This window comes from Pseudomonas sp. X4, assembly GCF_040784925.1.
Lineage (GTDB): Bacteria > Pseudomonadota > Gammaproteobacteria > Pseudomonadales > Pseudomonadaceae > Aquipseudomonas > Aquipseudomonas putida_Z.
In genome coordinates, this window is the sequence record NZ_CP160798.1 from 3,327,258 (window position 1) to 3,441,291 (window position 114,034).

103 protein-coding genes, 1 tRNA gene and 1 pseudogene (2 of these 105 only partly in view) are annotated in these 114,034 nt (G+C 63.2%); 74 read left to right on the forward strand and 31 right to left on the reverse strand.

What is annotated here, in order from left to right; translation table 11 throughout:
• From ABX298_RS14795 to ABX298_RS14840, 10 genes are all read left to right on the forward strand, one after another.
• Window positions 1-1,185, forward strand: partial view of a fatty acid--CoA ligase gene (locus tag ABX298_RS14795; RefSeq protein WP_075043772.1) — the 3' portion only. 498 nt of this gene lie to the left of the window's left edge; 1,185 of the gene's 1,683 nt are visible here — the last part of the coding sequence; its start codon lies beyond the left edge, outside the window; the stop codon is at window positions 1,183-1,185.
• 332 nt (window positions 1,186-1,517) lie between these two features.
• Window positions 1,518-3,389: a DUF1302 domain-containing protein gene (locus tag ABX298_RS14800; protein WP_075043773.1), complete on the forward strand. Its 1,872-nt coding sequence runs from the start codon at window positions 1,518-1,520 to the stop codon at window positions 3,387-3,389.
• 25 nt (window positions 3,390-3,414) lie between these two features.
• A complete protein-coding gene (locus ABX298_RS14805) occupies window positions 3,415-4,779 on the forward strand; it encodes a DUF1329 domain-containing protein (protein ID WP_075043774.1) in 1,365 nt (454 codons plus the stop codon).
• Window positions 4,780-5,117: 338 nt separating this feature from the next.
• Complete coding sequence (locus ABX298_RS14810; RefSeq protein WP_367393293.1) at window positions 5,118-7,835, forward strand: LuxR C-terminal-related transcriptional regulator; 2,718 nt, start codon at window positions 5,118-5,120, stop codon at window positions 7,833-7,835.
• A 158-nt stretch (window positions 7,836-7,993) separates the two neighbouring features.
• Window positions 7,994-9,601, forward strand: coding sequence for a response regulator (locus ABX298_RS14815; protein ID WP_367393294.1), 1,608 nt, complete (start codon window positions 7,994-7,996; stop codon window positions 9,599-9,601).
• The gene (locus ABX298_RS14820) at window positions 9,598-10,290 is read left to right on the forward strand and encodes a sensor histidine kinase KdpD (RefSeq protein ID WP_025337711.1); all 693 of its coding nucleotides are present in this window, start codon (window positions 9,598-9,600) and stop codon (window positions 10,288-10,290) included. Before ABX298_RS14815 ends, ABX298_RS14820 begins: the two co-directional genes overlap by 4 nt.
• 192 nt (window positions 10,291-10,482) lie before the next feature.
• Window positions 10,483-10,737, forward strand: a complete 255-nt coding sequence (locus ABX298_RS14825) for an AbrB/MazE/SpoVT family DNA-binding domain-containing protein (protein ID WP_013970943.1) — start codon at window positions 10,483-10,485, stop codon at window positions 10,735-10,737.
• A complete protein-coding gene (locus ABX298_RS14830) occupies window positions 10,734-11,081 on the forward strand; it encodes a type II toxin-antitoxin system ChpB family toxin (RefSeq protein WP_075043777.1) in 348 nt (115 codons plus the stop codon). Before ABX298_RS14825 ends, ABX298_RS14830 begins: the two co-directional genes overlap by 4 nt.
• Window positions 11,082-11,099: 18 nt before the next feature.
• On the forward strand, window positions 11,100-11,744 hold the full coding sequence (locus tag ABX298_RS14835) for an MBL fold metallo-hydrolase (protein ID WP_367393295.1): 645 nt from the start codon (window positions 11,100-11,102) through the stop codon (window positions 11,742-11,744).
• A gap of 108 nt (window positions 11,745-11,852) precedes the next feature.
• The gene (locus tag ABX298_RS14840) at window positions 11,853-12,572 is read left to right on the forward strand and encodes an OmpA family protein (protein ID WP_013970946.1); all 720 of its coding nucleotides are present in this window, start codon (window positions 11,853-11,855) and stop codon (window positions 12,570-12,572) included.
• A 125-nt stretch (window positions 12,573-12,697) separates the two neighbouring features.
• Here the strand turns inward: ABX298_RS14840 and pta are convergent, their stop codons facing one another.
• Together pta and ABX298_RS14850 are read right to left on the reverse strand one after the other, a co-directional pair.
• A complete protein-coding gene (gene pta / locus ABX298_RS14845; protein WP_075043779.1) occupies window positions 12,698-14,785 on the reverse strand; it encodes a phosphate acetyltransferase in 2,088 nt (695 codons plus the stop codon).
• Window positions 14,786-14,816: 31 nt separating this feature from the next.
• Window positions 14,817-15,119: a DUF3565 domain-containing protein gene (locus ABX298_RS14850; protein ID WP_015268965.1), complete on the reverse strand. Its 303-nt coding sequence runs from the start codon at window positions 15,117-15,119 to the stop codon at window positions 14,817-14,819.
• Between ABX298_RS14850 and ABX298_RS14855 the strand changes: the two genes are divergently transcribed.
• Together ABX298_RS14855 and ABX298_RS14860 are read left to right on the forward strand one after the other, a co-directional pair.
• The gene (locus ABX298_RS14855) at window positions 15,118-15,603 is read left to right on the forward strand and encodes a peptidylprolyl isomerase (RefSeq protein WP_003259610.1); all 486 of its coding nucleotides are present in this window, start codon (window positions 15,118-15,120) and stop codon (window positions 15,601-15,603) included. The genes ABX298_RS14850 and ABX298_RS14855 overlap by 2 nt on opposite strands.
• Before the next feature lie 144 nt (window positions 15,604-15,747).
• Window positions 15,748-16,230, forward strand: coding sequence for a glutathione peroxidase (locus tag ABX298_RS14860; protein WP_075043781.1), 483 nt, complete (start codon window positions 15,748-15,750; stop codon window positions 16,228-16,230).
• A 131-nt stretch (window positions 16,231-16,361) separates the two neighbouring features.
• On the opposite strand, the gene ABX298_RS14865 is transcribed toward ABX298_RS14860, so the two are convergent.
• The gene (locus ABX298_RS14865) at window positions 16,362-17,579 is read right to left on the reverse strand and encodes a glycosyltransferase family 4 protein (RefSeq protein WP_367393296.1); all 1,218 of its coding nucleotides are present in this window, start codon (window positions 17,577-17,579) and stop codon (window positions 16,362-16,364) included.
• 173 nt (window positions 17,580-17,752) lie between these two features.
• On the opposite strand from ABX298_RS14865, the gene ABX298_RS14870 reads away from it, so the two are divergent.
• Entirely contained in the window at window positions 17,753-19,069 is a 1,317-nt protein-coding gene (locus ABX298_RS14870) for a PAS domain-containing methyl-accepting chemotaxis protein (RefSeq protein ID WP_025337718.1), read from the forward strand.
• Between the two features lie 148 nt (window positions 19,070-19,217).
• Here the strand turns inward: ABX298_RS14870 and cysZ are convergent, their stop codons facing one another.
• Window positions 19,218-19,946 carry a sulfate transporter CysZ gene (gene cysZ / locus ABX298_RS14875; protein WP_085587379.1) on the reverse strand — a complete coding sequence of 243 codons (729 nt, stop codon included), beginning with the start codon at window positions 19,944-19,946 and terminating at the stop codon, window positions 19,218-19,220.
• Between the two features lie 330 nt (window positions 19,947-20,276).
• On the opposite strand from cysZ, the gene trxB reads away from it, so the two are divergent.
• Entirely contained in the window at window positions 20,277-21,239 is a 963-nt protein-coding gene (gene trxB, locus ABX298_RS14880) for a thioredoxin-disulfide reductase (RefSeq protein ID WP_367393297.1), read from the forward strand.
• Between the two features lie 161 nt (window positions 21,240-21,400).
• On the opposite strand, the gene nadC is transcribed toward trxB, so the two are convergent.
• Window positions 21,401-22,249 (reverse strand): carboxylating nicotinate-nucleotide diphosphorylase, encoded by an 849-nt coding sequence (gene nadC, locus ABX298_RS14885; protein ID WP_046616049.1) that lies wholly within the window; start codon window positions 22,247-22,249, stop codon window positions 21,401-21,403.
• Between the two features lie 242 nt (window positions 22,250-22,491).
• Between nadC and ABX298_RS14890 the strand changes: the two genes are divergently transcribed.
• The 3 genes from ABX298_RS14890 to ampE all read left to right on the forward strand — a co-directional run bounded on the left by ABX298_RS14890 (window position 22,492) and on the right by ampE (window position 26,372).
• Window positions 22,492-24,639, forward strand: a complete 2,148-nt coding sequence (locus ABX298_RS14890; protein WP_367393298.1) for a DUF1631 domain-containing protein — start codon at window positions 22,492-22,494, stop codon at window positions 24,637-24,639.
• 333 nt (window positions 24,640-24,972) lie between these two features.
• Window positions 24,973-25,545, forward strand: a complete 573-nt coding sequence (ampD, locus tag ABX298_RS14895; protein WP_367393299.1) for a 1,6-anhydro-N-acetylmuramyl-L-alanine amidase AmpD — start codon at window positions 24,973-24,975, stop codon at window positions 25,543-25,545.
• Window positions 25,542-26,372 (forward strand): regulatory signaling modulator protein AmpE, encoded by an 831-nt coding sequence (gene ampE, locus ABX298_RS14900; protein ID WP_025337724.1) that lies wholly within the window; start codon window positions 25,542-25,544, stop codon window positions 26,370-26,372. Before ampD ends, ampE begins: the two co-directional genes overlap by 4 nt.
• A gap of 155 nt (window positions 26,373-26,527) precedes the next feature.
• Here ampE and ABX298_RS14905 read toward each other — a convergent pair whose 3' ends face one another.
• A complete protein-coding gene (locus ABX298_RS14905; protein ID WP_286101062.1) occupies window positions 26,528-27,304 on the reverse strand; it encodes a TatD family hydrolase in 777 nt (258 codons plus the stop codon).
• A 2-nt stretch (window positions 27,305-27,306) separates the two neighbouring features.
• Window positions 27,307-28,302 (reverse strand): catabolite repressor/activator, encoded by a 996-nt coding sequence (gene cra, locus ABX298_RS14910; RefSeq protein ID WP_075043797.1) that lies wholly within the window; start codon window positions 28,300-28,302, stop codon window positions 27,307-27,309.
• 284 nt (window positions 28,303-28,586) lie between these two features.
• Here cra and ptsP point away from each other — a divergent pair, with 284 nt between their 5' ends.
• Genes ptsP through ABX298_RS14925 form a run of 3 tightly spaced genes read left to right on the forward strand, consistent with a single transcriptional unit; the run spans window position 28,587 to window position 34,123 of the window.
• Window positions 28,587-31,439, forward strand: a complete 2,853-nt coding sequence (ptsP, locus tag ABX298_RS14915) for a phosphoenolpyruvate--protein phosphotransferase (RefSeq protein WP_286101064.1) — start codon at window positions 28,587-28,589, stop codon at window positions 31,437-31,439.
• Complete coding sequence (gene pfkB, locus ABX298_RS14920; protein WP_025337728.1) at window positions 31,440-32,387, forward strand: 1-phosphofructokinase; 948 nt, start codon at window positions 31,440-31,442, stop codon at window positions 32,385-32,387.
• A complete protein-coding gene (locus tag ABX298_RS14925; protein WP_367393300.1) occupies window positions 32,384-34,123 on the forward strand; it encodes a PTS fructose-like transporter subunit IIB in 1,740 nt (579 codons plus the stop codon). Before pfkB ends, ABX298_RS14925 begins: the two co-directional genes overlap by 4 nt.
• Window positions 34,124-34,244: 121 nt before the next feature.
• Here the strand turns inward: ABX298_RS14925 and ABX298_RS14930 are convergent, their stop codons facing one another.
• Window positions 34,245-34,466 (reverse strand): DUF3820 family protein, encoded by a 222-nt coding sequence (locus ABX298_RS14930; protein WP_075046881.1) that lies wholly within the window; start codon window positions 34,464-34,466, stop codon window positions 34,245-34,247.
• 203 nt (window positions 34,467-34,669) lie between these two features.
• On the opposite strand from ABX298_RS14930, the gene ABX298_RS14935 reads away from it, so the two are divergent.
• Entirely contained in the window at window positions 34,670-35,146 is a 477-nt protein-coding gene (locus ABX298_RS14935) for a PA2169 family four-helix-bundle protein (RefSeq protein WP_025337730.1), read from the forward strand.
• Here ABX298_RS14935 and ABX298_RS14940 read toward each other — a convergent pair.
• The 11 genes from ABX298_RS14940 to norR all read right to left on the reverse strand — a co-directional run bounded on the left by ABX298_RS14940 (window position 35,143) and on the right by norR (window position 49,360).
• Window positions 35,143-36,633, reverse strand: a complete 1,491-nt coding sequence (locus ABX298_RS14940; RefSeq protein ID WP_367393301.1) for a GGDEF domain-containing protein — start codon at window positions 36,631-36,633, stop codon at window positions 35,143-35,145. The genes ABX298_RS14935 and ABX298_RS14940 overlap by 4 nt on opposite strands.
• Window positions 36,634-36,870: 237 nt before the next feature.
• Window positions 36,871-38,205, reverse strand: coding sequence for an OprD family porin (locus ABX298_RS14945; protein WP_075043801.1), 1,335 nt, complete (start codon window positions 38,203-38,205; stop codon window positions 36,871-36,873).
• 205 nt (window positions 38,206-38,410) lie between these two features.
• A complete protein-coding gene (locus ABX298_RS14950; RefSeq protein ID WP_367393302.1) occupies window positions 38,411-38,635 on the reverse strand; it encodes a hypothetical protein in 225 nt (74 codons plus the stop codon).
• A gap of 315 nt (window positions 38,636-38,950) precedes the next feature.
• Window positions 38,951-40,339 carry a heavy metal sensor histidine kinase gene (locus ABX298_RS14955; RefSeq protein WP_367393303.1) on the reverse strand — a complete coding sequence of 463 codons (1,389 nt, stop codon included), beginning with the start codon at window positions 40,337-40,339 and terminating at the stop codon, window positions 38,951-38,953.
• On the reverse strand, window positions 40,314-40,988 hold the full coding sequence (locus ABX298_RS14960) for a heavy metal response regulator transcription factor (RefSeq protein ID WP_025337735.1): 675 nt from the start codon (window positions 40,986-40,988) through the stop codon (window positions 40,314-40,316). Before ABX298_RS14960 ends, ABX298_RS14955 begins: the two co-directional genes overlap by 26 nt.
• A 9-nt stretch (window positions 40,989-40,997) precedes the next feature.
• Entirely contained in the window at window positions 40,998-44,090 is a 3,093-nt protein-coding gene (locus ABX298_RS14965; protein WP_075043804.1) for a multidrug efflux RND transporter permease subunit, read from the reverse strand.
• Window positions 44,087-45,250, reverse strand: a complete 1,164-nt coding sequence (locus ABX298_RS14970; protein WP_367393304.1) for an efflux RND transporter periplasmic adaptor subunit — start codon at window positions 45,248-45,250, stop codon at window positions 44,087-44,089. Before ABX298_RS14970 ends, ABX298_RS14965 begins: the two co-directional genes overlap by 4 nt.
• A gap of 326 nt (window positions 45,251-45,576) precedes the next feature.
• Window positions 45,577-46,311, reverse strand: a complete 735-nt coding sequence (locus ABX298_RS14975) for a YkgJ family cysteine cluster protein (RefSeq protein WP_084785041.1) — start codon at window positions 46,309-46,311, stop codon at window positions 45,577-45,579.
• On the reverse strand, window positions 46,308-46,619 hold the full coding sequence (locus ABX298_RS14980) for a hypothetical protein (RefSeq protein ID WP_025337739.1): 312 nt from the start codon (window positions 46,617-46,619) through the stop codon (window positions 46,308-46,310). The genes ABX298_RS14975 and ABX298_RS14980 overlap by 4 nt, the downstream gene beginning before the upstream one ends.
• An 88-nt stretch (window positions 46,620-46,707) precedes the next feature.
• Window positions 46,708-47,607: a chemotaxis protein gene (locus ABX298_RS14985; protein ID WP_274078941.1), complete on the reverse strand. Its 900-nt coding sequence runs from the start codon at window positions 47,605-47,607 to the stop codon at window positions 46,708-46,710.
• A gap of 199 nt (window positions 47,608-47,806) precedes the next feature.
• Window positions 47,807-49,360, reverse strand: a complete 1,554-nt coding sequence (gene norR / locus ABX298_RS14990) for a nitric oxide reductase transcriptional regulator NorR (protein WP_075043808.1) — start codon at window positions 49,358-49,360, stop codon at window positions 47,807-47,809.
• 154 nt (window positions 49,361-49,514) lie between these two features.
• Between norR and hmpA the strand changes: the two genes are divergently transcribed.
• The 15 genes and pseudogenes from hmpA to ABX298_RS15065 form a co-directional block, all read left to right on the forward strand.
• Window positions 49,515-50,693 carry an NO-inducible flavohemoprotein gene (gene hmpA / locus ABX298_RS14995; protein WP_367393305.1) on the forward strand — a complete coding sequence of 393 codons (1,179 nt, stop codon included), beginning with the start codon at window positions 49,515-49,517 and terminating at the stop codon, window positions 50,691-50,693.
• A gap of 632 nt (window positions 50,694-51,325) precedes the next feature.
• Window positions 51,326-51,832: a disulfide bond formation protein B gene (locus tag ABX298_RS15000; protein ID WP_025337743.1), complete on the forward strand. Its 507-nt coding sequence runs from the start codon at window positions 51,326-51,328 to the stop codon at window positions 51,830-51,832.
• 559 nt (window positions 51,833-52,391) lie between these two features.
• Window positions 52,392-53,336, forward strand: coding sequence for a ubiquinol oxidase subunit II (gene cyoA / locus ABX298_RS15005; protein ID WP_015268993.1), 945 nt, complete (start codon window positions 52,392-52,394; stop codon window positions 53,334-53,336).
• Window positions 53,337-53,339: 3 nt separating this feature from the next.
• On the forward strand, window positions 53,340-55,358 hold the full coding sequence (gene cyoB / locus ABX298_RS15010) for a cytochrome o ubiquinol oxidase subunit I (protein WP_025337744.1): 2,019 nt from the start codon (window positions 53,340-53,342) through the stop codon (window positions 55,356-55,358).
• 3 nt (window positions 55,359-55,361) lie between these two features.
• On the forward strand, window positions 55,362-55,985 hold the full coding sequence (gene cyoC, locus ABX298_RS15015; protein WP_025337745.1) for a cytochrome o ubiquinol oxidase subunit III: 624 nt from the start codon (window positions 55,362-55,364) through the stop codon (window positions 55,983-55,985).
• Window positions 55,985-56,317 carry a cytochrome o ubiquinol oxidase subunit IV gene (gene cyoD / locus ABX298_RS15020; protein WP_003259128.1) on the forward strand — a complete coding sequence of 111 codons (333 nt, stop codon included), beginning with the start codon at window positions 55,985-55,987 and terminating at the stop codon, window positions 56,315-56,317. Before cyoC ends, cyoD begins: the two co-directional genes overlap by 1 nt.
• 11 nt (window positions 56,318-56,328) lie before the next feature.
• Entirely contained in the window at window positions 56,329-57,216 is an 888-nt protein-coding gene (gene cyoE / locus ABX298_RS15025) for a heme o synthase (RefSeq protein ID WP_025337747.1), read from the forward strand.
• Window positions 57,217-57,554: 338 nt separating this feature from the next.
• On the forward strand, window positions 57,555-58,763 hold the full coding sequence (alaC, locus tag ABX298_RS15030) for an alanine transaminase (RefSeq protein ID WP_025337748.1): 1,209 nt from the start codon (window positions 57,555-57,557) through the stop codon (window positions 58,761-58,763).
• Between the two features lie 114 nt (window positions 58,764-58,877).
• A complete protein-coding gene (locus ABX298_RS15035) occupies window positions 58,878-60,005 on the forward strand; it encodes a hypothetical protein (RefSeq protein ID WP_367393306.1) in 1,128 nt (375 codons plus the stop codon).
• A 159-nt stretch (window positions 60,006-60,164) separates the two neighbouring features.
• Window positions 60,165-60,548, forward strand: a complete 384-nt coding sequence (locus ABX298_RS15040) for a YkgJ family cysteine cluster protein (RefSeq protein ID WP_003259127.1) — start codon at window positions 60,165-60,167, stop codon at window positions 60,546-60,548.
• Between the two features lie 385 nt (window positions 60,549-60,933).
• Entirely contained in the window at window positions 60,934-61,188 is a 255-nt protein-coding gene (locus ABX298_RS15045) for a hypothetical protein (protein WP_367393307.1), read from the forward strand.
• Window positions 61,185-61,436 carry a DUF3077 domain-containing protein gene (locus ABX298_RS15050; protein ID WP_075043815.1) on the forward strand — a complete coding sequence of 84 codons (252 nt, stop codon included), beginning with the start codon at window positions 61,185-61,187 and terminating at the stop codon, window positions 61,434-61,436. Before ABX298_RS15045 ends, ABX298_RS15050 begins: the two co-directional genes overlap by 4 nt.
• 194 nt (window positions 61,437-61,630) lie before the next feature.
• On the forward strand, window positions 61,631-62,194 hold the full coding sequence (locus tag ABX298_RS15055) for a GNAT family N-acetyltransferase (RefSeq protein ID WP_008093840.1): 564 nt from the start codon (window positions 61,631-61,633) through the stop codon (window positions 62,192-62,194).
• A gap of 12 nt (window positions 62,195-62,206) precedes the next feature.
• Complete coding sequence (locus ABX298_RS15060; protein ID WP_075043816.1) at window positions 62,207-62,746, forward strand: hypothetical protein; 540 nt, start codon at window positions 62,207-62,209, stop codon at window positions 62,744-62,746.
• Between the two features lie 30 nt (window positions 62,747-62,776).
• Window positions 62,777-62,923: pseudogene (locus tag ABX298_RS15065) on the forward strand (lysozyme inhibitor LprI family protein); the annotation flags it as partial.
• 132 nt (window positions 62,924-63,055) lie between these two features.
• On the opposite strand, the gene mnmH reads toward ABX298_RS15065, so the two are convergent.
• Both mnmH and selD read right to left on the reverse strand, forming a co-directional pair.
• Complete coding sequence (gene mnmH, locus ABX298_RS15070; RefSeq protein ID WP_075043817.1) at window positions 63,056-64,168, reverse strand: tRNA 2-selenouridine(34) synthase MnmH; 1,113 nt, start codon at window positions 64,166-64,168, stop codon at window positions 63,056-63,058.
• Window positions 64,168-65,202 (reverse strand): selenide, water dikinase SelD, encoded by a 1,035-nt coding sequence (gene selD, locus ABX298_RS15075; protein WP_075043818.1) that lies wholly within the window; start codon window positions 65,200-65,202, stop codon window positions 64,168-64,170. Before selD ends, mnmH begins: the two co-directional genes overlap by 1 nt.
• Window positions 65,203-65,328: 126 nt before the next feature.
• Here selD and ABX298_RS15080 point away from each other — a divergent pair, with 126 nt between their 5' ends.
• From ABX298_RS15080 to phnE, 4 genes are read left to right on the forward strand one after another with little or no spacing between them, the layout of a single operon-like run.
• A complete protein-coding gene (locus tag ABX298_RS15080; RefSeq protein ID WP_025337756.1) occupies window positions 65,329-66,183 on the forward strand; it encodes a putative selenate ABC transporter substrate-binding protein in 855 nt (284 codons plus the stop codon).
• A 20-nt stretch (window positions 66,184-66,203) separates the two neighbouring features.
• On the forward strand, window positions 66,204-66,998 hold the full coding sequence (locus tag ABX298_RS15085) for a phosphonate ABC transporter ATP-binding protein (RefSeq protein ID WP_075046882.1): 795 nt from the start codon (window positions 66,204-66,206) through the stop codon (window positions 66,996-66,998).
• Window positions 66,992-67,819, forward strand: coding sequence for an ABC transporter permease (locus tag ABX298_RS15090; protein WP_075043819.1), 828 nt, complete (start codon window positions 66,992-66,994; stop codon window positions 67,817-67,819). The genes ABX298_RS15085 and ABX298_RS15090 overlap by 7 nt, the downstream gene beginning before the upstream one ends.
• Window positions 67,816-68,583, forward strand: a complete 768-nt coding sequence (gene phnE, locus ABX298_RS15095; RefSeq protein ID WP_075043820.1) for a phosphonate ABC transporter, permease protein PhnE — start codon at window positions 67,816-67,818, stop codon at window positions 68,581-68,583. The genes ABX298_RS15090 and phnE overlap by 4 nt, the downstream gene beginning before the upstream one ends.
• A gap of 130 nt (window positions 68,584-68,713) precedes the next feature.
• Here phnE and ABX298_RS15100 read toward each other — a convergent pair whose 3' ends face one another.
• The 3 genes from ABX298_RS15100 to ABX298_RS15110 form a co-directional block, all read right to left on the reverse strand.
• Window positions 68,714-69,601, reverse strand: coding sequence for a bestrophin family protein (locus tag ABX298_RS15100; RefSeq protein ID WP_075043821.1), 888 nt, complete (start codon window positions 69,599-69,601; stop codon window positions 68,714-68,716).
• 200 nt (window positions 69,602-69,801) lie between these two features.
• Window positions 69,802-70,704, reverse strand: a complete 903-nt coding sequence (locus tag ABX298_RS15105; RefSeq protein WP_367393308.1) for a transporter substrate-binding domain-containing protein — start codon at window positions 70,702-70,704, stop codon at window positions 69,802-69,804.
• A gap of 27 nt (window positions 70,705-70,731) precedes the next feature.
• Window positions 70,732-72,003 carry a D-amino acid dehydrogenase gene (locus tag ABX298_RS15110; RefSeq protein ID WP_367393309.1) on the reverse strand — a complete coding sequence of 424 codons (1,272 nt, stop codon included), beginning with the start codon at window positions 72,001-72,003 and terminating at the stop codon, window positions 70,732-70,734.
• Window positions 72,004-72,110: 107 nt separating this feature from the next.
• On the opposite strand from ABX298_RS15110, the gene ABX298_RS15115 reads away from it, so the two are divergent.
• A complete protein-coding gene (locus ABX298_RS15115) occupies window positions 72,111-73,016 on the forward strand; it encodes a LysR family transcriptional regulator (RefSeq protein ID WP_367393310.1) in 906 nt (301 codons plus the stop codon).
• Between the two features lie 311 nt (window positions 73,017-73,327).
• Here the strand turns inward: ABX298_RS15115 and ABX298_RS15120 are convergent, their stop codons facing one another.
• The 3 genes from ABX298_RS15120 to ABX298_RS15130 all read right to left on the reverse strand — a co-directional run bounded on the left by ABX298_RS15120 (window position 73,328) and on the right by ABX298_RS15130 (window position 75,283).
• Window positions 73,328-74,230, reverse strand: a complete 903-nt coding sequence (locus ABX298_RS15120; protein WP_075043825.1) for a nucleotidyl transferase AbiEii/AbiGii toxin family protein — start codon at window positions 74,228-74,230, stop codon at window positions 73,328-73,330.
• Window positions 74,217-74,774: a hypothetical protein gene (locus ABX298_RS15125; RefSeq protein ID WP_075046883.1), complete on the reverse strand. Its 558-nt coding sequence runs from the start codon at window positions 74,772-74,774 to the stop codon at window positions 74,217-74,219. The genes ABX298_RS15120 and ABX298_RS15125 overlap by 14 nt, the downstream gene beginning before the upstream one ends.
• Window positions 74,775-75,198: 424 nt before the next feature.
• Window positions 75,199-75,283 (reverse strand) — tRNA-Leu (locus ABX298_RS15130).
• Between the two features lie 107 nt (window positions 75,284-75,390).
• On the opposite strand from ABX298_RS15130, the gene queA reads away from it, so the two are divergent.
• The 6 genes from queA to ABX298_RS15160 all read left to right on the forward strand — a co-directional run bounded on the left by queA (window position 75,391) and on the right by ABX298_RS15160 (window position 81,455).
• Window positions 75,391-76,440, forward strand: a complete 1,050-nt coding sequence (gene queA / locus ABX298_RS15135; protein ID WP_075043826.1) for a tRNA preQ1(34) S-adenosylmethionine ribosyltransferase-isomerase QueA — start codon at window positions 75,391-75,393, stop codon at window positions 76,438-76,440.
• A gap of 14 nt (window positions 76,441-76,454) precedes the next feature.
• Entirely contained in the window at window positions 76,455-77,570 is a 1,116-nt protein-coding gene (tgt, locus tag ABX298_RS15140) for a tRNA guanosine(34) transglycosylase Tgt (protein WP_013971009.1), read from the forward strand.
• Window positions 77,571-77,612: 42 nt separating this feature from the next.
• On the forward strand, window positions 77,613-77,948 hold the full coding sequence (gene yajC, locus ABX298_RS15145; protein WP_003259111.1) for a preprotein translocase subunit YajC: 336 nt from the start codon (window positions 77,613-77,615) through the stop codon (window positions 77,946-77,948).
• Between the two features lie 63 nt (window positions 77,949-78,011).
• Window positions 78,012-79,874, forward strand: a complete 1,863-nt coding sequence (gene secD, locus ABX298_RS15150) for a protein translocase subunit SecD (protein ID WP_025337767.1) — start codon at window positions 78,012-78,014, stop codon at window positions 79,872-79,874.
• Window positions 79,875-79,884: 10 nt separating this feature from the next.
• Window positions 79,885-80,793, forward strand: coding sequence for a protein translocase subunit SecF (gene secF / locus ABX298_RS15155; protein WP_025337768.1), 909 nt, complete (start codon window positions 79,885-79,887; stop codon window positions 80,791-80,793).
• Window positions 80,794-80,912: 119 nt separating this feature from the next.
• Window positions 80,913-81,455 (forward strand): glycine zipper 2TM domain-containing protein, encoded by a 543-nt coding sequence (locus ABX298_RS15160; protein ID WP_075043827.1) that lies wholly within the window; start codon window positions 80,913-80,915, stop codon window positions 81,453-81,455.
• 218 nt (window positions 81,456-81,673) lie between these two features.
• Here the strand turns inward: ABX298_RS15160 and suhB are convergent, their stop codons facing one another.
• Window positions 81,674-82,492, reverse strand: coding sequence for an inositol-phosphate phosphatase (gene suhB / locus ABX298_RS15165; RefSeq protein ID WP_025337769.1), 819 nt, complete (start codon window positions 82,490-82,492; stop codon window positions 81,674-81,676).
• Window positions 82,493-82,643: 151 nt separating this feature from the next.
• Between suhB and trmJ the strand changes: the two genes are divergently transcribed.
• From trmJ to ABX298_RS15275, 22 genes are all read left to right on the forward strand, one after another.
• Window positions 82,644-83,399 (forward strand): tRNA (cytosine(32)/uridine(32)-2'-O)-methyltransferase TrmJ, encoded by a 756-nt coding sequence (gene trmJ / locus ABX298_RS15170; protein ID WP_031325634.1) that lies wholly within the window; start codon window positions 82,644-82,646, stop codon window positions 83,397-83,399.
• A gap of 3 nt (window positions 83,400-83,402) precedes the next feature.
• On the forward strand, window positions 83,403-84,188 hold the full coding sequence (cysE, locus tag ABX298_RS15175) for a serine O-acetyltransferase (RefSeq protein ID WP_367393311.1): 786 nt from the start codon (window positions 83,403-83,405) through the stop codon (window positions 84,186-84,188).
• A 179-nt stretch (window positions 84,189-84,367) separates the two neighbouring features.
• Entirely contained in the window at window positions 84,368-84,859 is a 492-nt protein-coding gene (gene iscR, locus ABX298_RS15180; RefSeq protein WP_008092572.1) for a Fe-S cluster assembly transcriptional regulator IscR, read from the forward strand.
• 46 nt (window positions 84,860-84,905) lie between these two features.
• Entirely contained in the window at window positions 84,906-86,120 is a 1,215-nt protein-coding gene (locus ABX298_RS15185) for an IscS subfamily cysteine desulfurase (protein WP_013971017.1), read from the forward strand.
• A 46-nt stretch (window positions 86,121-86,166) separates the two neighbouring features.
• Entirely contained in the window at window positions 86,167-86,553 is a 387-nt protein-coding gene (gene iscU / locus ABX298_RS15190) for a Fe-S cluster assembly scaffold IscU (protein ID WP_003248539.1), read from the forward strand.
• A gap of 28 nt (window positions 86,554-86,581) precedes the next feature.
• Window positions 86,582-86,905 carry an iron-sulfur cluster assembly protein IscA gene (gene iscA / locus ABX298_RS15195; protein WP_003257854.1) on the forward strand — a complete coding sequence of 108 codons (324 nt, stop codon included), beginning with the start codon at window positions 86,582-86,584 and terminating at the stop codon, window positions 86,903-86,905.
• Window positions 86,906-86,913: 8 nt separating this feature from the next.
• Window positions 86,914-87,435 (forward strand): co-chaperone HscB, encoded by a 522-nt coding sequence (gene hscB, locus ABX298_RS15200; protein WP_015269012.1) that lies wholly within the window; start codon window positions 86,914-86,916, stop codon window positions 87,433-87,435.
• 42 nt (window positions 87,436-87,477) lie between these two features.
• Entirely contained in the window at window positions 87,478-89,340 is a 1,863-nt protein-coding gene (gene hscA / locus ABX298_RS15205; protein ID WP_367393312.1) for a Fe-S protein assembly chaperone HscA, read from the forward strand.
• Between the two features lie 3 nt (window positions 89,341-89,343).
• Window positions 89,344-89,685 (forward strand): ISC system 2Fe-2S type ferredoxin, encoded by a 342-nt coding sequence (gene fdx / locus ABX298_RS15210; protein WP_025337773.1) that lies wholly within the window; start codon window positions 89,344-89,346, stop codon window positions 89,683-89,685.
• A 10-nt stretch (window positions 89,686-89,695) separates the two neighbouring features.
• A complete protein-coding gene (gene iscX / locus ABX298_RS15215; protein ID WP_025337774.1) occupies window positions 89,696-89,896 on the forward strand; it encodes a Fe-S cluster assembly protein IscX in 201 nt (66 codons plus the stop codon).
• Between the two features lie 88 nt (window positions 89,897-89,984).
• Window positions 89,985-90,410 carry a nucleoside-diphosphate kinase gene (gene ndk, locus ABX298_RS15220; protein ID WP_011532343.1) on the forward strand — a complete coding sequence of 142 codons (426 nt, stop codon included), beginning with the start codon at window positions 89,985-89,987 and terminating at the stop codon, window positions 90,408-90,410.
• Between the two features lie 28 nt (window positions 90,411-90,438).
• Window positions 90,439-91,584, forward strand: coding sequence for a 23S rRNA (adenine(2503)-C(2))-methyltransferase RlmN (gene rlmN / locus ABX298_RS15225; RefSeq protein ID WP_075043830.1), 1,146 nt, complete (start codon window positions 90,439-90,441; stop codon window positions 91,582-91,584).
• A 14-nt stretch (window positions 91,585-91,598) separates the two neighbouring features.
• Window positions 91,599-92,360 (forward strand): type IV pilus biogenesis/stability protein PilW, encoded by a 762-nt coding sequence (gene pilW / locus ABX298_RS15230; protein ID WP_367393313.1) that lies wholly within the window; start codon window positions 91,599-91,601, stop codon window positions 92,358-92,360.
• Entirely contained in the window at window positions 92,357-93,412 is a 1,056-nt protein-coding gene (locus ABX298_RS15235) for a RodZ domain-containing protein (protein WP_317408977.1), read from the forward strand. Before pilW ends, ABX298_RS15235 begins: the two co-directional genes overlap by 4 nt.
• A gap of 2 nt (window positions 93,413-93,414) precedes the next feature.
• Window positions 93,415-94,524 carry a flavodoxin-dependent (E)-4-hydroxy-3-methylbut-2-enyl-diphosphate synthase gene (gene ispG / locus ABX298_RS15240; RefSeq protein ID WP_003257869.1) on the forward strand — a complete coding sequence of 370 codons (1,110 nt, stop codon included), beginning with the start codon at window positions 93,415-93,417 and terminating at the stop codon, window positions 94,522-94,524.
• Window positions 94,525-94,549: 25 nt separating this feature from the next.
• Window positions 94,550-95,839, forward strand: coding sequence for a histidine--tRNA ligase (gene hisS, locus ABX298_RS15245; RefSeq protein ID WP_317408978.1), 1,290 nt, complete (start codon window positions 94,550-94,552; stop codon window positions 95,837-95,839).
• 39 nt (window positions 95,840-95,878) lie between these two features.
• Window positions 95,879-96,517, forward strand: coding sequence for a tetratricopeptide repeat protein (locus ABX298_RS15250; RefSeq protein WP_015269019.1), 639 nt, complete (start codon window positions 95,879-95,881; stop codon window positions 96,515-96,517).
• Window positions 96,518-97,660: an outer membrane protein assembly factor BamB gene (gene bamB, locus ABX298_RS15255; protein WP_025337779.1), complete on the forward strand. Its 1,143-nt coding sequence runs from the start codon at window positions 96,518-96,520 to the stop codon at window positions 97,658-97,660.
• A gap of 117 nt (window positions 97,661-97,777) precedes the next feature.
• Entirely contained in the window at window positions 97,778-99,241 is a 1,464-nt protein-coding gene (gene der, locus ABX298_RS15260; RefSeq protein ID WP_025337780.1) for a ribosome biogenesis GTPase Der, read from the forward strand.
• Between the two features lie 283 nt (window positions 99,242-99,524).
• Entirely contained in the window at window positions 99,525-100,556 is a 1,032-nt protein-coding gene (locus tag ABX298_RS15265) for an RHS repeat-associated core domain-containing protein (RefSeq protein ID WP_367393314.1), read from the forward strand.
• A 156-nt stretch (window positions 100,557-100,712) separates the two neighbouring features.
• Window positions 100,713-101,861 (forward strand): pyridoxal phosphate-dependent aminotransferase, encoded by a 1,149-nt coding sequence (locus tag ABX298_RS15270; protein WP_286919995.1) that lies wholly within the window; start codon window positions 100,713-100,715, stop codon window positions 101,859-101,861.
• The gene (locus tag ABX298_RS15275) at window positions 101,849-102,640 is read left to right on the forward strand and encodes an amidohydrolase (RefSeq protein ID WP_061551927.1); all 792 of its coding nucleotides are present in this window, start codon (window positions 101,849-101,851) and stop codon (window positions 102,638-102,640) included. Before ABX298_RS15270 ends, ABX298_RS15275 begins: the two co-directional genes overlap by 13 nt.
• A 129-nt stretch (window positions 102,641-102,769) precedes the next feature.
• Here the strand turns inward: ABX298_RS15275 and ABX298_RS15280 are convergent, their stop codons facing one another.
• Window positions 102,770-105,325 (reverse strand): PepSY domain-containing protein, encoded by a 2,556-nt coding sequence (locus ABX298_RS15280; RefSeq protein WP_367393315.1) that lies wholly within the window; start codon window positions 105,323-105,325, stop codon window positions 102,770-102,772.
• A gap of 262 nt (window positions 105,326-105,587) precedes the next feature.
• Complete coding sequence (locus tag ABX298_RS15285) at window positions 105,588-107,861, reverse strand: TonB-dependent siderophore receptor (RefSeq protein WP_286101083.1); 2,274 nt, start codon at window positions 107,859-107,861, stop codon at window positions 105,588-105,590.
• A gap of 222 nt (window positions 107,862-108,083) precedes the next feature.
• Between ABX298_RS15285 and ABX298_RS15290 the strand changes: the two genes are divergently transcribed.
• Window positions 108,084-108,764: a Fe2+-dependent dioxygenase gene (locus ABX298_RS15290; RefSeq protein ID WP_317408982.1), complete on the forward strand. Its 681-nt coding sequence runs from the start codon at window positions 108,084-108,086 to the stop codon at window positions 108,762-108,764.
• Window positions 108,765-108,767: 3 nt separating this feature from the next.
• Entirely contained in the window at window positions 108,768-109,517 is a 750-nt protein-coding gene (locus ABX298_RS15295) for a tetratricopeptide repeat protein (RefSeq protein ID WP_367393316.1), read from the forward strand.
• Window positions 109,518-109,673: 156 nt separating this feature from the next.
• Here ABX298_RS15295 and ABX298_RS15300 read toward each other — a convergent pair whose 3' ends face one another.
• Window positions 109,674-110,837, reverse strand: coding sequence for a type III PLP-dependent enzyme (locus ABX298_RS15300; protein ID WP_025337787.1), 1,164 nt, complete (start codon window positions 110,835-110,837; stop codon window positions 109,674-109,676).
• Window positions 110,838-111,331: 494 nt separating this feature from the next.
• Here ABX298_RS15300 and ABX298_RS15305 point away from each other — a divergent pair, with 494 nt between their 5' ends.
• The 3 genes from ABX298_RS15305 to ABX298_RS15315 all read left to right on the forward strand — a co-directional run.
• Window positions 111,332-111,829, forward strand: a complete 498-nt coding sequence (locus ABX298_RS15305) for a sigma-70 family RNA polymerase sigma factor (RefSeq protein ID WP_025337788.1) — start codon at window positions 111,332-111,334, stop codon at window positions 111,827-111,829.
• Between the two features lie 20 nt (window positions 111,830-111,849).
• The gene (locus tag ABX298_RS15310; RefSeq protein ID WP_084785044.1) at window positions 111,850-112,812 is read left to right on the forward strand and encodes a FecR family protein; all 963 of its coding nucleotides are present in this window, start codon (window positions 111,850-111,852) and stop codon (window positions 112,810-112,812) included.
• A 108-nt stretch (window positions 112,813-112,920) separates the two neighbouring features.
• Window positions 112,921-114,034 carry the 5' end (the start) of a TonB-dependent siderophore receptor gene (locus ABX298_RS15315; protein WP_286101089.1) on the forward strand. It continues 1,316 nt past the right edge of the window, so 1,114 of the gene's 2,430 nt are visible here — the first part of the coding sequence; it begins with the start codon at window positions 112,921-112,923; the stop codon falls past the right edge of the window.

Below are 114,034 nucleotides of genomic sequence, written 5' to 3' on the forward strand. Positions count from 1 at the left end.
GCCGCTGCCAGCCCGCGCTACGACTTCCCGGACTTCGACGAGAACTCGGTGGCCACTACCTTCTACACCACCGGCACCACCGGCAACCCCAAGGGGGTGTACTTCACTCACCGGCAGCTGGTGTTGCATACCCTGGCCGAAGCTTCGGTGACCGGCAGCATCGACAGCGTGCGCCTGCTGGGTAGCAACGACGTGTACATGCCCATCACGCCGATGTTCCATGTGCACGCCTGGGGCATTCCCTACGCCGCCACCATGCTCGGCATGAAGCAGGTGTATCCGGGGCGCTACGAGCCGGACATGCTGGTCAAGCTGTGGCGCGAAGAGAAGGTCACCTTCTCCCATTGTGTGCCGACCATCCTGCAGATGCTGCTCAACTGCCCGACCTCCCAAGGTCAGGACTTCGGCGGCTGGAAGATCATCATCGGCGGCAGCGCACTCAACCGCTCGTTGTACCAGGCCGCCCTGGCACGTGGCATCCAGCTGACCGCCGCGTATGGCATGTCCGAGACCTGCCCGCTGATTTCCGCCGCCCACCTGAACGACGAACTGCAGGCCGGCAGCGAGGATGAGCGCGTCACCTACCGCATCAAGGCCGGCGTGCCGGTGCCGCTGGTCGAGGCGGCCATCGTCGACGGCGACGGCAACTTCCTGCCTGCCGATGGTGAAACCCAGGGCGAGCTGGTGCTACGGGCGCCGTGGCTGACCATGGGCTACTTCAAGGAGGCGGAGAAGAGCGAAGAGCTGTGGCAGGGTGGCTGGTTGCACACCGGCGATGTCGCCACGCTCGACGGCATGGGCTACATCGACATCCGCGACCGCATCAAGGATGTGATCAAGACCGGTGGCGAATGGATTTCCTCGCTCGACCTCGAAGACCTGATCAGCCGTCACCCGGCCGTGCGCGAAGTGGCGGTGGTAGGGGTGGCCGACCCGCAGTGGGGCGAACGCCCGTTTGCCCTGCTGGTGGTGCGCGAAGGCCAGGGCATCGACGCCAAGGCGCTGAAGGAACACCTCAAGCCCTTTGTCGAGCAAGGGCACATCAACAAGTGGGCGATTCCAAGCCAGATCGCCGTTGTTACTGAAATTCCCAAGACCAGTGTCGGCAAGCTCGACAAGAAACGCATCCGCCAGGACATCGTCCAGTGGCAGGCCAGCAACAGCGCGTTCCTCTCCACGCTGTAACCGCCATGCGGGTCGCGTACCGCAGCACGCGACCCGCATGCTAGAGGGGTGGAGCCTTGCCAAACGGCAGAAATACGCCATCCTTTAGCACTGCCAGCGCGCAGCCGGGGCAACATGGCAGCGAGTTGGCCGCACGGAGCGCAAATCACACTTTAGAGGGATCAAGCGCCTGTGCCTTGCTGGCTATAGTCGGGGCCAGGGGATTTTCAGGAATGGGGGAAGGCGACATGCGCAAGCCGTGTCGCCGCGGGCGCAAGCCTGCAAACCGGTCGCTCGGGCCGTTCTTGAAAGGACTCACTGCCATAACAAAAAAAGTACATGGAGTAGCGTCGATGAAATCTGCAAACCTGTTCTGGCGCCGGGCCAAGCTGCCCCTGGCTGTCAGCCTTGCTTCCACGCTCGCAAGTCCTGCTTTCGCTGTCAGTTTCAACATTGGTGAAATCGAAGGCCAGTTCGACTCGTCGCTCTCCATCGGCGCCAGCTGGTCGACGGCCAACCCCAACAAGAACCTGATCGGGGTGAACAACGGCGGCAAGGGCCTGTCGCAGACATCCGACGATGGCCACCTGAACTTCAAGAAGGGCGAAACCTTCTCCAAGATCTTCAAGGGCATCCATGACCTGGAGCTCAAGTACGGCGACACCGGCGTGTTCGTCCGCGGCAAGTACTGGTACGACTTCGAACTGAAGGACGAAGGCCGCGAGTTCAAGGACATCAGCGACTCCAACCGCAAGGAAGGCGCCAAATCGTCCGGTGCCGAGCTGCTCGACGCATTCGTCTACCACAACTACTCCATCGGCGATCAGCCGGGCTCGGTGCGCCTGGGCAAGCAGGTGGTGAGCTGGGGTGAAAGTACCTTCATCGGTGGCGGCATCAACTCGATCAACCCGATCGACGTGTCGGCATTCCGCCGCCCGGGGGCCGAGATCAAGGAAGGCCTGATCCCGGTCAACATGTTCTACGTTTCGCAGAGCCTGACCGACAACCTGTCGGCCGAGGCCTTCTACCAGATCGAATGGGACCAGACGGTCGTCGACAACTGCGGCACCTTCTTCTCCCAGCCGGACATCATTGCCGACGGCTGTACCGACAACCTGCGCGTGTTGTCTAGCGGCCGAACCCTGGGGCAACTACCACCTCCCGTGCAAGGGCTGCTCGCCGCCACTGGCGTCAACTACAACGATGAGGGTGTGCTGGTGCGCCGTGGCGCCGACCGTGATGCGCGGGATAGCGGACAGTTCGGCGTTGCGTTCCGCTATATGTTCGAGCCGCTGGACACCGAATTCGGCGCGTATTTCATGAACTACCACAGCCGAGCACCGATCTTCAGTGCCACAGGCGCTTCGCAGGCGGTGTTCGACGGGGTCGCCGCGCTGCCGGCGCGTTTGCGTCCACTGATTGTCGCGGGTAACTCGCAGTACTTCGTCGAGTATCCAGAAGACATCCGCCTGTACGGCTTGAGCTTCTCCACCACGCTGCCTACCGGTACCGCCTGGAGCGGTGAACTCAGCTATCGCCCCAACGCGCCGGTGCAGCTGAACTCTACCGATATTCTGTTCGCTGGTGTCACACCACTGCCCGGGTTCAATGATGCGTCCGTGCTCAAGGGCACGGCGGGGCAGGACCTGCATGGCTACCGCCGCAAGGAAATCACACAGTTCCAGACGACCTTCACTCACTTCTTCGACCAGATCATGGGTGCCAGTCGCCTCACAGTGGTTGGTGAAGTCGGTGTTACCCACGTCGGTGGGTTGGAGAGTACCAGTAAGGCACGGTACGGCCGCGACCCAGTCTTCGGCCCTGGCGAGCTGCCTAATGGCATGTGTACCGCGCTCAACCAGACCACCATTGACGGCTCTGGCCTCGGTAGCTCCACCGCCAACTTGTCGCGCAACTGCGAAAACGATGGTTTCACCACCACTACCTCGTGGGGTTACCGCGCTCGCGCAATCTGGGACTACAACGACGTCTTCGCCGGGGTCAACCTGAAACCCAGCGTGGCTTGGTCGCATGACGTTTCCGGCTATTCGCCTGGCCCAGGCGCCAACTTCGAGGAGGGCCGCAAGGCCGTCAGCCTGGGCCTGGACGCCGAGTACCAGAACACCTACACGGCAAGCCTGTCGTACACCAATTTCTTCGACGGCAAGTACACCACCGTGGATGACCGCGACTTCGTCGCCCTCAGCTTCGGCGTGAACTTCTAAGCATACAGATCCAGGACGACACGACATGAACAAGACCAGAAGTCTGCTGCAAGCCGGTGTGCTGGGCCTGTCCCTGCTGGCGACCAGCGTCATGGCTGCAGTATCCGCCGACGAGGCGGCCAAGCTGGGCAGTACCCTGACCCCGATGGGTGCCGAAAAGGCCGGCAACGCCGATGGCTCGATCGGCCCGTGGGAGCCGCTGTCGAAGAGCGCGGGCAGTGCCGACGGCAAGGGCTTCCTGTCCGACCCGTACGGCAGCGACAAGCCGCTGTTCACCATCACCGCGCAGAACGCCGACCAGTACAAGGACAAGCTCTCGCCGGGCCAGCTGGCCATGCTCAAGCGCTACCCGGACACCTTCAAGATCCCGGTATTCAAGACCCATCGCGGTTCCACGGTGCCGGCCGATGTGTTCGCCGCCATCAAGGAGAACGCCACCAAGACCACCCTGGTCGAAGGCGGCAACGGCCTGAGCAATTTCCGCACGGCTGTTCCGTTCCCGATCCCCAAAAGCGGCCTGGAGGTGATCTGGAACCACATCACCCGCTACCGGGGTGGCAGCGTCAGCCGCCTGGTGACCCAGGCCACGCCGCAGCAGAACGGCTCCTTCAACCCTGTGTACTTCTCTGACCAGTTCGTCTTCCGCGACAAGATGAAAGATTACGACCCGAACAACCCGGGCAACATCCTGTTCTACTTCAAGCAGGAGGTGACCGCGCCCGCGCGCCTGGCCGGTACCGTGCTGCTGGTGCACGAAACCCTCGACCAGGTGAAGGAGCCGCGCAAGGCGTGGATCTACAACGCAGGCCAACGCCGCGTGCGCCAGGCACCGCAAGTGTCGTACGACGGCCCCGGTACCGCCGCCGACGGTTTGCGTACCTCGGACAACCTGGACATGTTCAACGGTGCGCCGGACCGCTATGACTGGAAGCTGGAAGGCAAGAAGGAGATGTACATCGCGTCCAACGCCTTCAAGCTCGACGACCCCAAGCTCAAGTACACCGACATCATCAAGGCCGGGCACATCAACCAGGACCTTTCCCGTTACGAGCTGCGCCGCGTATGGCACGTGGTTGCGACCCTCAAGCCAGGCCAGCGGCACATCTATGCCAAGCGTGACTTCTACATCGACGAGGACACCTGGCAGGCTGCGGTGATCGACCAGTACGACGGCCGTGGCCAGCTGTGGCGCGTGTCCGAGGCACATGCCCAGCCGTACTACAACGTGGAAGTGCCGTGGTACACCCTGGAGACTATCTACGACCTGCAGTCGGGCCGTTACCTGGCCCTGGGCATGAAGAACGAAGAGAAGCGCGCCTACGACTTCGGCTTCAGCGCCAGCAAGGCGGACTTCCAGCCAGCGGCACTGCGCCAGTCGGGTATTCGCTAAGTATCGCGCAACCTCGGAGCGCCCCGGCTTGACCGGGGCGTTTCATTTTCCTGTACCGGCCTCTTCGCGGGTGAACCCGCTCCCACAGGTACTGCACTGGACTTGAAACCTGTGCAATCCCTGTAGGAGCGGGTTCACCCGCGAAGAGGCCGGTACAGCAATAAAGCTGGTGAATACCTCCCCAAACCCCCGCCCCAGCCCCTGTCCATCAGCCATGTTGCTTTTTGTCGCAGTCTTTTCCAGGGGAATTGCGCCCATCATCTTCAAATGCGCAGCGTTACCCGCTAGTCTCGCAAGCATCCATACCGCCGTAGTCTTCCAATCAGAACGAGCCGGCCATGACAGATCTGTCCCGTACGCATGGATTCGCCAGCCAGGCCCTGGGCCTGCTGGACGGGCGTTTCTTCCGGCCGCCCTTGCCGGACGGCCATGTGCCGCGCCTGCGCCTGTGCCAGCGGCTGCAAGCCGGCCTCGGCGGGCGGCTGTTGCTGGTCAATGCCCCGGCGGGGTTCGGCAAAAGCTCCCTGGCCATCGAATTTTGCGAAGCGCTGCCCGAGCACTGGCGTAGCCTGTGGCTGGGCCTGAGCCAACGGGATGCCGACCCTGGCCGCTTCCTCGAACGCCTGCTCGAAGGCCTGCAGCAATACTGTCCGGCGCTGGGCGGCCAGGCCATGGGCCTGCTGAAAATGCGCCAACGCCACCAGCCGTTCGCCTTCGAGGAATGGCTCGACGGCCTGCTCGACGAGCTGGCGCTGTACCTGCAAGCCGATACGCCCTTGTTGCTGGTGCTGGACGACTATCACCTGGCCCAGGGGCCGGTGCTCGACCGCTGCCTGCAGTTCTTCCTCAATCACCTGCCCCCCGGCCTGGTGCTGCTGGTCACCAGCCGCCAGCGCCCGGACTGGCACCTGGCGCGCCTGCGCCTGTCGCGGCAACTGGTCGAGCTTAACGAACAGGACTTGCGCCTTACCGCCGAAGAGTCGCTGGCGGTGATCGGTCGCCAACCCACCGGGCTGCGTGGCCAGGCCCTGGACAACCTGATCCAGCGCAGCGACGGTTGGGTGGCCGGGTTGCGTTTCTGGCAACTGGCGGCCAGCGAGTCCGCTGACGAGCAGGCCTTGCCACAGGCCTTGCATGGTGGTGAGGGCTTGATCCGCGACTATCTGCTGGAAGAAGTCATCGACATGCTGCCCGCCGATGTGCAGGCCTTCCTGTACGAAACGGCATGCCAGGAGCGTTTCTGCGCCCCGTTGTGCGATGCCGTGCGCGGCCGCCACGACAGCGCCGCGATCCTGCGCTTCTTGCAGGCGCACCAGGTGTTCCTGGTGCCGCTGGACGAGCATGGCCACTGGTTCCGCTATCACCACCTGTTCTCCGACCTGCTGCGCAGCCGCCAGGCCAGCGAGCCGCTGGCCGGCCTGCAGTTGCGTGCCTGCCGCTGGTTCGAAAGCCAGGGCCTGCTGGACGAAGCGGTGGAGCAGGCGCTGCGGGCCGGTCACCTCGATGTCGCCGCCGACCTGGTGCAGAGCCTGTCCGAGGAGCAACTGCTGGCCGAACAGAACGTCGGCATGTTGCTGCGCTGGAAGATGGACCTGCCCGACAGCCTGCTGATCAGCACGCCGCGGCTGATCGTGCTGTACAGCTGGGCGTTGGGCCTGGCGTGCCAGCTGGACGCGGCCGAGGAGCTGGCGGGTTATCTCAGCCGCTTCCTGCCCGCGCCCTCGGCGACCGCGCAAAAGTCCATGCTGGCCCAGTGGCTGGCGCTGAGTGGTGTGATCGCCCGTGGCCGTGGCGACCGCGAGCGCACCCTGGCCTATTGCGGCGAAGCGCTGCAGAGCCTGCCGAGCAAGCGTTATGGCCAACGCCTGGTGTGCCTGTCGACGCTGTCCAACCTGGCGATTGCCGATGGCGATTTCTGGCGGGCCCGCGGCTGGAACCGTGAGGCCCTGGAGCTGGCCCAGCGCGTTGGCAACCCATTGTTCGAGGCCCTGGCCCATTACGACCGGGCGCGGGTGCTGCATGCCCGTGGCGAGGTGTTGCGCGCACTGGACGAAGTGCGCGAGGGGCTGCAACGCCTGCAAGGGCTGTCGGCACAGCGGCTGTATGCCGTGCGCGCCCGCCTGACGCTTTACGAAGGCTACCTGCTGGTATCGCGCCTGCAGCCGTCCCAGGGCCGTGCCCGCTTGCGTGCGGGGCTGGGTGAGGCGCGGGCCTGCCGCGATATCAGCGTGCTCATCGGCCACTGCGTGATCGCTACGCTCGATGGCCGGGAAGGGCACTTTGCCGAGGCTTTTGCCGAACTGGCCGAGGCCGAGCGGCTGATGCACATCTGGGATGTGCCGCCGGTCTACTACCTGGCCATGATCACCCTGGTCAAATGCGAGTTGTGGCTGGCGCAGGGGCGCATCGACCTGGCCGAGTCCTGGCTGCTGCGCCTGGGCCAGACCTATGGCGGCGAGCAACCGGCGGCGGCCCCGGAGTTCCACCCGTTGCTGCCGTTGCACATCGCCTTGCAGCAGGCATCGCTCGAACGTATCCAGTCGCGTAGCGATGACGCGGCGCAACGCCTGGCGAGCCTGGTCGAGCGCGGCCAGGCCAGTGGCGGCATGATGCTCAGCGTCAGTGCCCTGTGCCAGTGGCTTGGCTTGTTGCTGGGCGAAGGCCGGGAAGAGCAGGCCGCCCAGTTGTTGCCACGGTTGCTGGAGGCAGCCCAAGGCGGCGTGCTGCAACCGTTCCAGCCTTTGCTGGAGCAGCACCCGCAGTGGCTTCTCGAACAGCTGCAGGCAGTTGCCGCCTGCTCGGTGCAGGGCGAGCTGCTCAAGCGCCTGCCACCGCTGCCGAGCGTCAGCGCCGGCAGCGGCGAAGCCCTGAGTAGCCGCGAGCTGGCCGTGCTCGAGCTGATTGCCCAAGGCTGTTCCAACCAGCAGATCAGCGAGCGGCTGTTCATTTCCCTGCACACGGTGAAAACCCACGCCAGCCATATCAACAGCAAGCTGGGGGTGGAGCGGCGTACCCAGGCGGTGGCCAAGGCCAAGTCCCTGGGAATGCTGGCGTGAAATAGCCCAGCAGAGTCTTGTTCGCTAAAGTGATGGCGCCAGGCCATCGTTCGTGGCCGCCAACGCTCTACCCTCATCTTTCCCGACCAGCTGCCGATACAGCTATCGGTGGCATCGCCTCGCGCGATTTTTCAATCATTCCAAGGCAGGTCGTGTTGATGCTGCAGTACGGGCAAAAGAGCTTTCTGATCGTCGACGACTTTACCGACTTTCGCACGTCGACCCGTTCCATGCTGCGCGAGCTGGGCGTACGAGACGTGGACACCGCCGACAGCGGCGAGCAGGCGCTGCGCATGTGCGCGCAAAAGCGCTATGACGTCATCCTGCAGGACTTCCACCTGGGCGACGGCAAGAAGAACGGCCAGCAGGTGCTCGAAGACCTGATCCTCGACAAGCACATCAGCCATGAGTGCATATTCATCATGGTCACGGCCGAGAGCAGCCAGGCCATTGTCCTCAGCGCCATCGAGCACGAGCCTGATGCCTACCTGACCAAGCCGTTCAACCGGGTTGGCCTGGCCCAGCGCGTGGAGAAGCTGTACCAGCGCAAGACCCTGCTCAAGCCGATCCTGCAGGCCCTGGACCGCAATCGCCCGGCCGAAGTGCTGGCGGCCTGCGCCGAGCTGTGCAAGCGCGACCCACGCCTGGCCCCGCTGTGCCTGCGCTATCGGGCCGATGCCTTGCGCAACCTCAACCGTTTCGAGGAGCTGGAGAAGTTCCTCAAGGCCATTCTGGCCAGCCGCCCGCAGCCGTGGGTGTACTCGGCGTTGGGCAGCCTTATGCACAAGCGCGGCCAGAATGAGCAGGCCCAGGGCGTGTACGAGCAGGCGCTCAAGGCCTTCCCGATCATGCCAGGCCTGTACGATGGCATGGCCGAGGTGCTGGTGGCCCAAGGCGAAACCAGGCGTGCGCAGAACATGCTTGAAGAAGCCGTGCGCCTGTCGCCGCTGTCGGTGCGCCGGCAGTCGACGCTGGGCAAGCTGGCGTTGGAAAACGAAGACTTCGAGAGTGCCTCGAAAGCGTTCCGCCATGCGGTGAACCAGGGCCAGAGCTCACGCTACAAGGACCCCGAGAACAACCTGGGCCTGGTGCAGGCGCTGATGAGCAGGAATGCCGGCTTTGGCCTGGATGCGCGCACCCGGGTCGAGATCAACAGCACGCTCAGCGAAGTAGCCAAGGAAAACCCCGAGGACCAGGGCCTGCAGGTGCGTGCCCGCATGATGAAGGCCGCCAGCCTGCAGCAGGCCGGCGACCCTGAAACGGCTGCCAAGCTTACCGAACAGGCGATCCAGCGCCTGGACAAGATGAACCAGTTCTTCTCGGTCGATTCGGCCCTGACCGTTGCCGCGCAGTTGCAGGCCATGGGGCAGGAAGCCGCCGCCATCGGCGTGCTGAGGAGCTGTGTGGAAAGTTATGGCGACGACCCCAAGGTCATGGAGAGGGTCGGCAAGCTGACGGATGACCCCAGCGTGCTCAACGCCATTACCGAAGCGGTCACCCTCAATCGCCAGGGTGTGCGCAGCTACCAGGGGGGGCAGCTCGGCGAGGCGTTGCAGCTGTTCCGCAAGGCGCTGGGTTTGCAGCCGAAGAACATCAGCATCGCCCTCAACACTGCTCAGGCGCTGCTGCGCATCGGCGGAGACAGCCCTCAGCCCGCGATCATGCAGGAGTGCCGCGACGCCCTGACCAGCGTGGCCGGCATCCCCGCCAGCGACAACCGCTACGACCGCTATCGCAAACTGCACATCCGAGTGTTCGGCGCATGAATCAAGACAACCAGGGGCTGGATTTTTCCACGGTGATCGCCTCCACCGTGCACGACCTGAAGAATTCCCTGTCGGCGTTGATCCAGTCCCACAACCAGTGGATGCAGCGCTTGCCCGAGGAACTGCGCGGTGGTGCCGAGCAGGGGGTGATGGAGCATGAGTTTCGCCATCTCAACGGCATGCTGGTGCAGTTGCTGGGGTTGTACAAACTGGGCGTGAACCAGTTGCCGGTGTGCCCGGACTACCACGAACTGGACGATTTCATCGAAGCCCAGCTGGCTGCGCACGAGGAAGTGCTCAAGCACAAGGACATCCTTGCCACCTGGCGCATCGACACCGACAACCCGCTGGGCTTCTTCGACCGCGAGCTGGTGGCCTCGGTGATCGCCAACGTGATCACCAACGCCACCCGCTTTGCCGCGCATGCCTTGCTGATCACCATCGAAGAGGCAGACAACCAGTTGGCCATCTGCGTCAACGATGACGGCCCGGGTTATCCACAGCGCATGCTCGAACGCCAGGAAGAATTCATCCAGGGTATCGACTCGACCAGCGGCAGTACCGGCCTGGGCCTGTATTTTGCCGCGCGGATCGCGGCACTGCATGAAAGCGGCGGGGTGCGCGGGCGGATCGAGATCTCCAATGGCGGGGCGCTTGGGGGTGGGTTGTTCAGGTTGTTCTTGCCTTGAAACTGACAAGGATTGCGTTTCAAATTTTTGCAGGTGGAAAGTAGGTTCCCAAGTTGATGTAGGGCATTTCCTTCTTGAGGTTGCAGGGCTTTTGTCCATACCGGGCAAATGACAGTGTAGATACGACGTCTCTACATTTCGCTTGCAATCATTTGGAGGGTTTCTACTATGTATCTACCTTGGGAGATACTCATGCAGATCAAGATTCAACAGTGGGGTAACAGCGCCGCGATTCGCTTGCCGGCTGCAGTGCTCAAACAGATGCGTCTCGGTGTCGGCTCTACCTTGAGCCTGGACACCGCGGGTGAGACCATGGTGCTCAAACCCGTCAGGTCGAAACCCAAATACACCCTTGAAGAGCTGATGGCCCAGTGCGATCTGGATGCACCGGAGCCAGAGGACATGGCCGACTGGAACGCGATGCCACCAGTAGGGCGTGAAGTGTGAAACGGGTGAAGTTCGCCAGGGGCGATATCGTTCGCGTCAATCTCGATCCGACTGTTGGACGGGAGCAGCAGGGGGCCGGGCGACCTGCGCTGGTGCTCACTCCAGCTGCGTTCAATGCGTCAGGCCTGGCTGTGGTAGTGCCGATCACTCAAGGTGGCGATTTTGCCAGGCATGCGGGTTTCGCCGTCACGCTCAGCGGTGCGGGTACGCAGACTCAGGGCGTGATGCTCTGCAATCAGGTGCGCACAGTCGACCTTGAAGCCAGATTTGCCAAACGCATAGAGTCGGTACCCGAGGTCGTCATCCTTGATGCACTGGCTCGCGTACAGACCCTCTTCGATTAACCGGTTCCCGTATTCCCTATGCAGAATCCATCGTCAGCGCTCATCCGCGAAACCTTCCCCGTAGGCCCCCTGCAGTGCAACTGCACCCTGATCGGCGACCCGCTTACCAAAAAGGCCATCGTCGTCGACCCGGGCGGTGACCCGGACAAGATCCTTGCCCGCCTGCAGGCCCACGGGCTGACGCTGGTGAGCATCATCCACACTCACGCTCACTTCGATCACTTCCTTGCCTCGGGCAAGCTCAAGGAACTGACCGGCGCAACGCTGCACCTGCACAAGGACGACCGGGCGCTGTGGGACAACCTGGAAATGCAGTGCCAGATGTTCGGCGTGCCCTACACCCCGGTACCTGCGCCAGACCGCTGGCTGGGGGATGACGAGGAGCTGGCCTGCGGTTGTGGCGTGGCCCTGCATACGCCAGGCCACACGCCTGGCTCGATGAGCTTCTGGTTTGCCGACGCCAAGCTGCTGATCGCCGGCGATACCCTGTTCCGCCGTGGCATTGGCCGTACCGATTTGTGGGGTGGCGACCAGCGGGCCATCGTCCGTTCGATCAAGGAGCGGCTGTACCGGCTGGACGAGGAGGCCCTCGTGGTGACCGGCCACGGGCCTGATACCCGCCTGGGCGACGAAATGCGCGAAAACCCCTTCGTGCGTGCCTGATGGCACATGAAGGCACTTTCACGGAATTTTTCGTTGCCGTTGCAATCCAAGGCTGGCATAGATCCCTTTATGATCTGCCGCATTCATGAATTCAGTAGGAGCTTGTCCATGTTCACCATGCGTCGTCTGATTATCGTCGCAACCGCCGCTGCCCTGATGACCGGCTGTGCCGGGCAGAACCCTTATGACAGCCAGGGGCAGGCGCAGGGCTCCACGGGGATGAGCAAGACCGCCAAGTACGGCGGCCTGGGCGCGCTGGCCGGTGCTATCGCCGGTGCCGCCATCGACCACAACAACCGTGGCAAGGGTGCACTGATCGGTGCTGCCGCCGTAGGTGCCGCCGCAGCCGGTTATGGCTACTACGCCGACAAGCAGGAAGCCGAGCTGCGCGCGCAGATGGCCAACACCGGCGTGGAAGTGCAGCGCCAGGGTGACCAGATCAAGCTGATCATGCCGGGCAACATCACCTTCGCCACCGACTCGGCCAACATCGCGCCAAGCTTCTACTCGCCGCTGAACAACCTGGCCGGCTCGTTCAAGCAGTTCAACCAGAACACCATCGAAGTGGTCGGCTTCACCGACAGCACTGGCAGCCGCCAGCACAACATGGACCTGTCCCAGCGCCGTGCGCAGGCGGTCAGCACCTACCTGACCTCGCAGGGTGTGGATGCCTCGCGTATCACCGTACGTGGCATGGGCCCGGACCAGCCGATCGCCAGCAACGCCGACGCCAATGGCCGCGCGCAGAACCGCCGGGTGGAAGTGAACCTGAAACCGATTCCGGGTCAGCAGTATGACCAGCAAGGTCAGGTTCAGCAGTATCCCTGATCGATCAGAGTAACCCTGTGGGAGCGGGTTCACCCGCGAACACCGGCATAGCCGGTGCCAAACACCGCGTCGCATTCTTCGCGGGTGAACCCGCTCCCACAGGGGCTGCAAAGCAGCCCCAGCTTTTAGCCCACCACGCTGGCCTGAATCGCCGTCAGGGCAATGGTATGCACGATATCGTCAACCTGAGCCCCGCGCGGCAAGTCGTTTACCGGCTTGCGCAACCCTTGCAGCATCGGCCCCAGGCTGACCCCGTCAGTGCTGCGTTGCACCGCCTTGTGGGTCGTGTTGCCGGTATTCAGGTCAGGGAACACGAATACCGTCGCCCGCCCGGCTACCGGGCTGCCCGGCGCCAGCTCCCGTGCAATCGCCGGGTTGGCCGCCGCGTCATACTGCAACGGCCCATCAATCAGCAGCTCCTGCGCCGCGCCCTGTGCCAGGCGGGTCGCTTCGCGAACTTTCTCGACTTCCTCGTCGCTGGCCGAATCGCTTGAATAACTGATCATCGCCACCCGTGGCGCGATGCCGAAGGCCTGCGCCGATTCGGCACTCTGCCGGGCGATCTCGGCCAGTTCGACAGCGCTCGGGTGCGGGTTCATCACGCAGTCGCCGTACACCAGCACCTGCTCGGGGAACAGCATGAAGAACACCGACGACACCAGGCTCGAACCCGGTGCGGTCTTGATCAGCTGCAGGGCCGGCCGGATGGTGTTGGCGGTGGAGTGCACCAGGCCCGAGACCAGGCCATCCACTTCGTCCAGGGCCAGCATCATGGTTCCGATCACCACCGGGTCTTCCAGTTGCTGCTCGGCCATTGGTGCATTGAGGTTCTTGCTCTTGCGCAGCTCGACCATCGGCTCCACATAGCGCCCGCGAATCACCTCGGGGTCGAGGATTTCCAGGCCCGGCGGCAAGGTGATGCCCTGGGCGCGCGCCACGGCATCGACATCCTCGGGCTTGGCCAGCAGCACGCAGCGGGCAATGCCGCGGGCCTGGCAGATGGCGGCTGCCTGCACCAGCAGCGGCTCGGCGCCTTCCGGCAGGACGATGCGCTTGTTGGCCTGCTGCGCCCGCTGGATCAGCTGGTAGCGGAACACTGCCGGCGACAGGCGCAGTTCGCGCGGGGTACCGCAACGCTGGTGCAGCCAGGCGGCGTCGAGGTGGCTGGCGACGAAGTCGGTGATGAATTCGGCGCGCTCGCGGTCGTCCACCGGGATTTCGCGGTTCAGCGAGTTGAGCTGGTTGGCGGTGTCGTACGAGCCGGTACTGACCGACAGGATCGGCAGGCCAGCCTGCAGGGCGCCGCGGCACAAGCCCAGGATGCGTGGGTCTGGCTTGCCGTCGCTGGTCAGCAGCAGGCCGGCCAGCGGTACGCCGTTGATTGCCGCCAGGCTGACGGCGAGGATGATGTCGTCGCGGTCGCCCGGGGTCACCACCAGGGTACCCGAGGTAAGCAGCGGTACCGTGTTGGCCACGGTGCGCGCGCAGATGATGATCTTGCTCATGCGCCGCTGCTCGTAATCACCGGCATTGAGCACCTGGGCACCGAGCAGGTCGGCCACGTCGCGGGTGCGCGGGGCGTTCAGTTCGGGCTGGTAGGGGATGCAGCCCAGCAGGCGGAAGTCGTTGCCGCGCAGCAGCGGCGAGTGCTCGCGCAGGCGGGTGGAAAAGTCCGCCATGCTTTCGTCGGTGCGCACCTTGTTGAGGATTACCCCGAGCACTTTCGGGTCGCGCGGGCCGCCGAACAGCTGGGCCTGCAGTTCGACCCGGCCGGACAACTCGCTGAGCACTTCGTTTTCCGGTGCAGATACCAGTATCACCTCGGCATCCAGGCTCTTGGCCAGGTGCAGGTTGACCCGCGCCGCATAGCTGGCGTGGCGTGTGGGCACCATGCCCTCGACCACCACCACGTCGTTGCCGATGCAGGCTTGCTGGTACAGGCGGATGATTTCTTCGAGCAATTCGTCCAGCTGGCCATCGCCGAGCATGCGCTCGACGTGGGCCAGGCTCAGCGGCACCGGGGGCTTGATGCCGTGGGTGCGGGCGACCAGCTCGGTGGAGCGTTCGGGGCCGGTGTCACCCGGGTGCGGCTGGGCGATCGGCTTGAAGAAGCCGACCTTCAGCCCGGCGCGCTCCAGGGTGCGCACCAGGCCCAGGCTGATGGAGGTCAGGCCGACACCGAAATCGGTCGGCGCAATGAAAAATGTCTGCATGCGTGCTTCTCGAAATAAGCGGTGCAAGAAATTAACGGCCAAGGGTAGCGCTATCGGCGCCTTGTGCGCACCAGCCGCAAGCGAAAGGCTGGCCGATGCGTTGCGCGCGCTGGGCCGGGTCGAGCACCCAGGGGCGTGCCTGCCACGGCGGCTGGTGGCGCAGGTGCTGGGTGTGGCCGCAGGACAGTTCGGCCACCCAGTGGCCCTCTTCGTCCTGGTGGAAGCCGGTGATCCGACTGATGGGCCGTTGCTCGTCCGCAGTGCGTTCGCAATCGGGCGATGGCTTGGTTACACTTGTCCGCTCTACATACTTTTGCAAAAGGTCTTGCCCCATGCTGATCGCCGCCAACAAGGCTGTCTCCATCGACTATACCCTGACCAACGACGCCGGGGAGACCATCGACAGCTCCGCCGGCGGTGCACCGCTGGTTTACCTGCACGGTGCCGGCAACATCATCCCGGGCCTGGAAAAAGCCCTGGAAGGCAAGCAGGCCGGTGACGAGCTGAACGTTTCCATCGAGCCGGAAGATGCCTACGGCGAATACCTGGCCGAGCTGGTCAGCACCCTGAACCGCAGCCTGTTCGAAGGTGTCGACGAGTTGGAAGTGGGCATGCAGTTCCACGCTTCGGCGCCGGATGGCCAGATGCAGATCGTCACCATCCGCGACATCGACGGCGACGACGTGACCGTCGACGGCAACCACCCGCTGGCCGGCCAGCGCCTGACCTTCCAGGTCAAGGTAGTCAACGTGCGTGATGCCAGCGACGAAGAAATCGCTCACCGCCACATCCACGGTGAAGGTGGCCATCACCACTGATTTTCTGCGCTAAGCTCAGAAAGTCGCCAGGCGCTCGGGCAAGCCGATTTGCCTTCCTACGGGAGGTGGACGGTTTGGACGAGCGCCTTTTTAGTGGGCGGAATTCACCTGCGCGGCAACCGGGAACCTGAGAGGGGATTCATCATGAGTGCATTTCACGACCTGAAACTGGACGCGTTGAACGGCGGGGAGCTGCCCCTCGCACCGTTCAAGGGCCAAGTGGTGCTGGTGGTCAACGTTGCCTCCAAGTGTGGTCTCACGCCGCAATACAAGGCCCTGGAGAACCTCTACCAGGTTTACAAGGACAAGGGCTTCAACGTGCTTGGCCTGCCGTGCAACCAGTTTGCCGGCCAGGAGCCTGGCAGCGAAAAGGAAATCCAGGAGTTCTGCAGCCTCAACTACGGGGTGAGCTTCCCGCTGGGTGGCAAGCTGGAGGTCAACGGGCCGCAGCGCCACTCGCTGTACCGCCTGCTGGCGGGTGAGGGTGCGGAGTTCCCGGGGGACATTACCTGGAACTTCGAGAAGTTCCTGGTGGGCAAGGACGGGCGGGTACTGGCGCGTTTTTCGCCGCGCACGGCACCGGATGATCCAGTGGTGGTACAGGCTATCGAGAAGGCATTGACCTGATTATCACTGGCCGCTTTGCGGCCCATCGCCGGCAAGCCAGCTCCCACAGGTACAGCGTCAGGCTCAAGGTTCCTGCGATCCCTGTGGGAGCTGGCTTGCCGGCGATGGGCGCGAAGCGCCCCGGCGATCGCTCAGCCGCGAGGTGCTGTCGAGCCAGGCTTGATCACCAGCGTAGCGCTCTTGGTTTTTTCAACAGCTGAGCCGGTTTGCCGACAGGCACAGAACAGATACCCCTCGAACTGCTCGACAATCGCCGGCCAGCCCTGGCGGCTGGCATGCTTTCTCGCATTCAGGCGCACCCGCCGTAACGTCTCTTCTTCCTCCAGCAACCAGCACGCTGCATCGATGAAAGCCGCCTGATCCCCCGGCATGGCCAGCGCACCGCTATGGCCATGGCGAATATGCTGCGCGGCGGCCGCCTCGTCATAGGCGACCACCGCCAACCCCGAGGCCATGGCTTCGAGCACCACATTGCCAAAGGTTTCGGTCAGGCTCGGAAACAGGAACAGGTCACCGCTGGCGTAGTGTTCGGCCAGTAGCTCGCCTCGCTGGGCGCCGCAGAACACGGCATCCGGTACCTGCTGTTCGAGGGCGGCACGCTGCGGGCCGTCACCCACCATGATCAGGCGCAGGCGTTTGTGTGGATAAGTTTTCTGCAGGGCCTCCAGGCTTGGCCGCAACAAACCCAGGTTCTTTTCTGCCGCCAGCCGCCCGACATGCAGCACGGCGATGTCGTCAGGGCCGAGCCCCCAGCTTTCCCGTAATGCGGGGCTGCGCCGGGCCGGGTTGAACAGGCAGGCATCGACCCCCCGGGCCAGTAGCTCCAGGCGTTCGAAACCGCGACGTTCTAGCTCCAGGCGCTGACTGAGGCTGGGTACCAGAGTGGTCGCCGTGCGCCGATGGAACCAGCGCAGGTAGTTGGTGAGCAGGCGCGTCAGCAGGCCCAACCCGTACTGGCCGGAATACTGCGGGAAGTTGGTGTGGAAGCCGCTGACCACCGCTACCCCCAGACGCCGGGCCGCGCGCAGTGCGCTGAGCCCAAGCGGCCCCTCGGTGGCGATGTACAGCACATCCGGGCGCTGCCGTCGCCAGCGGCGCAACAGCTTGTGCATCGACACCTCGCCCCATTGCAAGCCCGGGTAACCAGGCAGGGGCCAGCCACGGCACAGCATCAGGTTCGGGTCGTTGTGCAGGGGGGCTTCACCGGCCTGGCGCGGGCGCACCACTTCGATCTCATGGCCGCGTTGGCGCAACCCTTCGCTGAGCCGGCCAAGGGTATTGGCCACGCCGTTGATCTCGGGTGGGAAGGTTTCGCTGACCAGGGTAATGCGTAGGGCGGGTGTATTCATGACAAAAAGTGTCCGCCTGCTGGATTGCGCCAATGTGACTGCCATGTGACGTACAGATGACGCCTGATCGCCGACGCTTTTCGCCTTGTGAATTTTTCCTTGCAAGGGTGCTCAAGAGGGGGCACCGGCAGCCGATGAAGATGCATTCGACGATGCGCTCCAGGAGAGCGGTGATGTTCAACAACAAGCTCAAGCAAGAAATCCGGCAGTTGCGCGAAGACCTGATGTCCATCGAACAGGTCAAGAGTAGCCTCGACAGCGAGATGCTGGTACTGCAGCTCGACCCCCAGGGGCGGATCGAGATGGTCAACGGCAACTTCGAGAGCGAGATGCTCTACCGTGCCGAACAATTGCTTGGGCGCAACATCGAGGACATCGTCCCCGCCCATGTGAAGACGCTGGATTTCTACCAGCGCATGAAAGGCGCGATCAGCCGCGGTGAACACCTGAACGGTGCATTCCGCCTGCTGCGCGGCAATGGCCAGGAGGCCTGGTTACGGTCGATCCTGCAGCCGGTCAAGAACAGCGAAGGGCGCATCAAGTATTTCACGCTGCACTCCAGCGACCTTACCCGCACCATCGAGACCTCCCGCGAGCACGAAAGCCTGATCAAGGCGCTGATGCGCTCCACCGCCGTGATCGAGTTCGATCTCGACGGCACCGTGCTCACCGCCAACGAACGCTTCCTGGCCACCGTCGGTTACCGCCTGGAGCAGATCCGTGGCAAGCATCACCGCATGTTCTGCGAGCCGGAGGAGGCCAACTCGGCCGGTTACCAGGCGTTCTGGGACAAGCTGCGCCGTGGCGAGTACGTTGCCGACCGCTTCAAACGTATCGATGCCCATGGCCGGGTGGTCTGGCTGGAAGCTTCGTACAACCCCATCTTCGATGCCCATGACGTGCTGTACAAGGTGGTCAAGTTCGCCACCGTCATCACCGAGCAGGTCAACCAGGAGCAGGCGGTGGCCGAGGCGGCGGATGTTGCCTACAACACCTCGCTGGGTACCGATGCCAGCGCCCGCAAGGCCACCGATGTCGTCACCCAGAGCGTCAGCGTGATGCGCGGGCTGGAAGCTTCGATGCAAGAGGCGGCAGAGGGCATCCAGGCGCTGGATACCCAATCGCGGGTGATTGGCTCGATCATCAAGACCATCAGCGACATTGCCGGGCAGACCAACCTGCTGGCGCTGAACGCGGCCATCGAAGCGGCCCGCGCCGGCGAGCAGGGGCGGGGGTTTGCCGTGGTTGCCGATGAAGTGCGCCAGCTGGCCTCGCGCACCAGCACCGCCACCGAGGAAATCGCCCGGGTGGTGCAGCAGAACGAGCAACTGGCCCAGGCGGCAGTGGCGATCATCGACACCAGCAAGCGCCAGGCCGAGCAGGGGCTGGCGCTGGCGGACGAGACAGGGAGCGTGATTGTCGAGATCCAGGACGGGGCCAAGCGGGTGGTGGATGTGGTGGGGCAGTTTTCCAGCCGGTTGGGGCAGTAAAAAGCTGGGGCTGCTGCGCAGCCCATCGCCGGCAAGCCAGCTCCCACCCGGACCGCATCGTATTCAAGCCATGCGCCTTATCTGTGGGAGCCTGGCTTGCCGGCGATGGGCCGCAGAGCGGCCCCGGCAATTGGAGCATCAACAGGGATCAGTTCCGTTCCCGCACCCAGAACAACGTGGCCCCGGCCACCGCCGCCGGCATCATCAGCACGTTCACCAGCGGGATCATCAACGCCAGGTAGGTAATGCCGCCAAAGCCCAGGCTCTGCCAGCGTTTCTGGCGCAGCCAGGCGAGCATGTCCTGCCAGCTCATCTTGTTGTTGTCCGCCGGGTAGTCGATGTACTGGATAGCCATCATCCACACCCCGAAGATCAGCCAAAGCGGCGCCGCCACCACGTTGACCACCGGGATCAGCGACAGGATGAACAGGCCAATTGCCCGTGGCAGGAAGTAGCCCAGCTTGCGCATTTCACGGCCGAAGGTACGTGGCACCATGGCCACCAGTTCGCCCCAGCTGAATGCCGGGAAGTTGTCCTGCCCACGCACCACCACCTCGACCTTTTCCGCCAGGAAACCATTGAAAGGCGCGGCAATGATGTTGGCTACCAAGGTGAAGGTGAAGAACACCATCAGCACCAACAAGGCAACGAACAGCGGCCAGAGAATGTAGCTGAGGAAGCTCAACCAATCCGGCAGCGTCGGCATCAGGGCATCAAGCCAAAGGTCGAATTGATGCCCTGCGAAGTAGATCAGGCCGCCGAACAGCAGCAGGTTTACCGCCAGCGGCAGCAGCACGAACAACCGCAGGTTGGGGCTCAGCACCAGTTTCAGGCCTTCGCGCAGGTACTGGGGGCCAGAGAGGACAGGGGCTTGCATCGAGAGACTCCGCAGAGAAGGAAAACGCGCTGACCTTACCGAGTTTGCCGCGCCGACGAAAGGCGGGCAGCGGGCGGGAAACGGGCTGTAACAAAAGCAGCAGGGCTTGGCTATCGATGAAATCGCTGAATAGACGATGCCTATGAGGTGGATTGTCGAAGGATATTTCCTTAATCTTTGCGACCTCGCTACAGTGCGCTCAACTTTCCGCTTTCTGGGCCTGCGCGTTGTAGCACTTCCCCAAGTGCTGCGTGGGTCCTTTTTAATTTTCCTGCTGGCGCAGCCGGTACACCGATGCCGGCCCTGCGGCCCGCTCGACAGGAGTTCGACATGTCTGAAGTACGTCATTCGCGCGTCATCATTCTCGGTTCCGGCCCTGCCGGTTACAGCGCCGCGGTGTATGCCGCCCGTGCCAACCTCAAGCCGCTGCTGATCACCGGCATGCAGGCCGGCGGCCAGCTGACCACTACCACCGAAGTCGACAACTGGCCGGGCGACCCCCATGGCCTGACCGGCCCGGCGCTGATGCAACGCATGCAGGAGCACGCCGAGCGTTTCGAAACCGAAATCGTCTTCGACCACATCAACGCCGTCGACCTGGCCAACAAGCCCTTCACCCTGCAGGGTGACAGCGGCAAATACACCTGCGACGCGCTGATCATCGCCACTGGCGCCAGCGCCCGCTACCTGGGCCTGCCGTCGGAAGAAACCTTCATGGGCAAGGGTGTTTCGGCCTGCGCCACCTGCGATGGCTTCTTCTACCGCAACAAGCCGGTTGCCGTGGTGGGCGGCGGCAACACTGCCGTGGAAGAGGCACTGTACCTGGCCAACATCGCCAGCAAGGTGACCCTGGTACACCGTCGCGATACCTTCCGCGCCGAGAAGATCCTGGTCGACAAGCTGCACGCCCGTGTGGCCGAAGGCAAGATCGAGCTCAAGCTCAACGCCACCCTGGACGAAGTGCTGGGTGACAACATAGGCGTGACCGGTGCGCGCCTGAAGAACAACGACGGCAGCAGTGACGAAATCAAGGTCGACGGCGTGTTCATCGCCATTGGCCACACCCCGAACACCTCGCTGTTCGAAGGCCAGCTGACCCTCAAGGACGGCTACCTGGTGGTCAACGGTGGCCGTGAAGGCAATGCCACCGCCACCAACGTCGAGGGCGTGTTCGCCGCCGGTGACGTGGCTGACCACGTTTACCGCCAGGCCATTACCTCGGCCGGTGCGGGCTGCATGGCGGCGCTGGATGTCGAGCGTTACCTGGACGGGCTGGCCAACGCTTCGTTCTGATTCTGAATCGCCGGGGCTGCTGCGCAGCCCATCGCGACACAAGGCCGCTCCTACAGGGGTATGCGATCTCTGTAGGAGCGGCCTTGTGTCGCGAAAGGGGCGCAAAGCGCCCCCCAAAAAAAACCGGCTCAATGGCCGGTTTTTTCATGCCTGCAATCAGCTCACAGGCTCAACCGCATCGACAGGTCCACCGCCTTCACATCCTTGGTCATGGCACCAATCGAGATGTAGTCCACCCCAGTCTCGGCAATCACCCGCAAGGTCGTCTCGTTGACCCCGCCACTGGCTTCCAGCTTGGCCTTGCCCGCGGTAATGCGCACTGCTTCGCGCATCTCTTCCAGGTTCAGCTCGTCGAGCATGATGATGTCGGCACCTGCGGCCAGTGCCTGGCGCAGTTCGTCGAGGCTTTCCACTTCGATTTCCACCGGCTTGCCTGGCGCAATGCGATGCGCCGCCGCCACGGCCGCGGCCACGCCGCCGCTGGCGGCGATGTGGTTTTCCTTGATCAGGAAGGCGTCGTACAGGCCGATGCGGTGGTTGTCGCAACCGCCGCAAGTCACTGCATACTTTTGCGCCAGGCGCAGGCCCGGCAGGGTCTTGCGGGTGTCCAGCAGGCGCACCTGGGTGCCTTCCACCAGGTCGGCCAGGAAGCGCGCACGGGTGGCGACCCCCGACAGCATCTGCAGGAAGTTCAGTGCACTGCGCTCACCACTGAGCAGCGAACGCGCGGGGCCCTCCAGATGGAACAGCGGCTGGTTGGCCGTGGCGCGCTCGCCATCGGCCACCTGCCAGTGCACGGCCACGCGCGGGTCGAGTTGGCGGAATACGGCATCGACCCATGCGGTGCCTGCGATCACGCAGTCTTCGCGGGTGATGATGGTCGCCTTGGCCAGGCGCTCCGCCGGGATCAGCTGCGCTGTGATATCGCCACTGCCGATGTCCTCCAACAGCGCACGGCGCACGTTGGCTTCGATTTCAGCGGTCAGGTCGGCAAGGCGTAGGTTCGGCATGGTCGGCTCCACAAGCTAGATGCCGGCGATTATAGGGCAGGGGGCCGGTGTGTACAGTCGCCTTGGCGATGACCTTTGGTCGGCCGGTGTGAGCAAGCGGGATAAATCAGGGTCATTAGCCAGCCAGTGAAACGGCGCTGGCAGCTGTGCGGGTTTTTACCGATAATGGTGACCAGTATTTGGCGTCATGACTTTGACGATCTTCAGCCCCTTCGGGCGAGACACCCTGCAAGGAGTACAGGATGCAAAAAGAAGGCAAGGTGGTGCCCTTGGCGGCAGCCATCGATCGAGGCGGGCGTGCGCCTCTGCCTTGCCTTCCGGTGTTGCTCCTGCAGGTGCGGGACAAGGCCGCCTTGCAGTTGCGTCAGGGCCTGCAGGACTTGTTCGACAACGCCGACGACACCCTCTTCGAGATGGCCGACAAGGCCTTCGACCGCAGTGACCAGAACCTGTACTTCGAGGCCATGCGCGACCTGCGCCTGAAGCGCAAGAGCATCGAGCGCGGTTTTCTCGACACGTTCTATGATGCCTTTGCCCGTATCGGCCAGGTCGACCTGCTGGCGCACCTGGTCGAGCCGGGCAACCTGCGCAGCAAGGCCCAGGTGGAGCGGGCCGCCGCGATCGAAGGCATGGTCGCGCGGGTGCTGTCACGCGACGGCATTGCCCTGCAGCAACTGGGCCTGCGCTTGCAGGTACTGCTCGACCGCCCCCTGCACGAGCAGCACAACCCGCTGGGGCCCGCAGCGCTGTGCGGCTACTTCCTCGACGCTGGCCGCAACCTGGGGGTTTGCCTGCGGGTCAAGCTGGTCCTGCTGAAACTGTTCGAGCGCTATGTGTTGCGCGATGCCGATGTGATCTATGGCGAAGCCAACCAGTTGCTGGCCGCTGCCGGTGTGTTGCCCGAGTTGCCAACGGCACCGCGCCGGCGCGCCGAAGACCGGCGCATGAACGCACGACGCGGGCCGGCGAACCTGGGGCACGAGGTGGGCGCGGACGCGGCAGGGGAGGCGTTCTTTGCCTCGTTGCAAACGCTGCTGGCCCCGGCGCGCGGGCAGTTCGCGCCTCGTTTGCAGGCGGTGGCCGCCGCCCAGCCAATCAGCACCGCCGACCTGCTGCGCCTGCTTTCGCATTTGCAGCACTACGTGCCCGCTACCCACGAGGCCGATGATTTCGAGCTTGGCCAACAGCTTGAACAACTGCTGCTGCGGGTCAGCGTGCGCAGCGGCACACGCCGGCGTATCGACGTGGCCGACGAGGACATGATCAACCTGGTTGGGCTGCTGTTCGCCTTCATTCAGGACGACGACAACCTGCCGGCCAGCCTGCGTGCGCTGATCGGGCGCCTGCATATTCCGCTGCTGAAGGTAGCCCTGCTGGACAAGGGGCTGTTCAGTCGGGCCAGCCACCCGGCCCGCCGCCTGCTCAACGAGATCGCTGGCGCGGCAATCGGTTGGGAATGCGGCAGCGACGGCATGCGCGACAGCCTGCACCTGCGGGTTGAGCGTATCGTCCAGCGCCTGCTCAATGATTTTGCCGAAGATGCCAGCCTGTTCGCCGAACTGCTCGAAGACTTCCTCGCTTTCAACCAGGACGAGCGGCGGCGCAACGAGCTGCTTGAACAACGTACCCGCGACGCCGAAGAAGGGCGTGCCCGAGCCCTGCAGGCCAGGCAGCAGGTGCAGCATGCACTCAACCAGCGGCTGCGCGGCCGGTTATTGCCGCAGGTGGTGGTACAGATGCTGGTGCAGGCCTGGAGCCAGGTACTGCTGCTGGCCTGGCTCAAGCAGGGCGAGGCATCCCAGGCCTGGCGAGACGCCTTGCAGACGATGGACACGCTGCTGGCCAGCATTACCCCGCCGCACGAGCCACATACCTTGCTGCAGCAGGTACCGGGCCTGCTCAAGGCACTTCGCGATGGCCTGTCCAGCGTGGCCCTGGATTCGGCAGCGACCCGCGAATTCTTCCTGCAACTGGAGCAGCTGCACCTGCGTGCTTGCGCAGGTACCGCGATGCAGTCCGGTGGTGAGGGCCAACCCCTGAGCGAGGTGCTGGTGGACGAGGACATCGTCCTGGCGATTGCTGAAGAACCCGCTTGTGCTCCGTTGCAGTTTGCCGACGGGCAGGCTGTGGCGCTGCGCCAGGTGCAGCGCCTACGTATCGGTACCTGGGTCGAGGTGCTGGACGAGGACGAAGCGTTGCGTTGCAAACTGGTGGCACGCATCGACAGCAGCGACCGGCTGGTGTTCGCCAACCGCACCGGCATGAAAGTGCGCGAATGGAATGGTGCCAGCCTGGCCCAGGCACTGCACCGAGGCGACGTGCGAGTGCTGGATGACGGGCTGTTGTTCGAGCGGGCGCTGGAGGCGGTGCTCGACAGGCTGCGGCGGTAGGCACAACTGTCTTGCGCAATATCTGCAAGCTGGCACGATCTCTGTGGGAGGTCACTCAGTCCTTCGTGCTGCGCTGTTGCATAGAGAGCCGAGTTGGCAGGCAGTTCGCTTACTCTGTGGGAGCGGGTTCACCCGCGAAGAATCCAACGCGGTGCTTGGCACCGGCTGCGCCGGTGTTCGCGGGTGAACCCGCTCCCACAGAGACCCTGTTGAATCAATAATTTATGTGCAGCTCTATGAGAGTGCCGCCGGGATTACATTCATTCACATGCAAACGCTGTTGGCCGCAGGGCATACTGTTGACCTGTTCACGGCGTTTTCAGGATCTGCCCCATGCAATTGGACCGTGCCACTGGCTGGTTCCACGGAATCGGAATCACCCACTGCCCCTCGCCGAACTTCAATACCCGCCCCGAAGGCGAATCGATTTCCCTGCTGGTGATCCACAACATCAGCCTGCCGCCTGCCTGCTTCGGCACCGGCAAGGTCCAGCAATTCTTCCAGAACCGCCTGGACCCCGACGAACACCCGTACTTCGCCAGCATCAACCACCTGACCGTGTCGGCGCACCTGTTCGTCGAGCGTGACGGTGCGGTGACCCAGTTCGTGTCGTTGCTCGACCGCGCCTGGCACGCCGGTGTGTCGTGCTTCGACGGGCGTGAAGGCTGTAACGATTTCTCCATCGGCATCGAACTGGAAGGCACCGACGATCTGCCTTACACCGATGCCCAGTACAGGGTGCTGGAGCAACTTACCCGGCACATCCGCGGTGCCTGGCCGGCCATCGACCTGGGCCGCATCCAGGGCCACAGCGACATTGCCCCGCAGCGCAAGACCGACCCCGGCCCGGCCTTCGACTGGCCGCGCTACCGACAGGCGCTGCAGCAAAACGAGGACAAGGCATGAGTTTTCTGGTGTTGTTGCTGGCGCTGTGGGTCGAGAAGTTCTCGGCCCTGCGCCATCAGGTGCAGCGCGATGGGTTCTTCCTTGGCGAACTGGTGCGCCTGGAGCGCAGCGGCAAGGTGCACCCGTGGTGGACGCTGGCCATCCTGGTACTGGCACCGGTAGCGCTGCTGGTGTTGCTGCTGCATGTGCTGGACCCGGTGGCGTATGGCTTGCTGGCATTGCCGGTGCACCTGCTGGTGCTGATCTACAGCCTGGGCCGCGGCGATGCCAAGGCATCGTTGGGGCCGTTCCGCGATGCCTGGCGGCGCGGTGATGACCAGGCCGCTTTGCATGTGGCCGAGCGCGACCTGGGGCTGGCGGCCGACGAACCGCACAGCCTTTTGGTGCGGGTGCAGGGCAACCTGCTGTGGCAGGTGTACCAGGGCTTTTTCGCGGTGATCTTCTGGTACTTCGTGCTGGGCCCGGGTGCCGCGCTGGCCTACCGCCTGCTGGCGCTGTGTGGCGAACACAGCAAGCAACCGACGTTGAAGGCTCGTGCCGAGCAGCTCAGGCATATCATGGACTGGCTGCCGGTACGGGTGCTGGCCTTGAGTTTTGCCCTGGTCGGCAACTTCCTCGCGGTCACCCGGGTGATGCTGCACGAGGTGCTCAACTGGCACATCAGCGCCGCACACCTGGTGGCCCGGGTCGGGCGCATTGCCGATGACATTCCCGAGGAAGAAGACAGCCAGCGCGGGCTGGGGCGGCTGGACAGCCTGTGGGAGCTGCTGCTGCGTTGTGCGGTGCTGTGGTATGCCGGTTTTGCGCTGTGGACGGTGCTTGTCTGAAGCCAGGCGCATTCTTTTGTGGGAGCGGCCTTGTGTCGCGAAAGGGCCGCAAAGCGGCCCCAGTGATTCGTGCGGTGGGGCTGAAAGTCCGGGGCTGCTACGCAGCCCTTTCGCGACACAAGGCCGCTCCCACAAAAATCGCGGTCACCTTGAACTTACCAGCCAAACAACTCGCAAGCATTGCGGGTGCTGGCTTCAGCCAGCTCCGCGACATCCACTCCCATCACCTGCGCCAGCGCCCCGGCAATTTCCGGCAGGTGCTCCGGGCTGTTCCTCACCCTGGGGAACATGACCGGCGCCATGTCCGGCGCATCGGTCTCCAGCACCACGCTGTCCAGCGGCAACCGCGCCAGGGTCTTGCGCAGCCGTAGGGCCTGCGGCCAGGTACCCGCACCGCCAAGCCCAAGCCGGAAGCCCAGCTTGATGTACTCACGGGCCTCTTCGTAACTGCCGGCAAACGCATGAATCACCCCCGCCCGCGCTGGCTTGTAGCGCTTGAGCGTGGCGATCACCTGCGCATGGCTGCGGCGCACATGCAGCAGGGCGGGCAGTTCGAAGTCGCAGGCCATCTGCAGTTGCGCTTCGAACAGCACCTGCTGGCGGGCCTTGTCCAGGTCTTCGAGGTAATAGTCCAGGCCAAACTCGCCCACGGCACATAGCCGTGGGTCGCCGTGCAGGCGCTCCAGCCACTCGCGCAGCTGCGCCAGGTGCTCCGGGCGATGCTGGTCAAGGTAGATCGGGTGCAGGCCGAGCGCGGCGAACAGGCGCTGGTCGGCACAGGCCAGGTCCCACACCCGCTGGAAATTCGCCTGGTACACCCCCAGCACCACCATCCGCTCAACCCCGCGCGACGCCGCGTTGGCCAGCAGGCGCGGGCGGTCGGCGTCGAAGTCGGGGAAGTCCAGGTGGGTGTGGGTGTCGATCAGGCGCATGTTCAGGCCGCTGTAATGCGTTGCTTGAACGTTCGACCGACAGCATGCACGCCAGGTTCGTAGCGTTTGTCCTCGATCGCGGCCAGTGCCAGTTCCAGGGCGGTGGCGGCAATCAGGCCATGCTGCTGGGCCATGGCATTGACTGGCAGCGGCAGGAAGTCGAGCAACTGGTTGTCGCCAAAGGTACCCAGCTGCAGCTGGCGCGAGTCGGCAGGGCGCGCCTGCAGGGTATCGAACACCCCTTGCAGCAGCACGTAGGAGGTAGTCACCAGGGCATCTGGCAGGGCGCCAAGGTCGTCGATCAACTGTTGCATCAGGCGCTGGCCGCACTCACGGCTGAACGCTTCGCCCTGATAGCGGCGAACTTCGCCGGCATAGCCTTGCAGGGCTTCGTCGAAGCCGCCGGCACGTGCCTGGCTGACTGACAGCTCGGGGCGTGCGCCGATCAGCGCGATGCTGCGCGGGGCGGCGCTCAGCAGGCTGGTGGCCAGTTGGCGGCTGGCGTCGCGGTCGTCGCTGATCACCGAGCAGAAGTGCGCAGGGTCCAGGCGGCGGTCGATGGCGATCACCGGCAGGCCTTTGTCCTGCAGTTCGCGGTAGCTGTCGTCCTCTGGCGGCAGGCAGCTGGCGACGAACAGTGCATCGCAACGGCGGGCGCGGAACAGCTGCTGCAACTGGCGCTCGCTGTCGGGCTGGTCGTCGCTGCTGGCGATCAGCAACTGGTAGCCACGGGCGCGGGCACCTTGTTCGAGCTGCTTGGCGATGCGGGCGTAGCTGGGGTTCTCCAGATCCGGGAGAATGAAGCCCAGGGTGCGGGTATGCCGGCTGCGCAGGCCAGCGGCCTGCGGGTTGGGGGTGAAGCCGTGGGCCTCGACCACCGCGCGTACCCGCTCGACAGTGCTGTTGCTGATGCGCTGCTGTTCGGCCTTGCCATTGATGACGTAGCTGGCAGTGGTCACGGACACACCGGCCAGACGGGCGATATCGCTGAGTTTCACCGAATTTTCCTTGTTATTACCGGGGCTGGCTGTGAGCCCTGACCGGGTAGTTTGACCCGGCGAGGGCGCCACGCGCAGACGACCATTGTCGCAATTGTCCGACAGGATGGGGCTTTTTCCTCGGCAGATTATCGAGTAACGTGGCCGTCTGGTCAGATTAATCGTTTCAGCTGCCGAATTTTCTGCCTCGGCTGCCATCCGTGCAAGGCTGTTGAACTGGCCGTTCAAGTGAATTTCACAACAATACTCCAGTACCCGACCGGGAACTGCAAAAGGAGAAGGTCATGCTCGAGCTCGCCAAGGAGCAGATAGCCATGGGCCAGAAGGCCGCCGACAAGGCCGAGGCATTGCGCCTGCTGGCCGACCGGCTGGTCGCTGATGGCCTGGTCGCCGAGGGATACCTGCAAGGGCTGCAGGCCCGAGAGGCACAAGGCTCCACCTTCCTTGGGCAGGGCATTGCCATCCCCCATGGCACGCCGCAGACCCGTGACCTGGTGTACGCCACCGGCGTGCGCCTGTTGCAGTTTCCCGAGGGCGTGGATTGGGGCGATGGCCAGATGGTCTACCTTGCCATCGGCATCGCCGCCCGTTCCGACGAGCACCTGCGCCTACTGCAACTGCTGACCCGCGCCCTGGGCGAGACCGACCTGGCTGAGGCATTGCGCCGCGCCGGTTCCGCCGAAGCGTTGCTGAAACTGTTGCAGGGCGCGCCGCAGGAACTAGCGCTGGATGCACAACTGGTCGGCCTGAACCTGGCGGCCGAGGACTTCGATGAACTGGCCTGGCGCGGCGCCCGCCTGTTGCAGCGCGCCGACTGCGTCGACAGCGGTTTTGCCGCCGTGCTGCAGCAGGCCGAGCCGCTGCCGTTGGGCGAGGGCCTGTGGTGGCTGCACAGCGAGCGCCAGGTGCGCCAGCCGGGCCTGGCCTTCATCACCCCCCAGCAGCCGCTGCGTTACCGCGACCAGCCGCTCAACGGCCTGTTCTGCCTGGCCAGCCTCGGTGCTGCCCACCAAGCCTTGCTCGAGCGCCTGTGCGAAGTGCTGATCGAAGGCCGCGGGCAGATGCTCTACCAGGCCACCAGCAGCCGCGCGGTACTGGAAGTGCTGGGCGGTGAAGCGCCGGCGGACTGGCCCAGCGCGCGGGTCGTGCTGGCCAACCCGCACGGTTTGCACGCCCGCCCGGCAAAGGTATTGGCGCAACTGGCCAAAGGTTTCGAGGGGGAAATCCGTGTACGCCTGGTCGACAGCGCACAGCCAGCGGTGTCGGTGAAGAGCCTGAGCAAGCTGCTCAGCCTCGGCGCCCGACGTGGCCAGGCGCTGGAGCTGGTGGCTGAGCCAGCCATCGCCGCCGATGCCTTGCCGGTGCTGCTGGCCGCCATCGAACAAGGCCTGGGCGAAGAGGTGGAGCCACTGCCACAGAGCGCGGCGACCATAGCCGGCGCAGCGGCCGAAGTGCTGCAAGCGCCCGCAGCCGGTAGCCGCATCCTTGGGGTGGGTGCGGCGCCCGGCATTGCCAGTGGCCCGGCGCATGTGTGTGTCGAGCGTGAGTTCGACTACCCCCTGCGCGGCGAGTCCTGCGCCCTGGAGCGGCAGAAGCTGCGTGAAGCCGTTGCGACTGTCAATGGCGAGCTGCAGGCCTTGGTCCGGCGCAGCGACAAGGCCATTGGCGAAATCTTCGTCACCCATCAGGAGATGCTCGCCGACCCGGCCCTGGCCGATGATGTGGAGCAGCGCCTGGGCCAGGGCGAAAGCGCCGCGGCAGCCTGGATGGCAGTGATCGAGGCGGCGGCGCGCCAGCAGGAGTCGCTGCACGATGCCTTGCTCGCCGAACGCGCTGCCGACCTGCGTGACATCGGCCGCCGCGTGCTGGCGCAGTTGTGTGGCGTGCAGGCTCAGGCTGAACCCGAGCAACCCTACGTGCTGGTGATGACCGAAGTCGGCCCGTCCGATGTCGCCCGGCTGGACCCGAGCCGCGTCGCCGGTATCGTCACCGCCCAGGGTGGCGCCACCGCCCACAGCGCCATCGTCGCCCGTGCCCTGGGCATTCCGGCGGTAGTGGGCGCGGGGGCGTCGATACTGCTGTTGGACAGTGGCACGCCGTTGCTGCTCGATGGCCAGCGTGGCGTGGTCAGCGTGGCGCCGCCGGCGGATGAACTGCAACGGGCCCTGGCCGAGCGCGACCTGCGCGAGCAACGCTTGCAGGCCGCCTGGGCCAACCGCTTCGAGCCGGCGGTCACCCGTGATGGTCACGCTGTCGAGGTGTTTGCCAACATCGGCGAGAGCAACGGCATCGCCAAGGTAGTGGAGCAGGGCGCCGAAGGCGTGGGCCTGCTGCGCACCGAGCTGATTTTCATGGCCCACACCCAGGCCCCGGACGTAGCGACCCAGGAAGCCGAGTACCGCCGCGTGCTCGATGGCCTCGACGGGCGCCCGCTGGTGGTGCGCACCCTGGATGTCGGCGGTGACAAACCGCTGCCGTACTGGCCGATCGCTGCCGAGGAAAACCCGTTCCTCGGTGTGCGCGGCGTACGCCTGACCCTGCAGCGCCCGCAGGTGATGGAGGACCAGCTGCGCGCCTTGCTGCGCGCGGCCGACCAGCGCCCGCTGCGCATCATGTTCCCGATGGTCGGGCAGGTGCATGAATGGCGCGAGGCGCGCGCCATGGTCGAGCGCCTGCGTGCCGAGATCCCGGTAGCCGACCTGCAACTGGGTATCATGGTCGAGGTGCCCTCGGCAGCGCTGCTGGCACCACAGCTGGCGCGCGAAGTGGACTTCTTCAGCATCGGCACCAACGACCTGACCCAGTACACCCTGGCCATCGACCGTGGTCACCCCAGCCTCTCGGCCCAGGCCGACGGCCTGCACCCTGCGGTGCTCAGCCTGATCGACATGACCGTGCGCGCCGCCCATGCCCATGGCAAGTGGGTGGGCGTGTGCGGCGAGCTGGCGGCCGACCCGCAGGCGGTGGCCGTGCTGCTGGGCCTGGACGTGGACGAACTCAGCGTCGCCGCGCGCAGCATTGCCGAAGTCAAGGCCCTGGTCCGCCAGGCCGATCACCAGACGGCCCGCGCCCTGGCGCGCGAGGCCCTGCAACAGGACAGCGCCGCAGCGGTTCGCGCGCTGGTGGAGCGTTACTGAATGGCCAAGATCCTCACCCTCACCCTGAACCCGGCGCTGGATATCACCATCGGCCTGGATACCCTGCGCCCGGGGCAGGTCAACCGCAGCCAGGAGCAGCACAGCCACGCCGCGGGCAAGGGGCTGAACGTTGCCCAGGTACTGGCCGACCTGGGGCACAGCGTCACTGTTGGCGGCTTCCTCGGGCGTGACAACCTGCAGCCCTTCGAAGCGCTGATCGACTGGCGCGGCTTCGTCGATTGCTTTGTCCGCGTACCGGGCGAAACCCGCAGCAACATCAAGCTGGTCGAGGCTGATGGCCGTGTCACCGACATCAACGGCCAAGGCCCGGAAGTCGACGAAGCGGCACGCAGTGCATTGCTGCGCCGCCTGGCGCAGATTGCCCCGGGCCACGACGCGGTGGTGGTGGCTGGTAGCCTGCCGCGCGGGATCAGTGCCGACTGGTTCCGTCAGTTGCTTGAACAGCTCAAGGCGCAAGGCCTCAAAGTGGCCCTGGACAGCAGCGGCGAAGCCCTGCGTGCCGGCCTGCAGAGCTCGCCCTGGCTGGTCAAGCCCAATACCGAAGAGCTGGGCGAAGTGCTCGGCCTGGCTGTGGATAACCCGGCGCAGCAGCGCGCTGCTGCCGAGCGTCTGCTGGCCAGTGGCGTCGAACACGTGGTGGTGTCGGCGGGCGAGCAGGGCGTCAGCTGGTTTACCCATGACCATGCTGTACATGCTTGCCCGCCCAAGGTGCAGGTCGCCAGCACGGTGGGCGCAGGTGATTCGCTGGTGGCCGGCATGGTCCACGGCCTGCTGCAGGGCGAAGCCCCGGCGCAGACTTTGACCCGTGCCACCGCGATCGCAGCACAGGCTGTTACCCAGGTTGGTTTCGGCATCCGTGACCGCGAGCAACTGGCGCGTCTGGAAGCCGCCGTGCAACTGACAGAACAACAAGAGGGTTGCCGATGAACATTGCCATTGTCACTGCCTGCCCCAACGGCCAGGTGTCGAGCGTGCTGAGCGCGCGCTTGCTGTCCGCCGCTGCCCAGCGGCGCGGCTGGAGCACCAGCGTCGAAGTGCAGGATGCCGGCCACCCCGAGCGGCAACTGAGCGCCGCGCAGATAGCCGAGGCCGACTGGGTGCTGGTGGTCAGCACCGGCCCGGTGGACCTGGCGCGTTTCGTCGGCAAGCGCGTGTACCAGAGCGCGCCGTCCCAGGCTTTGGCCGACCGCGAAGGCTTCCTCGATGAGGCGGCGGCCAACGCCCGGCTGCTGGCCGCGGTGCCAGGCCTTGCGGCCGAAGCTGGCAGCGCAGGCGCACGCATCGTCGCCGTCACGGCTTGCCCGACTGGCGTCGCGCATACATTCATGGCCGCAGAAGCCTTGCAGCAGGCCGCGCAGCAACTGGGCTACCAGCTCACCGTCGAGACCCAGGGTTCGGTCGGTGCGCGCAACCCCTTGTCCGCGGAAGCCATCGCCGCAGCCGATGTAGTGCTGCTGGCCGCCGACATCGAAGTGCCCACCGCGCGTTTCGCTGGCAAGCGCATCTACCGTTGTGGCACCGGTATCGCCCTCAAGCAGGCCCGTGCCACCCTAAACAAGGCCTTGGCCGAAGCCAAGGTGGAAAACAGCAGCGATGCTGCAGCGGCGAGCACGCCAGCGAAGGGCGAGAAGACCGGGGTATACAAGCACCTGCTCACCGGCGTGTCGTTCATGCTACCGATGGTGGTGGCTGGCGGCCTGCTGATTGCCCTGTCGTTCGTGTTCGGTATCGAGGCCTATAAAGAATCGGGCACCTTGCCGGCGGCGTTGATGCAGATCGGCGGCGAGGCTGCGTTCAAGCTGATGGTGCCGCTGCTGGCGGGATATATCGCCTGGTCCATCGCTGACCGCCCGGGGCTGGCGCCCGGCATGATCGGCGGCCTGCTGGCCAGCACCCTGGGCGCCGGTTTCATCGGTGGTATCGTCGCCGGCTTCCTCGCCGGCTACAGCGCCAAGGCCATTGCCCGCTGGGCGCGCCTGCCCAGCAGCCTGGAGGCACTCAAGCCGATCCTGATCATTCCGCTGCTGGCCAGCCTGTTCACCGGCCTGGTGATGATCTACGTGGTCGGCCAGCCGGTGGCGGCGATGCTGGAAGGGCTTACGCATTTTCTCGACAGCATGGGTACCACCAATGCCATCCTCTTGGGCCTGTTGTTGGGCGGCATGATGTGCGTCGACCTGGGCGGGCCGATCAACAAGGCCGCCTATGCCTTCTCGGTGGGGCTGTTGGCCTCGTCGAGCTATGCGCCGATGGCGGCGACCATGGCCGCCGGCATGGTGCCGCCGATTGGCCTGGGTATCGCCAGCTTCCTGGCCCGACGCAAGTTTGCCCAGAGCGAGCGTGAAGCGGGCAAGGCGGCCCTGGCGCTGGGGCTGTGCTTCATCTCCGAAGGGGCGATCCCATTTGCCGCCAAGGACCCGCTGCGGGTGATCCCGGCCAGCGTGGCCGGCGGGGCATTGACCGGGGCATTGTCGATGTACTTCGGCTGCAAGCTGATGGCGCCGCATGGCGGCCTGTTCGTGCTGCTGATCCCCAATGCGATCAACCATGCGCTGCTGTACTTGTTGGCGATCGTGGCGGGTAGCCTGCTGACGGCGGTGGTGTATGCGGTGATCAAGAAGAGCGAGCGGGTGGAGTTGGCGGTAGCTCCTGTAAAAGGCTAAAAATCTGGGGCGGCTCCACTGGCCCTATCGCCGGCAAGCCAGCTCCCACAGGTACAGCGCAGCTCCAGAGGCCAGCGCGATCCTGTGGGAGCTGGCTTGCCGGCGATAGTGCCAGCACAGGTCAACGCCCGTGCTTCTGCCGCAACGGCACAAGCAGCTCGCCCAGCCCGTTGTGATCGATCTCGTGCATCAGCGCCAGCAACCCACCCAATTCCCCCGCCGGGAAACCCTTGCGCGCAAACCAGGCCAGATAATCCCCCGGCAGGTCGGCAATGATTCGCCCCTGATACTTGCCAAACGGCATGGTGCGGGTGACCAGCAGTTCGAGGGTTTCCGGCTTCATCATCGGCGCACCTGGCTGTTGAAAAGCGCCGACCATACTGCAATCTGCACGAAGGCCCAAGCGGCAATCATGCAGAACGCCGTTTTCAGGTTCTGCTCTGATATTTGTATCTATTTGATTTATAAAGATTTTGTCGAGATTAAAGGCTTGGCACGAACGCTGCTCCATTACAGATGACTATCACCTGCCAAGGAGTTTGTGCCATGAGCAATCCCAACAAAGATGTGATCGACGTGCTGAACGACCTGATCGAGTACAGCAAGGATGGCGAGAAAGGCTTCAAGGCCTCGGCCGATGATGTGAAGAACCCCGAACTGAAAGCGTTCTTCGTTCAACGTGCCGGTGAGTGTGCCAATGCGGCCGGCGAACTGCAGAGCGAGGTGCGTCGCCTGGGTGGCGACCCGGAAACCTCCACCAGCATCAGCGGTGACCTGCATCGGGGTTGGGTCAACCTCAAGGCGATGGTCACCGGCAAGGATGAGGAAGCGGTGCTGAACGAGGTGGAGCGGGGTGAGGACCATGCCCTCAAGGCCTACAAGGAAGCCCGCGAGAAACTGGTGAAGCTGGGCCGCACCGCTAGCGACCAGACCTACACCCTGGTGGAAAAACAGCTGCAAGGTGTACAGCGCAACCATGACCAGGTCAGGGCCCTGCGCAACGCCGCCCGCGCCCGCGCCTAGCCGGCAGGCCCCTCTACCCGGTTGCGGCCTTTGGCCTTGGCCCGGTAGAGCGCTTCGTCCGCAGCACCCAGCACCCTCGCCAGATCGTGCTGGGTGCCTGACAGGCCGATGCCGATGCTCACCGTGACCGAGTGGGCATCATCGGCAAACGGCGCCAGCGCCTCGACACTGGCGCGTATGCGCTCGGCCAGCAGCTGCGCACCGGCCAGGTCGGTTTCCGGCAGCACCACCTGAAATTCCTCCCCACCGTAACGCGCTGCCAGATCGGCCGGGCGGCGGATGCATTCCTCGATGGTCCTGGCCACTTCGCGCAAGGCATGGTCGCCACCGGCATGGCCGTGGCGCTGGTTGAACGCCTTGAAATGGTCGACGTCCACCATCAGCACCGCCAACGGCTTGCGGTTGCGCTGGGCACGGGCCCACTCCTGGCGCAGTACCTGGTCCAGGCGGCGGCGGTTGGCCAGGCCGGTCAGGCTGTCGGTGGCGGCCAGGGTCGCCAGGCCCTGTTCGGCCTCTTGGCGGCGGCGCAGTTCGCGGCCCAGCAGCAGGGTCAGCGAGAGAATGCCCACACAGAGCACCCCGGTGGCCACGCTGACCAGGATCGCAGTGCGGCGCCAGGACTCGAACACATCTTCGGCCGAATGCACCACCAGTACGATCAGCGGCAGCTGCGCGACCCGGGCGAAGGTGTACATGCGTGGTTTGCCGTTGCGGCTGGAGCGGGCGGTGAAGCTGCCGCTCTGCTCGCTGAGTATGCGTTTGAAATTGGGCCGCTCGGCATAGTTGCTGCCGATCCCTGGGTCTTGCGTGCGGCTGGGCTGGCGAGCCAGCAGTTGGCCGTCGGTGTTGAGCAGGTTGATGCTGCTGTCATCGCCAATGTCCAGGCGCTGGAACAGCTCACTGAAGTACGACAGGCGCAGTGCACCCGCTGCCAGGCCGGTGAACTCGCCATTGGCGTCGGAGATACGCCGGCTGAAACTGATGCACCAGTCCAGGTCGCCCAGCTTGGCCTTGAATGGCGGGCCCACCAGCAGGCCGAGGTTGGGGTTGTGCAGGTGCGCCTGGAATACCCCGGTGTCGCCGAAGTTGGCCTTGCGTGGCACGCTGCTGGTGGAGTCGCCAACCACGTTGCCTTGCTTGTCCAGCCACAGTACGTCACCGCGCTTGCGGTCGACGAAGGCTTCATTGAATAGCAGGCGTTGGCGCACCGGGCCGGGGATTTCCGGCAGCTCCTTGCGCCCAACTGCCCAGATCAGGCCCTGCAGCGATTGGTCGTAGAGTTCGACGTTGCGCAGGATGTCGCTTTCGATCAGCTGGACGATATTGTTGGACGAGCGAATTGACGACAGCTCGACATTGTCGCGCTCGCGCGCCAGCAGGTAGCTGACGATGGCCACAATGGCGAGCACGGCAAGGCAACTGCCCAGATTGAGGATCAGCTCGGGGTGCGACCTGAAGTGTGCGAAACGCGGTAATCGGGTGGTCATGCTCGCTACTGCGTGGGCAGGGCCATTCGCGGCGGCGACATTCTAGGGAAGCGGGGATTGTCGGACAAGATTTGTCCGACGGAATCACGGTATACCTTATTCTGGATTTACCACAAGCCCCTGTGGGAGCGGGTTCACCCGCGAAGAAACCAACTCGGTGTCTGGCACCGGCTTCGCCGGTGTTCGCGGGTGAACCCGCTCCCACAGGGGTTATGTGTACTTCCTTTTAAACCAGGATCAGAACACGTTCAACGGGTAATCCACGATCACCCGCAGTTCATCGTTGTCGCTGTTGCTGTCGATCGACGCATAACCCTGGCTGCCACGGTGGGTGGCATAGCGCACCAGCACCGACAGGTCCTTCAGGTCACCCTCCTGGAACACATACTTCACGTCCAGGTCGCGCTCCCAGTGCATGGCGTTCTTGCCATCGGCACGGTAGTAGTCGTAGTGGGTGGGGTCCTGGACGGCCTTGGTCAGGTCGGCTTCACCGCGCGAGTACGACAGCACCGTGGTCAGGCCAGGGATGCCCACACCAGCGAAGTCATAGTTGTACTGCAGCTTCCACGAGCGCTCGTTCGGTGCGTTGAAGTCCGAGTACATGCGCGAGTTGTCCAGGTAGATGCTGTCGCCCAGGTTGATGTAGTCGAACGGCGTGTTGCCATTGACCCGCTGGTAGGCGGCGGTGACGCTGTGGAACCCGGCGTTGACGGTGAAATGCACGCTATAGGTGTTGTTGTCGATCTTGCCCAGCAGGGCCTGGCCGGTGTCCTGTGTGTGATAGAAGTGCACGCCCGGGTTCAGGCTGACCAGGTCGTTGACCACATAGGTGTAGTCGAAATCGGCGTAGTACTGGTTCCAGATGTCCTTCAGCTCGGCCGCATACAGGTTGGCGGTGATGTTCGGGGTACCGCTCCACGACGCGCCGGCCCAGTTCAGGTGCTTGCTCTTGTCATGCTCGCCCAGCGAACCGTAGTAGGTGTCGATGCGGCGGTGGCCGCTCTGGTTGTACGGCTTGGTGAAGCTCACCTGGCCGCCTTCGAGCAGCAGGCCGTCGATGCTGGTGTTGGTCAGGCTCACACCACGGAAGGTCTGCGGCAGCATGCGGGTTTCGCCGCCGGCGATCACCGGGTTGGTGAGGAACAGGTCACCGGCTTTCAGCTCGGTGTCGAACGCCTTGAGCTTGACTGCGGCACCGGCGGTGGAGAACGAGTGCGGGGCAGCACCCAGTTCGTCTTCGTTCTTTTGGTGGGTCGGCAGGATGCTGGTGCCAGCATGGCCGCCGCCACCGTCGAGTTTCAGGCCCAGCATGGCGTGGGCGTCCAGGCCAAAGCCGACCACACCTGGGGTGTAGCCCGACTCGAAGCGTGCAACCGCGCCTTGGCCCCACTCGCGGGTGTCGCGCACGCCGGCGTTGTGGTTGTCGCGGTTGAAGTAGGCATTACGGAAATGCAGGTTGAAGGACGAGCCTTCGATGAAGCCATCAGCCTTGTCTTCATCTGCCTGGGCGGCGAAAGGGATCGTTGCAGTCAACGCAATGAACAGCGGGGTAAAACGAAACGCGGAAGGCACCGGTACTAGCTCCTTGGGTCTGGCGGTGGGGCAGTTTTTATTTTCGAATGTGCGTCTTTTTTATAGGTGGACGTTACAGCTTGGCTGATAGTTGAAGCACATAAAAAAAGCCGCTGATCGGCAGCGGCTTTAAAAGGCTAACATATCGGCACCGGTGGTGCCCATGGCGTAGCCAAGGGAAAACGGGAGCAGCGACAGCGCTTGATCAGCTGTCGGCATTGGCATCGACAGAAACCTTGGAAGCTGTCTGTTTTGCGTCTTTTGCGGCGTCTTCCTGCTGTGCGGCTACTGCTTCGCGGACCTCTTGGTGGACCGCGGCGAACTCAGCATTACGGGTGACGAAAGCATTGGATTCTTCGGCCATGGCCAGGGGCGACAACAACAGGGAAGACAGGACGAAGACGCTGGCAATACCCATACTGTTGGACATTTGAAACTACCTTCTTGCGGTGCAAGTGCTAATGAGGACGGGGGTAAAGTTAGTCCTTTCAATGCACTTGAAACAGAGCGAAGCGCGATAAGCACTGTTGCGTAAAAGGTAACTATCGCAGGAAAAGCAATTGGACTTTCGCCGCAAACCTGCATGCTAGAGGGCCTACGCGGTCTTTACTTTTGTGGGAGCGGCCTTGTGTCGCGAAAGGGGCGCGAAGCGGCCCCAGGTTCTGAGCCATGGCAGCATTTGTCGGGGCTGCTGCGCAGCCCTTTCGCGACACAAGGCCGCTCCCACATCGACCGCGACCTCCTGTCAGGCATGGGCCGGCAGCCTGATCCCAAAGGTATTGGCCCCAGCGGCACTACGCACGAACACCTCCCCACCATGCATCAGCGCAATCGCCTTGACGATCGCCAACCCCAACCCATGGTTACCGCCACCACTGTTGCTACGTGCCGCATCCACCCGGTAGAAGCGTTCGAACAGCAACGGCAGGTGCTCATCGTCGATCGCCGGCCCCGGGTTGCTCACGGCGATGCTGACCTGCTGCGGCCCGGCATCGATCTGCACCTTGATCACCTGGTGCGGTGCGGTGTGCTGCACGGCGTTGTTCAGCAGGTTGATCAGCGCCCGGCGCAGCTGGGCCTTTTCGATGGGCGCCCGGGCATCGCCGCTCACGCTCACGCTGACCTGCGCGTCTTCGAGAATGTAGTCCAGGTAATCGAGGGTGGTCGCCACTTCCTCGGCCAGCGAGGCCTGGGTCAGGGCCGTGGCCTTGCTGCCCTGGTCGGCACTGGCCAGGAACAGCATGTCGTTGATGATGCTGCGCAGGCGCTCCAGTTCCTCAAGGTTCGATTGCAGCACTTCGAAGTAATGCTCGGCGCTGCGCCCGCGGGTCAGCGCCACCTGGGTCTGGCCGATCAGGTTGGTCAGCGGCGAGCGCAGTTCGTGGGCGACGTCGGCATTGAACGCCTCCAGCCGCGAGTAGGCCTGGCTTACCCGGTCGAGCGCAGCATTGAAGGCGCCGGCGAACTGCGCCAGTTCCGGGGCCAGGGCGTGGGTCTGCAGGCGCCCGTCCAGGCGCGGAGGGGCCAGGGCCTGGGCCTCAACGGACAATGCCAGCAGCGGGCGCAGGCCGATACGCGCCACCCAGTAGCCCAGCAGCGAGGCCAGCAGCACGCCGAGCACCGCCAGCCCGACAATCGCCACCAGCAGGCTGTGCTGCGCCTGCCAGAATGTTTCGGTGTCGATGCCGATCAGAAAGCGCAGCGGCGGCCGCTCGCCCAGGGCCGGCAGTTCGCTGACCAGCACCTTGTAAGGGTAGGGCCGGTCGGGCAGGCGCAGGTCGCGCATGCCCTGCGCGCCTTCGGCGAATGCGCGGACCAGCTCGCTGGGGTGGCCGTATTCGTAGGCCGGGTTGCTGCTGACCACCCAGAAGCGAATGCGCTTGTCCTCTTCACTGAGCAGGTTGAGCTTGTTGTTGATCTTGACCCAGTGCTCCGGTGTGCCGAAGCGGTTGAGGGTGGACTCGAGCACGCTGAAGCGCGCATCCAGCTCGGCCTGCGGCAGCAGGTCGAGGCTGCGGTCGACCTGGCGGTACAGCGCCGAGCCGATCAGCAAAAACACGCCCAGCGCCACCAGGATGAACAGCGCCGACAGGCGCAGTGCGATGGAATTACCCCGCACGGTTTTCCAGGACATATCCCATGCCTCGGATGGTGTGCAGCAACTTGTTGTCGAAAGGCCCGTCGAGCTTGGCGCGCAGGCGCTTGATCGCCACTTCGACGACGTTGGCATCGCTGTCGAAATTGATGTCCCAGACCAGCTCGGCAATCGCCGTCTTCGACAGGATTTCACCTTGTCGGCGGGCCAGCACGCTGAGCAGCGAGAACTCCTTGGCCGTCAGCTCCAGGCGTTGGCCGGCGCGCGTGGCCTTGCGCGCCATCAGGTCGATCCACAGGTCACCCACCTGCACCTGCAGCGGTTCATGGTTGCTGCTACGGCGGGTCAGGGCTTGCAGGCGGGCGACCAGTTCGAGGAAGGAAAACGGCTTGCCCAGATAGTCGTCGGCACCCTCGCGCAGGCCATGGATACGGTCTTCGACCCGTTCACGGGCGGTCAGCATGATGACCGGTGTCTGCTTGCGAGCGCGCAGGGCGCGCAGCACGCCATACCCGTCCAGGCCAGGCAGCATCACGTCCAGCACGATCACCGCGTAGTCACCTTCCAGGGCCAGGTGCAGGCCATCGATGCCGTCCCGCGCCAGGTCGACGGTAAACCCCTGCTCGCTGAGGCCGCGATGCAGGTAGTCGGCGGTTTTTTCTTCGTCTTCGATGATCAGCACACGCATGGTCTTGTCCTAACTGGCACTGGGCGCCGCCGCACGGGCGGCCTGGCGGCGGTGGAACAGGCGCTCCAGGGCCAAGTATATGACCGGGGTGGTGAACAGCGTCAGCGCCTGGCTCACCAGCAGGCCGCCAACCACGGCGATGCCCAGTGGCTGGCGCAGTTCGGAACCGGTGCCGAAGCCGAACATCAGCGGCACCGCGCCGAGCAAGGCGGCCAGGGTGGTCATGATGATCGGCCGGAAGCGCGTCAGGCAGGCCTGATGGATCGCCTGCTCCGGGGTCAGGCCCTGGCGGCGTTGGGCTTCGAGGGCGAAGTCGATCAGCAGGATGCCGTTTTTCTTGACGATACCGATCAGCAGCACCACACCGATCAACCCCATGATGCTGAAGTCCTGGCCCATGGCCCACAGCAGGATCAGTGCGCCGAGGCCGGCCGAGGGCAGGGTGGAGATGATCGTCAGCGGGTGGACGAAGCTTTCGTACAGCACGCCGAGGATGATGTACACCGCCACCAGCGCAGCCAGGATCAGCCACGGCTGGCTCGACAGCGAACTCTGGAAGGCCTGGGCCGCGCCCTGGAAGTTGCCGCTGATGGAGTCGGGCATGCCCAGCTCGCGCTGGGTGCGCTCGAGGATGGTCACCGCATCGCCCAGGGCCACGCCCGGGGCCAGGTTGAACGACAGGTTGGCTGCCGGGAACAGGCCATCGTGGCTGATCGACAGCGGCCCGGTGCTGGGCGGCGCCACATGGGCCACTGCCGACAGCGGCACCATCTCGTTGGTCAGCGGCGAGCGCAGGTAGAAGTAGTTGAGGCTTTCGGCCTTGCCGCGCTGGCGGGCATCCAGTTCGAGGATCACCTTGTACTGGTTGGTCTCGGTCTGGAATTCACTGATCTGCCGCTGGCCGAAGGCGTCGTACAACGCCTGGTCGACGTCGGTGGTGGTCAGGCCGAAACGTGCCGCGGCCTGGCGGTCGATATCGATGCGGGTGACGCTGGCGCCCAGTTGCAGGTCGTTGGACAGGTCGCGGAACGCCGGGTTTTCCCGCAGGCGCTCGGTCAGGCGCTGGGTCCACAGGTTCAGTGCCATGCCGTCGTTGCTCTTGAGCACGTACTGGTACTGGGTGCGCGACGGGCCGGAGCTCAGGTTGATGTCCTGGCCGGCTCGCATGTACAGGACGATGCCTGGTACCTGGGCCAGCTTGGGTCGCAGCCGGTCGATCAGTTCGCTGGCCGATACATCGCGTTCGCCACGCGGCTTGAGGGCGATCCAGAAACGGCCGTTGGCGATGGTCTGGTTGCTGCCGGTGACGCCCACCGAGTGGGAGAACGCGCGCACCGCCGGGTCGGCCTCGATGATTTTGGCCAGCGCCTGGTGCTTCTCGATCATCGACGGGTACGACACATCTGCCGCCGCCTCGCTGGTGCCGAGGATGAAGCCGGTGTCCTGCAGCGGGAAAAAGCCCTTTGGGATACCCACGTAACCGGCCACCGCCAGGGCCAGGGTCAGGCCGAACATGCCGAGGGTCAGGCGCTGGTGGGCGAGGGCGCGGTCCAGGCCCTTTTCGTACCACCTGACCAGCCGCTCGCCGAAGCCGCCCTTGTGCTCTCCGGGCGGGCGGCGCATGAACAGTGCGCACAGGGTTGGCGCCAGGGTCAGCGAAACCATCACCGAAATCAGGATGGTGGCGGTGGCGGTAAGGGCGAACTCCTTGAACAGCCGGCCGACCACGCCGCCCATGAACAGCAGCGGGATGAACGCGGCGATCAGCGAGAAACTGATCGACACCACGGTGAAGCCGATTTCCCCGGCGCCCTTGAGCGCCGCCGTGCGGCTGTCGTCGCCGGCCTCCAGGTGGCGGTGGATGTTCTCCACCACGACGATGGCATCGTCGACCACGAAGCCCACCGAGATGACGATGGCCACCAGGGTCAGGTTGTTCAGGCTGAAGCCGAAGATGTACATCAGCGCGCAACTGGCGATCAGCGATACGCCGAGCACGCTGGACACCACCATGGTCGCCGACCACTGGCGCAGGAACAGCGCCATCACCCCGATCACCAGGGCCACGGCGATCATCAGGGTCAGCTCCACTTCATGCAGCGAGGCACGGATGGTCTGGGTGCGGTCCTGCAGCACCGACACTTCGACCGAGGCTGGCAGCATCTCCTGCAGCTTGGGCAGGGCAGCCAGTACCCGGTCCACGGTATCGACGATGTTGGCGCCAGGCTGGCGGAAAATCACCAGGTTCAGCCCGGGCTGGTCGCCGGACCAGGCTTTGACATAGGCGTTCTCGGCGCCATTGATCACCTTGGCCACGTCCTTCAGGTGCACCGGTGCACCGTCACGGTAGGAGACGATCAGCTGGGCGTAGTCGTCGGGGTGGAACAACTGGTCGTTGGCGGCGATGGTCGACACGCTGTGTTCGCCGTACAGCGCGCCCTTGGCCAGGTTCAGGCTGGTCTGCTGGATGGCCTGGCGCAAGTCGGCCAGGGTCAGGCCGATCGCGGCCAGTTTCTCGGGTTGCGCCTGCACGCGGATTGCCGGGCGCAGTTGCCCGGTGATGTTGATCAGGCCGACCCCGTCGATCTGGCTCAGCTGGCGCGCGAGCAGGGTTTCGGCGTAGTCGCTGAGGTCGTTGCCAGGCATCTGGCTGGAGCTGACCGTCAGCACCAGCACCGGGCTGTCGGCCGGGTTGACCTTGCGCCAGGTCGGCGGGTTGGGCAGGTCTTGCGGCAAGCGCGCGGTGGCGGTGTTGATGGCCGCCTGCACTTCCTGGGCGGCGGTGTCGATGTTCTTGTCGAGCGTGAACTGCAGGATCAGGTTGGTCGAGCCCAGTGCGCTGCTGCTGGTCATCTGGGTCATGCCGGGGATGGCGCTGAACTGCACTTCCAGCGGCGTGGCCACCGACGAGGCCATGGTTTCCGGGCTGGCGCCGGGCAGCTGGGCGGTGACCTGGATGGTCGGGAAGTCGGCTTCCGGCAGTGGTGCCACCGGCAGGCGCGGGAAGGCGATGGCCCCCAGCAGCACCAGGGCGAAGGTCAGCAGCAGGGTGGCGATGGGGTGGTCGATGCACCAGGCCGAAACACCATTGCGCGTGTTCATGGCTGGCTCCGGCGGTCGGCCATTTCCGACGGCGCGGGGGCGTCGGGGGCCACCTCGACCTGCGAACCGGGCTTGAGCCGCGACTGGCCATCGAGCACCAGGCGCTCGCCCGGCTTGACCCCGGCAATGATGTTCAGCCCGCTGTCCTGGTACAGCACCTTGACCGGCACACTGCTGACCTTGTCACCGTCCAGGCGGTAGACAAAGTGCCCGTCGACGCCGCGCTGTACCACAGGCGGCGGGACCACCAGGGCGTTTTCTTCCACGGCGGTGCGTAGGCGGATGGTGACCAGCTGGCCCGGCCACAGGCGGCCGTCCTTGTTGTCGAACTCGGCTTTTACCCGCACGGTACCGGTGGTGGCGGAGATCTGGTTGTCGATCAGTGCCAGGTGGCCTTCACCGAGCAGGCTGCGTTCGCCGTCGGCATCCATGTAGGCCTGCACCAGTGCCGGGGTGGGCGCCTTCAGCAGGCTTTGCAGGGTTGGCAGCATTTGCTGCGGCAGGGCGAATTCGACGGCGATCGGGTCGATCTGGGTGACGCTGAACAGGCTGCGGGTATCGCTGGTGCGTACCAGGTTACCGGGGTCGACGTTGCGAATACCCACCCGGCCGGTCACCGGCGAGCGGATCTGCGTGTACGACAGCTGCACCTCGGCATTGGCGATGGCCGCCTGGTTGCCCTTGACCGTGGCTTGCAGGCGGTTGACCAGGGCCTGCTGCTGGTCGAGGGTCTGCTTCGAAACGCCGTTGTCGGTACTCAGCAGGCGGTAGCGCTGCAGGTCGACGTTGGCTACCTGTATCTGCGCCTGGCTCTGGCCGAGTTCGGCACGGGCCTGGTCGAGGTTGGCGCGGATGGCGCGGTCGTCGAGGGTGGCCAGCAGGTCGCCTTCCTTCACCCACTGGCCTTCCTTGACCAGCACCTGGGTCAGTACCCCCTCCACTTGCGGGCGCACCTCGACGCTGTGCAGCGACAGTACCGAGCCGATGGCGCTGGCATAGCGCGGCACGTTCTGCTGGACGACACTGACCACGCGCACCGGGATGGCGGTTTGCGCACGGGCGGCAGGTGCTGGCTGGCGCTGGCCGAACCAGATGCCTGCTACCGCCAGGACCAGGAGCGCCAGGGCGGCGAGGATGACAGGGCGGGACGGACGTCGCATCGGTGCGGGCACCTTGGCCAGAGGGGAGGGGAATGGTTGTCTGTATTCAAGCTTATAGCCCCCGAACCGGGTCGGCAGCGTGACCGCTGGCTGACAGCGCTGTCAGTTTTGCGCCCTTTGGTCATGCGCGGATTTCTTTTGTGGGAGCGGCCTTGCGTCGCGAAAGGGCTGCAGAGCAGCCCCAGCAATATCAGCACCATGGCCAAAATCCCGGGGCTGCGTCGCAGCCCATCGCGACACAAGGCCGCTCCCACCCTGACCGCGTCGACCTGAAGCCATGTGTTATCCCTGTGGGGCTTGCCGGCGATAGGGTCGGTACTGCTTACCTAGAAACCGATGAAGGCGTAATACACCGGGGGCTCGTTGGTGGTGCGCAAACCATGTTCCTGCAAACTCGCCACCAGCGCAGCGTCCTCCACATGCAGGGCCCACTGTGCCCGGCCAGCCTCCGGTACCTGGGCCAGGGCCGCGCTGAACGCGCCCATGTCAGGCAAGTAGGCAGTAAACCCGTTGCCCTTGAGCGCACTGGTGGTCATGCCCAGCGCCTGGCACACCGCCACCTTGGCGGCGATGTCATCGCGGTCGGCCTGGCGCGAGGCCTGCACCAGCGCCTCCAGCCCGGCATCGACCAGTTGCTTGCCGTGAATCAGCTCCGGCCCCTGTTGCCAGGCTTCCGGCGGGCAGTCCTTGCTGCCTGGCCGCAGCGGGATATGCGGGTTTATTTCCACCGGGTAGATGCGACAGACCAGCGGCCGCTCGTCATAGATGGTGCAGAGGTCGTTGTCGTCGAGGTTGCGGCAGCGCCCGGGGTTGAAGGCGGCGAAGGTCACCGAAACGCGCGCCTCGCCGTCGCCGCAGGGCACGGGATGGGAACGACGCAGCACATGATCACGCTGTTCTACCGGGATGCCAGGGCCGTCTGCCACGAAGGCTTCGATCAGCACCACCACCTGGCCGCCGTTGTCCGCCCAGCGGCGCGCTTCGGCCAGGGTCAAGGGCACGTGGTGGCCGGTACAGCACTTGCCGCAGCCGGTACAGGCGAAACGCAGGCTGTCGGTCACTTGGCTTCCGGGCTCCACTCGCTGACGAAGGCGCGCTGGTGCTGGCGATCGTACAGGCACAGCTCGGTGCCGGTGCGCTGCTGCATGTGCTTCTGGGGGTAGACGCCTTCGATCAGCAGGGCGCTCATGCCGACCTGGTCATCGAACTCGGCGGGCTTGCTGCGGGCGTGGGCATCCTTGAACTGGCTGGCGGCCAGGCAGGCCTTGAGCATCTGCTGGCGCTGCTCGTTCCAGGCCTGGCTGCTGGAGGCCTGGGCGATACCGCTGAAGAGGGCGCAACTGATCAGGATAGAGCTGAGAAACTTCATACGCGATTCCGGCAAGTTACTTGCGAGGGGCGCGAATTATGCCCGACTCGACCCCGGCGGCAAGCCGGGGAGTTTGTCTCCGAATATATCAGCGCTCGGCGAACACCACGGCGCGCGCCGCCACCACCAGACAATCGGTCAGCTCCGGCGAGGAGAACTTGGTGAGGATGGCATTGGCCCCGGCCTGGGTCGCCTTTTCGCTGCTCATGGCGCTGTCCAGCGAGGTGTGCAGCAGTATGTACAGGTGCTGGAAATCGGGGGTTTCGCGCAGGGTGCGAGTGAAGGCGTAGCCGTCCATTTCGCTCATTTCGATGTCGGAGACGATCACGTTGATTTCCTGCGCGGTGCCTTGCAGTTCAAGCAGCACGTTGATGGCGTCCTTGGCGCTGCGCGCGGTGTGGCATTCGATGCCGAGGTTGCGCAGGGTGTGCACCGACTGCTGCAGGGCCACCTGGCTGTCGTCCACCACCAGGATGTTGGCGGCGGCCAGCAGGCTGGCGTCTTCCTCGCTCAAGGTGCCGTGAGGCTGCTCGGGCACCGGCGGGGCGATGGCGTGGATGACTTTTTCGATGTCCAGCACCTGCACCAGGGTGTTGTCGACCCGGGTCACGCCGGTGATGAATGAGCGGCTGCCTGAGCCGTAGGGTGGTGGTTTGATGTCGGTGCTCAGGCAATGCACGATGCGACTGACCGCCTGTACATGCAGGCCCTGGCGCGAGCGGCTGATCTCGGTGACGATCAGGCAGCCGCCGTCCGGGTCGGCCAGCGGCCGTTCGCCGATGGCGCGGGACAGGTCGATGACCGACAACGAATTGCCGCGCAGGGTCGCCACGCCTTTCACGTGGGGGTGCGATTCGGGCAGCTTGGTCAGCGGCGGGCAGGGAATTATCTCGCTGACCTTGAGCAGGTTGATTGCCATCAACTTGCCGCTGCGCAGGGTGAACAGCAGCAGGGACAGCGAATCCGCGCGGGCATTTTGCGTGGCCATGGTGACCTTCGTGGGGAACAGGGGATAACCGGTTATCGGCCTGTTCGGGCTTGGCTTTAGTCATTTTGCACCGAGCCAAGGAATGCTCTGGACCCTGTGGGAGCGGCTTTAGCCGCGAACACCGGCGCAGCCGGTGCCATGCACCGCGTTGGATTCTTCGCGGCTAAAGCCGCTCCCACAGGTACCGCGCTGGTTTCAATCAGCGCAGCCCCAGCCTACGGGCCAGGCGACTAAGGTTAGCGCGGTCCAGGCCGAGTTCCCGGGCAGCCGCTGCCCAGTTTTCTTCGTGCCGCTGCAGGCAGGCCTCGATCACCTGGCGCTGGTAGTCGTCGACGGCTGCGCGCAGGCCCCCCTCGGGTAGCGGTGCCGCCGGCAAGGGCACAGCAGGGGAGGGCGGGGTGCCGGGCGTTGCCGTTGCGCGCAGGTCCAGGTCGATGGCTTCCAGGGTGAGGATGCGTGGCCTGTCGGAATGTTGGCCCAGCGCCTTGAGCGCCGAGCGGCCGATCAGGTGTTCCAGTTCACGCACGTTGCCTGGCCAGTCGTAGGCCAGCAGCGCGGCCTGGGCCTCGCTGCTCAGGCGGAGGCTGTTCAGGCCCAGGCGCGAACGGTTCTGTTCGAGGAAGTAGCCGGCCAGTAGCAGCACATCGCGCCCACGTTCGCGCAACGGCGGCACATGCAGCGGGTATACGCTGAGGCGGTGGTAGAAGTCGGCTCGGAAGTTGCCAGTGCGCACTTCTGCTGCCAGGTCGCGGTTGGTGGCTGCGATCAGGCGCACATCCACCCGGTGTTCGCGGTCCGAACCCAGGCGCTGCAACTGGCCGCTCTGCAGCACGCGCAACAGCTTGGCTTGCACGGTCAGTGGCAGCTCACCGACTTCGTCGAGGAACAGTGTGCCGCCATTGGCCAACTCGAACTTGCCGCGGCGCTCGCCATGGGCGCCGGTGAAGGCACCGCGCACATGGCCGAACAGTTCGCTTTCCACCAGGGTGTCGGGCAGGGCGGCACAGTTGAGGCTGACCAGCGGTTTGTCGGCGCGGTTGCTGGCCTGGTGCAGGGCCTGGGCCACCAGCTCCTTGCCGACGCCGGTCTCACCGGTGATCAGCACGGTCAGGTCGCTGCCACCGACCAGGCGGATTTCCTCCACCAGGCGCTTGTGCGCGGGGCTCTGGCCAATCAGCTCTTTGTCCTGGCCGCTGGCCTGGCGATAGATCTCCGCGCGGTGGTGTTCGTCTTCCGCACGCAGGGCCAGGTGCTCGATGCGCTCGGCCACGGTGACCGTGGCGGCGGCCAGGCTGGCGAAGGCCTGCAGCGCGCCCAGCTCCAGGCTCTGGAACTGCCCGGGGGTGAGGGCATCGAGGGTAACCAGGCCCCAAGGGCGCTCGTCGACCATCAACGGGCAGCCCATGCAGTCATGTACCTCCAGGTTGGCATCGGGGGCGTTGACCAGGCCGTCGTAAGGGTCGGGCAGCTCGGAGTCGCTGGCGAAGCGGGTGGGTTCCGCGCTGCTGAGCAGGATCTGGAAGCGTGGGTGCTCGCTGACCCGGAAGCGCCGGCCCAGGGTATCGGGGCTCAGGCCGTCCACTGCCAGCGGCACCAGCCACTCGCCGTCCAGGCGCAGCAGCGCGGCGGCATCGCAGGGCAGCAACCCACGCATGGCCTGCAGCAGGCGGCGATAGCGTTCCTGGTCGGGCAGGTCGCGGGAAAGGTCGCTTACCAGGGGCAGCAGGGTGGTGAGCAGGGGCTTCGTGGTCATATGGACTCCTGTGGGTCGATATGACTATACGTCGAGGTGGGTCGTTTTGACATGACCTGCGTCAACCCTCTGATTTTGCTGGAGATAAAAGTTGGCATGATTGATGTAATAGCTCGGGCAGTCATTTGAAGCCACAGGCTCAGGAGTTGTTGCAATGCTCAATGCCGAACAACGTGCAATCATCAAGGCCACTGTCCCCCTGCTGGAAAGCGGCGGCGAAGCGCTGACCACCCACTTCTACAAGATGATGCTCAGCGAGTACCCGCAAGTGCGCCCGCTGTTCAACCAGGCCCACCAGGCCAGCGGTGACCAACCGCGCGCCCTGGCCAACGGCGTGCTGATGTATGCCCGCCACATCGACCAGCTGGAGCAGCTTGGCGGCCTGGTCGGCCAGATCATCAACAAGCACGTTGCCTTGCAGATTCTGCCGGAGCACTACCCGATCGTCGGCAGCTGCCTGCTGCGCGCCATCGAAGAAGTGCTGGGCAAGGAAATCGCCACCCCCGCCGTGATCGACGCCTGGGGCGCGGCCTATGGCCAGCTGGCCGACATCCTGATCGGTGCGGAAGAGAACCTCTATAAACAGAAGGAAGAAGCCGAAGGCGGCTGGCGCGGTACCCGCGAATTCCGCCTGGTGCGCCGTGAGCAGGAAAGCAGCGAAATCGTTTCGTTCTACTTTGCCCCTGTGGATGGCAAGCCGGTGCTCAAGGCCGAGCCTGGCCAGTACATCGGCCTGAAGCTGGACATCGACGGCGCCGAGCAGCGCCGCAACTACTCCCTGTCGGCACTGTGCGACGGCAAGGAATACCGCATCAGCGTCAAGCGCGAGGCGGGTGGCAAGGTTTCCAACTACCTGCACGATGTGCTGGCGGTGGGCGATACCCTGCAGCTGTTCCCGCCGGCTGGCGATTTCACCCTGGCGGCGAGCAACAAGCCGCTGGTGCTGATCAGCGGTGGCGTGGGTATTACCCCGACCCTGCCAATGCTGCAGGCGGCACTGCAAACCCAGCGTGAGGTGCATTTCATTCACTGCGCCCGTAACGGCGCCGTGCATGCCTTCCGCGACTGGATCGACGAGCTGGCCGAGCGTCACCCGCAGCTCAAGCGCTTCTACTGCTATGCAGAGCCGCAGGGTGGTGCCGCGGCTGATGCCGTGGGCCTGCTGAGCGAGGACCTGCTGGCCGAGTGGCTGCCGCAAGAGCGAGACGTGGATGCCTACTTCCTCGGGCCCAAGGGCTTCATGGCGGCGGTCAAGCGCCAGCTGAAAGGCCTTGGTGTGCCAGAGCAGCAGAGCCGCTACGAGTTCTTCGGGCCGGCGGCTGCGCTGGAGTGATGTAGCGCCTGCACTGGCCTCTTCGCGGGTAAACCCGCTCCCACAGGGACCGCACAGGTTTCAAAACTTGTGGGGGCCTGTGGGAAATTCTGTGGTTTTCAACAAGCCAGCCCCCACAGGGATCGCGCAGATTTCAAAGCCTGCGCGATCCCTGTGGGAGCGGGTTTACCCGCGAAGAGGCCGGTACAGGCTTGCAGCGTATTCATCCCAGCCGCTGGCAAGCCAGCTCCCTTGCAGCACTGCTCCCGCCCGTGGGTAATCGAGAACGAAACGGTCGATCGCATTCGCCGCCTGGGGGCTGGCTTGCCAGCGGCTGGGCCGCACCTCACCTTCCTGCCTATATATAAGGAGAGATGAAAGCGGCTGTGCAGCTTTCATCTTTAATCCTCCTTTAATCACGGTATCCTTCACTCCCGGGTGTCGAGGGGCTTGCCCCTGCGCGGCACCCGGGCAGCCGCTTTTTTGCCGCCCGGCGTTGAACCGACGTCGTTGCGGCCGGTCTCAGCCACACCGGATAGCCCTGCGCAGCGCTATCACGCCGCTTCCTCGGCACGCTCAAAGGCCCTGCCCAGCGTGTAGACTTGCGCCAGGCAGGCGGATCACGCTGCCACTATCCATCGAAGGAACCGGCAATGAACGAACAAACATCGCGCCTGAATCGGGAACGGCGCTTTCTGGTACTGTTGGGCCTGATCTGCCTTTCGCTGATCGGTGGCGCCCTCTACATGCAGATAGTCCTGGGCGAGGCACCATGCCCGCTGTGCATCCTGCAACGTTATGCACTGTTGTTCATCGCCGTGTTCGCCTTCATCGCCGCGGCGATGCCCGGGCGTCGCAGCCTGACCTTCTTCGAGGCACTGGTGGTACTCAGCGCCATTGGCGGAATCGTTGCGGCCGGCAACCATGTGTATATACTCGCCAACCCCATGGTCAGTTGCGGCATCGACACCCTGCAGCCGATCGTGGACGACCTGCCGCTGGCCAAGCTCTGGCCGCTGGTGTTCCAGGTCGACGGCTTCTGCAGCACGCCGTACCCGCCGATCCTCGGTCTGTCGCTGGCGCAATGGGCGCTGGTGGCGTTTGTCCTGACGGCCGTCCTGGTTCCGCTCGGGATCTACCGCAACCGACGCCAGGCTTAGACAAAAGTCCCGAATGGCATGGGGTCTTTTACGCCGCATGAGAAGAGGGAAAATTCGCTCACCGCTTGATCCAGATCAACCCAGAGGCCTTGCAGAATGCGGCTTTGGGGCCTATCAAGCGGGGTGCGACAAACTGTCGCGAAGTTGAATTTTTGAGCAGCATTGTTACAGATTCTGTAAAGGACTGTTGCTCAATAAGTCATAGTCAAGGGTTGGCGACCTATCTACAATCGCCCCCAATTTCCGTTCGGCACTGCTTGCAAGTCGCAGGATTGAAGGAAGCCCCAGCGCTCCTTTTTGCTGACTTCGTCAAGTTTCGCCCAACGGCGATACCGGGCGGACCCCCCTCCGCGTTTTCCCGCACCAAATGGACTTGGTCTGAAGTACAGGCCTGTTGCCTACGAAACCATAAGCACCGCTAACCCGCTTGACGCCAAGGTCCTGCAGTCGGACCCCGGGCAGGAGCGAGTACGGGCGCGAAATGCCGCACTTGGCAGGACGAAGTGTTGGCTACCAAAACACAAATTGCATTGAAGCAAGCTGATCTAGAGGTCGTGAGATGAGTAAAAAGCGTTACCCCAGACTGTTTGGCATATTGCCCTTTTTAGGCATGCTTTTACTCAGTGGGTGCAACTGGACCCTGCTCGACCCGAAAGGTCAGGTCGGCATTGAGCAAAAGAACCTGATCCTGATCGCTACCGGCCTGATGCTGCTGGTGGTGATTCCTGTCATTATCATGACCGTGGTTTTCGCCTGGAAGTACCGTGCTTCCAACAAGGCTGCCACCTACACCCCTGACTGGTCGCACTCGACCAAGATCGAAGCCGCGGTGTGGATCATCCCGATCCTGATCATCATCGCCCTGGGCTACTTCACCTACCACTCCACCCACAAGCTGGACCCGTACCGTCCGCTGGATTCCGATGTGAAGCCGGTGCAGATCGACGTGGTCGCGCTGGACTGGAAGTGGCTGTTCATCTACCCGGAGCAGGGCATTGCCACGGTCAACAAGATCGTCTTCCCGGCTAACACTCCGGTCAACTTCCGCGTCACTTCCGACGCCGTGATGAACTCGTTCTTCATCCCGGGCCTGGGCGGCCAGATCTACGCCATGGCCGGCATGACCACCAAGCTGCACCTGATCGCCAACGAAAACGGCGAGTTCGACGGTATCAGCGCCAACTACAGCGGTGCTGGCTTCACCGGCATGAAATTCAAGGCTACTGCCACCTCTCAGGAAGACTTCGACAAGTGGGTCGCCGAGGTCAAGCAGTCGCCGAAGAAGCTGGACAAGGCCGAATACGACGCCTTGGCCAAACCAAGCGAAAACAACCCAGTCGCGCTGTATAGCGAGGCTTCGCCAGACCAGTTCCAGCTGATCGTCGACAAGTACGAAGGCATGAACCGCGGTCGTCCGAGCCACGAAGAAGCAGGCAGCAAAGATCTGGCCACTACCAAGGGTGTGGAATCGAGTATGCAACCAGCTGCCGGTGCAGAGGAGTAAGAGATGTTCGGTAAACTAAGCCTGGAGGCGATACCCTATCACGAGCCGATAGTCATGGTGACGCTTGCCATGATCGCGCTCGGTGGTATCGCTGTCGTCGGTGCTATCACCTACTTCCGCAAGTGGACCTACTTGTGGAGCGAGTGGTTGACGACTGTCGACCACAAGAAAATCGGGGTGATGTACATCATCGTCGCGATGGTCATGCTGCTGCGCGGCTTTGCCGACGCCATCATGATGCGTACCCAGCTGGCTGCCGCTACCGGTGGCTCCGAAGGCTACCTGCCGCCTGAACACTATGACCAGATCTTCACCGCTCACGGTGTGATCATGATCATCTTCATGGCGATGCCGTTCTTCACCGGCCTGATGAACCTGGCGGTTCCTCTGCAGATCGGTGCACGTGACGTTGCCTTCCCGTTCCTGAACTCCCTGAGCTTCTACCTGCTGCTGGCAGGCGTGCTGCTGGTCAACATCTCGCTGGGCGTTGGTGAATTCGCCAAGACCGGCTGGGTTGCCTATCCGCCGCTCGCGGGCATTCAGTACAGCCCTGGGGTGGGTGTCGACTACTACATCTGGGCGCTACAGCTCTCAGGCTTGGGTACGACGCTTACCGGCGTGAACTTCCTCGTCACCGTGATGAAGATGCGCGCACCTGGCATGAAGCTGATGGACATGCCGATCTTCACCTGGACCTGCACCTGGGCCAACGTGCTGATCGTGGCTTCCTTCCCGATCCTGACCGCTGCACTCGCTCTGCTGACTGTTGACCGTTATCTGGACTTCCACATCTTCACCAACGAGCTTGGTGGGAACCCGATGATGTACGTCAACCTGTTCTGGGCGTGGGGTCACCCTGAGGTCTACATCCTGATCCTGCCGGCCTTCGGTGTGTTCTCGGAAGTTACCTCGACCTTCTCCGGCAAGCGTCTGTTCGGCCACCACTCGATGATCTACGCATCGGGCGCCATCGCCGTGCTGGGCTTCGCCGTATGGCTGCACCACTTCTTCACCATGGGTGCCGGCGCCAGCGTCAACACCTTCTTCGGCCTGGCGACGATGCTGATCTCCATTCCGACCGGTGTGAAACTGTTCAACTGGCTGTTCACCATCTACCAGGGCCGTCTGCGCTTCACCGCGCCGATCATGTGGACCCTGGGCTTCATGATCACCTTCTCCATCGGTGGCATGACTGGCGTTCTGCTGGCTGTTCCAGGTGCTGACTTCGTGCTGCACAACAGCCTGTTCGTAATTGCTCACTTCCACAACGTGATCATCGGTGGTGCGGTATTCGGCTACATCGCCGGCTTCGCCTACTGGTTCCCGAAAGCCTTCGGTTTCACCCTGAACGAGAAGTGGGGCAAGGCTGCCTTCTGGTTCTGGATCTCGGGCTTCTACGTAGCGTTCATGCCGCTGTACGCCCTGGGCTTCATGGGCATGACCCGTCGTCTGAACCACTCCGACAACCCACTGTGGGAACCCTACCTGTACGTAGCCGTTGTCGGCGCCGTGCTGATCCTGTTCGGTATCGCCTGCCAGCTGATCCAGCTGTACGTATCGGTTCGCGACCGCAACCAGAACCTGGACGTGACCGGCGACCCATGGGGCGGCCGTACCCTGGAATGGTCGACTTCGTCGCCACCTCCGTTCTACAACTTCGCCCACATGCCTGAGAAGGTTGGCCTGGACGCCTGGCACGAAGCCAAGGAAGCCGGTGTCGCCTACAAGCCTGCGGCCAAGTACGAAGCGATCCACATGCCGAGCAACACCGCCACCGGTTTGTTCATGGGCCTGTTCCTGACCGTCTTCGGCTTCGCCTTCATCTGGCACATCTGGTGGCTGGTTGGCGCGAGCCTGGTTGCAACCATCGCTGTCTTCGTTCGCCACGCTGCGCGTGACGACCAGGGCTACATGGTTCCGGCCGAAGAAGTGGCGCGCATCGAAGGCGAGCGCATGAAAGCGCTGGCCAAAGCAGGTGCTCTGCCTGCCGGCGCACGTGTCGAATCGTTTGAGCGGGTGTAATCAATGTCCAGTCAAGTAATGCACGGTGCTGCTCATGGTCACGACCATGGGCATGACGACCACCACCACGACTCGGGCCAGATGACCGTACTCGGTTTCTGGCTGTACCTGATGACCGACTGCATCCTGTTTGCGTCGCTCTTCGCCACCTACGCGGTGCTGTCCGGCAGTTTTGCCGGCGGCCCGTCGGGTCATGACATCTTCCAGCTCGATTTCGTAGCTGTTGAAACGCTGTTCCTGCTGCTGTCCTCGATCACCTTCGGCTTCGCCATGCTGAAGATGTTCGATGGCAAGAAAGCTGGCGTACTGGGCTGGTTGGCTGTGACCTTCCTGTTCGGTGCAGGCTTCATCGCGATGGAAATCTACGAATTCCATCACCTGATCGCCGAGGGCTTCGGCCCGCAGCGCAGTGGCTTCCTGTCGGGCTTCTTCGCCCTGGTAGGTACCCACGGTCTGCACGTGACCGCTGGCCTGATCTGGATGGCAATCATGATGTACCAGATCAACAAGCACGGCATCACGCCGACCGCCAAGACCCGCATGAGCTGCCTGAGCCTGTTCTGGCACTTCCTGGACGTGGTCTGGATCTGCGTATTCACCGTCGTCTACCTGCTGGGAGTTCTGTAATGGCTAACGCACACGACACTCATCACGAAGGTAACCACGGCAGCGTCAAGTCGTACATGATCGGCTTCATTCTGTCGATCATCCTGACTGCGATCCCGTTCGGCCTGGCCATGTCGCCAAGCCTGCCGAAGAACCTGACCGTTCTGATCATTGTTGCCATGGCCGTGATCCAGGTAGTAGTGCACCTCGTGTACTTCCTGCACATGGACCGCTCGAAAGAGCAACGCAACAACGTTTCGACGTTCCTGTTCACCACCCTGGTGATCGCTCTGCTTGTCGGCCTGTCGCTGTGGATCATGTTCAGCATCCACTTCGAAATGTTGGCCAAGTGAGGTAAGACTGCATGTCCGTTAAGCACTTTATCCAAATCACCAAACCGGGGATCATTTTCGGTAACGTGCTTTCCGTGGCAGGCGGTTTCTTCCTTGCCTCGAAGGGCCATGTGGATTTCGCCCTGTTCCTGGCGGTGGTGATCGGTACTTCGCTGGTGGTTGCGTCCGGATGCGTGTTCAACAACTGCATCGACCGTGACATCGACCACAAGATGGAGCGCACCAAGAACCGCGTCATGGTCCAGGGCGGCATGTCGCTGCCCCTCGCGCTGATCTACGCCACCCTGCTCGGGGTGGCGGGTTTCAGCCTGCTGTATGTCCAGGCCAACCCGCTGTCGGCGTTCTGTGCGCTGATCGGCTTCATCGTCTACGTCGGTTTCTACAGCCTGTGGCTGAAGCGTAAATCGGTGCACGGCACCCTGGTCGGCAGCCTGTCTGGTGCGATGCCTCCGGTGATCGGCTATTGCGCCGTGAGCAACAGCTTCGACCTGGCTGCGGTTACCCTGCTGGTGATGTTCAGCCTGTGGCAGATGCCGCACAGTTTCGCCATCGCGATCTTCCGCTTCAAGGATTACAGCGCTGCCAACATTCCGGTCCTGCCGGTGGCACGTGGCATCCTCGCGGCGAAGAAGCAGATCGTGCTGTACGTGCTGGCCTTCGTGCTCGCGACCTTGATGCTTACCCTCGGCGGTTACGCCGGCCTCGGCTACCTGGCCGTGGCAGCAGCCATGGGCCTGTACTGGCTGTACATGGCCTGGGGTGGCTACAAGGCCGAGGACGACAGCAAGTGGGCCCGCAAGGTGTTCGGCTTCTCCATCCTCACCGTCACTGCCCTGAGCGTGATGATGGGTGTGGACAGCCAGACCGCTGCGGACGTGCTGATGACATACGCACGCTGATACTGCTGCCTGTTTCACGAAAACCCCGGCCACTGTGCCGGGGTTTTTTTATGGGCGTTTTTCTGTGCCGGCCTCGTTCGCGGGCTCGCCCGCTCCCACAGGTACGGCGCAGGTCTCGGGGCAGGTGAGTAATCCTGTGGGAGCGGGCAAGCCCGCGAAGAGGCCGGCACAGCAGGATATAAATTTCTTATTTTCAAAAAATACATCTGAAAAGATCTATGAAAACAGGAAATTGTCCTTTACAAGCATCCTCTATCGGCACTATCTTCTGATTCAGGCCGCCACATCGGCCAGCGTCGCTCGGACGGTTCCGGGCGCTTACGTACTCAGAGGAAGCCATGGCCAACCCAGGTTCGCCGCGCCGCTTTGCGCGCATCGATCGTCTCCCCCCTTACGTCTTCAACATCACTGCCGAGCTCAAGATGGCCGCCCGCCGCCGTGGCGAGGACATCATCGACCTGAGCATGGGCAACCCCGATGGCGCCACCCCGCCGCACATCGTCGAGAAGCTGGTGCAGGTCGCCCAGCGTGAAGACACCCACGGCTACTCCACCTCCCGTGGCATCCCGCGCCTGCGTCGGGCCATCTCCAACTGGTACAAGGAACGCTACGAGGTCGACATCGACCCGGAAAGCGAAGCCATCGTCACCATCGGCTCGAAGGAAGGCCTGGCACACCTGATGCTGGCCACCCTCGACCAGGGCGACACGGTGCTGGTGCCCAACCCCAGCTACCCGATCCATATCTACGGAGCGGTGATTGCCGGTGCCCAGGTGCGTTCGGTGCCACTGGTACCGGGTGTGGACTTCTTCAACGAACTCGAGCGGGCCATCCGCGAGTCGATCCCCAAGCCGAAGATGATGATCCTCGGTTTCCCGTCCAACCCCACCGCCCAGTGTGTGGAGCTGGACTTCTTCGAACGCGTGGTGGCTTTGGCCAAGCAGTACAACGTGCTGGTGGTGCATGACCTGGCCTACGCCGACATCGTCTACGACGGCTGGAAAGCCCCGTCGATCATGCAGGTGCCGGGGGCAAAGGACATCGCGGTGGAGTTCTTCACCCTGTCCAAGAGCTACAACATGGCCGGCTGGCGGATCGGTTTCATGGTCGGCAACCCCGAGTTGGTCAGTGCCCTGGCGCGGATCAAGAGCTACCACGACTACGGCACCTTCACCCCGCTGCAGGTGGCTGCCATTGCAGCACTGGAAGGCGACCAGCAGTGCGTGCGCGACATCGCCGAGCAATACCGCCAGCGCCGCAACCTGCTGGTGAAAGGGCTGCACGAGCTGGGCTGGATGGTCGAGAACCCCAAGGCCTCGATGTACGTGTGGGCGAAGATCCCGCCGGAGTACGCGCACCTGGGCTCGCTGGAGTTTTCCAAGAAGCTGCTGGCCGAGGCCAAGGTATGCGTGTCGCCGGGGATCGGCTTTGGTGATTATGGTGATGACCATGTGCGCTTTGCCCTGATCGAGAACCAGGACCGTATTCGCCAGGCGATTCGCGGGATCCGGCAGATGTTCCGGGCTGATGGGGTGGCCCGCAAATAAGCTGTTGGGGCTGCAAAGCAGCCCCGACTGACTCAAGGGCGAGTTTTCCACCTGCATCCCACCGATTGATCTACCTATTTTTCCGCACTCATTTCTCACCACAGAGATCCACAAATGAGTGTCTTCACTGCCTACTTCTGCGGTACCGGTTCCCACCGCTTCGACGACGCCAACCCCAACTTCTGGAATGGCGAGCTGGTCTCGACCCTGGCCAGCAATGACCAGGGCCGCGAATTTGCCCACTGGATCGCCGTTGACGGCCCCGGCAGCGGCAACCTCCAGGATGACAATCTGTTCGTCGAGCCTGGCGGCTACTTCAACTGGACCGGTCAGTTGTTCGGCCGCGGGTGGGAAGAGAACGTCAACCATGTGCTGCAGGTGATCAAGGGTGAAAGCAGCTGGCAGCGCACCAAGTTGAGCGAGGAGGAGTACGAGCGCCTCAAGGATGCTGGCGTACCCATTCCGGATGTTTCCTCCACAGCCTCCTGGTTCTGGCGCACCTACGACTACGGCGAGCGCCATCCAACACCGCAAGAGTTGCAGGAGCGCATCATCAGCTTGTTCCGCAAGCCGCGCTTGCCGACCCAGGTGAACCTGGTGGGCTGGAGCAGGGGAGGCATCAGTTGCCACATGCTGGCCAACGCCATGGCGCAGGACCCTGTATTACGGGACATACCCGTCAATATCTTCGTCATCGACCCGGTGCCAGGCATCGGTAACCTGCAAAGCCAGCGGGTAACCCTGGCGGGCAATGTCCGCGAGTACGTGGGTTTCTATTCGCGGGACGAACGATCCAAAGGTTTCGCCTGTGTGATCCCCTCGGTCGAACCGGATACGCGGATGTGCATCTACCCCATGCCAGGCCGGCATGCCACGCTGGTGGGCAACGCCTCCGTCGACGGTGCGGGTGACGGCAAGGTACTGGCGGAGCCGGGGTTGATCGTTCGCCATTTTGCCGAGGTCTGCCTGACCCGCTGGGGTGTGCAACTGGACAAGCGCCTGTCCATGAGCAACAACCAATTGATGCAATATCACACGGTCATGGCTGGTGCGGAAGGGCAGTACAAGGCCATGCGCAGCAAGTCGTATACCGTACTTACCGAGGGTCAAAAGGACGACCGTCTGGTGTATTGCGGCGAAGCTCGGACGCACTTCAGCAAGGTGTGTGGTGATGGCTATGAGCCGACCGAAGGCCTTGGCCTGCAGCGCTGGGATGTCACTTCCTACGAGGCATTGCGCTAACTTGAACGGGCGGCCGGCGAAGGCGCTGGTCGTCCATGCTCAATTGCCGGATCAGCGGCAAATATTTTTGCATTCCCCCTCTATCCAGCCGCCCCGGCTTGGATTGAAAATGGCGCCGCGGGCCAGCCCCGATAACAACAACCTTCCCTTCGTGCCATCATGTCCGAATACAACCCTTGCCTTGACTGCGGCGCCTGCTGCGGGTACTTCCGTGTGTCCTTTTTCTGGGGCGAATGCCAGTCTGCCGGGGGCCTTGTACCGGACGACCTGGTGGTACAGATCAACCCCACCCGTGTTGCCATGATCGGCACCGATGCCAAACCCTGCCGCTGCATCAGCCTGCAGGGCGAGATCGGCCAGGAGGTGGCGTGCACCATCTACGCCAACCGTTCCAGCCCCTGCCGCGAGTTCGAGGCGTCGTGGGAGGGTGGGGTGCATAACCCCAGCTGCGACGATGCGCGGGCGGCGTATGGTCTGCCACCGCTGACCCCGCCCGGGGCCAACGAGCCGCATTGGCCGGATGATGGGGCTGAGGTGGCCTGATCGTATTTCGTTAGCCTGTACCGGCCCTTTCGCGGGTGAACCCGCTCCCACAGGTATCACCGTACCCTGTAGGAGCGGGTTTACCCGCGAAAGGGCCATCAGCTGTAAGAAGATTCTGAGCCTGCAACCAAATGCTTCAGGTTGCCAGGGATTAGGAATTATCCTACGGCCTCAGTCGGATGCCGTCTGATAGGCAAGTAGCTACCTCAGAGATAACGTTTCGGCGTCGTCACAATTGGCGATCGGGTGTGAGAAGCCCGGTGTTTCGAGATGGCTTGCCAGTTATGGCAGCCGTGCGCGTGCAGACTTCGGTCTGGCCGGTGCCTCGGACACTGGTCTTCTCACCTCGCGTACGGCTGCCACCTTATCTGTGAGAAGGATGCGAGTGGTTGCCTCTGAAAATATTTCCGAGATGTCTATGAAAAAACTTGTACCTGATCCACCCGTTACCGACCTTACTTACCAAGCCGCGAAGTCCCAGGCTACCCAGGTCATGGACATTCTCTCCAACACCATCCTCCAATACCTCGACGCAGAAGCCCCGGACCTGCGTTCCACCCTTCTCGAAAACATGTCGACGCAAACTGCCCTGTTGCACGCCTTGTTAGCCCACATAAAGGCGCAGGAGGCCCAGGCATGAGCGACCACCTCAAATCCCGCACCACCGTAGGTGCGGAGAAATTCCTTGAGCTGTACCGGGTAGAGCCGGGTGTACCGCTTGATCTGGCATTCGATGAATTGTCGGTGCTGATCGGCTGTATCAAGCACCTGAACGAAGAGGCCGAGATGGAGGGCGACAAGATCGCCGGCAGCGCGGCACGGATTCTCAGTGCCATGGCCAAGGCGCTGATCAATGACATGGAACTGGGATTGAATCGGGGCGCCTGAACGATTTTTGGGGCCGCTTTGCGGCCCATCGCCGGCAAGCCAGCTCCCACAGGGTCTCCACAAGCCTCATGCGCAGTGATTACCCGTGGGAGCGGCCTTGTGTCGCGAAAGGGCTGCGCAGCAGCCCCGGGATGCTTGAACCGATCGCTTGACGTTAAACTGTCATCTCCTCAGCAATGGACAGGAGATCCGGCGTGACCCCACCCCGCAGTTTCCCCAGTGACCTCTGCCTCGACAGCCCGCGTCTGCAATTGCGCCCCATGCGCCATGCCGATGCCGCGCAATGGCTGGCGATCATGGCCGACCCCGAGGTCATGCGCTATTGGCACCATGCACCTTGGCAAAACCTGGCCGAAGCCGAAAGCGCCCTGGCCGCCGACCGCGAAGCCTATGCCAATGGCGACCAGCTCAAGCTTGGCATGTACCGCCGTGACAACGGCGAACTGATCGGCATGGTCCAGTTGTTCAACATCGACGATGTATCCCGCCGTGGTGAAATCGGCTACTGCCTCGCCAGCGCAGTGCAGGGCAGGGGCTACATGGACGAAGCACTGACCTGCTTCATCGACTACCTCGCCCACACCCTGCACATGCGCCGCCTGGAAGGCGAGATCGACCCGCGCAACCAAGGTTCGGCACGCACTCTGGAGCGCCAGGGCTTCGTGCTGGAAGGCACATTGCGTGCGCGTTGGTGTGTTGCCGGCGAGTTGTCCGATTCGGGTATTTATGGCCTTCTGCTAGAGCCCCCGGTTGCCTAGGAAGTAAATCTTTTGCCCGTTTTCTACCTGAGTTTCAGCCTGCTGCTGTATCTGCTCGCACTGTTCTTCGATGGCGCGCTGATGAGTGGCGACCGCCACATGCCGGCCCTGCAGATGCTGTTGTACGGGCCCTGGGGCATGCCCTTCGGTCTGTACCAGTGGTTTGCCAACCCGTTGCTGGCGCTGGCGGTCCTTGCCCATCGGCGCTTTCGCCGGCTGGCATTGCTGGTCGGGCTGGTGGCTGTGTATCTGGCGGCCAGCAGCTTTGGAATTGACCGCCTGCCGGACAATCAGAGCTATGAATTTCATGACCTGGCCGGTTTCGGTGCCGGTTTCTACCTGTGGCTGGCGGCGATGGTGGTGTTTTGTGTGGGCCAGGCCTGGCATTGCTGGAGGGCACGTAGCGCCGACGACATGCCGGGCTGGAGCTGGCTGGATGTGGTGTTGATCGCAGCGCTTGGCGTGGCGTTGTATGCGGCAACGCAGATGCCGTCGCTGCGCTTCGAACCGGGCAAGGTACTGATGCCGCCGGAACAGCCACAGACGCTGTGATACCCACAGCAGGGTTTATGACCAAGTATTTGGCTTGCCTACCGCGATGGCAATTGCGGGTTCCATGTGCAGGCCAGTGGCGGGACCATGGCGCAGCTGGAAGGTGGGTCCTGTGTGATAGACATGACCCGCGACCGGGCGGCGGAGCTGGAGCGCGTGCTCAGCCCTGGGCAGTGAGGTTGTCTGTACTGGCCTCTTCGCGGGTAAACCCGCTCCCACAGGTATTTCGCAGGCTTTGGGATCACGCTGTACCTGTGGGAGCGGGTTTACCCGCGAACACCGGCAACGCCGGTGCCATCCTCCGCGCTCCTACTTGCGCGGTTCGCGCAGCGCCCGGGCCTTGAGGTACTCGCGCACTTCCACCGCATCCCCGGCAAACTCGATACGCTCTGCTTTCGCTGCACGCTGGTAGGCATACATCGGGTCGTAATACTCGCTCAGCAAGCTTTCGATGAAGACCCGGTGCAACTCCACCGAACCACTGCGCTGCTGTTCTTCCAGCGCCTGGCGCAGGATTTCCGACAGCCGTTGATGGCGCTCGCCGCCGAGGCGCTTGTGAATCCTGCCCATGCTCTGCAGAAGCGTCTCGGCAAACAGTCGAAGGCCATCTTCTTCACCATGCAGGCTGACGAACTCGGCGCTCAGGTCGATCACGTAGTCGCGCAGGATACGCTCCACGCGGTTGGCCAAACTGTCTTCCAGCCACACCAGCGGGTATTGCTGCATGCCCTGGTACAACTCCAGCGGTACGGTGCAGCTGCCCACGATTCGGCCTTCGTCTTCCAGCACGAACTGCTCGATACCCCGGGCGCGTTTTTTCAACACGTCTATGGCCAGCCTGTTCTCGAAGTCGATCTGCGCTGGCTGTGCAGTGGCGCGCTTGCCAAAGCTGGAACCTCGATGGTTGGCGTAGCCCTCAAGGTCCAGCTCGTTGTCCAGCAGGTGCAGCACGTCGGTCTTGCCGGTGCCGGTCAGGCCGCCCACGAGCACGAAATCACATTGCGCGACCGCCTGTTGGGTAGTCTCCAGCAGGAAGTGGCGCATGGCCTTGTAGCCGCCCTCGACGAGGGGGTAGTCGATGCCCTTCTCATCGCGCAGCACTTTTTGCACAAGATGCGAGCGCAGGCCGCCACGGAAGCAGTACAGGTAGCCTTCCGGGTGATCCTCGGCAAACTTTGCCCAGGCCTCCAGACGTGCCTGCTTGATCTCACCGCTGACCAGCTTGTGGCCCAGAACGATGGCTTCAGCTTGGCCCTTCTGCTTGTAGCAGGTGCCGACCTTTTGCCGCTCCTGGTCATTCATCAGCGGCAGGTTTACGGCACCGGGGAAGGCGCCCTTGGCAAATTCGACAGGTGCACGCATGTCCATCATCGGCACGTCGTCGAGGAACAACTGGCGGAAGTCGGTGCAGTCGGGGCGCATCAGATCACCTCGACCGCGTGGCTCTGTCGCTCGACCAGCTTGCCGATCGGCGCCAGCTGCAGGCCCAGTTCGGCGGCCACCACCAGGAACTCGGCTTCACCTTCAGGGGTAACCGCCACCAGCAGGCCACCGCTGGTCTGCGGGTCGCACAGCAGGTGCTTCTGGTCGTCGCTCAGGGCGCCGATCTTGTGGCCGTAGCTGTCGAAGTTGCGCAGGGTACCGCCGGGGATGCAGCCCTCGGCCAGGTAGTGGTCGACGCTGGGCAGGCGCGGGACGGCGGCATAGTCCAGGTGTGCGGTAAGGCCACTGCCTTCGGCCAGTTCCACCAGGTGGCCGAGCAGGCCGAAACCGGTGACGTCGGTCATGGCCTTGACCCCGTCAAGCTTGCCGAAGCGGCTGCCGGGGGTATTGAGGGTGCACATCCAGTCGCGAGCCAGGCCCTGGTCCTGGGTGCGCAGCTTGGCCTTTTTCTCGGCGGTGGTGAGGATGCCGATACCCAGTGGCTTGGTCAGGTACAGGTGGCAGCCTGCGCTGGCGGTGTCGTTGCGCTTGAGGTGGCGCTTGCTGACCACGCCGGTAACGGCCAGGCCGAAGATCGGCTCGGGCGCGTCGATGGAGTGGCCGCCGGCCAGCGGGATGCCGGCTTCGGCGCATACCGCACGGCCACCTCGGATCACTTCGCGGGCCACCTCCGGCGGCAGCACGTTGACCGGCCAGCCGAGGATGGCAATGGCCATCAGCGGGTCGCCGCCCATGGCGTAGATGTCGCTGATGGCGTTGGTGGCGGCGATGCGGCCGAAGTCGTACGGGTCATCGACGATCGGCATGAAGAAGTCGGTGGTCGAGACCACGCCGCGCTCGTCATCCAGCGCGTACACGGCAGCGTCGTCGCGCGAGGCGTTGCCCACCCACAGTTTCGGGTCCAGGGCCTGGGCGCCGCTTTCAGCGAGGATCACATCCAGCACCTTGGGGGATATCTTGCAGCCACAGCCGGCACCATGGCTGTACTGGGTCAGGCGAATCGGCTCGCTCATGTGCACCTCAGGAGGTCAATTTGATGCGCGATTGTAGCAAAGCTGGCCTTTGCGCCTGTGCCTCTTATAATTCCCGTCGTCGGCGCATAAGCCGGCCTTTCCCCGCTATTGAACCGGAGAACACCCATGCTCAAACGCCCTCTGGCGCTCGCCGCCGGCCTCGTGCTGTCTTGCTGTGCCGTTGTCGCCCAGGCTGCCGACACCCTGCGGGTCAGCGCCATCCCTGACGAAGCACCGACCGAACTGCAGCGCAAGTTCAAGCCTTTGGGCGAGTACCTGGCCAAGCAGCTGGGCATGGAGGTGAAGTTCGTGCCGGTGGCTGATTACCCGGCGGTAGTCGAATCGTTGGCTTCCAACCGCCTGGACCTGGCCTGGCTGGGGGGCTTCACCTTCGTGCAGGTGCACCTGAAGGACCCTGCCGCCACGCCGCTGGTGCAGCGTGAACAGGATGCGCAGTTCACTTCCAAGTTCATTACCGCCAACCCCGACGTGAAGAGCCTGGCCGACCTCAAGGGCAAGTCGTTTGCCTTCGGTTCCATCTCGTCTACCTCGGGCAGCCTGATGCCGCGTTACTTCATGCTCAAGCAGGACAACATCAAGCCTGAAGACTACTTCGGCCGCGTCGCCTACTCCGGCGCCCACGATGCCACCGTGGCCTGGGTGCAGGCCGGCAAGGTCGATGGCGGCGTGCTCAACGCCAGCGTGTGGCAGAAGCTGGTGGATGCCGGCAAGGTCGATACCGCCAAGGTGAAGGTGTTCGCCACCACCCCGACCTACTTCGACTACAACTGGACCGTGCGCGGCAACATGGACCCGGCGCTGAAAGAGAAGATCAAGAAAGCCTTCCTCGGCCTCGACCCGGCCAACCCGGAGCACAAGGCGATCCTCGACCTGCAGGCCGCCAGCCGCTTCATCGAGACCAAACCTGAGAACTACGTGGGCACCGAACAGGCTGCACGCGAGGCCGGCCTGCTCAAGTGACATCGACAGTGGCTTCCAACGTGGCTATTCATCTGCACGGGGCCGGGCTGCGCCATGGCCAGGTGCGTGCGCTTGATGCCGTGAGCCTGAGCATCGGTCAGGGCGAGCGCGTCGCCATCATCGGGCCTTCGGGCGCGGGCAAGTCCAGCTTGCTGCACCTGATGGCGACCGCCGTCCAGCCCAGCAGCGGGCGCCTGGAGCTGCTCGGCGAACAGCCCTGGGCGCTGTCTGCCAGGGCTCGCCAGCGCCTGCGTGCGCGGGTAGGCCTGGTGCACCAGGCACCGCCCTTGCCTCCGCGCCAGCGGGTGGTGACGGCGGTGCTGGCCGGCCGCCTGGGGCAGTGGGGTGTGCTGCGCGGCCTGCTCAACCTGCTGTACCCCAGTGATGTGCCGGGGGCGCGCCAAGCCTTGGCCGAGCTGGGCCTGGCCGACAAGCTGTTCGTGCAGTGCGGGCAATTGTCCGGTGGCCAGTTGCAGCGGGTGGGTATTGCCCGGGCGTTGTACCAGCGGCCGCAGGTGTTGCTGACTGACGAGCCGGTGTCGGCCATGGACCCGGTGCTGGCCGACCACAGCCTGGCCTTGCTCAACCGCCACGCCCAGGCCAATGCCGTGACCCTGGTGGCGAGCCTGCATGCCGTGGATCTGGCGCTGGCGCACTTCCCGCGGGTGATTGGTATCCGCGAAGGGCAGGTGGCGTTCGACTGCCCGGCGCAAGCGGTGACCGAGCAGTTGCTGGATGCGCTGTACGCCAACGAACAACTGGCTTCACCGCCAAGCCAGGGGCCGACCCTGACCGTGCAGATTCCGCGATGCTGAAGCTTGATGCCCGCGACCCGGCGCTGCTGCCGCGGTTGCTGCTGACCCTGCTGGCGGTGGCGGTGCTATGGCCTGGCATCCGGTTGAGCGAACTGAACCCGGGGGTGCTGCTGCAGGCAGAGAACCGCCAGCAGATCGCCAGTTTCACCAGTGCCTTCTGGCCACCGGCACACGATGCCGACTTCCTTTCGCTGCTGTATGAAGCCACCCTGCAGACCCTGGCCGTGGCCACGGCCGGCATGGCGTTGGCGTTGCTGCTGGCGGTCCCTGCCGGGTTGCTGGCCAGCCGTGCCCTGTCGCTGCGCGCAGCCTCCCGTGGCGGTCGCGCCGGGTTATGGTCGCGGTTGCTGCGCCTGCCGGTGCGCTGGTTGCTGATTTTCCTGCGCAGTGTGCCGGAAATCGTCTGGGCGTTGCTGTTCGTGCGTGCCGTGGGGCTGGGGCCGACGGCGGGCGTACTGGCCATTGCCATCACCTACAGTGGCATGCTCGGCAAGGTCTATGCCGAGATCTTCGAGTCGGTCGACCAGCGCCCGGCGCATGCCTTGCTGCAGGCGGGTAGTGGCCGCCTGGCTGCGTTTTTCTACGGCATCCTGCCCAGTGCGGTGTCCGAAGTGGTGTCCTACACCGTGTACCGCTGGGAGTGCGCTGTACGCGCCTCGGTGGTGATGGGCTTTGTCGGTGCTGGCGGGCTGGGGCAGCAGATCGACTTGTCGATGCGCATGTTCGCTGGAGCGGAAGTGGCAAGCATGCTGCTGACGTTCCTGGTCCTGGTGATGCTGGCCGACCTGCTCAGCCGCTTCCTGCGTTGGAGGCTGGCATGAACCGGGTCATCAATTGGTTGGTGCTAGGCGCCATCGTGGCTGCGGTGATGGCCTCGTTCGCATACCTGGAGCTGGACTTGCAGGCGCTGGTCGGCAACGGCGGGCTGGGGCAGATGGGCGAATATGCCGGTCGTTTCCTGCACCCGGACCTGTCTGCCGGGCACCTGCGCGCGGTTGCGCGCGGGGCGCTGGAAACTCTGGCCATGTCCGGCCTTGGCACCTTGTTGGCCATGCTGCTGGGCATGCTGTTGGCGCTGCCGGCCGCTGGCCGGTTCGGTTGGCCGCTGCAGGCCTGTGCGCGGTTGTTGCTGAATGCCCTGCGGGCCATCCCGGAACTGGTGTGGGCCGCGCTGACGGTGCTGGCGGCCGGGCTTGGGCCGAATGCCGGTACCCTGGCGTTGGCGCTGCACACCGCTGGCGTGCTGGGGCGGCTGTTTGCCGAGGCGCTGGAGAACGCACCGCCGGAGCCGGCGGTGGCCATCCGCTTGCAGGGCGGTAGCCAGGTGGCGGCATTCTGCTTCGGTACCTTGCCCAATCTGTGGCCGCAGTTGCTGGCTTATAGCCTGTATCGGTGGGAGAACAATATCCGCATGGCCAGCGTGCTGGGGTTTGTCGGTGCGGGTGGGTTGGGGCAGATGCTGTACACCACCTTGAGCCTGTTCCAGGAGGCCCAGGCCAGCACGGTGATCATGGGGATGCTGGTGCTGGTGTTACTGGTGGACGCGTTGAGTGATGTGTTGCGCCAGCGCTATGTGCGGGCCTGATGGATAGCCGGGGCCGCGTTGCGGCCCTTTCGCCGGCAAGCCAGCTCCCACAGGTACGGTGCAAGGTCACAGGATTCCACGGCCCCTGTGGGAGCTGGCTTGCCGGCGATAGGGCCGTTGAGGTCTGGCACTAAGCCAACTCCCCGCACTGCGCCTCCCGCTGCATCGACTCCAGGTTCCGCTCGATCGTCTCGCAAATGCTGTCCATCTGGATCTGGTGTTCACTGAATCTGAACGGGCTCTGCAAATCCGTCCCGATCCGCTCGATGGCCAGCAGCATGAAGCCCACCACCGTCGAAGCCAGCGGCGTGAACCAGCCCAGCGATTCCACCAACCCCACCGGTACGATCAGGCAGAACAGGGTGATGAACAGCCGCGGAAAGTAAACGTAAGGGTAGGGCAGCGGCGTATTGGCGATCCGTTCCATGCCACCTTGGGCATTGGACAGGTCCACCAGCGTCGACTCCAGCCTTGCCAGGCGAATGCTGTCCAGCCGCCCGGCCTGGTATTCCCGCGCCAGCAACGCAGCAGAACCGCTCAGGATGTCGTTGGCGAAATTGTTCGAACGGTTGCGCCGCTCGAATTCCGCAGGTGGGATGAACGCCATCAGTTCATCCGGGCAGCGCTCGCCCTTCAAGTGTGCCGCCAGGCAGTTCACATAGGCGATATGCCGGCGCAGCAGGGTAGCCTTGATCGGGTTCAGGCCATCATCCGGGTCATCGATCAGGGTCAGCGCCTGCCGCGCGAAGCTGCGTGAACTGTTCACCAACGCCCCCCACAATGTGCGCGCCTCCCACCAGCGGTTGTAGGCGCTGCTGTTGCGAAAGCTCACCAGCACCACCAGCGCCGAGCCCAGCAAGGTCAACGGGATCAGTGGCAGGGTGAACTTGCTGTTGAAGAACAGCATGAAATCGATGGTGACCAGCACATCCCAGATCAGCAGCCAGAACAGCGACCAGCCGATGTAGCCGACGGTCTTCACGACCAGGCGGTACTTGCGGGTGATGATGTCTTTCACGCGGGGTACCTCGAAACGCGGGTGATGCAGGATCGGACGTCGAGGGATGGGCATGGTTCGGAGTGGTTCGTCAGGGGTTGTTACCAGACGTGTTCAAAGAAAGCCCGAGCGTGCGGCGCTCACCCAGTAGCGACGTCTGGCAGTGACGCTTGCAGGTCACTGCCGCCGTGATCCATACGGAGGTGGACGCCGAGCAGAAACTATTGCACCGGGTCACTCACCGGCTTGGCAAAGATGGCCTTGAGTTCGCTGGTCATCGGGAATTCCAGGTTCAAGCCTTTGGGCGGAATCGGTTGTTCGAACCAGCGCTGGTAGATCCCGTTGATTTCCCCGGAACTGTACAGCTCGCCCAGCGATGCGTTCACCAGCGCGAGGAACTGCGGGTCATCCTTGCGCACCATGCAGCTGTAGATTTCCCGTGACTGCTCTTCCCCGACCACCACCCAATTGTGCGGGTCGCGGGCCTTGGCGCGTTCGCCGTAGAGCAATGCATCGTCCATGTAGAACGCCGCCGCCCGACCGGACTGCAACATCTGGAACGCCTCACCATGGTCCTTGGCGCTGATCACGTACATGTCCATCTTGTTATCGACGTTGTAGCTTTTCAGATAGCGTTCGTTGGTGGTGCCGGCGGTGGTCACCACATTCTTGCCGCGCAGGTCGGCGAAACTCTTGATCCCGCTGTCTTTGGCCGTCAGCAACTGGCCTTTGACATAGATGAACCCATAGGAAAACGCCACCTGTTTCTGGCGCTCTGCGGTGACGCCGGTCGAGCCGCACTCCAGGTCAACGGTACCGTTCTGCACCAGCGGAATGCGGGTTTGCGATGTCACCAGGTTGTATTTCACCTTGAGCTGGGGCAATGCCAGCTTCTGCTGTACCCGCTCGACGATCTTGTTCGCCAGGTCTACCGAGTAGCCCATGGGTTGCCCCGAATGGTCGCCCACATAAGAGAACGGTACTGAAGCATCGCGATAGCCCAAGGTAATGCTGTTGGCTCTGGCAATCTTGCTCAGGGTAGGCCCCAGCGCTGCTTCGTCAGCATGGGCCTGGGTGCCTAGCAACAGGCCAAGGGTGCAGCCGATCAACGTGATTTTTCGCATTGTTATTCTCCGTTGTAGGTGAGGGGATCAGAGACATGCTGCAGTACGGTTATTTCCACCAGCCGCACGGGCGGTGAAACCCTGCAGGTCGATGGAGGGGCGGCGCTGGCCGATCAGTTCACTCAGCAGACGTGCGCTGGCGCAGGCCAGGGTAAAGCCCAGCGCACCATGGCCAAGGTTCAGCCACAGGTTGCGATACGCCGTTGCGCCCAGCAGCGGCACGCCGCTAGGCGTGGCCGGACGCATACCGGCCCATTCGATGGCGTAGTCATAATTACCGGCATTGGCGAAGGTCTCGCGGGCCTGGCGCTTGAGCAAGGCCAGGCGCTTGGGGTCCAGCGACGGATCGAAACCGACAATGTCGACCATCGCCGCCACACGCAACTGTTCACCGATCCGGGCGTAGACGATCTTGCGGTCGTAGTCGGTGATGCTCAGGTCCGGCGCCCGGTGCTGGGCGCCAATCGGTACTGTCAGGCTATAACCCTTCAGCGGATACAGCGGCAGGTCAATGCCCGGCAGTGCCAGCAACGCACTGCGATGGCCGGCCGCAACCACCAGGTGCTCCACCGGCAGCACTTTGTCGTCCAGTTCAATCGCATTCACTACGCCATGCGCATGGCGAATTCCGGACACCGCCTGGCCCAGGCGGAACTTGCAGCGTCCCGACGCCTGCAAGCGCGCCGCCAGTTGCTGGCAAAAGCTGTGGCAATCGCCGACTTCTTCATCCGGGGTATAGATGGCGCCGACAAAGGGCGCCTCCGCCAGCGCTGGGTCCAGACGGGCACAGTCGGCGTGCGACAGCACCTGTTGTTGCTGGGGCGCGGCAAGGTTATTGCGCGCATGTGCGAAGCTGCTGGCCTTGCGGAAGGTGACCAGCTTGCCGTTGCGTCGCCAGTTGAAACCACCCAGACCGTCCTCCTCACGCCAGGCTTGCAAGGTCGACTGGCTCAGCAGTGCCAGGCGCAGCAGATGGCCGGCGTTGGCGCGGTTGACCGAGGAGCGGCAAGCCCCAAGGAATGCTGCCATCCAGCGCCACTGCGCACGATCGAAGCGCGGGCGCAATCGCAGCGGCGATTCACCGCGCAGCATCCAGCCAAGGGCCTGCAATGGCACACCTGCGTCGGCCAGGGGCGCCACGTAGCGATAGGACAGCTGGCCGCCGTTGGCGAAGCTGGTTTCACTGCCCAACGAATCGCGAGCCTCGATCAGCGTCACGTCAAAGCCGTCGCGTACCAGTGCGTAAGCGGTTGACAGGCCAATGACGCCACCGCCGATGATGCAAACATGCTGAGCCATGTCAGTCCTTGTTCTTTGTTGGAACGAGGCTGAGGTTAGGGCCAGGTGACAGGTGGCGAAAAATGAATAAAGATCGCTGAGCCATAAACAAAGGTTATGGACTTGCCATGCGCCTTCGCCATATCGAGATTTTCCAGGCCATCCGCCAGACCGGCTCGGTCAGCGGTGCCGCACAGTTGCTGCACGTTTCCCAACCTGCCGTGACCAAGGTGCTACAGCACGCCGAGCAGCAACTGGGCTTCCCGTTGTTCCTGCGGGTGCGCGGCAAGCTGCAGCCCACGCCCGAAGCGCTGGAGCTGGAGCGTGAGGTCGACAAGGTCACGGAGAGCCTGCAAGGGGTGCGACGCCTGGCGCAAAGCCTGCGTCGCGCGCCGGGCCACAGCCTGCGGATCGGAGCGACCCCGGCACTGGCCCTGTCACTGCTGCCGCCGGCCATTCATGAGTGGACGCAGCGGTACCCGGACATCGCCTGCGAGCTGTCCAGCGCCCACAGTCGCGAACTGGTGCAGAACCTGTTGATGCGGGAGATCGATGTCGCCCTGACCTTGCAACAGCCAGATCACCCAGCGCTCAAGGCTCAGGCGCTGGCCAGCGGGGTTTTGGTGGCATTGGCACCGGCAGGTTATTGGCCGCAGGAAGATGAAGGCAAGCCGCTGCCGTTGGCGGCACTGGCCGGTGCGCCCATGATCGGGCTGTCCAGCGCCGACCCGCTGTCGGTGCGCCTCGAAAGCTACCTCAAGGCGGTGGAGCCACCGCCACGGGTCAGCATCGCGGTGCAAACCTATTCACTGGCCAGGGCGATGGTCGAATCCGGTGCTGGGCTGGCGGTGATCGATCCCTTCACCGCCCTTGGCGCGGCGCCTGGGGCGACCGCGGTTCGTCCGCTGGCCCCGGCATTGCCGATCACCTTGTATGCGGTGACCCGCACTGCCGAACCGTCACCGCATACATTGAGCGAGCTGCTGACGATTTTCAGCAGCCGTGCCCAGGGGCAGCTGGATCGCTGGCGCTGACCGGACGGGCAAAAAAAAACGACCATAAGGTCGGTTTTTCTGAAATATGTTCAGCGGCATATAACGCCGAACCACCGTTTCTCTTGGTATCTCGACTCTGACACCTTGCACTCTGAACCTCCACTGTTCAAACCTAGCATGGGTAGAGGAATCCTGGTCCGCCTCGTTGCGTCTCGTCAAGGAAAACCAAAATCAAAACGAGTGCCTAGGATCGCTTACCCCCCTCTCGGCGGCCCGCTTTTCATCTCAATAAAGTGCGCAGGGGGAGAGAGCCATTGAACACAGCCCCTGAATATGAATCTCCAGAAAATTCACATCAGGAATGTCAAGTCGCCTCCATCGCGACCTTTGTGGCCGAGATGCGTCCGCAACTCGCTGAAATGGTCCCTTACCGTCTGTACGACGTACTCCCAGAACGCCCGATTATCGACAGTCTGCGTTACAACCTGCAGCGGCAGAAACCTGCGCATCTCTTTCTGAAAATCTCGCTGTGTCTGCTCCTGCCCCAAACTGGCCACCCGCTCCTCACCCTGCTGAAGGAATACTTCAACAGTGGTCGCATGATCACCAAGCTTTCTTTCGGCAAGTTCATAAGCGGGCGTCACCGCCCGCTGCCTGAGCCAGGCGATATCCCAAAGATCTCGATTCTTGATACGGCCCCGTCGCAGCGCAAATGCCAGCAACTTATCAACGAAGATTTCCTCAAGACTTTGCGCCTTGACGATCAATCCTTCGGTTCCCATGTCGACCCCATAAGGGTTTAACAAGGTCATCGGCCTAGGCTGGTAGGAAGGGATTGCACAGATATCTATATGGATTTTCTGCGCTGGCAGGCTTCGTGCTTCGGGACGTGTTTGCACGCGTAGCTTCCATGTGTCCACATTGCCTTCCTCCCGCGTAGGTTCGCTTACATCCACCTGTAGCCCGTACTTGTCGTTCAGGCTTGCTATGAGGTTCTCCTTCAGCGCAGCAAAATCCTCCCGTTTGAAATCCGCACCGCCCGTAAAGTCGAGGTCTTCACTGAGCCGTCGGGAGCCGTAGCAAGTCCGCAAACATGTTCCCCCAATGAAGCAGAGGTCCTGCAACAGACCTGTTTCGCTCAGGATCCGCATGATGTCGTGATGCAGCAGTTCCTTTTCCACGACCACTTGCAACGGGGCCAGGTCGGGCGTGTTGGTGAGGGCCTGCTGGACGAGCTGGTCAAACAAGTTCATTGGCTATTTCCCAATCAATCAGGTCCAGGCTGCGCTTGGCGCGTTTCATGTCTGCGAGGGCAAGGGCAGGCTTGGCGCGCCATAGTCGGCAGCGCTCGTCATAGTCAACCTGGCCCTGAAGGTCGGTGGCCTTACGCCTGGTGTGGATGAACTCAAGTGTGCCGAATGTTCCGCAACGTATGGTCTGAGTGCGTCCGGATGACATGAGGGTTAGCCAATTCAGGGGGACCTGCGAGATCACGCCGGCGTCGCTGAGGGCGGACTCCAGGCTGATGTAGTTCAGGTTGTTCGCTCGCAGGCGTGCGGCAGCGTGGTACAGGACCAGCCCTTGGTTGGGTTTGGCCGGGGTGTAGAGGTAAAGGCCACGGCAGAGTCGGATCAAGGTGCTGTCGTTGGCGGCACGGCTCAGTACGGTGCGGTAGGCACTGTCGGAGAGGTCTGGTAGCAGGGCCCGCATATCGGCGGGGGTGAACAGGTAGCGTTGCGCAGTAGCTAGCTGCTGCAGGCCCCTATGGAGGCGACGTAAGGGTTGGAGATCGCGCATGGTGGTGGTTCTACAAAAAGTCACGGTTATTGAAATAAAGTGTAGAACCATAAATTGTTCGATGCACAGAAAGTTGCACATTGTGAAACTTTCTGTTGAGTCTTTACTGATCTGCGCTCTAGTGATGGGGGGTTACTGGATCGCCTGTCAAAGCCGGTCCTTGAAATGGCAACGACAGGCCGAGACTAGGATGCGATCCAGAGCACCGCAATGGCTTGGAAGGGGCAGGGAGTATGTTTGGGAAATGGACTACGGGGAGGAGGGGAAATCTTAAAGATTTGCTGCGGAATTGAGGTGACTGTCAGAACCTTGGGGCCGCTGTGCGGTCCTTCGCGACACAAGGCCGCTCCTACAGGGAGTGGCGTCGCTTGAAGAAATCGCAGGCACAAAAAAACCGACCATAAGGTCGGTTTTTTCCGGATCTTGGTGCCCCGAGGGAGACTCGAACTCCCACTCCTTTCGAAAACGGATTTTGAATCCGCCGCGTCTACCAATTCCGCCATCAGGGCTTGTGGCGCGCAGTATAGAGAGCCACCGCTGGTCGGTCAATCGGCTTTCATGGTCAATTTTCACACATTGGGCTAAACTTCCCGGCCCTGCCGAACCGAACATCATCATGCGCGTCGCCGATTTTTCCTTCGAACTCCCCGATTCCCTGATCGCCCGCCACCCGTTGGCCGAGCGCCATGGCAGCCGTCTGCTGGTGCTCGATGGGCCAACCGGCGCGCTGGCGCACCGGCAATTCCCCGATCTGCTCGAGTACCTGCGCCCCGGCGACCTGATGGTGTTCAACAACACCCGGGTCATCCCGGCGCGGTTGTTCGGCCAGAAAGCTTCCGGCGGCAAGCTGGAAGTGCTGGTCGAGCGCGTGCTCGACAGCCATCGGGTGCTGGCCCATGTGCGCGCCAGCAAGGCGCCCAAGGTAGGCGCGGTCATCCTCATCGATGGCGGCGGCGAGGCCGAAATGGTCGCGCGCCATGACACGCTGTTCGAGCTGCGCTTCACCGAAGAGGTGCTGCCACTGCTCGACCGCGTCGGGCACATGCCGCTGCCGCCCTACATCGACCGCCCGGACGAGGGCGCCGACCGTGAGCGCTACCAGACCGTGTACGCCGAACGTGCCGGTGCGGTCGCCGCGCCCACCGCAGGCCTGCACTTCGACGAGGCGCTGCTGGCAAAGATCGCCGCCAAGGGCGTCGAGCGGGCGTTCGTCACCTTGCACGTGGGCGCGGGAACCTTTCAGCCGGTGCGGGTCGACAAGATCGAAGACCACCACATGCATAAAGAGTGGCTCGAAGTCGGCCAGGATGTGGTCGATGCCATCGAGGCCTGTCGCGCCCGTGGTGGCCGAGTGGTCGCGGTCGGCACCACCAGCGTGCGTTCGCTGGAGAGCGCCGCGCGCGATGGCGTGCTCAAGGCCTTCAGCGGTGACACCGACATCTTCATCTACCCGGGCCGTCCGTTCCATGTGGTCGACGCGCTGGTCACCAATTTCCACCTGCCGGAGTCCACGCTGCTGATGCTGGTCTCGGCCTTCGCCGGCTACCCCGAGACCATGGCCGCCTACGCGGCGGCGGTCGAGCAGGGGTACCGCTTCTTCAGTTACGGTGATGCCATGTTCATCACCCGCAATCCGGCGCCACGCGGGCCCGAGGATCAAGCATGAGTCGCACCTGTCGAATGTCCTTCGAACTGCTGGCCACCGACGGCAAGGCCCGTCGTGGCCGCATCACCTTCCCACGCGGCACCGTGGAAACCCCGGCGTTCATGCCGGTGGGCACCTATGGCACGGTCAAGGGCATGCTGCCGCGCGACATCGAGGCCATCGGCGCCGAGATGATCCTGGGCAACACCTTCCACCTGTGGCTGCGCCCGGGCACCGAGGTGATCAAGAAGCACAACGGCCTGCACGACTTCATGCAGTGGAAAGGCCCGATCCTCACCGACTCCGGTGGCTTCCAGGTGTTCAGCCTGGGCGCCATGCGCAAGATCAAGGAAGAGGGCGTGACCTTCGCCTCGCCGGTCGATGGCGCCAAGGTGTTCATGGGCCCGGAAGAGTCGATGCAGGTGCAGCGTGACCTGGGCTCGGACGTGGTGATGATCTTCGACGAGTGCACCCCGTACCCGGCCGAGCACGATGTGGCGCGCGCGTCCATGGAGCTGTCGCTGCGCTGGGCCCAGCGCTCGAAGAACGCCCACGCCGACAACACCGCGGCGCTGTTCGGTATCGTCCAGGGTGGCATGTACCAGGACCTGCGCATGCGCTCGCTGGAAGGCCTGGAAAACATCGGCTTCGACGGCCTGGCCATCGGTGGCCTGTCGGTGGGCGAGCCCAAGCACGAAATGATCAAGGTGCTGGATTACCTGCCGGGTCAGATGCCTGCTGACAAACCTCGTTACCTTATGGGGGTAGGCAAACCGGAAGATCTCGTTGAGGGTGTGCGCCGCGGCGTCGACATGTTCGACTGCGTGATGCCGACGCGTAACGCGCGCAACGGTCATCTGTTCGTCGATACAGGGGTGATCAAGATCCGCAATGCGTTCCATCGCCACGATGATTCGCCGCTGGATCCGACCTGTGACTGCTACACCTGCACCAACTTCTCCCGCGCCTATCTCCATCACCTGGACAAGTGCGGCGAAATGCTGAGCAGCATGCTGAATACCATCCACAACTTGCGCCATTACCAGCGCTTGATGGCCGGTTTACGCGAGGCTATTCAACAGGGTAAATTGGCCGCCTTTGTCGACGCCTTCTACGCCAAGCGCGGGCTTCCTGTGCCGCCTTTGGACTGACTGTCCGCATCCATTATTAGAAAATTACATTAGGAGTGCCCAATGAGCTTCTTGATCCCCGCCGCATACGCGGACGCCGCAGCACCCGCCGCCGGCCCAGCCGGTACCGGCTTCGAGTGGATTTTCCTGGTCGGTTTCCTGGTCATCTTCTACCTGATGATCTGGCGCCCGCAGGCCAAGCGTGCAAAAGAGCAGAAGAACCTGCTGAGCAACTTGCAGAAGGGTGACGAAGTTGTCACCAACGGCGGCATCGCCGGCAAGATCGTCAAGGTTTCCGATGATTTCGTGGTACTGGAAGTTTCCGACAACGTCGAGCTGAAGTTCCAGAAGGGTGCCATCGCGGCCACCCTGCCAAAAGGTACGCTCAAGGCTATCTGAGTTACCGGTTTTTCTTTCCAGTCGGGGCGCGCAACGCGCCCCGCGTCTTGAACGGGCGGCGTGATGCTGAACAAATACCCTCTGTGGAAATATGCACTGATCGTGCTGGTACTGGTGGTCGGTTTCATTTATTCCGCTCCCAACCTCTACCCGGATGATCCGGCGGTACAGATCAGTGGTGCCAGCTCGGCGCTGCAGGTGAACCAGGCCGACCTCGACCGCGTCAGCAAGGCGCTGGGCGATGCCAAGATCGCCGTCAAGGGCGCTAGCCTGGGTGAGAAGGGCAGCGGGCTGATCCGCCTGACCAATCAGGAAGACCAGCTGCCAGCCAAGGATGTAGTGCGCAAGGCACTGGGCGATGATTACGTCGTGGCCCTGAACCTGGCCCAGACTACCCCGCAATGGCTGCGCAACCTGGGCGCAAGCCCGATGAAGCTGGGCCTGGACCTGTCCGGTGGTGTGCACTTCCTACTGGAAGTGGACATGGACAAGGCCATGAACGCCCGCATGAAAGTCTACGAAGGCGAGGTCAAGACCTTGCTGCGCAAAGAGCGCGTTCGCTACCGCAGCCTGCCTCAGCAGGATGGCGGCATCATGCTGGGCTTCGCTGACGATGCCACCCGCGAACAGGCTCGTGCCCTGATCCGCAAGAATTTCAATGACTTCGACCTGACCACCACCGAGCGCAACGAGCTCGCCGTGCTGCGTCTGGCGCTGACCCAGGCGAAAGTCGCCGAGATCCGCGAATACTCGATCAAGCAGAACCTCACCACCGTCCGCAACCGGGTCAACGAGCTGGGCGTGGCCGAGCCGCTGGTACAGCGCCAGGGCGCCAACCGCATCGTGGTCGAGCTGCCAGGCGTGCAGGACACTGCCGAAGCCAAGCGAATCCTGGGTAAAACCGCCAACCTGGAGTTCCGCTTCGGCGCCGAGCCGGGTGCGTCCAAGGCCACTACCGAGGTGTTCGAGTTCCGTGAGGGCGGCCGTTCCGCTGCGGTCGAGCGCGGCCTGATCATCACCGGTGACCAGGTAACCGACGCCCAGGCCAGCTTCGACGAGCAAGGTCGCCCGCAGGTGAACATCCGCCTGGATGGCCACGGTGGCGAGCTGATGACCCGCGCTACCCGCAGCAACGTCGGCCGCAGCATGGCGGTGATCTTCATCGAGCAGAAGCCGGTCACCCGCTACGTCAAGCAGACCGTCGACGGCGTCGAGAAGGACGTTGCCGTACAGAGCTTCCAGGAAGAGAAGAAGATCATCAGCCTGGCGACCATCCAGTCGCCGCTGGGCAGCCAGTTCCGCATCACCGGCCTGAACGGCCAGGGCGAATCGTCCGAACTGGCCCTGCTGCTGCGTGCCGGTGGCCTGGCTGCGCCGATGTACTTCGCTGAAGAACGTACCATCGGCCCAAGCCTGGGTGCCGACAACATCACCAAGGGTATCGATGCGTCGCTGTGGGGCATGCTGTTCGTCTCGCTGTTCATCATCGCCATCTACCGGGCCTTCGGTGTGATCGCCACCATTGCCCTGGCGGGCAACATGGTCCTGCTGCTGGCGCTGATGTCGCTGCTGGGCGCCACCCTGACCCTGCCGGGTATTGCCGGTATCGTGTTGACCATGGGTATGGCGGTGGACGCCAACGTGCTGATCTTCTCGCGTATCCGCGAAGAGCTGAACGCCGGCATGTCGGTGCAGCGCGCCATTCATGAAGGCTTCAACCGCGCCTACACCGCGATCATCGACGCCAACCTGACCAGCCTGCTGGTCGGCGGCATCCTGTTCGCCATGGGTACCGGCCCGGTCAAGGGCTTTGCGGTCACCATGTCCCTCGGGATTTTCACCTCGATGTTCACCGCCGTCATGGTGACCCGTGCAATGGTCAACCTGACCTGCGGCGGGCGTGACATCAAGAAGCTGTGGGTTTGAGGGAGCTGCGATGAAAACCATCAACTTCATGGGCGTGCGCAATGTCGCGTTCGCCATTACCGTGCTCCTCACCGTGCTGGCGCTGTTCAGCTGGTGGCAGAAGGGCCTGAACTTCGGCCTGGACTTCACCGGCGGTACGCTGATCGAGCTGACCTACGAGCGCCCGGCCGACCTCAAGGCGGTGCGTGCCGAGCTGGTCAATTCCGGCTTCCACGAGGCGGTGGTGCAGAGCTTCGGCGCCACCACCGACCTGCTGGTGCGCATGCCGGGTGATGACCCACAGCTGGGCAACAAGGTTGCTGAAGCCCTGCAGAAGGCCGGTGGCGACAACCCGGCCAAGGTCAAGCGTGTCGAGTTCGTAGGCCCGCAGGTGGGTGAGGAGCTGCGCGACCAGGGTGGCATGGGCATGCTCCTGGCACTGGGCGGCATCCTCATCTACCTGGCCTTCCGCTTCCAGTGGAAGTTCGCCGTGGGCGCGATCGTCTCGCTGATCCACGACGTGGTGGTGACCCTGGGTATCCTGTCGTTCTTCCAGATCACCTTCGACCTGACGGTGCTGGCGGCGGTACTGGCGATCATCGGCTACTCGCTGAACGACACCATCGTCGTGTTCGACCGGGTTCGCGAGAACTTCCGCGTCATGCGCAAGGCCTCGCTGATCGAGAACATCAACGTGTCCACCACCCAGACCCTGCTGCGGACCATCGCCACCTCGGTTTCGACCTTGCTGGCCATTGCCGCGCTGCTGTTCTTCGGTGGCGACAACCTGTTCGGCTTCTCGCTGGCCCTGTTCATCGGCGTCATGGCCGGTACCTATTCGTCGATCTATATCGCCAACGTGGTACTGATCTGGCTGAACCTGAGCAGTGAAGACCTGATCCCGCCGGCCAAGACCGATGGTGTGGACGACCGTCCGTAAGGCGTGCTCTACGCCGTTTGGCGGCCAAAAAGGCGCGAGTGTTGAACTCGCGCCTTTTTTTTTACTCCAAGGCTGGGAGAAGGCGGGTCGGACCCGCGGGTTATGATCAGGAGGTTCATGTGAACAAATCAATGCTTGTGGGTGCGGTACTGGGTGCTGTCGGTGTGACTGCCGGAGGTGCTGTCGCGACCTACAGCTTGGTCAACAAGGGGCCTGAGTATGCGCAGGTCACCGACGTGCAACCGATCAAACAACAGGTAAAAACCCCCCGTGAGGTCTGCAAGGACGTCGCCGTGACGCGGCAGGCGCCGGTCAAGGACCAACACCAGATCGCAGGTACCGTGGTGGGCGCCATTGCCGGTGGCCTGCTGGGTAACCAGATTGGTGGTGGTAGCGGCAAGAAGATCGCCACCGTGGCCGGTGCGGTCGGTGGTGGTTATGCCGGTAACAAGGTGCAGGAAGGCATGCAGGAACGTGACACCTACACCACCACGCAAACCCGCTGCAATACGGTCAACGACATCAGTGAGAAAGTGGTGGGCTACAACGTGAAGTACACCATTGGCGACAAGGTGGGGCAGGTGAAGATGGATCGCGAGCCCGGGTCGACCATTCCGCTGGACAAGAATGGCAAGCTGATCCTGAGCGAAGCCGGGCAGTAAGGCCGCATGGGGTCTGCTCTTTTTGTGGGAGCGGCCTTGTGTCGCGAAAGGGGCGCGCAGCGGCCCCTGGGTCTGTGAACCATTAGAGATCGCCGGGGCTGCTATGCAGCCCTTTCGCGACACAAGGCCGCTCCCACAAAAAGCAGATTGCGCATGGCTTCTACAGGCACAAAAAAAGCACCCCGAGGGGTGCTTTTTTGTTTGTCGGCAATCCGCGCTTAGCGCTTCATGTTCTCTGGCAGGTGCGGCTGGATAGCAGTCAGCACGGCCTTGAAGCACTTGATGTTGCCCGCAACGATATGGCCCTTGTCGAGGAAGTCGTGGCCACCGTTGAAGTCGCTCACCAGGCCGCCCGCTTCCTGGATCAGCAGCACGCCGGCAGCCATGTCCCATTCGGACAGGCCCGACTCCCAGAAGGCGTCGAAACGGCCGGCGGCCACGTAGGCCAGGTCCAGGCTGGCGGAGCCGGCGCGGCGAATGCCGGCGGTCTGGCCAGTCAGGGCGCGGAACATGCCCAGGTAGTTGTCCAGGTCAGCCATCTGGCTGTCACGGAACGGGAAGCCGGTACCCAGCAGGGCGCCTTCCAGGCTGGTGCGCGAGCTGACACGCAGGCGGCGACCGTTGAGCTGGGCGCCACGGCCACGGCTGGCGGTGAATTCTTCCTGGCGAACCGGGTCGACGATCACGGCGTGCTCAAGGCGGCCACGGTATTTGCAGGCGATGCTGACCGCGAAGTGCGGGATGCCACGCAGGAAGTTGGTGGTGCCATCCAGCGGGTCGATGATCCACAGATAATCCTTGCCTTCTTCGCCGCTACCCGCGTGCAGGCCGGTTTCCTCGCCCTGGATGGAGTGGTTCGGGTAGGCCTTGCGCAGGGCGTTGACGATGCTCTGCTCGGCGGCGCGATCGACTTCGGAGACGTAGTCCTTGGCCTCTTTCTCATCGACCTTGATGCTATCCAGGCGTTCGATGGAGCGGAAAATCAGTTCACTGGCGCTGCGAGCGGCGCGCAGGGCGATATTCAGCATAGGCTGCATGGGCGGGTCACCTGGAGATGTTAAAGAAGAAAGCCGATCATTCTAGCAGAAAACTTTGGCGGCAGAAGTGTCACATTTGCTTTCATGGCGTTACGTCTGTCGGTTCTGTAAGATCGAAGGCCCTGATTCCTGCATCTGTGAGCACAACACCTTGCTGCAAAATATTCGTGTTGTTCTGGTCAATACCAGCCACCCCGGCAACATCGGCGGCGCTGCGCGTGCCATGAAAAACATGGGCTTGTCGCGTCTGGTGCTGGTGCAGCCGAAAGAGTTCCCCGCCGTGGATGCCAGCGCCCGAGCCTCGGGTGCCGACGATGTGCTGGACAACGCCCAGGTGGTCGACAGCCTCGAGCAGGCGCTGGTCGGCTGCAACCTGGTGATGGGCACCAGCGCCCGCGAGCGGAGCATCCCCTGGCCGCTGATCGGCCCGCGCGAGTGCGGGGCCAAGGCGGTGGAGCATGCCAACGGTGGCGAGGAAATCGCCCTGGTGTTCGGGCGTGAACACGCCGGCCTGACCAACGAAGAACTGCAGCGATGTCACTTCCACGTGCACATTCCCTCCAACCCCGACTTCAGCTCGTTGAACCTGGCCGCCGCTGTCCAGGTGCTCTCCTACGAGGTGCGCATGGCCTGGCTGGCCGCCGGTGCAGCGCCGGGCAAGGTCGAGAAGGTTGACGCCAGCGAGCTGGCGACCATGGACGAAATGGAGCTGTTCTACGACCACCTGGAAAAGACCCTGGTCGGTATCGGCTTTCTCGACCCCGAAAAGCCCAAGCACCTGATGCCGCGCCTGCGCCGGCTGTATGGGCGGGTGGCGGTCGAACGTTCGGAAATGAGCATTTTGCGCGGCATCCTCACCGAGACCCAGAAAGTGGTCCGGGGCGAGCCGCATAAACGGAAGGACTGACAGATGTTCGAACGCCTGCGTGAAGATATTCAAAGCGTATTCCACCGTGACCCGGCTGCACGCAACGCCTTCGAGGTGCTGACCTGCTACCCGGGCATGCACGCCATCTGGCTGCACCGTCTGGGCAATGCCCTGTGGAAGCGTGATTTCAAGTGGCTGGCCCGCCTGGTGTCCAACTTCGGTCGCTGGCTGACCGGCATCGAGATCCATCCCGGCGCCACCATCGGCCGGCGCTTCTTCATCGACCACGGCATGGGCATCGTCATCGGCGAAACCGCCGAGATCGGCGATGATGTCACCCTTTACCAGGGCGTGACCCTGGGCGGCACCAGCTGGAACAAGGGCAAGCGCCACCCCACCCTGGAAAACGGCGTGGTGGTAGGGGCGGGGGCCAAGGTGCTGGGCCCGTTCACCGTCGGTGCCGGGGCCAAGATCGGTTCCAATGCGGTGGTGACCAAGGCAGTGCCGGCCGGCGCCACCGCGGTAGGCATCCCTGGGCGCATCATCGTCAAGAGCGAAGACAATGAGGTCGAGGCCAAGCGCAAGGCCATGGCCGAGAAGATCGGCTTCGATGCCTATGGTGTCAGTGGCGACATGCCCGACCCGGTGGCCCGTGCAATCGGCCAGATGCTCGACCACCTGCAGGCAGTCGACGAGCGGCTGGAGGGCATGTGCGGCGCCCTGACCAAGATGGGCAGCGATTACTGCGCCAAGGAACTGCCAGCCCTGCCGGAAGATGACTTCACGGAAGTTGTCCAGGTGGCTCAGCGCGACACTCAGTCGCATTGATTGCGCCGCGCTGAAATCATGGTGACATACGGGGCGTGTGCTCACGCCCCCTGTCTGCTACAATCGCGCCCGCCTCCCCGATGCAAACCCGACTAAAGCACTAGGTCTAATAGTTGACTTAAATGCTCGGGAATCGCATACTCGCTCACATCCTGTAACTCCCGTGGTACCCAATAGCCATGCGACTGACTACCAAAGGCCGATACGCCGTGACCGCCATGCTCGACCTGGCGTTGCACGCGCAGCATGGGCCGGTGTCTTTGGCCGACATTTCCGAGCGCCAGGGCATTTCCCTCTCTTATCTGGAACAGCTGTTCGCCAAGCTGCGCCGCAGCAGCCTGGTCTCCAGCGTGCGTGGTCCAGGCGGTGGCTACCAGCTGTCGCGGGGCATGGAAACCATCCAGGTGGCCCAGGTCATCGATGCGGTCAACGAATCGGTCGATGCCACCCGTTGCCAGGGGCTCGGGGACTGCCATGCCGGTGACACCTGCCTGACCCACCACCTGTGGTGCGACCTCAGCCAGCAAATCCATGAGTTCCTCAGCGGTATAAGCCTGGCCGACCTCGTCATGCGCCGCGAGGTGCAGGAAGTCGCCCAGCGCCAGGACCTGCGTCGTGTCGCAGGCCGAACCGCCCAGCTGGACAAGATTGAGACGTCCGCCGTCGATTGATCCCACCGGGACGACGAGCGACGCCACCGCCTGATAGGAGAGACAAATGAAGTTGCCGATCTACCTCGATTACTCCGCGACCACCCCGGTCGACCCACGCGTGGCCCAGAAGATGGCCGACTGCCTGCTGGTCGACGGGAACTTCGGTAACCCGGCTTCGCGCTCCCACGTCTTTGGCTGGAAAGCCGAGGAAGCGGTCGAGAACGGTCGTCGCCAGGTTGCCGAACTGATCAACGCCGATCCGCGCGAAATCGTCTGGACCAGCGGTGCCACCGAGTCCGACAACCTCGCACTCAAGGGCGTCGCGCACTTCTATCAGACCAAGGGCAAGCACATCATCACCTCCAAGATCGAGCACAAGGCGGTCCTGGACACCGCTCGCCAGCTGGAGCGTGAAGGTTTCGAAGTCACCTACCTCGAGCCAGGCGAAGACGGCATCGTCACCCCGGCCATGGTCGAGGCGGCGCTGCGCGACGACACCATCCTGGTTTCGCTGATGCACGTGAACAACGAAGTCGGCTCGATCAACGATATCGCCGCCATCGGTGAACTGACCCGCTCGCGCGGCGTGCTGTTCCACGTTGACGCCGCACAGTCGGCCGGCAAGGTCGAAATCGACCTGCAAAAGCTGAAGGTCGACCTGATGTCGTTCTCGGCGCACAAGGTCTACGGCCCGAAAGGCATCGGCGCGCTGTACGTCAGCCGCAAGCCGCGTGTACGCCTGGAAGCCATCATTCACGGCGGTGGCCATGAGCGCGGCATGCGTTCGGGCACCCTGCCGACCCACCAGATCGTCGGCATGGGCGAAGCCTTCGCCATCGCCAAGCAGGAAATGGCCGCGGAAAACGTACGCATCAAGGCCCTGAGCGACCGCTTCTTCAAGCAGGTCTCGGACCTCGAAGAGCTGTACGTCAACGGCAGCAAGACTGCCCGCGTACCACACAACCTGAACCTGAGCTTCAACTACGTCGAAGGCGAATCGCTACTGATGTCGCTGAAGGACATCGCCGTATCGTCCGGTTCGGCCTGCACCTCCGCGTCGCTCGAGCCGTCCTACGTATTGCGCGCCCTGGGCCGCAACGACGAGCTGGCGCACAGCTCGATCCGCTTCTCCTTCGGCCGCTTCACCACCGAAGAAGAAGTCGACTACGCCGCGCAGAAAGTCTGCGAGGCCGTGAACAAACTGCGTGAGCTGTCGCCGCTGTGGGACATGTATAAAGACGGCGTTGACATCTCCAAGATCGAGTGGGCCGCCCACTAAGCAGTCGCCGGCAAGAGCGGCTCCCTGATGAGGAAGGAATTGCACCATGGCATACAGTGAAAAGGTCATCGACCACTACGAAAACCCGCGCAACGTCGGCAAGATGAACGCCGAAGACCCGGACGTCGGTACCGGCATGGTCGGCGCGCCGGCCTGCGGTGACGTGATGCGCCTGCAGATCAAGGTCAACGAGCAGGGCGTGATCGAAGACGCCAAGTTCAAGACCTACGGCTGCGGTTCGGCCATCGCTTCCAGCTCCCTCGCCACCGAGTGGATGAAGGGCAAGACCCTGGACGAAGCCGAAACCATCAAGAACACCCAGCTGGCCGAAGAACTGGCGTTGCCGCCGGTCAAGATCCACTGCTCGGTACTCGCCGAAGATGCCATCAAGGCAGCCGTACGCGATTACAAGCAGAAGAAAGGCTTGATCTAAGTCGCCTGTTGCGAGGTAAGGAGTCCTGATGGCTATCAGCATGACAGAAGCCGCCGCCAACCACGTGCGGCGTTCCCTGGAAGGGCGCGGCAAGGGCGAAGGCATTCGCCTGGGCGTGCGCACCACCGGTTGCTCGGGCCTGGCCTACGTGCTGGAGTTCGTCGACGAGCTGGCCGACGAAGACCAGGTGTTCGAGAACCATGGCGTCAAGGTGATCATCGATCCCAAGAGCCTGGTCTACCTCGATGGCACCGAACTGGACTTCGTCAAGGAAGGGTTGAACGAAGGCTTCAAGTTCAATAACCCCAACGTGCGCGGTGAGTGTGGCTGCGGCGAAAGCTTCAACGTTTGAGGCTGGCTGTGGGTACTCCTTGTCATTTCGCATTGTTTGACCTCCAGCCAAGCTTCCGCCTGGATCTCGACAAGCTGGCCACTCGCTATCGCGAGCTGGCCCGCGAAGTCCATCCCGACCGCTTTGCCGACGCCTCCGAGCGCGAGCAGCGCGTGGCGCTGGAAAAGTCCGCGGCCCTCAACGACGCCTACCAGACACTGCGCAGTGCGCCGCGTCGCGCCCGCTACCTGCTGGCCATCGGTGGCCACGAAGTGCCTCAGGAGGTCACGGTCCACGACCCTGACTTCCTGTTGCAGCAGATGCAGTGGCGTGAAGAGCTCGAAGAACTGCAGGACGAAGCCGACCTCGATGGCGTGGCCGTGTTCAAGAAGCGCCTGAAGGTCGCCCAGGACACGCTGAACGAGGACTTTGCCGCCTGCTGGGACGCCCCAGGCGAGCGCGACAAGGCCGAACGCCTGATGCGCCGCATGCAGTTCCTCGACAAGCTCGCCCAAGAAGTGCGCCAACTGGAAGAGCGCCTCGACGATTAACCCGGTGCTGCCCGTGATGGCACCTAAGGTATTCAGATAAGCATGGCCCTACTGCAGATTGCCGAACCCGGTCAAAGCCCTCAGCCGCATCAGCGCCGCCTGGCGGTGGGGATCGACCTGGGTACCACCAACTCCCTGGTCGCCGCACTGCGCAGCGGCCGTAGCGAGCCCCTGCCCGACGCGCAGGGCAATGTCATTCTGCCGTCCGCGGTGCGCTACCTCGAAGGGCGCAACGAAGTGGGGCAGGCTGCACGCGATGCCGCTTCCAGCGACCCGCTGAACACCGTGCTGTCGGTCAAGCGCCTGATGGGGCGCGGCCTGGCCGATGTCAAGCAACTGGGCGAGCAGCTGCCGTACCGCTTCGTTGGCGGTGAGTCGCACATGCCGTTCATCGACACCGTGCAGGGGCCGAAAAGCCCGGTGGAAGTGTCCGCCGATATCCTCAAGGTGCTGCGCGAGCGTGCCGAAGCCACCCTCGGTGGTGAGCTGGTGGGTGCGGTGATCACCGTGCCGGCCTATTTCGACGATGCCCAGCGCCAGGCCACCAAGGACGCTGCGCGCCTGGCCGGCCTGAACGTGCTGCGTCTGCTCAACGAGCCGACCGCCGCTGCCGTGGCCTATGGCCTGGACCAGAACGCCGAAGGCGTGGTGGCCATCTATGACCTGGGCGGCGGTACCTTCGACATTTCCATCCTGCGCCTTACTGCCGGCGTATTCGAAGTGCTGGCCACCGGTGGCGATACCGCCCTGGGTGGTGACGATTTCGACCACGCCATCGCTGGGTGGATCATCGAGCAGGCCGGGCTGTCGTCCGACCTGGACCCGGCCACCCAGCGCGCGCTGTTGCAGACCGCCTGCGCCGCCAAGGAAGCCCTGACCGACGCCGACGTGGTCAGCGTCAGCCATGGCACCTGGCAGGGCGAGCTGAGCCGCGCCGGCTTCGAAGCCATGATCGAGCCCATGGTTGGCCGCAGCCTCAAGGCCTGCCGTCGCGCCGTGCGTGACAGCGGTATCGAGCTGGAAGAAGTCAGCGCCGTGGTCATGGTCGGTGGTTCGACCCGCGTACCGCGTGTGCGTGAAGCCGTCGGAGCACTGTTCGGCCGCACCCCGCTGACCTCGATCGACCCCGACCAGGTGGTGGCCATCGGTGCCGCCATCCAGGCCGATACCTTGGCCGGCAACCGCCGCGAAGGTGGCGAACTGCTTCTGTTGGATGTCATCCCGCTGTCGCTTGGCCTCGAGACCATGGGCGGGCTGATGGAGAAGGTGATCCCGCGCAACACCACCATCCCGGTGGCGCGTGCCCAGGAATTCACCACCTATAAAGATGGCCAGTCGGCCATGATGATCCATGTGCTGCAGGGCGAGCGCGAGCTGATCAGCGACTGCCGCTCGCTGGCGCGCTTCGAGCTGCGTGGCATCCCGGCCATGGTCGCCGGTGCGGCAAAAATCCGCGTTACCTTCCAGGTCGACGCCGACGGCCTGCTCAGCGTCGCCGCCCGCGAGCTGGGCTCGGGCGTGGAAGCCAGCATCCAGGTCAAGCCCTCCTATGGCCTGACCGACGGCGAAATCGCCCGCATGCTCAAGGACTCCTTCGAACACGCAGGTTCCGACAAGCAGGCCCGCCAGCTGCGTGAGCATCAGGTGGACGGTGAGCGCCTGCTCGAAGCGGTACAGGGCGCCCTGGACGCCGACGGTGAGCGTCTGCTCAGCAGTGACGAGCGCGACGCCATCGAATTCCAGATGCAAGAACTACGTGATTTGCTGGCCGGCACCGATGGCGCAGCCATCGAGCAACAGACCAAGCGTCTGTCGCAGGTGACCGACGCATTTGCCGCCCGTCGCCTTGATTCGACGGTCAAAGCCGCACTGGCCGGGCGCAACCTGAATGAGATCGAGGAGTAACCGATGCCGCTGGTGACATTCCTGCCGCACGAGAAGTTCTGCCCCGAAGGGCTGACCGTGGAAGTCGAGCCCGGGACCAACATCCTGGAGCTGGCCCACGACCATCACATCGAGATGGAAAGCGCCTGCGGCGGCGTCAAGGCCTGCACCACTTGCCACTGCATCGTGCGCAAGGGCTTCGACTCGCTCGAAGAAGCCGACGAACTGGAAGAGGACATGCTGGACAAGGCCTGGGGCCTGGAGGCTCAATCGCGCCTCGGCTGCCAGGTGGTCGTCGCTGACCAGGACCTGGTCATCGAGATCCCCAAGTATTCGCTCAACCACGCCGCCGAAGCGCCGCACTGAGGTTTGCCCCATGAGCCTGAAATGGATTGATGTACTTGAGATCGCCATCCAGCTTGCAGAAAGCAAGCCGGAAGTCGATCCTCGTTATGTGAATTTCGTCGACCTGCACAGCTGGGTGCTGGCATTGCCAGAATTCAGCGACGATCCGTCACGCGGCGGTGAGAAAGTGCTCGAGGCAATCCAGGCCGCCTGGATCGACGAAGCCGACTAAGCGTCATCTGCAGGTTAGGCAATCCCCCGGAACCCGCGTATAATTCGCGGGTTTAATTTTTCGTAACACTCATATTCTGGAGTTTTCCATGGCTGTTCAACGTACTTTCTCGATCATCAAGCCTGACGCCGTTGCCAAAAACGTCATCGGCAAGATCACCACTCGCTTCGAAGAAGCTGGCCTGAAAATCGTTGCCTCGAAAATCAAGCAACTGTCCAAAGCCGAAGCCGAAGGCTTCTACGCCGAGCACAGCGCTCGTGGCTTCTTCGGTGACCTGGTTGCCTTCATGACTTCCGGCCCGGTCGTTGTTCAGGTTCTGGAAGGCGAAAACGCCATCGCTCTGAACCGTGAGCTGATGGGCGCTACCAACCCTAAAGAAGCTGCTCCAGGCACCATCCGTGCTGACTTCGCCGAGTCGATCGACGCCAACGCCGTTCACGGTTCGGACTCCGAAGCTGCTGCTGCTCGCGAAATCGCTTACTTCTTCGCTGCTACCGAGGTAACCACTCGCTAAGCGAAAGCTTACGGGTGAGGGTGAATCCATGACGACATCTACTGGCAAAATCAACCTGCTGGGTCTGACCCTGCCGGAAATGGAACAATTCTTCGACTCTATCGGGGAGAAGCGCTTCCGCGCCGGTCAGGTGATGAAATGGATTCACCATTTTGGCGTCGATGATTTCGCCGCCATGACGAACGTCGGCAAGGTCTTGCGCGAAAAGCTCGAGGCCGTTGCCGAGATTCGGGGCCCGGAAGTGGTCAGTGAAGACATTTCCGCCGACGGTACCCGCAAGTGGGTGGTCCGCGTTGCCTCCGGCAGCTGCGTCGAAACCGTCTACATCCCCACTGACGATCGCGGCACTCTGTGCGTGTCGTCGCAAGCCGGCTGTGCCCTGGACTGCAGCTTCTGCTCCACCGGCAAGCAAGGCTTCAACAGCAACCTCACCGCCGCCGAAGTGATCGGCCAGGTGTGGCTTGCCAACAAATCCTTCGGGACCGTTCCGGCCAAGATCGACCGCGCCATTACCAACGTGGTCATGATGGGCATGGGCGAACCCCTGCTGAATTTCGACAATGTCATCGCCGCCATGAAGATCATGATGGAAGATCTGGGCTATGGCATTTCCAAGCGTCGCGTCACCCTGTCCACCTCGGGCGTGGTGCCGATGATCGACGAGCTGGCCAAGCACATCGATGTGTCGCTGGCCCTGTCGCTGCACGCACCGAACGACGAACTGCGCAACAAGCTGGTACCGATAAACAAGAAGTACCCGCTGAAGATGCTGCTGGAATCGTGCATGGGCTACATGTCCACCCTGGGTGGCAAGCGCGTGCTGACCATCGAGTACACCCTGCTCAAGGATGTAAACGACCAGCCAGAGCATGCTGCGCAAATGATCGAGCTGCTGCGCGACGTGCCATGCAAGATCAACCTGATCCCGTTCAACCCGTTCCCGCACTCCGGCTACGAGCGGCCGAGCAACAACGCCATCCGCCGCTTCCAGGACCTGTTGCACCACGGTGGCTTCAACGTCACCACCCGCACCACCCGTGGTGATGACATCGACGCTGCCTGTGGTCAGCTGGTCGGCCAGGTCAACGACCGCACCCGCCGCAGCGAGCGCTACATCGCTGTGCGCCAGCTGTCCGCGGACGCCGAGCTGCAAGACAGCCCCGCCAGCCACTGACCGGGACCTTGCCCATGAGCCTGCGCGCCGCGCTGTCGATCCTTGCGCTTTCGCTGCTGGCCGGCTGCGTGTCGGGCGGCGCGAGCGACCCCCTGGCCAGCCGCCAGGGCAGGGCAGAGGCGGGGCGGGCCTATGTGCAGCTTGGGCTGGGTTATTTGCAACAGGGTTTGACCGAGCAGGCCAAGGCGCCGCTGGGCAAGGCCCTGGCCCTGGATGGCGGTGATGCCGATGCACACGCAGCCCTGGCGCTGGTCTTCCAGGCCGAAGGCGAGCCGGCGCTGGCCGAAGCGCACTTTCGCAAGGCGCTGCAGGCACGCACGGGCGACACGCGAATTCGCAACAATTACGGCAGTTTCCTTTATGCTCAGGGGCGATTTGCCGAGGCCGAGCAGATGTTTCGCCTGGCCAGCGCCGATACCCTGTATCCTGAGCGCTCACGCGTGTACGAGAACCTGGGCCTGACCGCTCTGAAGCTCGAGCGCCGCGACCAGGCGCATGCGTATCTGCTGAAAGCTTTGCAACTCAACCAGCGGCAACCGAAAGCGTTGCTGGAAATGGCTGAGTTGTCCTACGAAAACAGGCATTATGTGCCGGCCCGGGACTACTACGATCGTTTCAGCCTGTTGAGCGACCACGATGCCCGTAGCCTGCTGCTGGGCAGCCGCCTTGCCAGGGTATTCGACGAGCAGGGCACACTGGCCGAGCTGGGCCAGCAATTACAACGACTTTATCCCGGTACGCCGGAATATCAGCAATACCTGTCGGAGCAACGATGAAAGCCGCGCATCCCGAAGTAGCAGTAGCGCCTGGCCAGAACCCCGGTGAGCTTTTGCGTCAGGCCCGTGAGAACCGGGACTGGTCACAAGCCGAGGTGGCCCGCAAGCTCAACCTCACTGTCAGTTCGTTGAACCACGTGGAAACCGGCGCCTTCGACAAGCTGCCGGGGCATACCTTCGCCCGTGGTTATATCCGCGCCTATGCCAAGCTGATGGACCTGGACCAGGCTGCCCTGGTGGAGGCCTTCGACCGTTACACCGGCACCCACGCCAAAGGCAGCGACGTGCACTCGCTGGGCCGTATCGAAGAGCCGGTGCGCCTGTCGCACAATATTCTGCGCGGCGTCAGCCTGCTGCTGCTGGTGGCCGTGGTCGGTGGCGGCTTCGTCTGGTGGCAGGACCAGGGCAGCCTGCGTGGCAAGGACCTGGCCAAGATCGCCCTGGAGCACGTCGAAGTCGAAAGCGCCGACGGTACCACCCAGATTCACCCGCTCGATGAGCCTGAAGACCAGGCTGTTTCCGCTGGCCAGCAGCCTGAGAGCGCGCCGCTGCCGCTGGAGCAGGGCGCTGCCGAGCAGCCTGCCGCCGCCGAACCGGCACCGGCAAGCCCGGCACCTGCTGCTACCGCTGCCGCAGTGCCGGCACCGGCCCAGCAGGCGCCTGTGCCACCGGTCGTCACCGCCCCTGCTGCCGCGCCTGCGCCGGTAGCACCGGTTGCCCCGGCTCCGGCCCCGGCGGCTGTTGCACCTGCTACGCCGGTAGCGGCCGTGGCCGCTGCCGAGCCTGCCGCCCCCGCCGCAGTGCCGGCTGGCAGCGCCAAGGTCGCCATCCAGTTCGTCGCCGATTGCTGGACCCAGGTCACCGACGGCAACGGCAAGGTGCTGTTCAGCGCCATCAAGCGCAAGGGGGACAACCTCGAGCTGACCGGCAAGCCGCCGTTCTCGGTACGCCTGGGCTTTGCCCGTGGCGCCCAGGTCAGCTACAACGGCCAGGCCGTCGATGTTGCCCCGTTCACCAGTGGCGAGACCGCTCGCCTGAAGTTGGGACAGTAATCATGCACGGCGAATCTCCGATCAAACGTCGCGAATCCCGCAAAATCTGGGTCGGCAATGTACCGGTGGGTGGTGATGCCCCCATCGCGGTGCAAAGCATGACCAACACCGACACCAACGATGTGGCCGCCACCGTGGCGCAAATCCAGCGCCTGGTCGATGCCGGCGTGGACATCGTGCGCGTCTCGGTGCCGGATATGGACGCCGCCGAGGCGTTCGGCCGCATCAAGCAGCAGGTCAGCGTGCCGCTGGTTGCCGACATCCACTTCGACTACAAGATCGCCCTGCGCGTGGCCGAACTGGGCGTCGACTGCCTGCGTATCAACCCGGGCAACATCGGCCGTGAAGACCGTGTGCGCGCGGTGGTCGATGCCGCCCGCGACCGCGGCATCCCGATCCGTATCGGCGTCAACGCCGGCTCCCTGGAAAAGGACCTGCAGAAGAAGTACGGCGAACCGACCCCGGCAGCGCTGGTCGAGTCGGCCCTGCGCCACGTCGAGCACCTCGACCGCCTGGACTTCCAGGACTTCAAGGTCAGCGTCAAGGCCTCCGATGTGTTCATGGCCGTCGAAGCCTACCGCCTGCTGGCCAAGCAGATCGTGCAGCCGCTGCACCTGGGCATCACCGAAGCCGGTGGCCTGCGTTCGGGGACGGTGAAATCCGCTGTCGGCCTCGGTATGCTGCTGGCCGAAGGCATTGGCGATACCATCCGTATCTCGCTGGCGGCCGACCCGGTCGAAGAAGTGAAAGTCGGCTACGACATCCTCAAGTCGCTGCACCTGCGCTCGCGCGGCATCAACTTCATCGCCTGCCCGAGCTGCTCGCGGCAGAACTTCGATGTGGTCAAGACCATGAACGAGCTGGAAGGGCGCCTGGAAGACCTGCTGGTGCCGCTGGACGTGGCGGTGATCGGTTGCGTGGTCAACGGCCCGGGCGAAGCCAAGGAGGCCCATGTGGGGCTGACCGGCGGCACGCCGAACCTGATCTACATCGACGGCAAGCCGGCGCAGAAGCTGACCAACGACAACCTGGTCGATGAGCTGGAAAAACTCATCCGCCAGAAAGCGGCCGAAAAGGCCGAAGCCGACGCGGCGCTGATCGTCCGTGGCTGACACACAGAATTCGTAAGGACTTTTCGTGAGCAAATCGCTGCAAGCCATCCGTGGCATGAACGACATCCTGCCAGAACAGTCGCCGCTGTGGCGCTACTTCGAAGGCACCGTGGCCGGCCTGCTGGACACCTACGGGTACAGCCAGATCCGCACGCCGATCGTCGAGTTCACCGAGCTGTTCAAGCGCTCCATCGGTGAAGTGACCGACATCGTCGAAAAAGAGATGTACACCTTCGAGGACCGCAACGGCGATTCGCTGACCCTGCGCCCCGAAGGCACTGCCGCCTGCGTGCGTGCCGTGCTCGAGCATGGCATCACCGGCAACGGCCAGGTGCAGAAACTGTGGTACATCGGCCAGATGTTCCGCCACGAGCGCCCGCAGAAGGGCCGCTACCGCCAGTTCCACCAGATTGGCGTGGAAGTGTTCAACCTGGACGGCCCGGACATCGACGCCGAGCTGATCATGCTGACCTGGCGCCTGTGGGGCCTGCTGGGCATCCAGGACGCGGTCAAGCTGGAGCTCAACAGCCTGGGCACCAGCGAAGCCCGTGCACGCTACCGCGATGCGCTGGTCGAGTTCCTCTCGGCGCGCCTGGAGCAACTGGACGAAGACAGCCAGCGCCGCCTGAAGAGCAACCCGCTGCGCATCCTCGACAGCAAGGACCAGAACACCCAGGCGGTGCTGGTCGGTGCGCCGAGGCTGGAAGACTACCTGGACGAAGAGTCGCGCGTGCACTTCGAGGGCCTCAAGGCCCGCCTGGACGCTGCCGGCATTCCGTTCGTGATCAACACCAAGCTGGTGCGTGGCCTGGACTACTACAGCAAGACCGTGTTCGAGTGGGTCACCGACAAGCTCGGCGCCCAGGGCACCGTCTGCGCCGGCGGCCGTTATGACGGCCTGGTCGAACAGATGGGCGGCAAGCCGACCCCGGGCGTCGGTTTCGCCATGGGCATCGAGCGCCTGATCCTGCTGCTGGAAACCCTGGGCAAGGTGCCCGAGTCCATCAGCCGCCAGATCGACGTCTACCTGTGCGCCTTTGGCGAACAGGCGGAACTGGCCGGCCTGCGCCTGTCCGAAGGCCTGCGCGACCGCCTGCCGGGCCTGCGCCTGGCAGTCAACGCCGGTGGTGGCAGCTTCAAGAGCCAGTTCAAGAAAGCCGACAAGAGCGGCGCGCTGTTCGCCCTGATCCTCGGCGACGACGAACTGGCCAAGCAAGAGATCGGCTTCAAGCCCCTGCGTGGTCAGGGCGAACAACAGAACATTGCCTGGGATGCTCTGGCTGAGCACCTGGAAACCGCGATCGCGCAGGCGTAACGCGGTTCAACAAGCGAATAGGCGAAAAGGAGTATTGGGGTGTCGAGTACCGATGATGAACTGGCAGGGGTCAAGGACTGGTGGAACCGCAACGGCAAGCCGCTGCTGACCGGTGCCCTGTTGGCTGGCGTGGTGGTGTTGGGCTGGAATACCTGGCACAAGTACCAGAACAATCAGTCGCAAGGTGCCTCGCAGCTGTACCAGGCCTTGCTGGAGACCAGCCTGACGCCGACTGGCCAGCCTGACGCGACCAAGGTCGCGGAACTGGCCGGCAAGCTCAAGAGCGAGTTCGGCGGTACCGCCTACGCCCAGTACGGCAGCCTGTTCGTGGCCAAGGTCGCGGTCGAGACCGGCAAGCTCGACGACGCTGCTGCCGAGCTGAAGAGCGTGCTGGACAAGCCGGCCGATGCCACCCTGGGCGAAATTTCGCGTCAGCGCCTGGCTCGTGTGCTGGCCGCCCAGAACAAGGCCGAGGACGCCCTCAAGCTGCTCGACGGCGACGCCGACAAAGCCTTCCTGGCCAGCCGCGAAGAGTTGAAAGGTGACCTGCTGGTGCAACTGGGTCGCGCCGACGACGCGCACAGCGCTTACGAGAAAGCCAAGGCTGCGCTGTCCGATGAGGCGGCGGTCGGTGGCCTGCAATTGAAGCTGGATGACTTGGCCAAAGGGGACGCGTAAGTGATCGGTTGGAAACATGCAGCAGTGCTGACCCTGGCCGTACTGGCCGCAGGTTGCAGCAGCAACAGCAAGAAGGAACTGCCTCCGGCCGAGCTGACCAAGTTCACCGAGGAAGTGGTGCTGAAGAAGCAGTGGAGCCGTTCGATCGGTGACGGCCAGGGCGAGACCTACAACACCCTGGTACCCGCCATCGAGAACGACCGTATCTACGCCTCCGACGTCAACGGCGAAGTCTTCGCCCTCGACCGCATCACCGGCGACGTGGTGTGGAAGAAGGACCTCGAGCTGCCGGTTTCCGGCGCTGTCGGCGTGGGCTACGGCCTGGTCATGATCGGTACCCTCAAGGGTGAAGTCATCGCCCTGGACTCCAGCACCGGTGAGGAGCGCTGGCGCTCCCGCGTGACCAGCGAAGTGCTGGCCCCGCCTGCCAACAACGGTGAGGTGGTGGTGGTGCAGACCCAGGACGATCGCCTGATCGGCCTGGATGCCGCCACTGGCGACCGTCGCTGGATCTACGAAAACACCCCGGCCGTGCTGACCCTGCGTGGCACCGGCGCGCCGATCGCCACCAACCGCCTGGCCGTCGCCGGCCTGTCCACCGGCAAGGTGGTGGCGGTGGACATCAACAACGGCGTACCGGTGTGGGAAAGCCGTGTGGCAATCCCGCAGGGCCGTTCCGAGCTGGACCGCGTGGTCGATATCGACGGCGGCCTGCTGCTGTCGGGTGGTACCCTGTACGTCAGCACCTACCAGGGCCGCGTCGCGGGCCTGGACCTGGAAAGCGGCCGCGTGCTGTGGCAGCGTGATGCCTCCAGCTATGTGGGTGTCGCCCAGGGCTACGGTAACGTCTATGTCAGCGAAGCTTCCGGTACTGTCGAAAGCGTCGACGAGCGCTCGTCCAGCGCCCTGTGGACCAACGACACCATGGCTCGCCGTCAGCTGACCGCGCCTGAAGTGTTCTCCAGCTACGTGGCGGTGGGCGACTTCGAGGGTTACCTGCACCTGCTGAGCCAGGTCGATGGCCGCTTCGTCGGCCGTGAGCGTATCGACAGTGATGGCCTGCGTGCCCGCCCACTTGTGGTCGGCGACACCATCTACGTCTTCGGCAACAGCGGCAAGCTCGAGGCACTGACCATCCGCTGAAGCTATGCTTGAAGCCTTGGCGGGCCTCAAGCCGCGGCGTAGGACACGCCGCCCGAACTCCGGCCGCTGCCTTGCAGCGGCCTTTGCATTTTCAAGAATTCAAGAGTGGAGAGCCGAATGGTTCCCGTAATCGCCCTGGTGGGCCGCCCGAACGTCGGCAAATCCACCATGTTCAACCGCCTGACCAAGACCCGCGATGCCATCGTCGGTGACCTGTCGGGCCTGACCCGTGACCGCCAGTATGGTGATGCCAGCTGGCAGGGTCGCTCCTTCATCCTGATCGACACCGGCGGTATCACCGGTGACGAAGTGGGCATGGACGAGAAGATGGCCGAGCAGTCGCTCATGGCCATCGAAGAAGCCGACTATGTGCTGTTCCTGGTCGATGCCCGTGCCGGCATGACCGCTGCCGACCAGATGATCGCCGAGCACCTGCGCAAGCGGAACAAGGAAGCGATCCTGGTTGCCAACAAGATCGACAACATCGATGCCGATGTGGCACGCGCCGAGTTCTCGCCGCTGGGCATGGGCAACGCCATCCCGGTGGCCGGCTCCCAGGGCCGCGGCATCAATGCGCTGATGGAGGCCGTGCTCGGCCACCTGCCACGCGACCAGGTCGAGGAAGCGCTGGACGCCGAAGTCGCCGAAGGCGAGGAAGCGGTGCGCATCCCGGGCCCGAGCGAGAAGGATGGCATCAAGATCGCCATCATCGGCCGCCCCAACGTCGGCAAGTCGACTCTGGTCAACCGCATGCTCGGCGAAGAGCGCGTGGTGGTGTACGACCAGCCGGGCACCACCCGCGACAGTATCTACATCCCGTTCGAGCGCGATGACGAGAAGTACACCTTCATCGACACCGCCGGCGTGCGCAAGCGCGGCAAGATCCATGAGGAAGTCGAGAAGTTCTCGGTGGTGAAGACGCTGCAGGCGATCAAGGACGCCAACGTGGTGATCTTCGTCATGGACGCCCGCGAAGGCGTGGTGGACCACGACCTGAACCTGCTGGGCTTCGCCCTGGAAGCCGGCCGTGCCATCGTCATCGCCCTGAACAAGTGGGACGGCATGGAGCCGGGCGAGCGTGACTACGTGAAGACCGAGCTGGAGCGCCGGCTGTTCTTCGTCGATTTCGCCGACATCCACTTCATCTCCGCCCTGCACGGCACCGGCGTGGGCCACCTGTACAAGTCGGTGCAGGCCGCGTTCAAGTCGGCGGTAACCCGCTGGCCGACCAGCCGCCTGACGCAGATCCTCGAAGATGCCGTGAGCGAGCACCAGCCGCCGCTGGTCAACGGCCGCCGCATCAAGCTGCGCTATGCCCACCTCGGTGGTGCCAACCCGCCGCTGATCGTGATCCACGGCAACCAGACCGACAAGATTCCGAAGTCGTACTCGCGTTACCTGGAGAACACCTACCGCCGCGTGCTGAAGCTGGTCGGTACGCCGATCCGCATCGAGTACAAGGGCGGTGAGAACCCGTACGAGGGCAAGAAGAACACCCTCACCGACCGCCAGGTCAACAAAAAGCGCCGCCTGATGTCGCACCACAAGAAGGCCGAGAAGAAGCGCCGCGACAAGCGCTGATTCCGCGTTAGCTTCTTCGCGGGCTTGCCCGCTCCCACAGGTCTCCACAGTTTTCGAATTCTGTGCAGTACCTGTGGGAGCGGGTTTACCCGCGAAGAGGCCCTTTGATCCAGCGCAAATCCCCCTATTGCTTCAAACTTTTCCCTGACCGCTCGATTGTCCCATCACGCCCGTAGCCAGGCGCTGCTACTCGCCCCTACCTAGTAAAAATGCTAGTTGTCCGTTGCTGTAAGCTTTGAAAGACTTACGCTCATTTGAGTGGTCTATAAATCAGGGCTTAAGTATGGATCTTCAGCGTAAAACATTGAAGTTATTTTATTGTGACGGTGATATGCATACGAGCCTTCGTCATCAAGGCAGTCGTACTGTGTTTCGGGTCGCAGGACAATCATTAGCCGAATTGAGAGTAGGTACTGTAGATAGCGTCAGCCTATTGTCGGTTAATAACGCCGGCTCTGTAGTAGGTATGGCGCAGGAGAGTGAGCGGGAGCAGTTTGATTATACTGCTTATGGCGATTGTTCGTCCCTTTCCTCGGGGCGCTCTTTGCTAGGGTTCAATGGTGAGTATTATGATGATTTTCTTCAAGGGTATATGCTGGGGAATGGCTACAGATTATTAAATGGTATGAGATTTAACTCCCCAGATAGTTTTGCACCTTTCAGGGTATTGAACGCATATGGATATTGCAATGGAGACCCAGTCAATTATGTTGATCCCAGTGGCCACGCTCCGTGGTGGCTATTTTCGCCCAGCTCTTATTTCAAGATGAAAGGAGTGTTTGAAAATGTCAAGCGCGCTACCAAGCTTATCAATAGGACTGGTTTGGAAAACTTTAAAGCATCTGCACATCCGAGCGATGTTGCTAGAGCCATTGAAAGCAAGATGCAGTATGTTAAGAGGGTGGGGGCCGATTTGGAACGTATTGGGGCAAAGGAAGGAAGCGTCACATTTTTTGCTCTTGGTCGTAAATCTAAACTTGGGGCAACGGCGGCTGAATTTAGTGATGCGGCCGAAAGATTTAAGGGTAGGGTAAAGGATTTGCAGGTGCGCCATTTAGGCGATCATGAGCGTTACATCAAATTGCGTGACCATAATGCGCCGATTTTGGGTGAAATCTATGGTCTGAATAGTAAAATTAAGTATTTGAATGCTCAAAGGCAAGATGGCAATAAATTTGATTATGACCTTTCGGATCGCGAGTTACGTAAGGTTGAAAGCGAAAGGAGGATTCACAATAAGCCAATCGATAAAGAAATATACAGGCTTGAAAGGAAAGTAAGCAACTTGCAAAAACGATTGAGATCAAAGGTCTAATCAATTAGACCCGTAATCCTGATGTGGGGAGCCCTGTCCCATCTGTGCTGGCGCCGAAACCAGTTGTCATTGGAGCGCTCTGCTTTTTCCTGACCGCTCGATCCGCTATGCTCGGGCTCCACCCCGTGCCGGATACACCCCAGGAAAGAGGGCTCCATGATCCGCAGCAAACTGCCGAATGTCGGCACGACCATCTTCACCACCATGTCTCAGCTCGCCGTGCAGACTGGCGCGCTCAACCTGTCGCAAGGCTTCCCCGACTTCAATGGCCCGCAGGCGCTGCTCGATGCTGTCGGCCGGCATGTGGCCGCCGGGCATAACCAGTATTCGCCGATGACCGGCTTGCCGGCCCTGCGCCAGCAGGTGGCGGCCAAGGTCGCGCGGCTGTATGGCGCGCAGGTGGATGCCGACCAGGAAGTGACCATCACCCCTGGAGCCACCGAGGCGATCTTCTGTGCCATCCAGGCGGTGGTGCATGCTGGCGACGAAGTGATTGTCTTCGACCCTTGCTATGACAGCTACGAGCCGTCCGTGGAACTGGCCGGTGGGCGCTGCGTGCATGTACAGCTGAGCGACGGCGATTTCCGCATCGACTGGCAGAAGTTCAGCGATGCCCTCAGCCCGCGCACGCGCATGGTGATCCTCAACTCACCGCACAACCCCAGCGGTGCGCTGATTACCCGGGAAGACCTCGACCAATTGGGCCGGCTTATCGCTGACCGCGATATCTACCTGGTCAGCGATGAAGTGTATGAACACCTGGTCTACGACGGCGTGCGCCATGCCAGCGTGTTGGCCCACGAGCAACTGTATCAACGCGCCTTCGTGGTCAGCTCGTTCGGCAAGACTTATCACGTCACCGGCTGGAAGACCGGCTATGTGATCGCCCCGCCGGCGCTGAGTGCCGAGCTGCGCAAGGTACACCAGTACGTCAACTTCTGCGGTGTGACCCCGCTGCAGTGCGCCCTGGCCGATTTCATGGCCGAGCACCCCGAGCATATCGATGAACTGCCGGCCTTCTACCAGGCCAAGCGAGACTTGTTCTGCGGCTTGCTGGAGGGCTCGCGGTTCCGTTTCACCCGCACGGCGGGTACCTATTTCCAGCTGGTGGACTATTCGCAGATCCGCCCGGACCTGAACGATGTCGACATGTCGCTGTGGCTGACCCGTGAGCACGGCGTGGCGACCATCCCGGTGTCGGTGTTCTACCAGCAACCCATCCCCGAGCAACGCCTGGTTCGCCTGTGCTTTGCCAAACGAGAGGAGACGCTGCGTCAGGCAGCGGAAAAACTATGCGCGATCTGAGTACACTGCCGAACCTGAAAGTCGCCCTGGTGCAGACCACCCTGGCCTGGCACGACCGCGAGGCCAACTATGCGCACTTCGAGGTGCTGCTGGAGCAGGTGGGCGAGGTGGACCTGGTGATCCTGCCGGAAATGTTCACCACTGGTTTTTCCATGCAATCGGAAAGCCTGTGCGAGCCGGAAAACGGCCCGACCTACAAATGGCTGAAGGCCCAGGCGAAGAAGTACAACACGGTGATTACCGGCAGCGTGATCATCCAGGCCGCCGATGGCAGCCACCGCAACCGCCTGCTGTGGGCCCGGCCGGATGGCGAGATACTGCACTACGACAAGCGCCACCTGTTCCGCATGGCCGGTGAGCACAAGCATTACACCCCGGGCGAGCGCCAGGTGCAGTTCGAACTCAAGGGCTGGCGGATTCGCCCGCTGATCTGCTACGACCTGCGCTTCCCGGTGTGGAGCCGCGATGCCCAGGACACCGACCTGTTGCTATACACCGCCAACTGGCCGGCTGCGCGCCGCCAGCACTGGAACCGCCTGTTGCCGGCGCGGGGTATCGAGAACCTGTGCTATGTGGCGGCGGTGAACCGGGTGGGCACCGACGGCAAGGGCTTTGCCTATTCCGGCGACAGCCAGGTGCTGGACTTCCAGGGCGAGAGCCTGCTCAGTGCCGGGGAGGCCGACGGGGTGTTCACCGTGGTGTTGAGCGCGGCGGAGCTGGCGGCCTACCGGACCAAGTTCCCGGCCAACCTGGATGCCGACACCTTCGAGTTGCACTGACAGTCTGTACCGGCCTCTTCGCGGGTAAACCCGCTCCCACAGGTACCGCACAGTATTCAAAATCTGTGAGGACCCTGTGGGAGCGGGTTTACCCGCGAAGAGGCCGGTGCTGGTTACATCAGTTTCCGATCAGTACACATCCCGCCGATACCGCCCATCCTCGATCAGCTGCTGCACTACCGCTTCCCCGAGGATGCCGTTGAGCGCCGCATCCACTCCGGCAGCCATGCCTTGCAGGCTGCCGCAGACATAAACACAAGCACCATCCGCGACCCAGCGCTTGAACTCTTCAGCCTGCTGCAGCAACACATCCTGCACATACACCTTGTCGGCCTGATCCCGTGAAAATGCGAGGTCCAGGCGTGCCAGGTCGCCTTTGTCCAGCCAGCCTTGCAGCTCGTTGCCGCACAGCAGGTCATGCGCCCGGTTACGCTCGCCGAACAACAGCCAGTTGCGCTGCTCGCCAGCATTCACCCGCGCGCGGAGAAGGCTGCGCAGGCCGGCCAGGCCGGTGCCGTTGCCAATCAACACCAGCGGTGCAGCCGTTTCCGGCAGGTGGAAGCTGCTGTTGCGCCGCAAACGCAGGCTCAGCGTACCGTCAAGCGGCAGGTACTCGGTCAGCCAGCCGGAACCCAGGCCCAGGTTGCCATCGGCATGGCGTTCCTGGCGCACGATCAGCTCCAGCACGCCATCGCTGGCGATCGAGGCAATCGAGTACTCGCGGCTGCCGATAGGCACCAGTGCGTCGACCAGTGCTTGCGGCTGTAGGCCGATCAGGTGATCGCGACGGGTCGGCAACTGGCGGCCGGCCAGGGCCTGGGCGAGGGTTTCGCCCAGGCCATTCACTTGCACCTTGGCCCCGGCGTCCAGCGCCATGCCATCGAGGAAGGCGTCGATCCTCGGCTGGCCGTTGAGCGGCAGGATCTCCACCAGGTCGCCGGCTTCCCAGCTGGCGGGCTGTTCCGGTCGCAGGCCCAGCAGGTACACCGGCTGGCCCTGGCTGCCCGGGTTGAGCAGTTCGCGGCGCACCAGCGACCAGTTGCCGAAGCTCGGCGGCTGCCAGGCGGCCACTGGCTGGGCGCCGGTCAGTTGCGCCAGTTCCTGCTGCCACTGCTGCAGCGCGGCCTGGTCGGCGTTGTCCACTTCCACTGGGCTGAACGCACTGCTGGCACCGCGTTCACCCAGCCATGCCTGCAGGCGGCGGGCGAAGCCGCAGAAGTGCGGATACTGGCGGTCACCGAGAGCGAGCAGGGCATAGCTGAGGTTGTCCAGCGCCCAAGGCTGGCCGAGCACCTTGCGCTCGAAGGCGCGGGCGCTGTCGGGGGCTTCGCCGTCGCCGAAGGTGCTGACCACGAACAGCGCACGGCGGGCCTGGCGCAGGTCGCTTTCACCCAGTTCTGCCAGGGCGCGTACCTGCACTGGCAGGCCGGCGGCCTGAAGCTGCCCGGCGCTCTGCCAGGCCAGTTGTTCGGCAAGCCCGCTCTGGCTGGCAAAGCCGATCAGCCAGCTGTCGCCGCTGGTGGTGTTGCTGGTGACGTTGCCACGGGCGGCACGTACCTGGCGCTTCTTGCGACGGCGGTCGAGGTACAGCAGCCAGCCGGTGACGAAGAACAGCGGCATGGTCAGGCTGGCGATGGTGACGATGATGCGCCCCGGCAGGCCGAAGTATTCGCCCACGTGCAGGGCGTAGACGCTCTGCAGCAACTGGGCCTTGAAGGACTTGTCGGTGTAGCGGTCATGTCTTTTCACCTGGCCGCTGGCCGGGTCCAGTACCAGGGTGTTGAAGGCACGTGGGTGGTCGGCGTTGTCCAGCAGGTAGAACAGGTTGGCCGGCTGGCCGCCTACCGGTGGCAGGCGCAGGTTGTACATGGCCAGGCCCGGGCCGGCAGCGTCCTTGAGGTTGGCCCAGATCGCGTCGTAGTCGACCACCAGCGGCGGGGCGTTCTTGTCGATTTTCTGCGGCCCGTGGCGGCCACGGCCTTCGCCGCGCTTTTGCTGCTGGCCGGCGGCCGGCGCGTCGGCCAGCAGCTTGTTCAGGCCCTCGCGGTACCACTCGTAGGACCAGAACAGCCCGGTCAGGGCGAACAGCAGGTAGAACAGCAGGCACCAGGTGCCGGCCACCGCGTGCAGGTCCCAGTTGAAGGCGCGGCCTTTCTTGGCCCAGTCGAAGGTCAGCCAGGTGCGCCAGTCCAGCGCCTTGCGCGGCCAGCGCAGGTACAGGCCGGAGAGGCAGAAGAACACCAGCATCAGGGTGCAGGCACCGGTGATCTGCCGGCCGCTGTCGCCCATGGCCAGGAAGCGGTGCAGATTGAGCATGAGGTTGAAGAAGCCTTGCCCGGCCACTTCTCCCTTGAGTTCGCCGGTGTACGGGTCGGCATAGCGCAGCTGGCCACGGCGCTCGCCTGGTGGTGGGGTGAAGAAGACGCGTGCGGCGTTGCCTTCGCGTACATCGACCCACAGCATCGCCACCTTGTCGTGCTGCTGGGCCTCGGCCCGCTGGACCAGTTCGGCCGGGGGCAGCACGCCCTCCGGGCGCACCTGGACCTTCAGGACATCGGCATTCAGCGCGCGCAGCAGTTCTTCCTGAAACGAGTACAAGGCTCCGGTGATACCCATCAAGGCCAGCACCAGGCCAGCGGTGATGCCAAAGAACCAGTGCAATTGGAACAGCGTCTTCTTCACCACATGATCACCTTGTGTTTCTGCCGCACACTGCGCGGCGTGCATTATGCCTTGATACGCAAAAGCCCCGCTCACGGGAATGAACGGGGCGGGGTGGGCTCGTCAGTCAGGCTTGTGTTGTCTGTACCGGCTTCTTCGCGGGTGAACCCGCTCCCACAGGTACTGCACTGACCTCAGGTCCAGTGATATCTCTGTGGGAGCGGGTTCACCCGCGAAAGGGCCGGCACAGGCGCAGCCCATTCAACAGATCAACCCCATCCCGGCATCAGAAGTGGAAGCTGGTGGTCAACAGTGCAGTCCGCCCGGCGGCCTGGTTGGCATAGTGCCCACTGTAGGCCTTGTCGTAGTAGACCTCGTTGGTGAGGTTCTGCACGTTCAACTGCAGATCGACGTGCTTGGTCAGCTTGTAGCTGGCCATGGCGTCGTAGCGCCAGTACGAGTCGACCATCACGCTGTTGGTGGTGTTGCCGAACACTTCATCGACGTAGAAGGCACCACCACCAATGGTCAGCTTCGGCGTGACGTTGTAGGTGGTCCACAGGGTCAGGCTGTTGTTCGGTGTGTTAGGCAGCTGGTTGCCATCGTTGTAACCATCGATGAACACCGTGCCGACCCGCTGCGCGCCGCCGTCGACGAGCTTGGCATCCAGGTAGGTGTAGCCGGCGAATACTTGCCAGGCGTCGGTCAGCTTGCCGCTGGCGCTGAGCTCCAGGCCATCGACACGGGTCTTGCCGATGTTCTGATAGGTGTTGCTGTCCACCAGTACACGTGCGTCTTCCTTCTCGGTGCGGAAAATGGCTGCGGTCAACGCCAGGCGTTCGTCGAGCAGATCCCACTTGGTACCGATTTCGTAGTTGGTGGTTTTTTCCGGTTTCAGCTCGCTGGTGGTGGTGGCCGTGACCAGCGCGTTGCCGTCGGAACCTTCGCCGAGCGAGGCGCCAGGCGGGGTGGCGGAGGTGGCATAGGACACATAGATGCTGCCGTTCTCGGCAGGCTTCCAGGTCAGGCCCAGCTGGCCAGTGACGAACTCACTGGTGTCTTCGGTCTTGAAGCTGGTAGAACCGTTGGCCGCTTTGGTCTTGACCTTGGTGTCGAAGTGGTCGTAACGCAGGCCCATGGTCAGCAACCAGGCCGGGTCGAGCTCCAGCGTGTCGGTGAAGTAGATGGCGCGCGTGTTGCCAGAAGTATCGGCACCTGCTTCGGTGCGGCTGATGGTGCCGTCCCACTCTTCATGCGGGTTGGGGTTCGGGAACGAGGTGCAGACACCGGAGATCTGCCCTGTTGCACTCGAGCAGTTGCCGGCGCCGAAACCGGTGACGTCATAGCCCGATTTTACCGAGGTTTCCCGGCTGAGTTCGATACCGGTGGAGAAGCTGTTCTTCATGCCGCCAACGTAGAAATCCCCATACAGGTCGGTCTGGTTGGTGGTGGTGCGGGTGTTGGCGACACGGTTGTTCGGGCGACGCCAGACTTCACCGTTGAGGATGTTGCCCTTGCTGTCGTCTGGCTGGCTGTAGATGTAATCCTGCAGCGTATTGCCATGGCGCAGGGTGTTCTTGATGGTCAGCGAGTCGCTCAGGTCGTGTTCGATGCTGATGGTCGAGATATCTGCACGGCTCTTGGAGAAATCGCGACCGACCAGACCGTAGTAGTTGCTGCTGCTGCCACCGCCGTGGGTCGGCTTGTCCGGGTTGGCCGAGGTGCGAGCGGCCGAGCTGCCGGAGCGCAGGCTGTACGGAATACCCGAATCCGGCAGGTCGTCGCTTTCCACGTGGTAGTAGTCAAGGCTCACGCGGGTATCGGTGCCCAGACCGAACACCAGCGAAGGTGCCACGCCCCAGCGGTCGTAGTTGACCTCATCGCGGCCGGCGACGTTGCTTTTGTGGGTCATCAGGTTCAGGCGGCCAGCGACGCTGTCGCTGAACTGATAGTTGCCATCCAGGGTGTAGCGCTGGGTCTGATCGCTGCCCCAGGTCCAGGCGCCGTCGAGCGAGTTGCCCAGGTGCGCACGCTTGCTGACCATGTTGATGGTGCCACCGGCAGCGCCGCGGCCAGCGATCGAGGAGTTCGGGCCCTTGGCCACTTCCACCGACTCGATGGCGAAGATTTCGCGGGTTTGCGAACCGGTATCGCGCACGCCGTCCAGGTACATCGAGCTCTGGCTGTCGAAGCCGCGAATGAATGGGCGATCGCCGGAGGGGTTGCCACCTTCGCCGGCACCCATGGTGATGCCCGGCACAGTGCGCAGTGCATCCTGCAGGGTCAGGGCGCTGGTGTCCTTGATCACTTGCTGCGGGATCACGGTGATCGACCGCGGGGTATCTACCAGCGGTGCGGTGTACTTCTGCGAAGAGGCCTTGTCGACCTTGTAATCGGTGCTGGCCTGTTCAGCCTTGCCGTTGACGCTGGTGGCGTCGAGGGTGATAGCGCTGCTGGCGGCCGGGTCGGCGGCATAGGCCGACGAAGCGCTGAGGGCGACACCGATGGCAGACACGATCAGGCGTGGTGAACTCACTGCAGATGGTACGTACTGGCGCATTGCTAAGGACCTTCCCCAAGGTGTTAAGGCCGCGGATCTTAATGTAAGCAATTGTGACTCACAATTGAGAGTCGTTACCATTCGTGAAGAATTTACAATCTTTACAATTTGCCTTTACGGTTTCATCAAGCTGAAACGTCTTAAGCGGCGAATGGGGCTTGTGAAGCGCAAAAGGGAATCAATATCATTGGCGCCTTTACATTTTCCAACGGTGCTGCCGCCATGCTGCTTCACATCCCCAGCCTGTTTCACGCCGATGAACTGGCCCGTATCCGCGAGGCGCTGGAGCAGGCCGACTGGGCCGACGGCAAGATCACGGCCGGCTACCAGTCGGCCAAGGCCAAGCACAACCTGCAGTTGCCGGAAGGCCACCCGCTGGCCAAGGAGATCGGCAGTGCGCTGATCGACCGCCTGTGGCAGACCCCGCGCTTCATGTCTGCAGCCTTGCCGCACAAGGTGTTCCCGCCGCTGATCAACTGCTACCGTGAAGGCGGCAATTTCGGCTTCCACATCGACAACGCCCTGCGCCAGCCCAAGGGCAGCCCGGAGCGGGTGCGTACCGACCTGTCTTCCACGCTGTTCCTCAGCGATCCGGACAGCTACGACGGCGGCGAGCTGGTGATTCAGGACACCTATGGCGTGCAGCAGGTCAAGCTGGCCGCCGGTGACCTGGTGCTGTACCCCGGCACCAGCCTGCACAAGGTCAACCCGGTGACCCGTGGCCAGCGTTACGCCGCATTCTTCTGGACCCAGAGTCTGGTGCGCGAGGACAGCCAGCGGGCGTTGCTGTTCGAGATGGACAATGCCATCCAGCAACTGACTGCCGATGTGCCGGAGCATCCATCACTGCTACAGCTGACCGGCACCTACCACAACCTGCTGCGCCGCTGGGCCGAGGTCTGAACCGTGTCCTATCAGTTGCGGCGTGAGGAAGTGGTGGATGTGGCCGGTTTGCAGGCCATGCTGGAAGAAAGCCCTGGCAAGGCCGCCCAGGCGATCCTGGCGGCGGCCGGGCAGGGCGCGGTGGAGGCACAGTTGCTGCTGGGGCAGATCCTGCTCGACGGGCGCGGCATTCAGGCGGATGCCGCCGTGGCCAGGCGCTGGTTCGGCATCGCCGCCCAGGGCGGCAGTGCCATGGCGCACAACATGCTGGGGCGTTGCCTGGAGCATGGCTGGGGCGGTGAGCAAAGCCAGGCGCAGGCGGCCATCCACTATGCGCGTGCGGCCGATGCCGGGCTGGACTGGGGGTTGTACAACCTGGGCAACCTGCTGGCCACCGGGCGCGGCATACCGGCCAACCAGGCGCAGGCGCTGATGTGCTACGAGAAGGCCGCGCACATGGGGCATGCCAAGTCGATGAACCTGTACGGGCGTTACCTGGAGCAAGGCATCGCCACGGCGCCCAACCCGGCACGGGCGGTGCGCTGGTATAGGCGTTCGGCCGAGGCGGGGGACTTTCGAGGCATGTTCAGCCTGGCGCTGGTGCTGGTCGAGCGTGGGCAGGTGGCGGAAGCCGGGCCTTGGCTGGAGCGGGCGCGGGTCGAGGGGAACATGAATTTCCTGCGCAGTGCGCTGGTGACTTTGCAGGGTGCCGGGCCGGTGTTGATGGCCTTTGCGGCGCGGTATGCCGAGGAGATCGAACGGCGCGAAGCTTGAGGCCTTCTGTGCTGGCCCTTTCGCGGGTGAACCCGCTCCCACAGGTACTGCGCTGGGCCTGATGTGAGCGCCGCACCTGTGGGAGCGGGCTTGCCCGCGAAGAGGCCGGTACAGGAAAGCACAAATGAAAACGGGGCCTTGCGGCCCCGTTTTGCGTTACAGGTAGTAAGCCTTTAGCGGCGGGAAGCCGTTGAATTCCACTGCGCTGTAGCTGGTGGTGTAGGCACCGGTCGACAGCCAGTACAGGCGGTCGCCGATGGCCAGGTTCAGCGGCAGGCCGTACTTGTAGTTTTCGTACATGATGTCGGCGCTGTCGCAGGTCGGGCCGGCGATGACCACTTCTTCGGCCTCGCCTTTCTTCTCGGTCCAGATCGGGAACTTGATGGCTTCGTCCATGGTTTCGATCAGGCCGGAGAACTTGCCCACGTCGGTGTAGATCCAGCGCTCGACGGCGGTGCGCGACTTGCGTGCAACCAGGACCACTTCGCTGACCAGGATGCCGGCGTTGGCAATCAGCGAACGGCCCGGCTCGAGGATGATTTCCGGCAGGTCGTCACCGAAGTCTTCCTTCAGGAAGCGGATGATCTCTTCGGCGTAGGTTTCCAGGCTGTTGGTCCGGGTGATGTAGTTGGCCGGGAAGCCGCCACCCATGTTGATCAGCTTCAGCTCGATGCCGTCTTCTTCCTTCAGGCGCTCGAAGATCACCTTGACCTTGGCGATGGCAGCATCCCATACGCTGATGTCGCGCTGCTGCGAGCCAACATGGAAGGAAATGCCGTAAGGCACCAGGCCCAGGTCGCGGGCGAGGATCAGCAGGTCCATGGCCATGTCGGTCTGGCAACCGAATTTACGCGACAGCGGCCAGTCGGCAGTGGTCGAGCCTTCGGTGAGGATACGCACGTACACCTTCGAACCCGGTGCGGCCTTGGCGATGTTGCGCAGGTCGGCTTCCGAGTCGGTGGCATACAGGCGCACGCCCTTCTCATAGAAGTAGCGGATGTCCTTGGACTTCTTGATGGTGTTGCCGTAGCTGATACGGTCGGCGCTGACGCCGCGGCCCAGCACCTTGTCCAGCTCGTAGATCGAGGCGATGTCGAAGCTCGAACCTTTCTCTTTGAGCAGGTCGATGATTTCCACGGCCGGGTTGGCCTTTACCGCGTAGTACACCTTGGCGAATTCGAAACCAGCACGCAGGTCGTCATAGGCCTGGCTGATCATCTGGGTGTCGATGAGTACGAACGGGGTTTCTTGCTTGTCGGCGAACGCCTTCATTTTCTGGAAGGTGTCACGCGCGAAATAGTCTTCGACCTGGATCGACATGCTCAGGGACTCCATGGGCAAACTGAAAATTTAAGTGGCTGCAAACTGAACGTCCTCCGTATCCCCACTTTGGTTCGCCTACTCAGTACTTGAGCCGGATGGATCGTTTCCAGCATGGACGTTCGGCGCGCACTTTAGGGCGTGAAGAATGCAGAATCAACAGGCAATCCGGGCGTGATCGACGCGGATCGACGACCTGCCATTTGAATAACCGACCCATGTGACCGGCTGATGTTCCCCGGAGTGTTTCAAGCGTAAAAAATAGTGGAATGGAGCGCGTTGGCTCCTTCGCGGGCACGCCCGCTCCCACAGGCATCTCGCGGTTCCTGTGGGAGCGGGCGTGCCCGCGAAGGGGCCTCAGGTGTTCATATTTATGGCCACATTTCCCTGGCACCGCCGTGCATGAAAAAGACGATAAATTTTTTGTTACCGACTGGCGGAATTGCCGTGCTTGATGAGAAACATTACTATTCGCACCCTTGTCTGCCTCCCTGATGACCCCGACCGTGTCCGGACCCAAAGGCTTCCTCGACCACTACCATGAGCTGATCGGCACCTGGACGCGCAAGTTGCGCAGTCGACAGCAGGCCGAGGACCTCACCCACGATGCCTTTGTCCGGGTACTGGAAAACCCGCGCGAGCAGGTCGAGCAGCCACGCGCCTACCTGCACCAGACTGCACGCAATATTGCCGTGGATGGTTTCCGGCGCGAGGACCGCCGCCAGGCCCTGGAGCTGGAAGCCTTCGACGAAGGCGTGGCCGCCAGTGGCGACCCCGAGGCCTACGTGCATGCGCTGGAGCTGGCCGACAGTGTCGAGCGGGCGCTGGCCGAACTGCCGCTCAATTGCCGGCAGGTGTTCATCTGGCAGAAGCTCGAAGGCCTGACCCAGGCCGAGATCGCCGAGCGCATGGGGTTGAGCAAGAACATGGTCGAAAAGTATATGATCCGCACGCTCCGGCATCTGCGTGAGCACCTGGATGTGTCGGCATGATGAGTCAGGAGACCTTTTCGATGAAACAGCACGGTACCGATACCGTCCGCGAGCAGGCGGCCGCGTGGTTCGCCCGGGTGCAGGATGCCCCTCGCGATGCCGGGCTGCAGGCGCAGCTGCACGCCTGGCTGGAAGGCGATGCACGGCACCGTGATGAGTACCAGCAGCTCGCCCGCCTGTGGCAGGCCACCGACTTCATCCCGCGCCAGCGCCTGGAAGCGCTGTGCCAGCCGGCACCGGTACGCCAGTTGCCACGTCGGCGCTTCGTGCGCCAGGCCTTGGCCGCCAGCGTGGCCGCACTGGCGTTGGGCCTGGGCTGGGGCGGCTGGCACTACCAGCAACTGAATCACCAGGGCAGCTTGCAGACCGCCTTCAACGAACGCCGCCAGGTCGAACTGCCGGATGGTTCGCACCTTGAGCTCAACGGCAGCACGCAAGTGCAGGTCGCTTTTAGCGCCGGCCAGCGGCATGTCCGGCTGATGGCGGGTGAGGTGATGTTCACCGTCGCCCATGACAGTGGCAGGCCGTTCGTGGTCGACACCGCCCAGGGCAGCGTGACTGTCACCGGTACCCGTTTCGACGTCCGCCTGGACCCGGCCAGCACCCGCGTGGCGGTGGAGCAGGGCTCGGTGCGTGTGCAGGGCAAGGGCGCCTCGCTGGCGCAGCTCACGGCGGGCCAGGGCTCGCATATAGATGCACAAGGCCAGGTGGCGGCGCCCTATGCGGTGAATACCGGCACCCTGACTGCCTGGCGCCAAGGCAGGCTGGTGTTCGACAACGCCACCCTGGCCGAGGTGGTGGCCGAAGCCTCGCGTTACCGCAGCCAGCCGCTGCGGGTCGCCCCCGGCAAAGTCGCCCAGCTGCGGCTGTCCAGCACCTTCAGCACCGACGACACCGACGCGCTGCTGCGTGCCTTGCCGAGCATCCTGCCGGTGGCCATCAAGGCCCATGAAGATGGCTCGCGCGAAATAATCGCGAAATAGATTCAGGTTTTTTTCCGCTCGTTCGTCTTCCCCGCCAGCTGCAACTGCCAAGCATTTCCATTTGCATGCGGTTGGCGTTTATTCCGTATTCCAGGAAGTTTCGACGACGTGAACAACAACAAGCCCTTCCCACGCTTCCGCGCCCTGGCGCTGGCCCTGGCGGTCAGCGCCGTGGCCGTCAACAGCCAGGCCGCAGAGTCCGGCAGCACCATCCAGATCCAGGCCCAACCCTTGGCTTCGGCGCTGAACCAGCTGGGCCAGCAGACCAACCTGCAGCTGTTCTTCAGCCCCGAGCTGGTGGCCGGCAAGCAGGCCCCGGCGGTGTCCGGCCAGCTGGCGCCCGAGCAGGCGCTGCAGCAGCTGCTGCAAGGCAGCGGCCTGACCTACGAGATGTCCCAGGGCACCGTGGTGGTCAAGCCGGCCCAGGCCGATGGCACCCTCACCACCGGCAGCCTGGAGCTGGCACCCACCGACATCAAGGTGGTGGGTGACTGGCTGGGCGATGCCCAGCAGAGCGTGGTGCAGAACCACCCCGGCGCGCGCACCGTGGTACGCCGCGAGGCGATGGTAGAGAAGGGCGCAATGAACGTGCGCGACGTGCTGCGCGGCATCCCGGGCGTGCAGGTGCAGGACTCCAACGGCACCGGCGGCAGCGACCTGTCGCTGAACGTAGGTGTTCGCGGCCTGACTTCGCGCCTGTCGCCACGCTCCACGGTGCTGATCGACGGCATCCCGGCCGCCTTCGCGCCCTATGGCCAGCCGCAGCTGTCGATGGCGCCGATTTCCTCGGGCAACCTCGACAGCATCGACGTGGTGCGTGGCGCCGGCTCCGTGCGTTATGGCCCACAGAACGTCGGCGGGGTGATCAACTTCGTTACCCGGGCTATCCCGGAGAAGGCCTCGGCCGAGCTGTCCACCACCCTGGAAACCTCCCAGCATGGTGGCTGGAAACACACCGAGTCGGCCTTCGTCGGCGGCACGGCGGACAACGGCATGGGCGTGGCGCTGCTGTACACCGGGGTGAATGGCAACGGCTACCGTGAAAGCAACAACGGCAACGACATCGACGACGTCATCCTCAAGACCCACTGGGCGCCGACCGACGTTGACGAGTTCTGGCTCAACTTCCACTACTACGACGGCCGTGCCGACATGCCCGGCGGCCTGACCCAGGCGCAGTACGACAGCAACCCGTACCAGTCGCTGCGCGACTACGACTATT

What these genes read in the sequence shown, in the direction of transcription:
- ABX298_RS15305 (WP_025337788.1), top strand. Translation starts at nt 111,332, where the DNA reads ATGACCCCGACCGTGTCCGGACCCAAAGGCTTCCTCGACCACTACCAT.
- cysE (WP_367393311.1), top strand. Translation starts at nt 83,403, where the DNA reads ATGTTCGAACGCCTGCGTGAAGATATTCAAAGCGTATTCCACCGTGAC.
- ampD (WP_367393299.1), top strand. Translation starts at nt 24,973, where the DNA reads ATGCAATTGGACCGTGCCACTGGCTGGTTCCACGGAATCGGAATCACC.
- queA (WP_075043826.1), top strand. Translation starts at nt 75,391, where the DNA reads ATGCGCGTCGCCGATTTTTCCTTCGAACTCCCCGATTCCCTGATCGCC.
- ABX298_RS14940 (WP_367393301.1), bottom strand. Translation starts at nt 36,633, where the DNA reads ATGACCACCCGATTACCGCGTTTCGCACACTTCAGGTCGCACCCCGAG.
- ABX298_RS14840 (WP_013970946.1), top strand. Translation starts at nt 11,853, where the DNA reads ATGTTCACCATGCGTCGTCTGATTATCGTCGCAACCGCCGCTGCCCTG.
- secD (WP_025337767.1), top strand. Translation starts at nt 78,012, where the DNA reads ATGCTGAACAAATACCCTCTGTGGAAATATGCACTGATCGTGCTGGTA.
- pta (WP_075043779.1), bottom strand. Translation starts at nt 14,785, where the DNA reads ATGCAGACATTTTTCATTGCGCCGACCGATTTCGGTGTCGGCCTGACC.
- ABX298_RS15185 (WP_013971017.1), top strand. Translation starts at nt 84,906, where the DNA reads ATGAAGTTGCCGATCTACCTCGATTACTCCGCGACCACCCCGGTCGAC.
- yajC (WP_003259111.1), top strand. Translation starts at nt 77,613, where the DNA reads ATGAGCTTCTTGATCCCCGCCGCATACGCGGACGCCGCAGCACCCGCC.
- iscX (WP_025337774.1), top strand. Translation starts at nt 89,696, where the DNA reads ATGAGCCTGAAATGGATTGATGTACTTGAGATCGCCATCCAGCTTGCA.
- cyoE (WP_025337747.1), top strand. Translation starts at nt 56,329, where the DNA reads ATGTCCGTTAAGCACTTTATCCAAATCACCAAACCGGGGATCATTTTC.
- iscA (WP_003257854.1), top strand. Translation starts at nt 86,582, where the DNA reads ATGGCTATCAGCATGACAGAAGCCGCCGCCAACCACGTGCGGCGTTCC.
- ptsP (WP_286101064.1), top strand. Translation starts at nt 28,587, where the DNA reads ATGCTCGAGCTCGCCAAGGAGCAGATAGCCATGGGCCAGAAGGCCGCC.
- ABX298_RS14800 (WP_075043773.1), top strand. Translation starts at nt 1,518, where the DNA reads ATGAAATCTGCAAACCTGTTCTGGCGCCGGGCCAAGCTGCCCCTGGCT.
- ampE (WP_025337724.1), top strand. Translation starts at nt 25,542, where the DNA reads ATGAGTTTTCTGGTGTTGTTGCTGGCGCTGTGGGTCGAGAAGTTCTCG.
- norR (WP_075043808.1), bottom strand. Translation starts at nt 49,360, where the DNA reads ATGACCACGAAGCCCCTGCTCACCACCCTGCTGCCCCTGGTAAGCGAC.
- hscA (WP_367393312.1), top strand. Translation starts at nt 87,478, where the DNA reads ATGGCCCTACTGCAGATTGCCGAACCCGGTCAAAGCCCTCAGCCGCAT.
- ABX298_RS14810 (WP_367393293.1), top strand. Translation starts at nt 5,118, where the DNA reads ATGACAGATCTGTCCCGTACGCATGGATTCGCCAGCCAGGCCCTGGGC.
- ABX298_RS15040 (WP_003259127.1), top strand. Translation starts at nt 60,165, where the DNA reads ATGTCCGAATACAACCCTTGCCTTGACTGCGGCGCCTGCTGCGGGTAC.
- ABX298_RS15090 (WP_075043819.1), top strand. Translation starts at nt 66,992, where the DNA reads ATGCTGAAGCTTGATGCCCGCGACCCGGCGCTGCTGCCGCGGTTGCTG.
- ABX298_RS14835 (WP_367393295.1), top strand. Translation starts at nt 11,100, where the DNA reads ATGCAGAATCCATCGTCAGCGCTCATCCGCGAAACCTTCCCCGTAGGC.
- pilW (WP_367393313.1), top strand. Translation starts at nt 91,599, where the DNA reads ATGAGCCTGCGCGCCGCGCTGTCGATCCTTGCGCTTTCGCTGCTGGCC.
- ABX298_RS15285 (WP_286101083.1), bottom strand. Translation starts at nt 107,861, where the DNA reads ATGCGCCAGTACGTACCATCTGCAGTGAGTTCACCACGCCTGATCGTG.
- ABX298_RS15050 (WP_075043815.1), top strand. Translation starts at nt 61,185, where the DNA reads ATGAGCGACCACCTCAAATCCCGCACCACCGTAGGTGCGGAGAAATTC.
- ABX298_RS15310 (WP_084785044.1), top strand. Translation starts at nt 111,850, where the DNA reads ATGAAACAGCACGGTACCGATACCGTCCGCGAGCAGGCGGCCGCGTGG.
- ispG (WP_003257869.1), top strand. Translation starts at nt 93,415, where the DNA reads ATGCACGGCGAATCTCCGATCAAACGTCGCGAATCCCGCAAAATCTGG.
- ABX298_RS14955 (WP_367393303.1), bottom strand. Translation starts at nt 40,339, where the DNA reads ATGTCCTGGAAAACCGTGCGGGGTAATTCCATCGCACTGCGCCTGTCG.
- ABX298_RS15275 (WP_061551927.1), top strand. Translation starts at nt 101,849, where the DNA reads ATGCGCGATCTGAGTACACTGCCGAACCTGAAAGTCGCCCTGGTGCAG.
- ABX298_RS14855 (WP_003259610.1), top strand. Translation starts at nt 15,118, where the DNA reads ATGCTGATCGCCGCCAACAAGGCTGTCTCCATCGACTATACCCTGACC.
- phnE (WP_075043820.1), top strand. Translation starts at nt 67,816, where the DNA reads ATGAACCGGGTCATCAATTGGTTGGTGCTAGGCGCCATCGTGGCTGCG.
- ABX298_RS15105 (WP_367393308.1), bottom strand. Translation starts at nt 70,704, where the DNA reads ATGCGAAAAATCACGTTGATCGGCTGCACCCTTGGCCTGTTGCTAGGC.
- trxB (WP_367393297.1), top strand. Translation starts at nt 20,277, where the DNA reads ATGTCTGAAGTACGTCATTCGCGCGTCATCATTCTCGGTTCCGGCCCT.
- fdx (WP_025337773.1), top strand. Translation starts at nt 89,344, where the DNA reads ATGCCGCTGGTGACATTCCTGCCGCACGAGAAGTTCTGCCCCGAAGGG.
- ABX298_RS14960 (WP_025337735.1), bottom strand. Translation starts at nt 40,988, where the DNA reads ATGCGTGTGCTGATCATCGAAGACGAAGAAAAAACCGCCGACTACCTG.
- cyoD (WP_003259128.1), top strand. Translation starts at nt 55,985, where the DNA reads ATGGCTAACGCACACGACACTCATCACGAAGGTAACCACGGCAGCGTC.
- ABX298_RS15035 (WP_367393306.1), top strand. Translation starts at nt 58,878, where the DNA reads ATGAGTGTCTTCACTGCCTACTTCTGCGGTACCGGTTCCCACCGCTTC.
- ndk (WP_011532343.1), top strand. Translation starts at nt 89,985, where the DNA reads ATGGCTGTTCAACGTACTTTCTCGATCATCAAGCCTGACGCCGTTGCC.
- nadC (WP_046616049.1), bottom strand. Translation starts at nt 22,249, where the DNA reads ATGCCGAACCTACGCCTTGCCGACCTGACCGCTGAAATCGAAGCCAAC.
- ABX298_RS14970 (WP_367393304.1), bottom strand. Translation starts at nt 45,250, where the DNA reads ATGCGACGTCCGTCCCGCCCTGTCATCCTCGCCGCCCTGGCGCTCCTG.
- ABX298_RS14935 (WP_025337730.1), top strand. Translation starts at nt 34,670, where the DNA reads ATGAGCAATCCCAACAAAGATGTGATCGACGTGCTGAACGACCTGATC.
- ABX298_RS15300 (WP_025337787.1), bottom strand. Translation starts at nt 110,837, where the DNA reads ATGTCGATCCAGGTCGAAGACTATTTCGCGCGTGACACCTTCCAGAAA.
- ABX298_RS14980 (WP_025337739.1), bottom strand. Translation starts at nt 46,619, where the DNA reads ATGAAGTTTCTCAGCTCTATCCTGATCAGTTGCGCCCTCTTCAGCGGT.
- ABX298_RS14850 (WP_015268965.1), bottom strand. Translation starts at nt 15,119, where the DNA reads ATGGGGCAAGACCTTTTGCAAAAGTATGTAGAGCGGACAAGTGTAACC.
- ABX298_RS14930 (WP_075046881.1), bottom strand. Translation starts at nt 34,466, where the DNA reads ATGAAGCCGGAAACCCTCGAACTGCTGGTCACCCGCACCATGCCGTTT.
- tgt (WP_013971009.1), top strand. Translation starts at nt 76,455, where the DNA reads ATGTCCTTCGAACTGCTGGCCACCGACGGCAAGGCCCGTCGTGGCCGC.
- cyoC (WP_025337745.1), top strand. Translation starts at nt 55,362, where the DNA reads ATGTCCAGTCAAGTAATGCACGGTGCTGCTCATGGTCACGACCATGGG.
- mnmH (WP_075043817.1), bottom strand. Translation starts at nt 64,168, where the DNA reads ATGCGCCCCGACTGCACCGACTTCCGCCAGTTGTTCCTCGACGACGTG.
- der (WP_025337780.1), top strand. Translation starts at nt 97,778, where the DNA reads ATGGTTCCCGTAATCGCCCTGGTGGGCCGCCCGAACGTCGGCAAATCC.
- ABX298_RS15115 (WP_367393310.1), top strand. Translation starts at nt 72,111, where the DNA reads ATGCGCCTTCGCCATATCGAGATTTTCCAGGCCATCCGCCAGACCGGC.
- hmpA (WP_367393305.1), top strand. Translation starts at nt 49,515, where the DNA reads ATGCTCAATGCCGAACAACGTGCAATCATCAAGGCCACTGTCCCCCTG.
- ABX298_RS15120 (WP_075043825.1), bottom strand. Translation starts at nt 74,230, where the DNA reads ATGAACTTGTTTGACCAGCTCGTCCAGCAGGCCCTCACCAACACGCCC.
- ABX298_RS15110 (WP_367393309.1), bottom strand. Translation starts at nt 72,003, where the DNA reads ATGGCTCAGCATGTTTGCATCATCGGCGGTGGCGTCATTGGCCTGTCA.
- pfkB (WP_025337728.1), top strand. Translation starts at nt 31,440, where the DNA reads ATGGCCAAGATCCTCACCCTCACCCTGAACCCGGCGCTGGATATCACC.
- ABX298_RS14805 (WP_075043774.1), top strand. Translation starts at nt 3,415, where the DNA reads ATGAACAAGACCAGAAGTCTGCTGCAAGCCGGTGTGCTGGGCCTGTCC.
- ABX298_RS14965 (WP_075043804.1), bottom strand. Translation starts at nt 44,090, where the DNA reads ATGAACACGCGCAATGGTGTTTCGGCCTGGTGCATCGACCACCCCATC.
- ABX298_RS14820 (WP_025337711.1), top strand. Translation starts at nt 9,598, where the DNA reads ATGAATCAAGACAACCAGGGGCTGGATTTTTCCACGGTGATCGCCTCC.
- ABX298_RS14925 (WP_367393300.1), top strand. Translation starts at nt 32,384, where the DNA reads ATGAACATTGCCATTGTCACTGCCTGCCCCAACGGCCAGGTGTCGAGC.
- ABX298_RS15235 (WP_317408977.1), top strand. Translation starts at nt 92,357, where the DNA reads ATGAAAGCCGCGCATCCCGAAGTAGCAGTAGCGCCTGGCCAGAACCCC.
- cysZ (WP_085587379.1), bottom strand. Translation starts at nt 19,946, where the DNA reads ATGCAAGCCCCTGTCCTCTCTGGCCCCCAGTACCTGCGCGAAGGCCTG.
- suhB (WP_025337769.1), bottom strand. Translation starts at nt 82,492, where the DNA reads ATGCAGCCTATGCTGAATATCGCCCTGCGCGCCGCTCGCAGCGCCAGT.
- ABX298_RS14985 (WP_274078941.1), bottom strand. Translation starts at nt 47,607, where the DNA reads ATGGCCACGCAAAATGCCCGCGCGGATTCGCTGTCCCTGCTGCTGTTC.
- cyoB (WP_025337744.1), top strand. Translation starts at nt 53,340, where the DNA reads ATGTTCGGTAAACTAAGCCTGGAGGCGATACCCTATCACGAGCCGATA.
- ABX298_RS15290 (WP_317408982.1), top strand. Translation starts at nt 108,084, where the DNA reads ATGCTGCTTCACATCCCCAGCCTGTTTCACGCCGATGAACTGGCCCGT.
- ABX298_RS15125 (WP_075046883.1), bottom strand. Translation starts at nt 74,774, where the DNA reads ATGCGCGATCTCCAACCCTTACGTCGCCTCCATAGGGGCCTGCAGCAG.
- cyoA (WP_015268993.1), top strand. Translation starts at nt 52,392, where the DNA reads ATGAGTAAAAAGCGTTACCCCAGACTGTTTGGCATATTGCCCTTTTTA.
- iscR (WP_008092572.1), top strand. Translation starts at nt 84,368, where the DNA reads ATGCGACTGACTACCAAAGGCCGATACGCCGTGACCGCCATGCTCGAC.
- ABX298_RS15270 (WP_286919995.1), top strand. Translation starts at nt 100,713, where the DNA reads ATGATCCGCAGCAAACTGCCGAATGTCGGCACGACCATCTTCACCACC.
- ABX298_RS15265 (WP_367393314.1), top strand. Translation starts at nt 99,525, where the DNA reads ATGGATCTTCAGCGTAAAACATTGAAGTTATTTTATTGTGACGGTGAT.
- ABX298_RS14865 (WP_367393296.1), bottom strand. Translation starts at nt 17,579, where the DNA reads ATGAATACACCCGCCCTACGCATTACCCTGGTCAGCGAAACCTTCCCA.
- ABX298_RS14890 (WP_367393298.1), top strand. Translation starts at nt 22,492, where the DNA reads ATGCAAAAAGAAGGCAAGGTGGTGCCCTTGGCGGCAGCCATCGATCGA.
- rlmN (WP_075043830.1), top strand. Translation starts at nt 90,439, where the DNA reads ATGACGACATCTACTGGCAAAATCAACCTGCTGGGTCTGACCCTGCCG.
- secF (WP_025337768.1), top strand. Translation starts at nt 79,885, where the DNA reads ATGAAAACCATCAACTTCATGGGCGTGCGCAATGTCGCGTTCGCCATT.
- ABX298_RS14815 (WP_367393294.1), top strand. Translation starts at nt 7,994, where the DNA reads ATGCTGCAGTACGGGCAAAAGAGCTTTCTGATCGTCGACGACTTTACC.
- alaC (WP_025337748.1), top strand. Translation starts at nt 57,555, where the DNA reads ATGGCCAACCCAGGTTCGCCGCGCCGCTTTGCGCGCATCGATCGTCTC.
- ABX298_RS15080 (WP_025337756.1), top strand. Translation starts at nt 65,329, where the DNA reads ATGCTCAAACGCCCTCTGGCGCTCGCCGCCGGCCTCGTGCTGTCTTGC.
- ABX298_RS14905 (WP_286101062.1), bottom strand. Translation starts at nt 27,304, where the DNA reads ATGCGCCTGATCGACACCCACACCCACCTGGACTTCCCCGACTTCGAC.
- iscU (WP_003248539.1), top strand. Translation starts at nt 86,167, where the DNA reads ATGGCATACAGTGAAAAGGTCATCGACCACTACGAAAACCCGCGCAAC.
- ABX298_RS14950 (WP_367393302.1), bottom strand. Translation starts at nt 38,635, where the DNA reads ATGTCCAACAGTATGGGTATTGCCAGCGTCTTCGTCCTGTCTTCCCTG.
- ABX298_RS14860 (WP_075043781.1), top strand. Translation starts at nt 15,748, where the DNA reads ATGAGTGCATTTCACGACCTGAAACTGGACGCGTTGAACGGCGGGGAG.
- ABX298_RS14825 (WP_013970943.1), top strand. Translation starts at nt 10,483, where the DNA reads ATGCAGATCAAGATTCAACAGTGGGGTAACAGCGCCGCGATTCGCTTG.
- ABX298_RS14870 (WP_025337718.1), top strand. Translation starts at nt 17,753, where the DNA reads ATGTTCAACAACAAGCTCAAGCAAGAAATCCGGCAGTTGCGCGAAGAC.
- ABX298_RS15000 (WP_025337743.1), top strand. Translation starts at nt 51,326, where the DNA reads ATGAACGAACAAACATCGCGCCTGAATCGGGAACGGCGCTTTCTGGTA.
- selD (WP_075043818.1), bottom strand. Translation starts at nt 65,202, where the DNA reads ATGAGCGAGCCGATTCGCCTGACCCAGTACAGCCATGGTGCCGGCTGT.